Below are 111184 nucleotides of genomic sequence, written 5' to 3' on the forward strand. Positions count from 1 at the left end.
ATCGTCCGCTCGCTCGCCGACGTCTGCGACCTCGAAGAGGTCCACGAGATCCTCGACTCGACCGAGGGCTTCTCGCTGCTCGACCAGGGCACGCTCCCGTTCACCGGGAGCGTCGGCGTCCAGGTCTGGAACGACCTGTCCGAGACGGTGTCGACGAAGTGGGACACCGTGCTCGACGCGATCGACGGCCTGGTGACCGCGCCCGACGTCGACGAGAAGGTGCTGGAGCAGACCGCCGAGGAGCTGGCGGCGTTCCACGAGGAGTCCGCCGAGGCCGAGGCCGGCGCCGAGGGTGAAGAGGACCTCGAGGCGATCGACTCCGTCTCCGATTCCGACTCCGACGAGGACGAAGAAGAGGACGAGGGCCCGGTCGGGTTCTGGGCCGAGGTCGGCATCGACCCGGTCAAGATCATCACGTCCGGCGCGGAGTACTACACGCTGCGCTGCTACCTCGACGACGCACCGGTGTTCCTCGGCAGCGAAGGCGAGATCGACGTCTTCACGTCGGAGAAGGCCCTGGCGCGCGCCCTGGCCGACGGCAAGGACCTGGCCGACACCGACCTCGCCGACGTGTCCACGTGGGACGAGGTCCTGGCGAAGGCCACGGCCGGCGAACTCGAGGTCGAGGTCGACGCCGAGAACACGTACGTGCTCACCGGCCTCGACGCCGACATCGCGGAGGGCCCGGAGGCGATCGACCCGACGCAGCTGGAGCTGGCGGTCGAGCTGATCACGGACGCGGCCGAGTGGGCGGGCGACGACTCCGCCGAGACGGCCCTGGCGGGCAACGAGAGCCTGGGCTGGCTGGTGTCGTTCGTCCTCCGCCCGGACCCGACGCGCCTCGAGCCGTCCGCGCCGTTCGACGCGGAGCAGAGCGCGTGGCGGAAGCTCGTGGAGACGTTCGAGAACCGCCTGACGGTGGCTTGAGTTTCTGACGCGAAGGCCGTCTCCCAGTGGTTGGGGAGGCGGCCTTCGTCGTGTCGTCCGTCCACAGCCTTTCGGCGGTTGTGGACAACTCGACCCATCGCTGCTTCCGGCGCCGGTTTCCGTCGTGGGCGGCCGATACGCTGGACACCGGGGGCGGCGCCCCACGATCCGCGAGATTTGCGCCGCCGGGTGTGGCGCGGAACGGTCGGTTGCGGCGGTTCGCACACCCAGAGGGGTCGGCTCGCCTGCTGGGGTAGGCGGTTCGCGGGCGCGAAAGGTCGGCCCGCGTGACCCAGGACCGGAACTCGTGTGGCCAGACCCCGGAGTCGCGTGATCAGACCCGGAACTCGCGTGGCTGGACCCGGAACTCGCGTGATCGGAGCCGGAACTCGCGTGATCGGGCCCGTGTCTCACGCTATGGGCGCGTATCTCACGTGACTGGGCGGGCATCACACGTGATCGAGCGGGCATCTCACGTGCTTGAGCAGACATCACGCGTGACTGGGCAGGCATCACGCGTGATCAGAAGGTCAACACTCGTGATCAACGGGTCGACACTCGTGATCAGCGGGTCGACACGCGTGATTGAACGGACGACACGCGTACCCCGGGGGACGACACGTGTACTGGGGTGGACGACACGACACGGGGTGTTAGGCGGGGGGTTCGGCGCGGACCGGGACCACCAGCACCGCCAAAGCCGGGAACACCGCGGCCACGCAGAAGGCCAACGCGTACCTGCTGTCGCCGATCACCAGGCCCAGCAGGGGCGGGGTCAGCGAGGCCGCGATGTTCTGGCCCGTGTTCTGCGTCCCCATCGCGCGGCCGGACCACGCCAGCCCGGCCAGCTCGGCCGACGCCGTGAAGCCGAGGCCGTTGTCGGCCACCGTCACCACACCCGCCAGGGCCAGCGCCAGCAGCACCAGCCACGGCCAGGAAGCGTCCCCCAGCGCGACCAGCAGCATCACCAGGCAGCTCAGAACCGCCAGCTGCCGCATCGGGCGCAGGCGGCTGCCCACCCGGTCCGACCACCACCCCGATCCGAGCCGGCCCGCCGCGCCCAGCACCTGCACCACCGCCAGGTACCAGCCCGCCGACAGCGGGCTCCAGTGCTGCACCGCCACCAGGTACACCGGCGCGAACGCCGACACCGCGAACTGCGGCACCACCAGCAGCGCGCTCGCGCCGTGCACCCGCCACAGCGTCGCGTGCCGGTACGGCGAAGGCGGCTTGACACCGTCAGCCGCCCGAGGTGGCCGCGGCGGGTCGGTCACGAGCCAAGCCACCAGCAGCGCGACGACGATCGCCAGCCCGGCCGGCAGCAGCACCGCCGCGCGGAACCCGAAGTGCGCCGCCAGCGGCGGCAGCCCGAGCGCCGCGACGCCGACGCCGAGCGGCTGGGCCGTCTGGCGGATCCCCATCGCGACGCCGCGCTCGGACTTCGCGAACCAGCCCATGACCACCCGGCCGCTCGCCGCGTTCACCGACGCCGTACACGCTCCGGCCGCCAAGAACACACCAAAGAGCAGCCCGACCGGGTGACTTCCTATCCCGGCGTACACCAGGAGTAACCCCGAGGCCCCCAGTCCGAGGGCCATGATCAGACGCTCTCCGTAACGGTCCGCAGCCGCGCCCCACACGATCAGGGTGAACAGCAGGCCGATGCTCGGCGCCGCGACGACCGTCCCGGCCTCGGCCAGCGTCAGCCCTTCGGCGGCTCGCATGGCCGGGACCAGGAACGGGATGCCGTAGAGGAACGAGCAGCTCGCGGTCTGCGCGGCGAGGCCGAGCGCGAGGATGAGCCACCGCCGTGAACTCGCCTGCACCCCGACCGAACCGTCCGCGACCTGCGCCATCTTCGCCACCGTCTCAATATCTGAGAACAACTTCCTATATGGTGAACGATAGTTGGCGTGGCTAAGGACCGCAAGCACCCCGAGGAGCGTCAGCTCAGCGCGGCGTACCCGGGCTTGATGACGTCGTCGATCAGCGAGAGCCGGGCGTCGAAATCGATGAACGCGGATTTCATCGCGTTGATCGTGAACCACCGGAAGTCGTCGAGGCCGTACCCGAAGGTCTCGTGCAGCGCGGCGAATTCGCTGGTCATCGTGCATCCGCTCATCAGCCGGTTGTCGGTGTTCACCGTCACCCGGAAGCGCAGCCGCTTGAGCAGGCCGATCGGGTGCTCGGCGATCGAGCGGACCGTGCCTGTTTGGACGTTCGACGTCGGGCAGATCTCCAGGGGGATCCGGCGGTCGCGGACATACGCGGCCAACCGTCCAAGGTGGACCGTGCCGTCCGCGTCGGTCTTGATGTCCTCGGCGATCCGCACGCCGTGCCCGAGCCGCTCGGCGCCGCAGTGCTGAATCGCCTCCCAAATGGACGGCAGCCCGAACGCTTCGCCGGCGTGAATGGTGAAATGCGCATTGTTCTGGCGCAAATACTCGAAAGCGTCGAGATTGCGGGTCGGCGGGAATCCGTCCTCCGGTCCGGCGATGTCGAAGCCGACGACGCCGGCGTCCCGGTAGCGGACGGCCAGGTTCGCGATCTCGAGGGCCCTGGCGTGCTGGCGCATCGCGCAGAGCAACGTCCCGACGCGGATCGAACCGCCGTTCGCGGCCACGCGCCGTGTGCCCTCCGTGAACCCCGCCTGGACGGCCTCGACCACCGCATCGAGTGACAGACCGCGTTCGACGAACAACTCCGGTGCGTAGCGCACCTCGGCGTAGACGACGCCGTCGGCGGCCAGGTCTTCGACCGCTTCCGCGGCGACCCTGACCAGGGATTCCTCCGTTTGCATCACTCCGCAGGTGTGCGCGAACGTCTCGAGGTAGGACACGAGTGAGCCGGAGTCGGCCGCTCGGCGGAACCAGCTGCCCAGCTCGGCCGGGTCGGTGGTGGGCAGACCGGCATAACCGGTGGCGTCGGCGAGCTCGGCGACGGTGGCGGGGCGCAGGCCGCCGTCGAGGTGGTCGTGCAGCAGCACCTTGGGCGCGCGGCGGAGTGTCTCGGCGGTCGGAACAGGGCTTTCGTCAGGCATCCCCCAACGGTAACCTCGTTGTCATTCCCCTACATGGCCGTAACTCTCAGCCTCGGGCTAACCCTCAGCGTCGAGGATCGGTAGCGAATCGGCCATCCGGGGGCAGCCTCCGCAATACGCACTTCACGGGGGCCATACGCACAGCAATTTCGCAATCGTTAAGCTTCGTGGCACGTCCCTCCATTTCCCCGCCGACGAAGGACACACAGCAGTGACCACTGACAACCACATTGCCGCCCCGTCCTTCGACCGGATGCGCAACATGCTGGTGCGCGCGGCCGAAGTGCGTGAGAGCGAGCAGCAGCAGATCTTCGACGCGCTCGACGACATCTACGCCCGCCTCGCGCCGGTGGACTCGCTGGGCGCGGTCCGCAAGCGGCTCTCCGAGCTCCCCGACCGCACCGAGGTCGGCGTGCTGGCCGAGCGCCTCGACGAGACGATGTCCCGGCTCGAGGCCCAGGACAACGCCCTCTCGGCGCTGACCCGCGCGGTCGAAAGCATCGTCGACAAGCTGGCCAAGCCGTTCGCGCAGCTCGACGGCAGGCTCGACGGCATGGCCGCGCGCCTCGAGGGTGTCGGCGGCCGGATGGACGGGCTCGAGGACAAGCTCCAGAACATCCACCGCCGGCTCGACGAGCTGGGCGGCCACCTCGACAAGCAGGACGGGAAGCTCGACTCGATCCCGGCGTCGGTGCACGGCCCGGTCCGCGAGCGGATCGAGCAGGCCGAGGCGTCGCTGCGCGAGCGCGTCGACCACGCCGACCACGAGCTGCGCGGCAAGGTCGACGAGCTCAGCCGCTCCACCCACGAGCGGCTCGGCGAGCTGGACCGCGTCACGCAGGAGCGGATCGGCGCGAACACCGAGGCGCTCAAGACGGCGCTGACCGAGACCGGCGAGATGATCGACGCCTCGGACCGCCTGGAGAAGCTGGGCGGCCGCCTCGAGACGGTCACCACCCGCCTCGACGACCTGGCCTCCCGCCTCGACAAGGTCGAGGACGGCTTCCTCTCCGGCATCGGCGACCTCGACGGCGCGCTCAAGGCCGGGCTGTCCAAGGTCGAGGGCACGCTGGCCAAGCAGCCGGACTCCGAGTCGGTGGACTCGCTGGTCCGCAAGAGCAACGACGAGAGCGTCCGCCGCATCGGCGGCCAGCTCGACGAGGCGATGGCGACGTTCGCGGAGCTGATGCTCGGCGGCGGCCCGGCCGTCCAGCAGATCTCGCCGCCGCCCCCGGCCCCGCGCCAGCCGCGTCGCAGCTCGCGCAACGGCCGCGCCCCGAAGGCGGCCGACGCCAAGGCCAAGCCGGGCGAAGGCGCCGAAGAGGCCACGGAGTAAGCACCACAGCACAAAAAATGCCCCCGCCGGCTGGTCCGGCGGGGGCATTTTTTGTGACTGGGGACGGAACTCGCGTGCTTGAAGCCGTAAACTCGCGTGTCTGGAGCCGGTCCGGCCCTGATCACGCGAGTTACGGCGTCAATCACGCGGGATACGACCTCGGGTGTCACTCGGTCGGGTGATGATCTTCGCGATGATCGTCACACTGTTCCGCGGATCGTCTCCCGGACGATCGGGTTCGGCGCGGACGCCGCCGAGGCCACCGAGTAAGCGCCTTCGAGGGCCGCCAGGGCCGCGGGGACCGCGTCCGGGGTGTCCGTGTGCAGCTCCAGCAGCGGCTCGCCCTCGGTCACCTGGGAGCCGGGCTTGGCCAGGCACAGCACGCCCGCCGCGGCCTGGACCGGGTCCTCCTTGCGGGCCCGGCCCGCGCCCAGCCGCCACGCCGCGACGCCCACCGCGTACGCGTCCAGCGAAGCCAGCACGCCCGAAGCCGGCGCGACCACCGTGTGGACGTGCGACGGCGTCGGCAGCGGCGCCGTCGGGTCGCCACCCTGGGCCGAGATCATCCGGCACCAGACCTCGTACGCCTCGCCCGACGCCAGCACCTCGGCCGGGTCGGTCGAAATCCCGGCCAAGGACAGCATCTCCCGCGCCAGGGCCAGCGTCAGCTCGACGACGTCGGCCGGGCCACCGCCCTGGAGCACGGAGACCGACTCCGCGACCTCCACCGCGTTGCCGACCGCCCGCCCCAGCGGGACGCTCATGTCGGTCAGCAGCGCCGTGGTCGGCACGCCGTGCGCGACGCCGATCGAGGTCAACGTCGAGGCGAGCGACCGCGCCTGCCCGAGCGTCTTCATGAACGCGCCCGAGCCGAACTTGACGTCCAGGACCAGCCCGGACGCGCCTTCGGCGATCTTCTTGCTCATGATCGAGCTGGCGATGAGCGGGATCGACTCCACGGTCGAGGTGACGTCGCGCAGCGCGTACAGCTTCTTGTCCGCCGGCGCGAGCCCGGACGTCGCCGCGCAGACCACCGCGCCGACGTCCTCCAGCTGGGCCTGGATTTCCGAAGTGGACAGTGAAGCCCGCCAGCCGGGGATCGACTCCAGCTTGTCGAGCGTGCCGCCGGTGTGGCCGAGGCCGCGGCCGGACAGCTGCGGCACCGCCGCGCCGCACGCCGCCACCAGCGGCGCCAGCGGCAGGGTGATCTTGTCGCCGACGCCGCCGGTCGAGTGCTTGTCGACGGTCGGCCGGGACACGGAAAGCGACAGCCGCTCGCCGGACGCGATCATCGCGCCCGTCCAGCGGGAGATCTCGCCGGAGTCCATGCCCCGCAAGAAGATCGCCATGGCGAGCGCCGACATCTGCTCTTCGGCGACGTCCCCGCGCGTGTACGCGTCGACGACCCAGTCGATCTGCTCGTCGGACAACCGCCCGCCGTCGCGCTTGGTCCGGATGACGTCGACCGCCGCGAACCCGCTCACGGCAGGTCGTCCGGGCCGAAGGCGTCCGGCAGCACGTCCGACATCGGCAGGATGCCGCTGGGCGTGTCCACCAGGCACGAAGATCCGCCCAGCTCGAACAGGATCTGACGGCAGCGCCCGCACGGCATCAGCAGGTCGCCGGCGCCACTGCGGCACGCCACGGCGACCAGCCGGCCGCCGCCGGAGAGCCGCAGCTGCCCGGCCATCGTGCACTCCGCGCAGAGCCCGAGCCCGTAGGACGCGTTCTCGACGTTGCACCCGGTGACCATCCGGCCGTCGTCGACGATCCCGGCGACGCCGACGTGCAGACCCGAATAAGGCGCGTACGCATGGGAAGCGGCCTCGATCGCCTGAGCCCGCAGACCGTCCCAGTCCACTGTGGACACTAGTCCTCACCCCGCCGGTACGGCTGGCCGTCGGCCTTCGGCGGCCGCAGCCGCTGGGAAGCGACGGCGAGCACGATCAGCGTCACGAAGTGCGCGGTGTACGGGATCAGGTCGGACGGCAGCGTGTCGTTGGCCCAGTAGATCGCGTACAGCACACCCGCGCCGACGACGCCGAGCCCGGCCGCGATCCACTGCTTGCGGAACAGCTGGACGACGACGATCACGCCGACCAGGATCACCGCGCCGTACAGCAGCGCGAGCACCGCTTCACCGCCGCCGGCGAGCTGCAGGCCGTCCGCGTAACCGAACAGCGCCGCGCCGCCGAGCAGGCCGCCCGGGCGCCAGTTGCCGAAGATCATCGCCGCGAGGCCGATGTACCCGCGGCCGTTGGTCTGGTTCTCCAGGTAGTCCGCGCCGCCGCGCAGCAGCACCAGTGACGCGCCACCCATGCCGGCGAACGCGCCGGAGATGAGCATCGCGACGTACTTGTGCCGGTAGACGTTGACACCCAGGGACTCCGCGGCCACCGGGTTCTCGCCGCACGAGCGCAGCCGCAGGCCGAAGCGTGTCTTCCAGAGCACCCAGAAGCTGATCGGCACCAGCAGGATCGCGATCATCGTCAGCGGCGCCACCTCGGTGACCAGGCCACGCAGGATGCCCGCGACGTCGGAGATCCCGACGCGCTGCTCCTTCTCGAGGTCACCGAGCCAGTCGGACAGGCCCGAAGCCGAGTAGGTGTCGAACTTCGGCACCACCGGCGACTGCCGCGGGTTGCCCGACAGCGGCTCGAAGATCAGGTTAGCCAGGTACTTCGTGACGCCGAGGCCGAGCAGGTTGATCGCGACACCGGAGACGATGTGGTTGACGTTGAACGTCACCGTCGCCACCGCGTGCAGCAGGCCGCCCAGCGCGCCGAACGCGATCGCGGCCAGCAGGCCGGCCCACACGCCGCCGTTGTACGAACCCCAGGCGGCGCCCCAGGTCCCGAGGATCATCATGCCCTCGAGGCCGATGTTGACCACGCCCGCGCGTTCGGCCCAGAGGCCGCCGAGCGCGCACAGCAGGATCGGCAGCGCGAGGCGCAACGCCGTCGACGCGGTGTTCGACGACGTCAGCGCGGCGACGCCGGTGGAGTACGACGCCGTCGAGATCACGGCGATGGCGATGACGGCCCAGATGACCCCGCGGAGCCAGCCCGGGATCCGGGACCGCTTGCGGTGCACCGGCATGGCGCCGGGGCTGCCCGCGTCGGGGCGGGAAACGTCGGTGACGGCCATCAGACGGCACCTCCCCCGGCGACCGAAGCGCTCTTGCCGGCCAGTGCGCGCCCGACTCTGCGTTGTTCGGCCGCGAGGTCCGCGCGCCGCACGATCTCGTACGCCACGACGACCGACAGCACGATGATGCCCTGCATGATCGTCGCGATCTCCTTGGACACGTTGATCTGCTCCAGCGACACCGCGGAGGTGTCGAGGAACGCCCACAGCAGCGCGCCGAGCGCGATGCCGCCGGGGTGGTTGCGGCCGAGCAGCGCGACCGCGATGCCGGTGAAGCCGTACATCTGGGTCGAGGTGATGCCGTAGCTGTAGTCGCGGCCGAGCAGCTCCGGCATCGCGACCAGGCCGGCGACACCACCGGAGAGCAGCATCGCGATCAGCGTCATCTTCTTGGCGTTGACACCACCCGCGGCGGCCGCGGTGGTGGACTCGCCGGACGCCTTGAGCTCGAAGCCGAACCGCGTGCGGTTGAGCATGAACCAGTAGGCGGCGCCGATCACGGCCGCGATGAGCACGAACCCGAAGAGCGTGCCCGAGCCGAGCGGGATGCCGGGGATCCGGCCGGACGGCTCGATCACGCGGGTGCCGATGTTGTTGCCCCGCTGCACGCCGAACTGGTCGGCGTTGATGAGGAAGGCGATGATCCCGCCGACGATCGAGTTCAGCATGATCGTCGCGATCACCTCGCTCACCCCGCGGGTGACCTTGAGGATCGCCGGCACCGCCGCGTACGCCGCACCGGCGACGACCGCGACGATGAGGATGACGAGCGTGTGGATCACCGGCGGCAGCTGGAGCGCGCCGCCGGCGATGGCGGCGACGACCGCCGCGAACCGGTACTGGCCCTCGACCCCGATGTTGAAGAGGTTCATCTGGAAGCCGATGGCCACCGCGAGCCCGGACAGGTAGTACACGGTCGCGAGGTTCACGGTGTCGACCGCGGTCGAGCCCTTGAACATCTGGCCGATCATGGTGCCGTACGCGTTCAGCGGGTCGGCCCCGGAGATGATCAGCGCGATCGCCGACAGCAGCACGGCGAACACGATCGCCAGGAGCGGCGGCAGCAGCTTGGTGCGCCAGGAGGTCATTCTTCGTCACCCTCTCCGGCGCCGGTCATCGCCGAACCCAGTTCCTGCGGCGTCACGGTGGCGGGGTCGGCCTCGCTGACGAGGCGCCCGCGCAGCATGACGCGGATCGTGTCGGACAGGCCGATGAGCTCGTCGAGGTCGGCCGAGATGAGCAGCACGGCGAGGCCGGCGGCGCGCGCCTGGCGGATGTTCTCCCAGATCAGCGCCTGCGCGCCGACGTCGACCCCGCGCGTCGGGTGCGACGCGATGAGCAGCACCGGCTCGCCGGACAGCTCGCGCCCGACGATCAGCTTCTGCTGGTTGCCGCCCGAGAGCGCCGCGGCCGGGACGTCGATGCCCGGCGTGCGGACGTCGTACTCGCGCACGATCCGCTCGGTGTCCGAGCGGGTGCCCGCGATGTCGAGCAGCTGTCCTTTGGAGACCGGTTCGCGGGTCTGGTACCCGAGCATCCGGTTGACCCACAACGGCTGGGTGAGCAGCAGGCTGTGCCGCGTGCGGTCTTCGGCGATGTAGCCGATGCCCGCTTCGCGCCGGGCCAGCGTGCCGGCCTTGGTGATGTCCCGGACCTTGCCCTCGGCGTCGACCAGCTCGATGGTGCCGCCGGACGGCTTGCGCATGCCCATGATCGTCTCGACGAGCTCGGTCTGGCCGTTGCCCTCGACGCCGGCGACCCCGAGCACCTCGCCCGCGCGGACGGTGAACGTGATGTCGTCGAGCGCGTTGCGGTCGGAGCCCTCGGCGCCGAGCGTCAGCTCGGTCAGCCGCAGCACGGCCCGGTCGGTGACGGTGGACTCGCGGGTCTCCGGGCTGGGCAGCTCGGAGCCGACCATCATCTCCGCGAGCTGGCGCGAGGTGATGGTCTTCGGGTCGGCCGTGCCGACGGTGGTGCCGCGCCGGATCACCGTGACGGTGTCGGCGATCGCGCGGACCTCGTCGAGCTTGTGCGAGATGAAGAGGAAGGTGTAGCCGTCGGCCTTCATCTCCCGGACGGTCGCGAAGAGCGCGTCGACCTCCTGCGGCACGAGCACCGCGGTCGGCTCGTCCAGGATGATGATCTTGGCCCCGCGGTAGAGCACCTTGACGATCTCGACGCGCTGGCGGTCGGCGACCCCGAGCTCTTCGAGCAGCGTGTCCGGCTTGGCGTGCAGGCCGGTCCGCTGCGCGAGCTCGGCGAGCCGGGCGCGGGCCGCGCGGCCGATGCCGTGCAGGCCTTCCGCGCCGAGGAACACGTTCTCGCCGACGGTCAGGTTGTCGGCCAGCATGAAGTGCTGGTGGACCATGCCGATCCCGGCGCGGATGGCGTCCTGCGGGTTGCGCAGCTTCACCTCGTCGCCGTTGATCGCGATCGTGCCCTCGTCCGGCGGCTGCATGCCGTAGAGGATCTTCATCAGGGTGGACTTGCCGGCGCCGTTCTCGCCACAGATGGCGTGCACCTCGCCCGTGGCGACGGTGAGGTTGACGTCGGAGTTGGCCACCACACCCGGGAACCGTTTGGTGATCCCGGTCAGCTGGACGGCGGGCGCGCCCCGGTCGGGGACGGCTTCGGCCGGGGCCTCGGCAGTGCTCATGGGCGGGAGAATTCCATATCTCGTTAAACACGTCAGGGCTCGGAGGGGAAATCCCTCCGAGCCCCGGCGCGTAGTGAGCTACTTCTGCGGCTTGTCCGAAACGGTGATCGCGCCCGAGATGATCTGGGCCTTGTACCCGTCGAGGACGTCCTTGATGTCGTCGACCTTGCCGCCGGAGGTGGCGTAGCCGACGCCGTCGACCTTGAGGTCGAAGCGCTTCGGCAGCCCGCTCAGGTCACCCTTGGCGACGGCCTGGATGTAGGAGAACACCGCGACGTCGACCCGCTTGAGCATGGACGTGATGATGACGTCCTTGTCGGCGGCGACCGTCTTCTGGTTGTACTGGTCGGAGTCGACGCCGATGGCCAGCGCGTTGCCCGACTTGGCGGCGTCGAAGACACCCTTACCGGAGGCGCCGGCGGCGTGGTAGATCACGTCCGCGCCCTTGGCGATCTCGGCCTGGGCCTTCGCGTTGCCCTTCGGCGGGTCCTGGAACCCGGAGAAGTCACCGGCCGGCGTGAGGTACTCGTCCTCGATCTTGATCTTCGACGAAACCGTCTTCGCGCCCTGCAGGAAGCCGGCCTCGAACTTCTGGATCAGCGGGGTGTTGACACCGCCGACGAAGCCGACGTGGCAGCTCTTGCTCTTGTACGCGGCGGCGACGCCGGCCAGGAACGAGCCCTGCTCCTCGGCGAAGACCAGCGGCGTCACGTTCGGCAGCGTGATCGAGTCGTCGTCGACGATCGCGAACTTGGTGTTCGGGTACTTCGCGGCGACGGCCTTGACGGAGTCCGCGTAGGCGAAGCCGACCGCGACGATCGGGTTCAGGCCCTGGGTCGCCATTTGCTCGAGGCGCTGCTGCTTGGCCGACTCGGCCTCACTGGCGCTGGCGGTGCTCTCGTTGACCGTCGTCACGCCCAGGTCGGACTTCGCCTTGTCGGTGCCCGCGGCGGCGGCGTCGTTGAACGACGCGTCACCCCGGCCGCCGACGTCGAAGGCCAGGCCGATCTTCAGCTTGCTGCCGTCGACCTTCTCCCCCGCGGCGGCCGAGCTGCTCGCGGCGGCGGGAGCGGCGGGCGGCTTCTGCGCGGTCACGCAGTCCGAGCCACCCGACGAAGGCGCGGCGCTGTTGTTGCTGCTGCCACCGCTCGAGTCCTTGGCGCAGCCGGCCAGGGTGAGCACCCCGGCCATGGCCACGGCGGCCAGCGCGGTTCCACGCATGCGACGCAACGTGTGTCTCCCTCCCCGCTGATCCAGCGGATGGTCAAGGGCACGACCCGGCCCTACTGCCGGGTCGACCGCCAGACCGTACCCAACGGACAGGAATGCGCCATAGGAAAGGCACGCTACGTAACACAAACGTTTACTCACGAGTCGGACGCGCGACCGCATGTACACCCAACGTGATCAAAGAGGTCACGGAGTGCCGCTTTCGGCCCAGCCCCGAGCTGCGGGACGGCCGAAATGCCGTTTGATGTGACTCAGTGTGCCAGTCCGACCGAGGGGTGGACCAGTCCGATCACTCTGTGAGACGGCGGGCGAAGCAGGCCCGGCGGCCCGGCAGCCGAATCGTTCCAGACGGACAACACTCGATCGGGCGTCCGCCGGGCGGGCGACCCGCCCGCGAACCGCCGCCGTGCGTCCACAGTGGACCCCCTTTGCTGTGACGGCGCACACAACCGCTGTGTGCGCTGGTGTCTGGTCCATCACAGAGAGGAACCCGGAGGTGAGCCGTCCGTCGGGGGCGGGTCTAGCATCCCTTTCATCCACGCTCGATGACCCTTGATCTCGGCATTGCCGCCGTAGTCGTCCCCGGTGGACGACGACGATCAGTGCGGACCTCACCGGCCACCGGGCACAAGTCAGACGTTGGAGGCCGTTCACCGATGTCCACCACGGCGAGCACTGCCCGCGAGGCAGGAGCGAGCGATCGGGCGGGTGCCTCACGCCGGCAGGGGACCTTCTACCGGGGCGACCCCGGCATGTGGTCCTGGGTGCTGCACCGCATCACCGGCGTGCTCACGTTCTTCTTCCTGTTCGTGCACGTGCTCGACACCGCGCTGGTGCGCGTGTCGCCGAACACCTACGACCAGGTCATCGAGACCTACAAGACCCCGATCGTCAACCTCCTGGAGGTCGGCCTGGTCGGCGCGGTGCTGTTCCACGCCCTCAACGGCATCCGCGTCATGCTGGTCGACTTCTGGTCGAAGGGCCCGAAGCTGCAGAAGGCGATGCTCTGGGTGATCGGCGTGGTCTGGGTCGTCGTGATGGTCCCCGGTGCGTTCTTCATGCTGAAGCGCACCGTCGAAACGCTCTTCGGGGGTAACTGACATGGCCGACCTCGCCCTCGCGAACCCCCGTGCGCCGAAGCGTCCCGCCGCCCGCCGGAGCAACTTCGAGCTCTACAGCTGGCTGTTCATGCGGATCTCCGGCCTCGCGCTGATCGTCCTGGTGCTGGGCCACCTGCTGATCATGAACATCCTCGACGGCGGTGTGCACCGGATCAACTGGGGCTTCGTCGCCGGCCGCTGGGCGTCCCCGTTCTGGCAGTTCTGGGACCTGGCGATGCTCTGGCTCGCCGAGATCCACGGCGGCAACGGGCTGCGCACCATCATCGACGACTACGCCCGCAAGGACAGCACGCGGTTCTGGCTGAAGATCCTGCTGTACGTGTCCATGGTCCTGATCCTGGCCGTCGGCACGATGGTGATCTTCACGTTCGACCCGAACATGCCCGCGAACTGACTTTCGGAGACTTCCTGCCATGCAGTTCCACAAGTACGACGTGGTGATCGTCGGCGCCGGCGGCGCCGGGATGCGCGCGGCCATCGAGTCCGGCCAGCGTGCCCGCACCGCGGTCCTCACCAAGCTCTACCCGACCCGGTCCCACACCGGCGCGGCCCAGGGCGGCATGTGCGCCGCGCTGGCGAACGTCGAAGAGGACAACTGGGAGTGGCACACCTTCGACACGGTCAAGGGCGGCGACTACCTCGTCGACCAGGACGCCGCGGAGATCATGGCCAAGGAGGCCATCGACGCGGTCCTCGACCTCGAGAAGATGGGCCTGCCGTTCAACCGCACGCCCGAGGGCAAGATCGACCAGCGCCGCTTCGGCGGGCACACGCGTGACCACGGCAAGGCCGCGGTGCGCCGCGCCTGCTACGCCGCGGACCGCACCGGGCACATGATCCTGCAGACGCTGTACCAAAACTGCGTCAAGTACGGCACGGAGTTCTTCAACGAGTTCTACGTGCTCGACCTCGTCACCAGCGAAGACGAGAACGGCAACCCGGTCGCTTCCGGCGTCGTCGCCTACGAGCTCGCCACCGGCGAGCTGCACGTCTTCCAGGCGAAGTCGATCGTGATGGCCACCGGCGGCGCGGGCAAGATCTTCAAGACGACGTCGAACGCGCACACCCTCACCGGCGACGGCCTCGGCATCATCTTCCGCAAGGGCCTGCCGCTGGAGGACATGGAGTTCTTCCAGTTCCACCCGACCGGCCTCGCGGGCCTGGGCATCCTGATCTCCGAAGCCGTCCGCGGCGAGGGCGGGATCCTGCGCAACGCCGACGGCGAGCGGTTCATGGAGCGCTACGCCCCCACCATCAAGGACCTCGCGCCGCGCGACATCGTGGCGCGCTCGATGGTGCAGGAAGTGCTGCAGGGGCGTGGGTGCGGCCCGAACAAGGACTACGTCGTCCTCGACGTCACGCACCTGCCGGTCGAGGTCCTCGAGACCAAGCTGCCGGACATCACCGAGTTCTCGCGCACCTACCTGGGCGTCGACCCGGTGAAGGAGCCGGTGCCGGTGTTCCCGACCTGTCACTACGTGATGGGCGGCATCCCGACCAACATCCACGGCGAGGCGTTGCGGGACAACGAGAACGTCATCCCCGGGCTGTACGCCGCGGGTGAGGTCGCGTGCGTGTCCGTGCACGGCTCGAACCGCCTGGGCACGAACTCGCTGCTGGACATCAACGTGTTCGGCCGCCGCGCCGGCATCGCGGCCGCGGAGTACGCGCTGGCGCACGAGCACGTCGAGCTGCCGGAGAACCCGACCACGCTGGTCGAGGAGCAGCTGGCGGGCCTGCTGTCGGAGCACGGCGACGAGCGCGTCGCCGACATCCGCAAGGAAATGCAGCAGACGATGGACTCGCACGCGTCGGTGTACCGGACCGAGGACACGCTGAAGCAGGCGCTGACCGACATCCAGGCGCTGAAGGCGCGGTATCAGCGCATCACCGTGGCGGACAAGGGCAAGCGGTACAACACCGACCTGCTCGAGGCCGTCGAGCTCGGCTTCCTCCTGGAGCTGGCGGAGGTCCTCGTGGTGGGCGCGATCGCCCGCAAGGAGTCCCGCGGCGGCCACGCCCGCGAGGACTACCCGACCCGCGACGACACGAACTTCATGCGGCACACCATGGCCTACAAGCAGGGCACGGGTCTGTCGTCCGACATCCGGCTGGACTACAAGCCGGTCACCTTCACCCGCTACGAGCCGATGGAGCGGAAGTACTGATGACTAGCGTTGCCGAAGCTCCTTCTTCTTCCTCGTCTTCCGAGTCGGACCACACCCCGATCACGGTCACGCTGAAGATCCTCCGGTTCAACCCGGAGATCGACAACGAGCCGCACTGGGAGTCCTACGACGTCCCGGCGCAGCGCACGGACCGCTTGCTGAACCTGCTGTTCTACGTCAAGGACTACATCGACGGCACGTTCTCGTTCCGCCGCTCGTGCGCCCACGGCGTGTGCGGGTCGGACGCGATGCAGATCAACGGCATCAACCGCCTGGCGTGCAAGGTCCTGATGAAGGACCTCCTGTCGACGTCCGGCAAGCCGACGGTGATCACGATCGCCCCGATCAAGGGCCTGACGACGTTGAAGGACCTCTACGTCGACATGGACCCGTTCTTCGAGGCGTACCGCGCGATCAAGCCGTACCTGATCACTTACGGCAACGAGCCGACGCGGGAGCGGATCCAGTCGCAGGCGGACCGGGACCGGTTTGACGACACGACGAAGTGCATTCTGTGCGCGTGCTGCACGTCGTCGTGCCCGGTGTATTGGAACGACGGGTCGTACTTCGGCCCGGCGGCGATCGTGAACGCCCACCGGTTCATCTTCGACTCCCGGGATGAGGGGGCGGAGGAGCGGCTGGACATCCTGAATGATGGCGAGGGCGTTTGGCGGTGCCGGACGACGTTCAACTGCACTGATGCGTGCCCGCGCGGGATCCAGGTGACGAAGGCGATCCAGGAAGTGAAGCGCGCGCTGCTGTTCAAGCGCGTGTGAGTTTCGCAATACCGAAAAGGGCCCTCCGGCGACTTCCGCCGGAGGGCCCTTTGGGTAAGGAAACCGGCGGCCGGCAACGCAAGAAGACCACGACGTCACCAGACCTCCCCCGCCCCTCATCCCAGCGTCTCTTCAGCCGCCGGCCGGGTTTGTCAAGGCACGCTTTCCCGCCTTGACAAACCCGGCCGGCGGCTGAAAATCCCACCGGAGGGGCGGGGGACGTCGGACCCGCTCTGCTGCGGCAGACCTCTGCCGTGGCAAAGGAGAAAGCAAAACCGTCCTCGCCGGACGGGCAGGCTCTGGGATGACCGGCCGTCTCGCTGTTCTCTCACTTCTGAGAGGGGGCCGCTGGGTGGTCATCCCGTCGCCTGAGCGAGGCCTATCACTTTGAGCCGGGCCCGCAAGCTTGCGTTGTTAGCTCGCTTTGGCCTCTGTGTTGCGGGCCCGACTCAAAGTGATTTGACGGCCTCAGGCGACGGGATGACCACCCTGCTCCTTTGTTCTTACTTCACCGCGTCCAGGACGTTGACCAAGCCGTGGCCGTAGTACGAATTGTTCTTTGCCGGGCCCGTGCATGCCGTTTCCGTGGCCGTGCACTTCACCGGGTCCGCTTCACCCGTCAGGACCTTTGCCAGCAGCTGGGGTGGGAGCCAGCGGAACTTCGACGCGATCAGCGCTGCCACTCCCGCCGCGTGCGGCGAAGCCATCGACGTTCCGCACTTCGAGCCGTACAGACCGCCGAAGACCGTTGTCGACAGCGGGCAGGCCGGACCGGAGCCCGCCGGCGGTGTCTGGACGAAGTCGCCGCCCGGCGCCGTCACGTCGATCTCGCCGTAGTTGCTGAACGACGACTTCGTGCCCGCGTACCCCACCGAAGACACCGTCACGACGCCGTCGATCGCCTTCGGGAGGATGCCGCACGACTTGTCCACCGGGTGCGGGCGGTTCGGGTCCGTTGTCTGGGACGTCGTGTCGAAGCCCGAGTTGCCCGCCGCCGAGATGTTCAAAACTCCGTGGCGCGTTGAGAACTCGATTGCGCGGCGGACCGCCTCGAACGCTGCCGCGTCGCCGGGCTCGCGGGAGCAGAAGAACATTCCCGGGTCGATGTAATAACTGTTGTTCGTCACCGGGAAGCCGTGCTTCGCCGCCCACACGAACCCGCAGACCGCCGACTCCGGGAAGATGTACCCGTCGTCGTTCACCACCTTCACCGAGGCCAGCTTGACTCCCGGTGCGATGCCCGTGAAGCCCGCCGCCGGGTCCTTGCCCGCGATCGTGCCCGCCACGTGCGTTCCGTGGTCGGACGTCGTCGGGGCCCACGACGCCGGGGAAGTGTCCGGGGCACCCGTGATGCAGCCAGCCGATTCGGAAGGCGAAACGGCGGCCTTAAGAGCCGGGTGCGTCGCGTCGATGCCCGAGTCGAGCACGCCGACCGTCACCGAACGGCTGCCCTGGTACTTCTTGTTCGCTTCGGGCGCGTGGATCGCCTTCATGTCCCACTGCTGAGCGGAGAGGTCACCGGCGGCGGCAACCGACTGCGTGTCCTCCAGCGTCCGGACGGCGCCCAGCGAAGAGCGGGCCGAGGCGGCCGAGGCCACGTCGCGACCACCCGAATACGCCCGGTAGACGCCGATCTTCTGCTGGAAGTCCGCGTTGCGCGAGCTGGCGATCGCCACGCCGATCTCGCCGTAGTACGCCACCTTCGTGCCGCACTTGGCCGCCAGCTCCTTGTCGACCGCCGATGCGCGTGTGCCCGGCTGGTACGTGACCACGTACGTGTACGGCGTGCTCGTCGTGTCACACGCGACCGGTGCGGCCTCGGCGGCCGGGGCCGCGGCGAACAGGCCGCCCGCGACGGCCAGCACGAGCGGGGCCGCCATTCGGCGTAAACGGGACATTCCACCTCCAGAGTCGGTGTCAACCTAAACCGGCCCCGGGGACCGCGCCACCGACCAAAGTCAGGAGGCGACGCGGGAAGCGCGCAGCGCCCGCCAGCCCAGCACCCCGATGATGGTGCCCAGCACGAACGACACCACCGTCAGCACGGCGTGCACGATGAAGTACGCCGTCGGCGAGCCGTCGGGGGTCCAGGACTGGTCGCTCGCCCACAGGTTCTTGGCGAACGTGATCCAGATGATCCACGACCACACGCCGAAGGCCAGCAGGAACAGCGAGGTCCGTCGGGAAATGCGCATGCCCCTGAGTATGCGACGCGGCCCGCGGCGCTAGATTGCGTGGGTGCACTCCGCTGTCTCCCGGTCGCTCAAGGTCTTCACGACGACGCTCGCCGCCGCGCTCCTGGCCCTGAGCACCCCGGCCCTGGCGGCCGCGGCGCCGCAGCAGGGCCAGTGCGCGAACCACCAGGCGCCCCCGCCCGCGGTCGACACTTCGGAGCGGCCCGCGCCGGGCCGGCAGGCCCCGCCCGCGCTGGCCGTGCCGTCGGACCCGGTCGGTGGCCCGCGGATGGCCGAGTGCGGCCTGATCACCCCGGACGGCGCGCTCAACCCGCCGGACGGCAACACCGCGGCGTCGTGGGTGGTGCAGGACCTCGACACCGGCGCGGTTGTCGCGGCGAAGGACCCGCACGCCCGGCAGCGGCCGGCGTCGCTGATCAAGACGCTGCTCGCGCTGGTCGTCGTCACCCAGCTCGACCCGCAGCAGGTGGTCGTCGCGACGAAGGAGGACGCCGAGCAGGAGTGCACCTGCGTCGGCCTCGTCGCCGGCGGCAGCTACACCGTCGACCAGCTGCTGCACGGCCTGCTGATGCACTCGGGCAACGACGTCGCGCACGCGTTCGCCACGGTGCTCGGCGGGGTCGACACCACGGTGTCGAAGATGAACGCGCTCGCCGCCCGCATCGGCGCGCTCGACACGCGCGCCGCGACGCCGTCGGGGCTGGACGGGCCGGGCATGTCGACCTCGGCCTACGACCTCAGCCTGATCTTCCACTACGCGATGAAGCAGCCGGAGTTCGCGAAGACCGTCTCGACGAAGAACTTCGAGATCCCGCCGACCGGCGGCAAACCGGCCATCCCGGTCTTCAACGACAACAAGCTGCTCGGCGTCTACCCCGGCTTCCTCGGCGGCAAGACCGGCTTCACCGACGACGCCCGCCACACCTACGTCGGCGCGGCGCAGCAGCGGGGCAAGCGGCTCGCCGTGGTCATGCTGCGCGCCGAGCAGAAGCCGACGAAGGTCGTCGACCAGGCGGCGAAGCTGCTCGACTACGGCTTCGCGCTGGAAGCCGACCGCGCCGAGCCGGTCGGCAAGATCACCTACCAGGCGCCGGCCGCGACCGACACGACCGGCAGCACCCCGACCGTGCTCCCCGACGGCAGTGTCAGCAGCGGGACGTCCACCGCCGCGGCCGCCAAGGAAGACCCGTTCGGCGTCACCGGCTGGATCATCACGCTGGTCGTGTTCCTGATCATCGTCGGCGGGTTCGTGGTCGGGCACCAGCGCCGGAAGGCCGCGAACTAGCGGAACCCGGGGCCCGGCTCCGGGGTCACCCTGTCCGTGGTGATCGCGCCGCCGCAGTGTCCACACGCGACATACGTGTCGGCGATCTCGCCGCAGTCGTTGTGCCGCAACAGGATCGGCGGCCCCTCCGGTCCGGCCAGGTGCTTGTCGCCCCACTGCATGAGCGTGACGACCGCGCCGAAGAGGTCCCGCCCGGCCTGCGTCAGCTGGTACTCGGGCCGGTCCGGCGCCACCTCGACGCGGTCGAGCACCCCCGCTTCGACGAGCGTCTTCAACCGCGCCGAGAGCGTCGGGCGCGGGATCGACAGGTTGCGCGCGAACTCGCCGTAGCGCCGCACCCCGAAGAACGTCTCGCGCAGGATGAGCAGGCTCCACCGCTCGCCGACCAGGTCGAGGGCCCGGCCGACCGAGTCCGCCGTGAACCGGTGCCGCAGGTCGGTCACAGCGCCAGCACCAGCTTGCCGGTGTTCTCGCCGCGGAACAGCTTGAGCAGCGTCTCCGGGAACTTCGTGATGCCGCCTTCGACGACCTCTTCGCGGGTCTTCAGCCGGCCGTCACGCACCCAGCCCGCCAGCGCCTCGACCGCTTCGGGGTAGCGGTCGGCGTAGTCGGAGAAGACGAACCCGGTCATGGACGCGCGGTGCACCAGCAGCTGCATGTAGTTGGCCGGGCCGCGTGGCCCTTCGGTGCTGTTGTACTGGGAAACCGCGCCGCTGAGCACGATCCGGGCGCCGCGGGCGAGCCGGGACAGCGCCGCTTCGAGGACGTCACCGCCGACGTTGTCGAAGAAGACGTCGATGCCGTCCGGCGCGTGTTCCTTGAGGTCGGCGCGGAGATTTCCGGCGCGGTGGTCGACGGCGGCGTCGAAGCCGTACTCCTCGACCAGCGTCCGGCACTTCTCCGGCCCGCCCGCGATGCCGACGACACGGCAGCCGTGGATCTTCGCGAGCTGGCCGACGACGATGCCGACCGACCCGGCCGCGGCGGACACGGCGACGGTCTGGCCCGGCTCCGGCCGGCCGACGTCGAACAGCCCGAAGTAGGCGGTGATCCCGCTGATCCCGAGCGTGCCGAGGAAGACCGGCGCCGGGGCGAGCGAGGTGTGGACGACCTGGACGTCCTTGCCGTCCGAGACCGCGTAGTTCTGGACGCCGAAGGTGCCGAAGACGTCCTGACCGGCTTCGAACCCGGGGTGGCGCGACTCGACGACCCGGCCGATCCCGCCGGCGCGCATGACCTCGCCGATCCCGACCGGCGGCACGTACGACCGGCCCGCGTTCATCCAGGTGCGCATCGCCGGGTCCAGCGAGAGGTACTTGACCTCGACCAGGAGCTCCCCCTCCCCCGGCGACGGGACGGCTTCCTCGGTGTACTGCCAGTTTTCGTCCGTCGGCAGGCCGGACGGCCGGGCGGCGAGGCGGTACTGGGCGTTGACGGGCACGGGGCTCCTCAGAACTGTTCGGTGCGGGCCGGGACGCCCAGCAGCAGCTTGCCGGACAGCTCGTAGCTGGCCGGGTTGACCTGGAAGTGCGCGGTCGCCGTGTGCGCGTCGCGGAAGCGGCGCTGCAGGGGTGACGTCTCGTAGATCGCCGCACCGCCGGCGAGGTCGTACAAACTGTCGGCGACCTTCGCGGCGGTGCGCGTCGCGTGCGTGGCGGCCAGCCGCAGGCCGAGTTTGAGCTGGTCGGACACCGGTTCGATGCCCTGCGCGGCCTGCCAGGCGTCCTCGATGCTGGTGTAGAAGAGCAGCCGCGCCGCGCGCAAGGCGGCTTCTGCTTCGGCGACGGCGGCCTGGGTCTGCGACCGCTCGGCCAGCGAGCGACTGGACCCGAGCGGCTTGCGGGTCGAGGCCAGCTCGACGAGGTCGTCGAGCGCGCCGCGCGCGTTGCCCATCGCGGCCGCAGCGACGGACAGCGCGAAGTACCCGAAGAGCGGGAACCGGTGCAGCGCAACGGCTTCCTCGGGCGGCCCGCCCATGACCGAGAAGACGCGGTGCTCGGGGACGAACAGGTTGCCGGCGACGCAGTCGTGGCTGCCGGTGCCGCGCAGGCCGGTGGTGTGCCAGGTGTCGAGGACTTCGATCTCGGCCTTCGGCAACGCGGCGACGTACAGCTCGCTCTCGTGGACGAACCCGGCAAAAAGCCAGTCGCAGTGCGGGATGCCACTGCAGAACGGCCAGCGCCCGGACACGACGTAACCGCCGTCCGTTTTCTTGCCGGTTCCGCGCGGCGCCCAGACCCCGGCGGCGACGGTCTTCGGATCGCCGAAGACCTCCTCGGCGCACTTCCGCGGGGCGTAGGCGGAGAGCAGGCTGCTCGTCACGGCGATAGAGACGCACCAGCCGGCCGACGCGTCACCGCGCGCGACTGTCTCCGCCGTCTCGAGACTGAGCGCCGGTGATGCTTCCGGGCCACCGAGATAGCCGGGGACGCCGCTGCGCAGGAGCTGGGCGTCGGTCAGCTTCGTGACGAGTTCGGCGGGCAGGGCGCGCTGCTGCTCGGTGACGGGCGCGAGCGTCTTGGCGAGCGCGGCGCACTCGCGGGCGGCGTCCAGCATGAAACCTCCGGTTCAGATTTCTTACCGGTTCAGTTTCTTTACCGCCCGGGTGGTTGTCAAGGTTTGCGGCGGCCACCCAGCCACGCGAGCAGCGCGCCGGCGCTGAACGCCCCGGCGACGGCCCCGACACCGGGCCCGCGCCGCACGGTGACGTTCTGCTCGAGCCGCACCGGCGGCGGGGGCACGACGACCTTGCGCTCGTTTTCCTTGGCCGTCGCGGTCCAGGCCGTGATGAGCAGGAGGAAGCGCGAGACGAGGTTCGCGAAGACGAGCAGACCGATGACCGGCCCGAACAGCGCGGCCGACGGCGACTTCGTCACGCTGGCCAGGTAGATCGACCCGACCTGCTGCAGGATGACGAACCCGACGGCGGCGACCACGGCGCCCTTGACGGCACTGCGCAGCGCGACCTGCTCCCGCGGCAGCCGCGCGATCACCCAGAGGAAGACGAGGGTGTTGGCGATCAGGCCGAGCACGATCGTCGCGACCCGCAGCAAGTAGATCGCCCAGGTCTGGTCGGCGAGCCCGACGAGTTCGAGCAGGAACTGCCCAACGCCGCCGCCGACCGCGGTCAGCGCGAAGGAGACGATGAGCGCAACCCCGAGCCCGACGAGCGCGACGAGGTCCTTGAGCGTCTGCTTGACCACCGGCTGCGGCTGTTTTTCCTGGCCCCACTGCGCGGTGAGCGCGTCCCGGAGGTTCGACATCCAGCCGATGCCGGAGTAGAGGGCGATGAGCAGCCCGAAGATCCCGATGCCGCCGCCGGAGTCGAGCGCGCCCTTGACGATGCCGTTGACAAGCTCCTGCAGGCCTTCCGGCACGGAACCGTTGATGCCGTCGGTGATCTTCTTGATGATCGCCTGGTCGTGGTTGACCACCAGCCCGACCACGGCAAAGGCGACCATGAAGAGCGGGAAGACGGAGAGCACGCTGAAGTAGGTGATGGCGGCGGCGTAGTGGTTGCCGTACCGCTCGGTGAAGGCCTCGTTCGCCCGGATCAGGTGATCGAGCCACGGGTACTTCCGCCGCAGCCGCGGCAGGAGCTTTTCCTTCGTTTCTTCGTTCGCCACTGTGAAACGCTAACCACGCCGGGTGACTCCCGCAACGCGAGCGGCTTGCGCGGGGGCGGCCGGGTGAGTTTCGGGGGCCGGTGAGGGAGATCGAAGGGCGCGGCGAGCCGCCGTGGAAGATCGAAGCGCGCTGCCCGCCTGGCGACGCCCGCTCGCGAGCGGCTCACGTGAGGGAGGCGAGCAACCCCGCGTAAGCGTCTTCGTCGCGCAGGATCACCGCCTGGGGGCGCGTCGCCGCGTACTCGGCTACTCGGTCGTATGCCGCTGTCAGGTCTTTCTCCGTGAGCGGCTCCGCGGTCTCGACCTCCGACGAACCGCGCTCCGCGAACCGTCGGCGAGTCACCACGAGGCTGGGCAGGAGCACGATTTCGTGGAAGCTCGCGCCAGTCTCGGCGGCCAGGGCTTCGAGGCGCTCGGTGAAACCCGGGCGGGCCAGGAGCTGCGGCACCACGACGTCGTGCCCCGCGGCGAGGTGCGTCCGCGCCGCCGCCACCGCCAGGTCACGCGCAAGCAGCCCCGCCGGGCCCGGTGTTGCCCGCCGGCCGCCGATCATGGCGCGGAGGTGGTCCACGTCGAGGGCCAGGGCCGGTGGGTGGTCGTCGGCGTAGCGCCGGGCGAGCGTCGACTTGCCGCTGCCCGGCGGGCCGTTCAGCAGGACCAGCTTCACCGCGCCGGCGGCAGGAACCCGATTCGCTGGTACGTCTTGGCCAGCGTCCTCGATGCCACCTCGCGGGCGCGCTCGGCGCCCGCCGCCAGCACCTTGTCCAGCTCGGCCACATCGTCCAAATAGGACTTGACCCGGTCCTGGATCGGCGTCACCCACTCGACGAACACCTCGCCGAGGTCCTTCTTCAGGTCGCCGTAGCCCTTGCCTTCGTACGCGGCTTCGAGGTCCGGGATCGTCCGCTCGGTCAGGGCCGAGTAGATCGTCAGCAGGTTCGAGACGCCCGCCTTGTTCTCGGCGTCGAACACCACCTCGCGGCCGGTGTCGGTGACCGCCGAGCGGATCTTCTTCGCCGAGCGCTTCGGGTCTTCGAGCAGCTCCACCAGGCCGTTCGCCGTGGAGGCCGACTTGCTCATCTTGCTCGTCGGGTCCTGCAGGTCGTAGATCTTCGCCGTGTCCTTGATGATGTACGGCTCCGGCACCACGAACGTCTTGCCCAGCCGGTTGTTGAAGCGCTGCGCGAGGTCGCGCGTCAGCTCCAGGTGCTGGCGCTGGTCCTCGCCGACCGGGACCGCGTCGGCCTGGTAGAGCAGGATGTCCGCGGCCTGCAGGATCGGGTACGTGAACAGCCCGACGCTGGAGCGGTCCGAACCCTGCTTCGCGGACTTGTCCTTGAACTGCGTCATCCGGCCGGCCTCGCCGAAGCCGGTCTGGCACTCCAGGACCCAGCTCAGCTGGGCGTGCTCCGGCACGTGGCTCTGCACGAACAGCGCGCTGCGGCCCGGGTCGATGCCGATGGCCAGCAGCTGCGCGGCCGAGACGCGGGTGCGCTGCCGCAGCACCTTCGGGTCCTGCTCGACCGTGATGGCGTGCAGGTCGACCACGCAGTAGAACGTCTCGTGCGTGTCCTGCATCCGCACCCACTGGCGCAGCGCGCCGAGGTAGTTGCCGAGGTGGAACGAGTCGGCGGTCGGCTGGATCCCGGACAGGACCCGCGGGCGGCGCTCTGCTGCGACGGTCTGCTCTTCGGACACGTCAGGATTCTTTCAGGCCGGGACGCGCGACGGGCGCCGAGGGCCCTCAGGCGTGCGGGCGCTGGGTGAGGAACGGGCGCGTCGGCGTCGCGTCGGGCTCGCCGAGGACGGCTTCGGCCATCGCGGTGACCGGGCCGGGGGCTTCCGGCACGGCCGGGGCGGCCTCGGCGACGCGGGCCTTGCGGCGCTGGCGCAGCACACCCAGCGTCATGCCGACGATGCCGAGCGCGACAGCGACCAGCCCGACCGGGCCGAGCACGCCAAAGCTCTCCGTGTTGGTGTCCGCCTGAGCGGTCGTCGTGACGTCGGCGAACGCGGTCGCTCCGCCGGCCAGGAGCAGGCCGGCCGGGACCAGCGCGACCACGACGGCCGCGCGGAACCCGCGCAGCGTGGACCGCATCAGGGTTTGACCTGGGTTGCGCACCGGAGTGCCTCCCGCGAGTGACGAGCGCAGTGTATTCACCCAAAGCCTCACCCATCCGAGTGAGACGCTGCGTGCTACTGGTCAAAAAACTACCGAGCGTGTCAAGACCTGTCGGTACCGATCGATTCGGGGGCCGAGACTAGCCCCCAACCGAGAACACGATCCGGGCACCCCCATGGTTCAGCCCGCCACCCGAGTGGGTGTTGCGGAAGGCGGAACGCTCATACTCAAAGTAGAGAGTGACCAATTCGTGTCCGGCCGTTCGTCACCCGTTCATCGTAAGATCGCTTCACCCTCTGCCGTTCGGTGCAGTTACCGCTGGTCCGATCGCGTCGTCTTATTCGGAAAACTTTTAACTCGATAGTGATTGGTCTATACCTCTTGGAGTAGCCCATTCGGCTCGGTCGGACCGCGCACGACCGGCGTGACCAAGAGGAGTCTGAATGTCGATCCCCCGGTTCTTGAAGCGCGTCGGAGTCGCGGTGACCGCGCTGGCGGCCGTCGCCGGCGCCCTCGTGCTCCCCGCCGCGACCGCTTCGGCGGCGTCCTTCGTCGTCAGCGAAGACCAGTTCAACCAGATCTTCCCGAGCCGCAACAGCTTCTACAGCTACAGCGGGCTGACGGCGGCCCTCGACGCGTACCCCGGCTTCGCCAACACCGGCGACGACACCGTGAAGAAGCAGGAAGCCGCGGCGTTCCTGGCCAACGTCAACCACGAGACCGGCGGTCTCGTCTACATCGTCGAGCAGAACACCGCGAACTACCCGCACTACTGCGACGCGAGCCAGTCCTACGGCTGCCCGGCCGGCCAGGCCGCGTACTACGGGCGCGGGCCGATCCAGCTGAGCTGGAACTTCAACTACAAGGCCGCCGGCGACAACCTCGGCATCGACCTGCTCAACAACCCGTACCTGGTCGAGCAGGACTCGGCCGTCGCGTGGAAGACCGGGCTCTGGTACTGGAACACCCAGACCGGCCCGGGCACGATGACGCCGCACGACGCGATGGTGAACCAGCGCGGCTTCGGCGAGACCATCCGCAGCATCAACGGCTCCATCGAGTGCAACGGCGGCAACCCCGCCCAGGTGCAGAGCCGGATCGACAAGTACACGCAGATCACCGGGATCCTCGGGGTGCCGACGGGCGCCAACCTGTCCTGCTGAGCCAGGCGCGGCGAGAAGGGCCTTCCCGGCTTCCGGGGAGGCCCTTTTTGCGTCTCACGGCGTGTCGTACTCGCGGAGCAGCTTGCGCAGGACGTCGTCGAGCAGGCCGAGTTCCTTGGCGCGCAAGGAAGAGAGCAGCTCGGTGACGTTCGCCGTGTGCTCGGTCATCGCCGCGTCGACCACCTCGAAACCCTGGTCCGTCAAGCGGATGTGGAAGCTGCGGCGGTCGTTCGGGTCGAGCGTGCGCTCGACGAACCCGGCGTTCTCCAGCCGGTCGAGACGGCTGGTCATGCCGGCGCGGGACATCATCAGCGTCGCCGACAGCTCGGACGGGATCAGCGTGTAGGGCGGCCCCGAGCGGCGCAGCGCGGCCAGGACGTCGAACTCCCCGCGTTGCAGGCCAAACTTGCCGAAGACGCGCTCCTGGGCGGGCCCGAGCACCAGGCTCAGCCGCCCGAGCCGGCCGGCCACGCCGATGGCGGTCAGATCGAGGTCGGGGCGTTCACGGGCCCAGGCCGACACCACGGCGTCGACGGCGTCTTCGTCAGTCACCCCGGCAGTCTATTCGATGCCGGATAGTTTGACAGCGAACTATCAGCCGTGGAACCATCCCCGGCATGACAACTTTGCTGGTGCGCAACGACGAAGCCGAGCAGCTCGGCTCGACCCCCGACACGATGACCCTGCTCGCCGACGTCTCCCAGACCGGCGGGCACCTGAGCACGAACCGCGCCTGCCTGGGCCGCGGGCACAACGGCGCGACGCCGCACTTCCACACGTCGTCGGCGGAGATGTTCTTCATGATCGACGGCGAGCTGGAGGTGCTGAACGGCGACGAGATCGTGACGGTGCGAACGGGCGACATGCTGTTCGTGCCGCCGCACACGACCCATGCCTTCGGCGCGACGTCGCGGTCGGGCGCGGACGTGCTGATCGTGTTCACACCCGGCGTCGAGCGCTTCGAGTACTTCCGGATGATCGACCGGATCCGGCGCGGCGAGGCGTCGCCGGCGGAGGTCCTGGCGTCGCAGGACCGGTTCGACAACCACTTCGTGGACAGCGCGGCCTGGCGCGCCGCCCGCGCGGCCTAGATGTCGTAGGTGGCGGTGACCGGCGCGTGGTCGGACCAGCGCTGGTCGTAGGCGGCGGCGCGCTCGACCACGACGTCGACGACCTTCTCGGCGAGGCCGGGGGTCGCGAGCTGGCAGTCGATGCGCCAGCCGGAGTCGTTGTCGAAGGCCTGGCCGCGGTAGGACCACCAGGTGTAGGGGCCGGGGCCTTCGGGGTCGAGGCGGCGCTGGACGTCCGTGAAGCCCGCCTCGGTGTAGACGCGGCCGAGCCACTCACGCTCTTCGGGCAGGAAGCCGGAGTTCTTGCGGTTGCCGCGCCAGTTCTTGAGGTCGGCGTTGTCGTAGGCGATGTTCCAGTCCCCGACCACGACGACCTCACGGCCGGCCGCGGCGGCCTTCGCGCGCAGCTCGACGAGGTAGGGCAGGAACGCGGCCATGAAGCGTTCCTTCTCGTCCTGGCGCTCGGTGCCGACGTCACCGCTGGGCAGGTAGAGGCTCGCCACGACGACGTCCGGCAGGTGGACTTCGAGGTAGCGCCCGCTGTCTTCGAACTCGGGCTCCCCGAAGCCGATCCGGACCTCTTCGGGCTCGACGCGGCTGTAGACGGCGACCCCGTTGCGGCCCTTGACGGCACTGGGGGCGTGCACCGCGAACCAGCCTTCGGGGGCGACGACATCGGCGGGCAGCTGCTCCGCCGTGGCGCGCACTTCCTGGCAGCAGACGACGTCCGCCTTCGTGGCGGCGAGCCACTCGACGAAGCCCTTCTTGGCGGCGGCGCGGAGGCCGTTGACGTTCACGGTGGAGACGGTCAGCACGCGGGCCACGCTACCCGGTGGCCGCTCTGCCAGACTGCCGGGCATGGGTGAGCTGACGGTCCTCGGCAGTTGCGGCGCGTTCCCGGAGCCCGGGCGCGCGTGCGCCGGGTTCCTGTTGTCGCACAACGGGTTCCGCGTCGTCCTCGACCTCGGGTACGGCGCGGCGTCGCGCCTGTTCGCGCACGGGCTGCCCGACGCCGTGGTGGTGACGCACGAGCACCCTGACCACTGCGCGGACGTGAGCGCGCTCGGGCGGGCCTGGTACTACACGGAGCCGTCGCCGCCGAAGATGCCGCTGCACTGCACGCCCGGCACCGTCCGGCGGCTGGCCGCGATGGAGCCGCGGCCGCACCCGACGGAGGTGTTCGAGGTGCACGACCTCGGCTCACCGGCCGACATCGGGCCGTTCCGGCTCACGGCGTACTCGCTGCCGCACTTCGTGCCGAACTTCGGCGTGCGGCTGAGCGCGCCTGGGCTCACGGTGGCTTACACCGGGGACACGGGACCATCGCCTGTGTTGGCGGACCTCGGCCGTGACGCGGACCTGGTCATCTGCGACGCCACCCTCCGCACCCCACCGGCGGAGGGAGAGCCGCGGTTCCTGATGACCGCCGCAGAGGCGGGCCATTGGGCAGAGCGTGCTGGCGCGCGCCGGCTCATGCTGACCCACTTCTGGCCTGGAACCGACCGGGCCGCGGCTGCCGCCGAGGCGCGTGCCGAGTTCGGCGGTGAGGTGTTGGTCGCGGAAGAGGACCTGACGGTCGCGCTCTGACGGCCGGGTCGCGCGGGTTGCAGCTTCCCTGGCACGGCATGCGCCCGCTCGGGCACCGCCGGGAAGCTCGCTCACGCAGCCGACCTCGGTCCGCCAGCGGCCCTGCGCGGCGTACCCGGTGCTCGACCAGACCGTTAGCTCCTCGGCGACCGGCGGAACTTCGCAGCGCTGATGCCGAGCCCGCGCGCCGACGAGTCCCTCGGCCGCGAGCGTGCCGCCCCACGCCCGGCCGCGCGCCGACGAGTCCCTTGGCCGCGAGGGTGCCACCACCCCATGCCCCGGCCAGGCGCCGATGAGCCCTCGCTCGCGCTCCGCCGCGGTCTCGGCAGGCGAGTGCGGAAGGGGTTCGCCTTCGCGCTCACCCCCTGCCCGGGCGCGACCCGACGAAACCCCGACCTCAGCGCCCCCGCCCGCTCTCCGGCAGACCGAAGGAGTCTCACCGCCGCGCTCCGACCCCCGTCCGAGCGCGGTCCCCAGGCTCCACTCCTCCGGCCGCCGCCAAGAGCCGCACACCCTCGAGCCCCCGCGCCCGCGGAACTCCCCCTGGAGACCCCGCGGACACCTCGCCTCAGCCCGTGCCGCATTCAGTTGTCGCCCACCCCAGGACGTCCACACACCTCCGCTCACCTGCGTTTTCCGACGCACCAAGTTCTATCAGCGACCACCGACAAAAAAGCCTCCTTGACACCAAAAGCTACGACTATTAGCTTCAAAGCTATGCCAAGTAGCCAACCCGATGTCCCCTAGAGCAGGGCTGACCACCCCAGCAGTGGTCACCCTGGCCCTCGAGATCGTCGACGAAGAAAGCCCCGACGCCCTCACCCTCGCCAAGGTCGCCGCACGCGCCGGAGTCGCCGCGCCCTCGCTCTACAAGCACGTCAAAAACCTCGCCGACCTGCGCCGGCTCATCGACCTCAGAGTCGTCCAGGAGATGGCCGACGCACTCAGAACCGCGGCCACCGGACGCGAAGGCGCGGCAGCGATCAGCGCCCTCGCCGACACCTACCGCGACTACCTGCGGCGCCACCCGCACCGCACCAACGCCCTCGCCACCGCCCCGGACGAAACCGACACCGAGCTCAGCACCGCCACCCACGCTGTCGCGGAAGTCGTCTTCGCCGTGCTCAGGCCGTTCGGCTTCGACCACGAGCGGACCGTGCACGCGACCCGCTGCATCCGGGCGGCCGTCCACGGCTTCGCCGGGCTCGAAGCGTCCGGCGGGTTCGGGCGCCCCGAAGACGTCGACCGGAGCTTCGAAGTCCTCAAAACCATGCTTGTCCAAGGCCTCACGAACTACGCGGAGAAACCATGAGCTTCATCCTCGCCGTCCTCCTCTTCACCGTCGGGCTCGGTGTGCTCGACGCCCGCTTCCCCTGGACGGAGGCGCGCAGATGATCGCCGGGCACTTCGGGCTGGCCGCCGCCGTCAAGGCGGGGCGGCCGGCGATCCCGATCTGGACGCTCATGCTGGCCACGGCCTGGCTCGACGTCGTCTTCGTCCCGCTGTACCTCAGCGGCATCGAGACCGTCGACGGCGAGGGCTACGGCGGCGGCGTCATCCACGCCGACTACACGCACTCGCTCGTCGGCGCGCTCGTCCTAGCCGCCCTCTTCGGCGCGGTCGCGAGTCACTGGCTCGGCCGCGAAGCCGGGCTCATCCTCGGTGGCGTCGTCTTCTCGCACTGGCTGCTCGACCTCGTCGTGCACCGCGCCGACCTGCCGATCCTGCCCGGCAACGCGGGCGACCTGCCGACGTTCGGCTTCGGGCTCTGGCGGCTGCCCGCCGTCTCGGCCGTCGTCGAACTGCTGCTGCTCGCGATCGGCATCGGCCTCTACTGGCGCGAGGCGGCGAAGCGTGACCGCAAGCGCGCTCGGACGCTGGGCCTGTCGGCCGCGGCGTTCGGCGTGGTCACGCTCGCGGCCGACCTGCTCGGCGTGTGACGGCTCAGCAGGTGGAGCCCTCGACGGGCTGGGTGAACGCGGCCGCCACCCACTTGTCGTCGGCGACCTTGCGGAAGCCGTTCTGGACTCCCGGGAGCGCGTCGAACGAGGCGTCGCGCAGGTACTTGCCGACGACCTTCGCGTTGCCGTCGGCCGTCTCGCGGGCGTTGAGGACGTCCGCGGTCACGGTCACCTTGCAGCCGGTCGCCGAAGCTCCCGAAGCCTGCTTGTCCGTGTTCATCACGTAGACGATGACGACCAGGACGATGGCGCCCAAGATGAGCAGAGTCTTCTTCGACATGCCTTCCTCCAACCGCGTGGCCCCGTCCCGCTCCCAAGGGTAGGCAATCCTTTACCCGGTCGGACAGCGCCGGACGCCGCAACCACCCGGAGGCGCCAGTGCCATTACTCCCCGTGAGTACGCAAAAGCCCCCTCCCGGCCATCCGGGAAGGGGGCTTTCGCGAGCCGGCTCAGCCCTGGGCGATCTTCTTCGCCAGGTTGTCGTCCAGCGTCGCGAGGAACTCCTCGGTCGTCTGGAACGGCTGGTCCTTGCTGATGAGCAGCGCGAGGTCCTTGGTCATCTGACCGGCCTCGACCGTCTCGACGACGACCTGCTCCAGCTTGTTCGCGAAGCCGATCAGCTCCTGGTTGCCGTCCAGCTTGCCGCGGTGCTCGAGGCCGCGGGTCCAGGCGTAGATCGACGCGATCGGGTTCGTCGACGTCGGCTTGCCCTGCTGGTGCTGGCGGTAGTGCCGGGTCACCGTGCCGTGCGCGGCCTCGGCCTCGACGGTCCGGCCGTCCGGCGTGCGCAGCACCGACGTCATCAGGCCGAGCGAGCCGAAGCCCTGCGCGACCGTGTCGGACTGGACGTCACCGTCGTAGTTCTTGCACGCCCAGACGTAGCCGCCCTCCCACTTCATCGCCGCGGCGACCATGTCGTCGATCAGGCGGTGCTCGTAGGAGATGCCCTTGGCGTCGAAGTCGGCCTTGAACTCGGCCTGGAAGATCTCCTCGAAGACGTCCTTGAACTGGCCGTCGTAGGCCTTGAGGATCGTGTTCTTGGTGGAGAGGTACACCGGCAGGCCGCGGTCGAGGCCGTACTGGAGCGAGGCGCGCGCGAAGTCCTCGATCGACTTCTTGTAGTTGTACATCCCCATGGCGACGCCGCCACCCTCGGGGAACTTCGCGACCTCGAACTCCATCGGCTCGGAGCCGTCGTCCGGGGTGTAGCTGATGGTCAGCGTGCCCGGGCCGGGGACCTTGAAGTTGGTCGCCTTGTACTGGTCGCCGTGGGCGTGACGGCCGATGATGATCGGCTTCGTCCACGTCGGCACCAGCCGCGGGATGTTCTGGATGACGATCGGCTCGCGGAAGATCACGCCGCCGAGGATGTTGCGGATGGTGCCGTTGGGCGACAGCCACATCTTCTTGAGGCCGAACTCCTCGACCCGCGCCTCGTCCGGCGTGATCGTGGCGCACTTGACGCCGACGCCGTGCTTCTTGATCGCGTTCGCGGAGTCGACCGTGACCTGGTCGTCGGTGCGGTCCCGCTCCTCGATACCCAGGTCGTAGTAGTCCAGGTTCACGTCCAGGTACGGGTGGATCAGCTTGTCCTTGATGAACTGCCAGATAATGCGGGTCATCTCATCGCCGTCGAGTTCGACGACGGTGCCCTGGACCTTGATCTTGGCCATGAGCAGCGGTGCTCCTTCCGCGGATCTTCGCGTTCTTCTTTTAAGTCTCGCCGGTAGCGGTACAAGCGTACTGCTTGACCGAGCTGGATGGTTCCAGTAGTGGCCGGTATCAAGTCTCCACCCGCCCGCTGTGGCGCGAATCACGGGGCATGACCTGCCGGTCAGCCGATCCGACCGCTCGCCGAGCGATCGTCGCGCTCGGCGGTGAACCAGGGCACGATGCCACCCGTGAACTCATCATGCGGGAGGTGACGGCCATGTCGACCCATCGGTACACCGAGTACGAAGACGACTACGAGGACTACGACGACACTGCTGACGTGCTCGACGAGCGGCCGCGGAGACGGGGCGCCGCGCACGTGGTCAGCGCGCTGGGCGGGCTGGTGCTCACCCCCGTCGCGCTGGGCCTGCTGAGCTGGGGCGGCCTGCGCCAGCAGCAGCTGATCCAGGCCACCCTCAGCACCAACCGCGACGCGCTGGGCATCGCGCTGCTGGCGGGCGGCGCGATCCTGCTGCTGGTGGTCGCCGCGCTCGGGGCGCTGTCGGCGGTCGGCCCGATCCTGGGCGGGCTGATCTACGGCGTGCTGCCGGGCGTCGCCGCGATGGCCATGCCGGAATGGGGCTTCCGGCTGGTGAACCTGATGCCGAAGAGCGACATCGCCTACGGCGTCATGGACTTCCTCTTCATCGGCGGGCTGCTCGGCGTGGGCTTCCTGCTGGTCGGCAGCGGCCTGGCCAACGCGCTGGTCCGGCGGCGGCGCGAGGCCTGAACCCCGCCGATGGGATCATCGGCGGATGGGACTGTTCACCGTCGCGGAAGCTCGTGACGAACTGGCGCGGCTGCGGCCGGTCCTCGCCGAACTGGTGCGCGTCCGGGCCGACGCGGCCGAGCTCGCGGCGTCGCTCCGGCCGGGCGGCCGGGCCACCGAGCTGGGCGGGCTGCCCGAGTGGAAGGCCGCGCAGGCCCGGCTCGACGACCTGATGACGACGGTCCAGCGCACCGGCGCCGAGCTCAAGGGGTTCGCGCCGCTGCTCGTCGACTTCCCGGCCGAGCTCGACGGCGCCGACGTGCTGCTGTGCTGGCTGGAAGGCGACCGGGAGCTGGCCTGGTACCACCGCGCGGACCTGGGGTTCGCGGGGCGCCGTCCGCTGAAAACCGCTGGTGGCCCCGGCTAGGTTGAGGTCCGTGGACCACGACTCGCGGGCCGCCGTCTTCGACGGCACGGCCGAGCACTACGACGAAGACACCTTCCACGCCTCCGTGGCGGAGGAGCTGGTGGCGCCGCTGCCGGCCGGCCCGGGGCTCGTGCTGGACGTCGCGACCGGAACGGGCTTCGCGGCGTACGCGGCTTTGCGGCTGAAGCCGTCTCGCGTGCTGGCGGTCGACCTGTCGCCGGCCATGGTCGCTCGCGCGACGGCGAAGGCGCCCACGCTGGACCCGTCCGGGGTGATCACGTGGCAGGTCGGGCCGGCGGTGCCGATGCCGTCGCCGGACGGGTCGGCGGACGTCGTGCTGTGTGCGTCCTCGCTGCACTTCCTGGGAGCCGTCGCGTTCGAGGACTGGCTGCGTGTGCTGCGGCCCGGCGGGCGGCTGGCGTTCTCGGTCGTGTCGGGCGCGCGGTTCAAGCCGTCAGGGGCTTTCGCGGACTTCGTGCCGAAGGACATCACGTTCCCGACCGACGAGACGGAGGCGGCGGCGCTGGCGTCGTCGGCCGGGTTCGTGGACGTGTCCGCGCGGACGTTCACGGTGACCGGCGAGGACCGCGTGCGGAGTGTGTTCCTGGTGCACGCCACGGCGCCGTGAACCTGGAGCGCTTCGCCGACGGCCAACTGACGTGCCCGGTGAGATCTCCGTCGTCGAGGTCTTCGAGCTGAGCGCCGACCCGGCCGAGCTGGAGGCCGCCGGGCCGCCGGAGCCGGGTCACGCGCTCGAGGAGCCGTGGCACTGGGACCACGACGGGGTGGAGACGGTCGAGCTCCTCGCCCCGAACCTCGTCCGGGTGACCGCGGCCGCCTTCGAGCTGAAGTCCCTCGGAATCGAGCCGCGGCCCGTGCCGCCCTCGCCGTACGCCCGCCAGTGCAGCTTCGACTCGGTCGTCGCGCTCGAGCTCGCGACGCGGCTGGGGCCGGACGTCGTGTGGCGCGTCTACGGCGGCGGCGAGGGCACGCCCGCCGATCCCGACGGCTGGTTCCTCCAGCGCCGGGACCGGCTGGCGAGTTCGCCGACCGGCGTCTTCTGCCGGTCGGCCGCGAACCCGGCCGCGTTCGAGCGGCACGACGCCGACGACGAGCTGTGGCGCGCCGTGCAGCTGCTCGGCGCGCACGCGAGCCGTGTCCGGTCCGGGAACTGCGCGTTCGAGCCCGCGGACTGGGTGGCCTGGGTGACCGCCGGGACGCTGCCGCCGGTGGCGCGGCTCAGGCCGTGAAGTGGGCCTCGCCGCGGGTGGCCGGGCCGTCCGGGCTGCCGCAGCGCTGGACGAAGGTGACGTCCACGCCGGTCGCGTCGAGGCGGTCGATCGTGAAGTCCGCGTAGTCGTCGCCGCAGCCGAAGCCGGCCGTGACCGCCGAGAACCCCGGGGTGCTCAGCGCCGGCTGGTTCGGATCGCGGTAACGCGCGCCGGTGTACGTCCCGGTGTGCAGAGCTTCCCCCGCCGGGGCGCTCAGCTCGACACGCAGGTAGTCGAAACCCGCGTCGACGTCGATCGTCAGCTTGCCGTCCCGGTTCCAGACGGCGATCTCGGCACCCGGCGACGCGTAGTGGGCGCTGCCCTGCATCGGCCAAGCGCCGTCGTCCGAGGTGTAGTCCACGGTCCGGACCGGATCCGCCGAAGCGACCGGTACGACCGCGACGCCCAGCCCGGCCGCCGCCGTCAGGACCACGCATGCACGACGAAGTGAATTCACGGAACCTCCCCAGTCAGAGCCGCCCTCCGCGGCGCTGACTCGAAGGATGGCACCGGCGGCGCGTCACGCACCCGGTTTGCGCGGTTCCCCACTTTTCGCCGGGCCGGACAACCGTTCGGGCGTCCCGCTCACCGGTGCAGCGACGCGCCCTTGAGGATCTTGTCCACGGCGTTCTTCGGGCCGTGCACCGCCAAGCCCGCCAGCGCCAGCTTCTCCCCCGGCACCGCGCGCACCGCCGCGCGGTTGTCGACGTCGTTGCCGGTGTGGAACAGCTCGTCAGTGAAGATCGAGAACCGCAGGCCGCGGCCCAGCGCGCGGCCGTGCGCCGCCGTCAGGACGTCCGCGGACCCCGAAAAGACCATCACCGGCTGGCCGAACATCGGCAGGTACTCGGTGTCGTCGGCGTCGCGGTAGGGCTCGCCCATCAGCTCCGGCGTCACGTGGGCGATCCCGCTCACCAGGAACGCGGTCACGTTGAGCCGCTGCCAGGACGCCAGGTCTTCCCGCAGCAGGACGGCGATCTTCGTGTCGAAGGAAGTCATGCCGCACAGACTCGCCCGCCGGTGACCGGCGCGTCTTGTACGTTCTTGACATGGCGGACGTCGAAGCTTGGCGGCCGGCGGTCCCGGGGATCGCCGAGGTCTTCCACGCGCGCTTCACCACCCACGCCTACCCGCTGCACACGCACGACACGTGGACGCTGCTGATCGTCGACGACGGCGTCATCCGCTACGACCTCGACCGCCACCATCACGGCGCGCTCGGGCCGGCCGTGACGCTGCTGCCGCCGAACGTCGCGCACGACGGGCGGGCCGCGACCAGCCACGGCTTTCGCAAGCGTGTGCTCTACCTCGACACGTCGGTGCTGGGCGAGGACCTGATCGGCGCGGCGGTCGATCAGCCGAGCGTCGCCGACGGGCTGCTGCGCACCCGCATCCACCAGCTCCACGAGTCCCTCGCCGACGCCGGCGACGCGCTCGAGGCCGAGAGCCGGCTCGTGCTGGTCGCCGACCGGCTGCGCACCCACCTCGGGCAGCCGGTGTCCCACGAACCCAAGCGCGGCCTCGCCGACGACCTGCGGGACCTGCTCGACGCGCGCCTGCCCGAGGCGCTGACGCTGGCCGAAGCCGCCGAGACGCTCGGCGCGCACCCCGCGTACCTCGTCCGCTGCTTCGGTTCGCGGTTCGGCCTGCCCCCGCACCGGTACCTGACCGGCCGCCGCGTCGACCGCGCACGCCGGCTGCTGCTCGACGGCGCGCCGGCCGCCGAAGTCGCGGTCGCCTCCGGGTTCAGCGACCAGGCGCACCTGACGCGGCACTTCAAGCGGTACCTGGGGACAACGCCGTCGCGGTACCCGAAGGCTCGCTGAGCAGCCGACGGGAGTCCCCCGGGCGGGGACGGAACCGTCCCTCCGGCGGGGGACGATCACCGGGATTCGGGGACCGGGCATTTCCTGGATGGCACGGCGGCCGCGGGACGACAGGCTTTCGGCATGAAACGAACAGCGATCGCAGTCCTCGCCACCGCAGCCCTCGGACTCACCGCCCTCCCCGCCCACGCCGAGACGGCCGGCGGTGTCGTGAACGCCTGCGTCTACGCCGATCCCGGCGGGACGGAACCCGTTCCCGAGCTCAGCCGGCCCAACGCCTCGGCACTGGCCGCCTCGATTTCCAGCGCACCCGACTACGACACGACCGGCGCGCTGGTCCGCGTCACGGGCTCGGCGGGCGACTGGAGCGGGACCTCCGGCGAGTCCGACCGCCGCACCCACGCCCCGGTCGATCCCGGCGGTTACGTGCGGATCGGCAGCACCACCAAGACGTTCACCGCCGTGGTCGTGCTCCAGCTCGCGCAGGAACACCGGCTCGACCTCGAGCAGCCGGTGCAGCGGTACCTGCCGGGTGTCCTGCCGCGCGGCTACCCGCCGATCCCGGTCCGCACCCTGCTCGACCACACCTCGGGCCTGCCGAGCGTCGACATCCCGTGGCTGTCGGACCCGGACCTGGTGCTCGAACACCGTTACGAGCACTGGAGCCCGTCCCGCGTGCTCGGCACGGCGACCGCCCACCCGATCGACTACCCGCCGGGCACCGCGCAGAAGTACACCAACACCAGCTACGTCCTCGCGGGGATGCTCATCGAGAAGGTCACCGGCCGCTCGTACGGGCAGGCCGTGCGCGACCGCATCACCCGGCCGCTCGGGATGACGCGGACCTTCGAGCCCGGCGACGACCGCGGCTGCCGAACCCCCACTCGAACGGCTATCTCAGGAACGGGGACGGCGACCTGGTCGACGTCACCGAGATGAACCAGTCGATCCCGTGGTCGGCGGGCAGCCTCGTGTCCACTGCGGCCGACCTCGACAGGTTCGTCACCGGCCTGTTCCGCGGCCGGCTCCTCGGCCCGGCCATGATGACCCGGCTGTTCACCGTGCCGAAGGTCCCCATGTTCGACGGCACGGGCGACGCGTACTACAGCCAGGGCCTCATGAAGATCCGGCTGGGCGACCTCACGGTCTGGGGCAAGACCGGCAGCCGCTACGGCTACTCCAGCGGGGTCTTCGCCACCTGCGACCTGCAGCGCAAGCTCGCCTACTCCGTCAACGCGACGACCAAGAGCAGCGATGGCCAGCCGGCGATCGTCCAGCGGATCGCCGTGGCCGCGGCCACCCCGTCGCCGGCCGGGACATCGCCCCAAGGCCGGCCGGAAAATGTGTCAAGATGACCCGCATGCTGCGCGAACTGCACCTGACCGGCGACCCCGCCGCCGACAAGCTGCTCAACGACGACCCGTTCGCCCTGCTCGTCGGGATGCTCCTGGACCAGCAGTACCCGATGGAGCACGCGTTCGCCGGTCCGCGCAAGATCGCCGACCGGATGGACGGCTTCTCGCTGGCGAAGATCGCCGCCACCGATGTCGAGACGTTCGTCGAGATGTGCGTGGTGCCGCCGGCGATCCACCGCTACGGCGGTTCGATGGCGCGTCGTGTCCACGCGCTCGCGCAGCACATCATCGAGAACTACGACGGCCGGACCGAGGGCCTCTGGCTCGACGGCCGCCCGAAGCCCGACGGCCCGGAGGTCCTCAAGCGCCTGCGGGCCCTGCCCGGGTTCGGGGAGCAGAAGGCGAAGATCTTCCTGGCCCTGCTGGGCAAGCAGCGCGGGGTCCAGCCGAAGGGCTGGCGCGAAGCGGCCGGCGCGTACGGCGACCGCGGGTCGCGCCGGTCGATCGCCGACGTCACCAGCGGGGAGACGCTCGCCCAGGTCCGCGCGTTCAAGAAGGCCGCCAAGGCCGCGGCCGCCTCGAGCTGACGCACCCAGACGCGCAGCGGGCCGAGGGCTGCTGTTCTGCTGACGTGGCTCCTCAGTAGCTGTAGCACGGACGGCTTGCAAAACGACTATCTCAGGTGGCTTCTGCTGGGCGCCGCCTCCACACTGCCCAGCCGCGATGAACAGGTAGGCAACAGATGCGGCATGGGCGCGACGAGGGTGAATGGACACAGTTGGTCGCCGCAGGCAAGACGTTCCTGGTCGAACGGGCCGAGATGCAACGGACCACCTCGTACACCGAGTTCAACGCCACCCTCGCAAACCGGACCGGCATAGCAGGCTTCGACTTCGATCTCGAAGCCGAGCGCGCAGCTGTCGGCCGCCTGCTCGAGCAGATTACCGAAGAAGCTCTCGCCGAGACCGGCGGCTTGCTGATCAGCGCACTTGTCCAGTATCTCGACTCCAACGACGCCGGCCCCGGCTTCTACTCCCTGGCCAAGAGCAAAGGACTCGACGTCCCCAGCAGCAAAGATGATCGTCAGCTCTTCTGGGCCGGTCATGTTGGACAAGTACATCGGCATTACGCTCGGTCGCGCCGCCGCCCCGGCACCAAGTGACATCAAGCGGCTTCTTCGAAGGTTTCGCTGGAATCAAAGCCGAGAATCCGCTACATTCGCGATTCACCGTGAAACGACGGCAGAGGGGATCGACGTGCAAGAGGAAGTCCTGTTCGACACTTACGCCGACGAGAGCGACGACGGCTCGGAAGATCAGTCGGATCCTCTGGAAATCAGTCAGGCCGAGCGCCGCCTGGTCACCCAACCGTACGATCTTTCCCTGGCGACACTCGTCGATGACATCGGCCGGGGAAGACTCTTGCTCAACATCGCATACCAACGCAAGTACGTATGGGATCTAGCCAAAGCAAGCAGGCTCATCGAGAGCTTTTTACTAAATATTCCCGTTCCTGTCTGCTATTTCGCAGAGAACGAAGATGGAACCTATGAGGTAATCGACGGTCTTCAACGGATTACGACCATCAAGAAGTTCCTCGGGGACGGATTTCCTTTACGCGGCATCTCCGTACTGCGCGAACTCGAGGGAATGACCTATTCGGAAATGTCCCCCAAGGATCAACGCAGACTACAGAATCGCACTGTTCGATGCATCGTGATAACCGAGGATTCCCACCCGGACATCAAATTCGATGTCTTCGAAAGACTGAACACCGGCTCCGCTCGATTGGCACATCAAGAGCTTCGCAACTGCATTTATCGCGGCGAGTTCAACTCCGCACTCAAAGCAATAGCCGAGCATGGATATTTTACTGGTATCCTTGGAGGCCTCCGCAATCAGCGCATGGAGTACGCCGAGCTGGCACTGCGCTTCTTTGCACTGTACGACGACTTCGAGTCCTACCGTCCACCGCTGCGCCAGCTCCTCAACCAGTACATGCGCGAACACCGAAAAGACAGCCCAAAAAAGGGCGACCTGACGGTATTCGAAGAAACATGCAAGACCGTCTCGCATATCTTCGGCAAGGAAGCCTTTCGCCTTCCTTCGAAAACGTCAGGCAAGCAGCTCGGGGCATTTAACAAGGCTCTCTTCGATGCCATCATGCTTCCCCTTGCTTACGCCGATCGTGCACAGGCGGTTCGAAAATCCGACGAGATCCGAAACCTGAGGGAGCAGCTGATAGCCGACGAAGAGTTCAGCACCGCCATCGGCCGAGCCACCGCCGACAGGCTCCGCATGCGGACTCGAACTCATGCGTTCGCAAGCGGACTCAAAAAGCTCGGCGTGACATGCACTCTACCTCAGATTCCCCTCAAATAGATATGACCACACCAAATACCGAAGCATTCACCGACTTCGAGAGAAGCGTGCAAGAGGTCAGAACCCTTCTGCGCGCCGACCGACGGCCGGAAAATTCCCTGCCAGCCAAAGGGAAGCGCGATAGCCATCGAGACCTCGAAAATGCGCTCTGCCGAGCTGCAATGGTCATGCTGGTTGCCCACTTCGAAGGATTTATCAAATCTCTCCTCGAAGAGTTCATCGACGAGATATCTCACACCAAGCCACCGACGCGACGACTTCCGGACTCGCTTTTGGAGCTATACACGAAAGAACGAATACAAGAAATTTCAGGGATCACCAAGAGCGAAGAGCGAATTAATCGAACTCGAAGACTGTTCTCGGTGTACGCCAGCCTCTGGGATCCCGACAGAAGCGTTGACCCACGCCTGATCTCGGGAAAGCTGCTTGCTCGCCAGTTCACCAACGCCGGCCCGGAATCGCTGACGCACGTATTTCAACTCGTCGGTGTAATCGACGCAATGAACAAGATCGGCAGCAAACTGCAGGACGATCCAACTCACTCAGGGATCGACGTATCTGTCAAGTTGTTAGAAATCGTCGCAAAACGGAACAAGATCGCCCATGGAGATCTCAATGAGAAGCCGACGTCAGCAGAAGTCAACGACTACCTTGTGTTCTTGCTTGCGGTCGCGGAAGCCGCTGACAATCTGGTGAGCCTGCAGATCGACTTCTGCTGCTCGTTGCGTTGATCGGCAATGCTCATGCAGATGGAGCGGGAACGCGAGAGTGGTTGCGGCACCTCGGACCGCGCACGCTACTGGCTTCGGTAGCCGCGCCAACCCCAACAGGGATGTGACTTGCTCCGCCGGGACTTCCGCAGCTCCTGTGGGGTGCGGACCCGGACCGCGGGGCTCACCGGCGCCGAGGCGCGGCGCCTCCGAATGTGGTCGTCATGCCCGGATTCTAACCCGTTCGCCGGGACCGCGGAACGACCCGCGCTCCTACGCTGGACAGGGAGGTGAGCCCCATGCGCGCAGCCGTCGGGGACGAGATCCGGGTACACGGCCGCACCGTCGGGTCGGCCGAGCAGCGCGGCGAGATCCTCGAAGTCCGCGGGCCCGACGGCGCCCCGCCCTACCTGGTGCGGTTCGCCGACGGGCACGAAGCGCTCGTCCACCCCGGGCCCGACTGCGAAGTCCAGGCCCGCGCCGACTAGACGGCGACCGGTTCGCGGACCCGGCCCCACGCGGTGCCCACGAGCACCAGCGCCACGAGGGTCAGCGCCGCCGCGACCTCGGGCAGCACCAGCGGCCCGCCGGACGTCAGCACCGCACCCCCGACCACACCGGACAGGCCGACGCCGAGGTAGATCGCCGACGCGTTGAGCGAGAGCACCAGGCCCGCGTGGCCCGGGGCCAGCTCGATCAGCCGGTGCTGCACCGGCGGGCTGAACGACCACGTCGCCATGCCCCACACGAACAGCGCGACACCGGCCGCGACCGGGGTGGTCGTCGCGATCGGCAGCAGCGCCATCACGACGGTGATCGCCGCCGTCACGACCAGCAGCGGCGCGCGTGAACCCCAGCGGTCGGCTGCCCGGCCGCCTGCGAAGTTGCCGACCGCGCCGCCGACGCCGTAGCAGAAGAGCAGCACCGTGACGGCCGTGCCGTGGAGGCCGGCGGTCGCGGCCAGCAGCGGCGACACGAACGTGTAGACCATGAACGCGGCGAGGCAGCCGAGGACCGTCACGGCCAGCATGACGAGCACGCGCGGGTCGCGGCCGGCGGCGAACCGCTCGGCCAGGGTCACCCGCGGCGGCGCGGCGACCGGCGGCAGCGCCACCCGCACGGCGAGCGCGCTCGCCAGGGAGAACGCGGCGACCAGCGCGAACGCCGTCCGGTAGCCGAGGTGCTGCGAGATGAGACTGCCGAGCGGCACACCGAAGATGAGCGCGACGGTCAGGCCGCCGAAGACGAGCGCGATCGCGCGGCCCCGGCGTTCGGGAGCGGTCAGCTGGGCCGCCACGGCACTCGCCGCGGGGGTGAACACCGCGGCGCCGATCGCGGTCACCACCCGGGCCAGCAGGAGGCTGCCGTAGCCGGGTGCGAGCGCGGCGAACAGGTTGCCGGCCGCGGTGACGGCGAGCGCGGCCACCAGCAGCGTCCGGCGTTCCCAGGTGCCGGTGACGGCGGCGAAGATCGGCGAGCCGACCGCGTACGCGATGGCGAAGGCGGTCACGAGCTGCGCCGCGGCCGTGGCCGAGACGTGCAGCTCACCGGTCAGCGCGGGCAGCAGCCCGGCGACGATGTAACCGCTGGTCCCGACGCCGAACGCGCCGAAGGCGAGCACCGAGATCCTCGAAGGCGAGGGTGTGGACATGGGTGGGTCCCCCAAGGGAGCGGGCGATTGGTTCGACGAACGTCGTAGTTCGACCGTCACCGTACTACGCGGCTCCGACAATTTCGACCGGCGTCGTACAATGGAGCCATGCCGAAGACCGCGGCGCTGCCGCCGATCGTCCACCCGTCGCGGGACGAGATCACCGTCGAAGGGGTGCTGCGCGCCCTGGCCGACCCCGTGCGCCTGGGCATCGTGCGGCAGCTGGCGGCGGAGGATCGCGAGCTGGCGTGCGGCGCGCTGACCGTGCCGGTGACGAAGTCCACAATCACCCACCACCTGAGCATCCTGCGCCAGGCCGGTGTCGTCGCCGGCCGCCAGGAGGGCACGACCCGGTTCAACTCGTTGCGCCGCAAGGATCTCGACGCGCTGTTCCCCGGCCTGCTGGACGGCGTCCTGGCCGCTCCGCGCTGATCATCGCGTTACGGTGTGGATCGTCACCCGATATCGGGATGACAACGACCCCCCTCGTCGGTTGGACTGTGCGTAGGACAGCTCACGGCGCTGGGGCCGCATGGCTGTCTTCCTTTTTGCCCCCGTACTGAACCGATCCAGCACACGAGATCGGAACAGCCGAGTAATCGTTTACCCACCCTGGAAGGAGTGCCGTGCCCGTCGCGCTGCTCGCGCTCGCCATCGGAGCCTTCGGCATCGGGACCACCGAGTTCGTCATGATGGGCGTGCTGCCCCAGGCGGCCGCCGACTTCGGCGTCGACATCCCGACCGCCGGCTACCTCATCTCCGCCTACGCCCTCGGCGTCGTCGTCGGCGCGCCGCTGCTCACCGCGGTCGCCGTCCGGCTGCCGCGCAAGACCATGCTGCTGGCCATGATGGGCCTGTTCACCCTGGGCAACGCCCTCTTCGCGCTCTCGCCCAACCAGGAGTTCGGCGTCGCGTTCCGGTTCCTCGCCGGGCTACCCCACGGCGCGTTCTTCGGCGCGGGCGCGGTCGTCGCGTCCAGCCTCGTCGGACCCGGCCAGCGCGCCAAGGCCGTGTCGCTGATGTTCCTCGGCCTGACCCTGGCGAACGTCATCGGCGTGCCGCTGGGCACGCTGCTGGGCCAGCAGGTCGGCTGGCGCGCCACGTTCGGTGTGGTCGCCGTGATCGGCCTGGTCGCCGCCGCGGCCATCTGGAAGCTGGTGCCCCACCAGGGCCGGCCCGCCGACGCGTCGCTGCGCACGGAGCTCGGCGCGTTCAAACGGCCGCAGGTGCACCTCGCGCTGGCGATCGTCACGTTCGGGCTCGGCGGCGTGTTCGCTTGCCTCTCGTACATCACACCGATGCTGACCGACGTCGCCGGCTACTCGCCGTCGAACGTCACGCTGCTGCTGTCCCTGGCCGGCGTCGGCATGACGATCGGCAACCTGCTCGGCGGCCGCCTGGCCGACCGCGCGCTGATGCCGGGCCTGTACGCGGCGCTGCTGGCGCTGGCCTGCGTGCTGGGGATCTTCACGATCACCGCGCAGGGCAAGGTCGGCGCGGCGATCACGATCTTCTTCGTCGGCGTCGCCGGGTTCATGATCGGCCCGATGATGCAGGCGCGGATCATGGAGAAGGCGGGCGGCACACCGTCCCTGGTGTCGGCCGCCGTCCAGTCCGCGTTCAACATCGCCAACTCGATCGGCGCGTACCTCGGCGGGTTGGTGATCGCGGGCGGGCTCGGCTTGGTCGCCCCGAACTGGGTCGGCGCGTTGCTGGCCGTCTTCGGACTGTCGTTGGCCATCGTCTCCGGCACCCTCGACCGCCGGGAAGCGAAAGCCGAACGTCGCGAGCTCGCGATGGCGTCCTAAGAAGACGCGAACGGCCCGCCGATGATCGTCAGGGCCACGTAGAGCACTGCCGCGGCGAGGCCGGCGTACGTCACGATGTCGACGGCCTTGCCGCGGATCACCAGCAGGCCCGCGCGCTCCGTCGGGAGCACCGCCCGCAGCACCGCCGCCAGCACGAGCGCGGCGCCGATCAGCGCCGCGCCTTCGCGCCAGTGGTACTGGACGATCCGCAGCACCGCGACGGCCACCACCAGTAGCACCACCGCGAACGGCAGCTGGGTGAACCGGGCCGGCCCGCTCCGGCGGTCGTGGACGTCCCGCCGGTCCTCCGTCATGGTCATCGGCCCTGGAGACCTTGGACCGCGCGCTCCGCCGCTTCCACGACGTTGCTCACCAGCATCGCCCGGGTCATCGGCCCGACCCCGCCCGGGTTCGGCGAGATCCAGGCGGCCACCTCGGCCACGTCCGGGTGAACATCGCCGGTGAGCTTGCCGTCCACGTGGGACACACCGACGTCGAGCACCGCGGCGCCCGGGGCCACCATGTCCGGCGTGATGATCCCCGGCACCCCGGCCGCGGCGACCACGATGTCCGCGCGGCGGACCTCGGCGGCGAGGTCACGGGTGCCCGTGTGGCACAAGGTGACGGTGGCGTTCTCGCTGCGGCGGGTCAGCAGCAGGCCCAGCGTGCGGCCGACGGTGATGCCGCGGCCGACCACGGTGACGCGCGCGCCGTTCAGCTCGACGCCGTGGCGCTTGAGCAGCTCGATGATCCCGTACGGCGTGCACGGCAGCGCGCCCTGCTGGCCGAGCACCAGCCGGCCGAGGCTGACCGGCGCGAGGCCGTCGGCGTCCTTCTCCGGGTCGATCCGCTCCAGGACGCGGTTCGCGTCGAGGTGCTTCGGCAGCGGCAGCTGCACGATGTAGCCGTGGCAGGCCGGGTCGGCGTTCAGCTCGTCGACGACGGCCTCGAGCTTCTCCTGCGTGATGTCGGCCGGCAGGTCGCGGCGGATCGAGTTGATCCCGATCTTGCCGCTGTCGGCGTGCTTCATCCGCACGTAGGAGTGCGACCCCGGGTCGTCTCCCACCAGGACAGTGCCCAGGCCCGGCGTCACCCCCTTCGCGGCCAGCGCCGCGACGCGCGGCTCGAGCTCCGCGAAAATGGCGTTCTTGGTGGCCTTGCCGTCGAGAATCTTCGCCGTCACGGGGCCCATTCTGGCAAAGCGACCCCCGCGCGTCGCTTCCAGGCGCGGGTGGTCGCAGCCCGTAGAGTGATCGTCACCCCCGCACGGTCCATTCGCGACGCCGTCCGCGATCAACCTGTGATCTACCGCACGTCGCATCACGCGAGGTCAGACCGTGTGCCATCGGGTCGCCGAGCGGCAAAACCCACATGCGGGGTGCACTCGCGCGCGCGAACAGTCAAAATGTCCCCGTGGCACAACCGACGACGCAGCTGAACGCGACCGAGCAGGACACCCTGGTCAAGCAGATCGGGCTGGCACTGCTGCGCGCCGCCCCCCGCGACTGGCGCAAGGTCAGCGCGGAGTACCGAGCCGTCGGGAGGTACCACGAGCTGACCGGCGAGATCGTCACCGAAGACGGCACGGTCCACGAGTGGCTGGCGACGCACGACATCGCCACCCTCTTCGGCCGGCTGCGCGGGGGTATGTACCGCGACGGCCGGGGCACCTGGTTCAACGCGCGGTACCAGCTCGACCACCCCTCCAGCTACAACCTCGAGTACAACCGCGACGAGCCGGTGTGGAACCTCGCGCCGCCGCCGCAGGCCTACTCCGACGAGCTGCGGATGTTCCCGCGCACCGAGGAGAACGTGCCCGAGTGGCTGATCCGGCGGATGTCCGGGCTCGGCCCGGAGCAGCCGGGCCCGCACTTCCGGATCGCGCGGATCTTCGACACCGTCGGGCCCGCCGGCCGTCCGGTGATCAACCGCCCCGACCTCGAGGTCGACGAGCAGGACCGCCTGCTGGAGTACCTCGAGCAGGCACCGCTGGTGGTGCCCGAGCGCGGGTACGACATCGACCGGCTGGCCGCGACACCGGAGGCCACCGTCCCGGTCGCCTTCCACAGCGACGGCCAGTGGGTGTGGCCCGCCGCCGTCAACTTCTACCTGCACAAGTACGGCGTTTCGCCCGAACCGGACCTCGTTGAGCACGTCCGCGCGGTCGGTTTCAAGCTGCCGCCGGTCGACGAGCCGACCCTGCAGGCCGCCGCCGCGTACCTGACCCGGGGCAACCCGCCGCCACCGCCGCAGCAGCAGCAGCAGCAGCAGCGCCCGGCCGGGCCGCCGCCGCAGGGCCCGCCGCCCCAGCAGCAGGTGCCGCCGCAGCAGCAGCCTCCGGTCGGCCCGCCACCGGGCGCGGCCGCCGTGGCCCCGCCCGTCGTGCCGCCGCAGCACCAGGAGCCGCCCGCGCCCGTCGAGGCGCCGCTCGCGGCGCACGCCCCCGCCGAGCCGGAGGCGCCCGCGGAGGAGCACGAGTACGTCGAAGAGGCCGAGTACCACGAAGACGGCTACGACGACCAGGAGTTCGACGACCGCTTCGCCGAAGAGGACCAGTACGGCGAGGAGGAGTACGACCAGCAGGCCGAGCACGCGGCGGGCTCGAACGGCTCGGCGCCGGAGCCGGGCCGGGTGCCTGACCTCGACGAGACCGCCGAGTACGTCCCCGACCAGCCGATCGGGCACAGCGAGGAACAGCCGCGCGACGGCGAGCCCTTCCCGGCCCACCGGGACGACGAGCCGGCGCAGAGCTTCCAGCCGCCCGAGCACACCGGGTTCGAGCCGCGGCACGACGACGAGCCGGCGCACGCCGCGTTCCAGCCGCGCCACGACGAGGAGGACGCCGAGCCCGCGCACGCGTTCGAGCCGCCGCAGCCCGCGTTCGACCCCGGCCCGCCGACGATGATCACCCAGCCCGAGGTGCCCGGGGTGCTGCCGGTGCCGGAGCCGCCGGCCCCGGCGCCCGCGGCACAGCCCGAGCCGCCGCGGTCGGGCCGCCGGGCGCTGCGCCGCGAGACGCCGGAGCACCCGGTGCTCGCCGGGCTGCAGGAGAAGCTGGACGAGCTCGAGATCCCGGAAAGCGGCTACAAGCTGGGCGAACCCGCCGAACACGGCTGGAGCGTCGAGCAGGTCGACGACGGCTGGCGGGTCGGCTGGTACGACGGCAAGCTCAGCAACCCCGCGGTGTTCGGCGACGCCGAGGACGCGGCCGCGTTCATGCTCGGCAAGCTGCTGCTCAACCCGGAGGGCCACGTGCCCGCCGAGGAGCCGCCCGCGCCGGAGCCCGAACCGGAACCCGAGCCCGAGCCGGAACCGGCGCCGCAGCGGGTCGTCGCGACGCTGTCGCCTGAGGTCGCCACGGGCTCGTACCCGGTCCGCAAGCCGGAGCCGGTGCCCGCCCAGGAGCAGACGGCGTTCACCAGCGCCGAGGAGCTGTTCGGCGACCTCGAGGACGACGAGCCGCCGGCTCCGCCCGCCCCGCCGGTCTCCGCGCCGGTCCCGGCCGGGCCGCCGCCCGTGGCGCAGCAGCAGGCCGGGCCGCCGCCGGTCGCCCCGGCGCCGCCCCGGCGTGAGCCGCCGCCGTCCGCGCCGACCGTCCTGGCCCCCGCGGTGCAGGCCGCCCCGCCGGTCCCGCCGCCCGCTCCGCCGGCGCCCCCGGCGCCGCAGCGTCGTGAGGAGCCGGTCCGCCCGGCCGTCAACGGCGGGGGTGGCGGCGGTGGCCAGCAGCAGTGGCCGATCGGGCCGATGGCCGGTGAGCCGCCGCTGACGCTGTTCCGCGGCAAGGAGCTGCGGGAGCTGCCCGCGGGCAGCGAGCTGGACCGCTTCGGCGGCCCGAACGGCAACCTGACGTACGCGGCGGGCACGCCGTTCGCCGAGCGGTCGCTGGTGCCGGAGTGGGTGAACCGCCCGTACCACGTCTACCGGGTGCAGCGGCCGCTCGAGGCGCTCGCCGGCGTCGCGATCCCGTGGTTCAACCAGCCCGGCGGCGGGTCGGCGTACCTGCTGCCGACGTCGATCGAGGAGCTGCTCGCCGAGGGCGACCTGATCGAGCTCGACCCGGGTGAGCCCCCGATCGACTGATGTTTCGCGAAGGCCCCGGCACTGCCGGGGCCTTCGTCGTTTTCAGCGGATGACGAGCCCGTGCGCGGCCGCGAAGGCGATGGCCGTCTCGACGTCGACCTCGGCGCCGCGCAGGTCGGCCTGGACCAGGGCGTTCGCGTCGATCCGCGCGCCACGCAGGTCCGCGCCCTCGAGCTTCGCGCCCTGCAGGCGCGCGCCGGTCAGGTCGCTGTCGCGCAGGTCGGCGCCGGTGAGGTCGGCGTCCATCAGGTTGGCCTCGCGCAGCCGGAGCCCGGACAGCCCGAGGCGGCGCAGCCGCGCCTTCGCCAGCGACGTCAGCGAAAGGTCGCAGTCGGTGATGGCGATGCCGCCGAACCCGCTCTCGGCGAACGACGTCCCGAGCAGCGAACACGCCGTCCAGCGGCTCTCGGCGAGCACGGTCCGGTCGAAGGTGCAGGAGCGGAACGCCGACGCGTCGTGCCGCGAACGGGAGAGGTCGGCTTTGCTGAACACGCAGTCGTCGAAGGTGCAGCCGCGGGTCCGCAGCCCGCTCAGGTCCGCCCCGGTGAAGTCGCACCCGGTGAACCGGCGCTTTTCCCACCACTGCCCGGACAACACCGCTTCGCGGTAGTCCTCCCCCGTCTCCAGCACGGCCCCCAGGGTGCCACATCCGCCCTTAGAGCCTCACACCCTGGACGTAGTTCATCGCCTCGACGTACTCGGGCAGCTGCGCGCGGCGCGCCATCTCGGCCTCGTCCAGGTTCTCCAGGCGGGTCTGGATCCACCACAGGTTGCCGAACGGGTCACGCACGCGGCCGACGCGGTCGCCGAAGAACAGGACGGTCTGGCGGGTCACCTCGGTCGCGCCCGCTTCGATGGCGCGTCGCTGCGTTTCTTCGCTGTCCGGCACGTAAAGCCGGAGGAAGGCCGGGGTGGCGTCCCAGCCGTCCGGTGAGTCGAACGCCATCACGACGGCGTCGCCGATGCGGACCTCCGCGTGGCCGATCTTCCCGTCCTCGCCGACGACCTGGCCGAGTTCCTCGGCGTCGAACGCCTCCTTCAGGAAGTCGAGCAGGCCGGCGGTGTTGTGGCCGATGATCCACGGGGTGACCGTCGTGTAGCCGTCGGGAACCATGTTTTCCTCCTCGGTCGGTGTAACTCCGACTCTAAGATCGAAATAGGACGGTTCCTGACCGCTGCATACTGGGGCCATGGGAGTTCCGCTGCGGCCGCTGGCGATCGCCGGGGCGCGGTCGGTGTACCGCGAAGTCCCGCCGCCGCCCGGGCTCGAGGCCGTGCTCGCCTGCGGCTGGCACGGGCGCACCGGCTGGGCGCGGCCGCTGCGTGTGCTCCCCGACGGCTGCGCCGACCTCGTCTGGGACGGTGACGCGCTCACGGTGGTCGTCACGGCCGGCGCGCCGCTGCGGCTGTGGGTCCCGGCGTCGGCGTCGCGCGTCGGGGTGCGGCTGCGGTGCGGGGCCGCGGGCGCCGTGCTCGGGACGGCCATGCCGGAGCTGCCCGCGGGCGCGACACGGCTGACCGACCTCTGGGGCGCGCCCGCCCGTCGTGCCGAAGAAACCCTTGCGGGCACTAGTGATCCCGAAGCCCAGCGCGGGATCCTCGAAACGCTCGTCGCCCGGCGAAGTGCGTCACCGGACCGACGGGTGCTGGCTGCCGTGCAGGCCCTCGGCGCGGCCACGCGGACGGCCGAGGTCGCCGTGGGGATCAGCGAACGCGGGCTGCGGCGGCACTTCGTCCACGCGGTCGGCGCCGGGCCGAAGCAGCTGCAGCGGATCCGGCGGTTCCAGCGGTTCCTGCGTCTCCTGGAACCCCTGGTCGCCGGGCGGACCTCGCTGGCTCGCGCGGCCGCCGACCTCGGGTACGCCGACCAGTCCCACCTCGGCCGCGAATGCCGTCGCCTGTCGGGTTCCTCCCCCGCGGCGCTCGTGCGCGTGGCCGAAAAGTTCCAGACAGCGACGCCACCCGCGCGCCACGCTCTTGTCCATGTTCCGAGTCACGATCGCGGTGCGCGCTGACGACCTCGACGTCAACGGCCACGTCCGCGGCCCGGCGTACCTCGCCTACGCCGACCACGCGCGCTGGATGTGCGTCCAGGCGGCGGGAATCGACCCGGCCGCGCTGGCCGCGCGCCGCATCGGGCCGGTGAACCTGGAGACGACGGTGCGGTTCCACCGCGAGCTCGTCCCGGGCGGCGAGGTCTCCGTCAGCTGCGACTTCAAGTGGGGCGCGGGCAAGACTTCCCGGGTGGCGCAGGAGTTCCACGCACCGGACGGCACGCTGGTCGCGGAGGTGTCCTCGGTGTCGGGCCTGCTCGACCTCGACCGCCGCAGGCTGCTGCCCGACCCCGGCGCGTACTGGCGCGAGCTGGCCGCGCGTCCGGAACTGCTGGGCCTGGCCCCGAAAAACGGATGATCCCGGCCGCGGCGCTCACTACCGTGACGGCCATGCCCGACGAGCACTTCGCCGATCACGACCTTGCCGCGCTCTACGACGCCTTCAACCCACGGGAGAGCAGCGGCGACTTCGAGTTCTACCTGCCGATGATCATGGCGGCCGAGTCGGTGCTCGACGTCGGCTGCGGCACCGGGTCCCTGCTGCACTGGGCGCGCGAATCCGGCCACCCCGGACGGCTCGTCGGGCTCGACCCGGCCGAGGGCATGCTCGTCCAGGCCCGCCGCCGCGACGACGTCGAGTGGGTGCACGGCGATTTGTCGACCGCCACCTGGGACGGCGAGTTCGACTTCGCGGTGATGACCGGGCACGCGTTCCAGGTGCTGCTGACCGACGACGAGCTGCGGACGGCGTTCTCGGCCCTCCATCGCGCCCTGCGTCCCGGCGGCCGGTTCGGCTTCGACACCCGCAACCCCGCGGCCCGCGGCTGGGAACGCTGGACACCGGAGAACGTGGGAGAAGCCGGCAACGTCCGGTCGTGGAACAACGCCGGGCCGTTCGAGAACGGGTACGTCACCTTCAGGACCACGTACGAAAGCCCGGACTGGGACGCGCCCCGGTTCAGCGAGAGCACCCTGCGGTTCCTCGATGTCCCTTCCCTGAACGGGTTCATCGCGGAAGCCGGCCTGGTCGTCGACGAGCAGTACGGCTACTGGGACCGCACCCCCGTGACGGGCACGAGCCCGGAGATCGTCACGATCGTGCGCCGGCCGCTCACTGGAAGTCCCGCGACTTCGTCCTGATCCGCATCGGCAGCGCCTCGACACGGTCGGCGAGCACGCTCACCACGCCGTCGTACTTCTCCACCACCCCGCGGATCAGCAGCGCCGGGCTCGCGCGCGCGACGCGGTGGTAGCGCTGCCACAGGCCGAGCGTGCAGATCACGTTGACCATCCCCGTCTCGTCTTCGATGTTGAGGAAGGTGATCCCGCCCGCGGTCGCCGGGCGCTGCCGGTGCGTGACGGCGCCGCCGATCAGCACCCGCACGCCGTCTTCGAGGTCGACCAGCCCGCTCGCCGGGACAACACCGAGCGCGTCGAGGCGGTCGCGGATGAACTCGGTCGGGTAGCTGTCCGGCGACACCCCGGTCGCCCAGACGTCCGCCGACGCGAGGTCGAGGCCGTCCATCCCCGGCAGCACCGGCGCCTCCGCGAGGCTCAGGCCCGGCAGCTTCTCCGGCCGTTCCCCGGCGACCGCGCCCGCCGTCCACAGCGCCTGCCGGCGGTCACCGCCGAACCCGGAGAACGCGCCGGCCGTGGCCAGCGCCTCGATCTGCGGTGTCTTCAGCCGCACGCGGCGGGCGACGTCGGCCATGTCGGTGTAGCGGCCGTTCGCCTCCCGCTCGGCGACGATCCGCTTCGCGAGGTCCTCCCCGATCATCCGGACGGTGCTCAGCCCGGTGCGCACGTCGTGGAACTTCCCGGCGCCCGCCTCCAGGGTGGCGTGCGGCAGGCTGCGGTTGATGTCCGGGCCGTGCACGGTGACGTCGTGCCGCCGCGCGTCCGCGACCAGCGACTGCGGTGAGTAGAAGCCCATCGGCTGCGCGCGCAGGAGGCCCGCCAGGAACGCGTCCGGGTGGTAGAACTTGAAGTAGGCGCTGGAAAACACCAGGTGGGCGAAGCTCAGCGCGTGGCTCTCCGGGAAGCCGAAGTTCGCGAACGCCTTGAGCTTAAGGAAGATCTTCTTCGCGAGCTCTTCCTCGACGCCGTTCGCGGCCGCGCCTTCGAGGAACCGCTGCCGCAGCCGGTCCATCTTCCGGTCCGAGCGCTTCGAGCCCATCGCGTGTCGCAGCTGGTCGGCCTCCGCCGCGGTGAAGTTCGCGACGTCCAGGGCGATCTGCATCATCTGCTCCTGGAACAGCGGCACGCCTTTGGTCTTGCGCAACGCGTTTTCCAGCAGCGGGTGGTCGTAGTCCCACTCCTCGATGCCCTGCTTGCGGCGGATGTACGGGTGCACCGAACCGCCCTGGATCGGGCCGGGCCGGATCAGCGCCACCTCGACAGCGAGGTCGTAGAACTCGGTGGGCCGCAACCGCGGCAGGGTGGCCAGCTGCGCGCGGCTCTCCACCTGGAACACGCCGATCGCATCGGCGCGGCAGAGCATGCCGTAGACGTTCTGGTCGGTGAGGTCGAGCTCGGCGAGGTCGACCTTCTCGCCCTTGTGCTCCTCGACGAGGTCGAGCATGTAGTGCAGCGCCGAGAGCATGCCGAGGCCGAGCAGGTCGAACTTGACGAGCCCGGCGGCCGCGCAGTCCTCCTTCTCCCACTGGATGACACTGCGGTCGGCCATCCGCGCCCATTCGACCGGGACGACCTGGCTCACCGGCTCCTGGCACATGACCATGCCGCCGGAGTGGATGCCGAGGTGGCGCGGGAAGTCCTCGAGGGCGAACGCGAGCTGCACGACGTCGTCCGGGATGTCGTGGTCGTGGTCCTTTTCGGTGCTGCGCAGGGATCCCCAGCGGTCGATCTGCTTGCTCCAGGCGTCCTGCTGGCCCGGCGAGTAGCCGAGTGCGCGCGCGGCGTCGCGGACCGCGGACCGGGCGCGGTAGGTGATCACGTTCGCGACCTGCGCGGTTCTCAGGCGGCCGTGCTTCCTGAAGACGTACTGGATGGCCTCCTCACGGCGATCGGACTCGATGTCGAGGTCGATGTCGGGGTAACCGTCGCGGTCGGGCGCGAGGAACCGTTCGAAGAGCAGCTTGTTGGCGACCGAGTCGACCTTCGTGATGCCCAGGGCGTAACAGACGGCGGAGTTCGCGGCCGAACCCCGGCCCTGGCAGAGGATCTTGTTGTCGTTGCAGAACTTGACGATGTCCCAGACGATCAGGAAGTACCCGGGGAACCCGAGCTTCTCGATGATCGCCAGCTCGTGCTCGATCTGGGCCCTTGCCTTTTCTTCGTGTTCCTTGCCGCCGAAGCGTTCCTGCGCGCCTTCCTCGGTCAGCCGTCTGAGGTAGACCGCTTCGCTTTCCCCGCCGGGAACGTCGAAGGGTGGCAGTTTCGGGGCGATCAGCTTGAGCGGGAACGCGCATTCCATGCCGAGGAGGGCACTTCTCCGCACCGCGCCGGGGTAGCGCCGGAACAGGACGTCCATTTCGGCGCCGCTGCGCAGGAACGCCGTCCCGGCCGCCGGCAGCCAGCCTTCCAGGTCGTCGATGCCGCGGCGGGCGCGGATCGCGGCGAGCGCGTCGGCCAGCCGGGCGCGTTCGGGCCGGGCGTAGTGCGCGGCGGTGGTGGCCACGGTCGGGAGGTCCAGTTCGCGGGCGAGCTTCGTCAGGACGTCGTTGTGGGTGCTGTCGAGCGGCTGGCGGTGGTCGGTGAGCTCGACGTAGACGTGGTCACGGCCGAAGCGCTCGACCAGGATCTTCAGCTGTTCCCTGGCGGCCGCCGGGCCGTGCGTGACGAGCGCCGAGCGCACCGCGCCCTTGCGGCAGCCGGTCAGCACCACGCACTGCCCGGCGACCTCCTCGGCGACCGCGCCGAGGTCGTACCTCGGCCGGCCCTTCTCGGCGTCGTGGTGGATCTGCCCGGCGGTGATGGCGCGGCAGAGGGCGCGATAACCCTGGTCACCGCGGGCGAGCAGCAGGAGGTGCTCGCCCTCGGGGTCGGCGACGCCGTTCTGCGGGGCGCTCAGCCCGAAGCTCAGTTCGGTGCCGAACACGGTGTTGACGCCGAGCTCCCTGGCCGCCTCGGCGAAGCGGACGACGCCGTACATGCCGTCGTGGTCGGTGAGGGCGATGGCGTCCAGCTTGAGCCGCGCGGCCTCCTCGACCAGCTCCTCGGGGTGGCTGGCGCCGTCGAGGAAGCTGAAGTTGGAGTGACAGTGCAGCTCGGCGTAGGGCACGCGGACGGCTTCACCGCCGTCGTCGGACCCACGCGCGGGGATGTCCTCGGGGCGCCGGTACTCCTCGCGGTGACGTCCCCAGGCGGGGCTGTCCCCGTGGTCGCCCGGGGGAAGGCCGCCCGCGAGGGTGCGGGCGAGGTCCTTCCACCGGACGGGCGGGTTGTTCCAGCCCATTCACCGGCCCCCGGGGTCGTCGCCGCGCTGCTCGGCGTCCCGGCGCAGCCGATGCCAGTTGGACGGGTGGTTCCGGCGGCTGCGTTTCTCGGCTTCGCTCATGGGGCGCGGTTCGCCGCGGCTCATGCGGCAGCCGTTCTCCCGCGAGGAGCGGGGAACGGGGATGCCCTCGCCGGGGAAGATCAGCTCGCCTCGGTGAACCGTCCACTCTTCGCCGGGTTTCTCTTCCACCGCTTCCGCCGTCTCGGCCCCGGGGTGGCGGGCGGGGTCGAAGCCGGCGCGCAGCCAGGCTCGCATCCGTCGTGCGTAGTGCTCGTCCATGCTCAGTCGTACACTCCCTCGACCGTCCACAGTGGATTTTCCGTGCCCGCGCAGTGCACCAGCACCGCGTCGGGTGGCTCGTCTCCTTCCCCGGCGAGCACGAGCTGCAGCCGCGCCCGCCGGGGACCGGACCGGCGGCGGTCACCGGCCAGCGGCCACGGCCCGGCCCAGCCGACGACCTCCCGCTGCCGGCCGCCGATGCTCAGCCGTCGCGGAGCGCCCGTGACCTGCTCGCGGACCGTGATCCCGACGGCCCGGCCGTCGGCGTCGAAGATCTGGGCCGGCACCGGGCGATCGAGGACGGTCGCGGGGGACGGCGCGGGCAGCCGTCCCGGCCAGGTCGCGTCCGACGGCGTCGTCCGCTCGCGCGGGTCGCCCCACGGCACCAGGCGGACGCGGCCGGCGGGGTCGCGGCCGCCGTCGAGCAGCGGGGTGAGGACGCCTTCCGGGCCGAGCAGGCCCTGGACCCGCACAAACGCCCGGGCCGCACGTTCGTCGTCTTCCTCGGAGCGGCCGTTCTGCAGGAGGTCGAGCTGCAGCGAGCATCCTTCGACAACTTCGTCCGGCTCCAGCCGCAGCCGCACGACACCGGAGGTCGGGCGCGTGCCGGGCGCCGCGCGCAGCCAGCCTTCGAACTGCCAGCGCACGCGGTCGGCGACGCCGGCGGGGGTCAGCGGCTCCGCGCAGCGCCAGACCCGGCCGAGGTGCTCGCCTTCTTCGGTGACGGCGTAGATGCCGAGGCGGGTGCAGGCCAGGCCGTGGCCGGCGAGGTCCGCGCAGAAGCGCGTCGCGAGGTTCTTGGCCAGGAAGGCGGCGACGTCGACGCGTTCGACAACGGGGTCGAACTCCTCGGTCAGCGTCAGTTCCGGCGGCGGTCGCCGACGCAGTGGAGGACGTTCGGAGCGGCCCCGGGCGAGCCGGTGGGCCAGGACACCATCGGCGCCGAAGCGGTTGACGACGTCCCGTTCGGGCAGCGCGGCGAAGGCGCCGAGCGTCTTCAGGCCGAGCCGGCGGAGCAGGTCGACGAGCTCCGCGCGGTCGGCCCCGGGCTGGTCGAGTTCGGTGACGGGCAGCGGCGCGAGGAATTCGGCGACTCGCCCGGGTTCGACGAACTCCCCCAGCCGCGCGGCGAGCGTCGCGGCGAAGAGCCCTTCGGCCACACCGACCTGACATTCAACCCCGGCGGCGGCCGACACTTCGTCGACAAGCCGTTCGACGAGGGCGTGTTCACCACCGAAGTAGGCGGCGGCCCCGGCAACGGGCACCGCGACCAGCCCGGGCCGCACGACTTCAACGCCGACAACCAGAGCCTCAACGGCCCGAGCAACAGCTTCGAAGAGCCGAGCATCCCGGCCGTCATCGGCGGCTAAGACGGCAAGGTCCGGACAGCGCGACTGCGCCTCCCGCCGCCGCATGTTTCGCCGGACGCCATCCCGCCGAGCCCCGGCGTTGCAGGCGACAACACGGTTGGCACTGAAGACGGCGGCCGGTTGGGTAACGGCGATACCGGCAACCGCCGAGGCGGCGACGGCGGGCCAGTCCGGGCACCAGAGGACGAGCATTCGGGTGGGGGTGGCGGGGGTACCGCGTTGGGCGGGGACGGTCATGGCGCCTCCCGCGGTGGAGCGGTGTTGGGGTGGTGGAGGGGTCGGCTCGCGTGGTTGGAGGGTCGACACGCGTGATTGAGAGGTCGACTCGCGTGATTCGAGGGTCGACACGCGTGACTGAGAGGTCGACACGCGTGATTGGAGGGTCGACTCGCGTACCCCGAGAGTCTGCTCACGCACCCGCACAGTCCGCTCGCGGACCCATCGGACCGGCGCCCGTGCGCGGAGGGTCGACTCGCGTACCCCGCCGGTCGGCTTGCGTGCCCGGACAGTCGGTTGGCGTGCCAAGAGCGGCTCGCGTGATCCGAGAGTCGACACGCGTGATTGAGCAGCCGACTCGCGTGATTGAACGGACGACACGCGTACCCCGCTGGACGACACTCGTACCCAGCCGGACGACGCGCGTACCCCGGCGGACGACACGCGTGCGCTGGCCGAGGGCGCGTCGAGTTGGGTCGGTGGGTAGGCGGGAAGGTGCGTGCCGGGGTCATGCCGTGGCCTCCTCGGCGGGGGTCAAGCCGGAGGTGACCACGGCCGGCGAGGCCGGGGTGATCTTTCCTCCGGAGCCGGGGAGGCAGAGCTGTGCCGAGACCGGGCGGGCCGCCGCGCCGCGGCCGCAGGCCCGGACCTCGACCCGGCGCTCCTCCAGATGCCCGTAACCGTCCGCAGGACCCGCCCAGGACGACGGGCTGCACGACAGCTCGACGTCCGCGCCCGGCCAGGCGCCGAACGTCAGCAGGACCGCTCCGCGGTGACGGGCTCGGGCCGACAGCCGCCGCGCCACGGCTGCCTGGACCGTCTCCGAATGGACCGCCACCACGTCGACGCCGTCGAGCAGCGCCGCCACCACCGCGGGCAGCTCCGCTCCCGGACGCGGGACCAGCGCCAGGCGGGCGAGGTCCGCGCCGTACTCGGCCGCCGCCGCCAGCCCCAGCGATGGCATGCCGACCACCGCCGCCCATGCCCCCGCCGCGGTCGGTTCCGCGAGGAGAGCGAGCAGCAGCGACGTCGAACCGTGGACCGCCACGGTGCTTCCCCGGCGGAGCCCGGCCGCGGGCAGCAGCTCAGCCAGGGCGGGGGCGACCGGGAGCACTCTTCCCGTCACCCGCGCCTGGTCAGCCTGAGCCGCCACCCGGCTCGCCGTGCTCACCCCGGGCAGGGCCGCCAGCCGGGCCACCGGCGGCTCCACCACAGCGGTCACCGCACGCACCTCCCCACCACGGACCAGGCCGGCGGTCGGGCCTCTCCCAAAACACGACCGACGGCACTCGTTCGCCGCGGGGAAGGCGGCGGTTGACGTCGAACACCTGTTCGACGTAGTCCAGTCAACCGTGAACCGCCCGGGGTGTCAAGTCACCCGGTAGTGGGGTACGACGCCTGGAAAGCCAGCCGCGCGTCGGCGTCCGCGGTGAGGCGTTCGAGCTCGTCGTCCAGCGCCATGAAGGCCTCCCACGGCTCCCCGCCGAAGCACGCGGCCGCCCGTTCCTCCAGGTCAGGGACCCGCTTCGCCTTCCACACCTTGTCCGCCAAGCTGACGAGCAGATCTTCGAGCGTGACGTCGGGCGCGTCCCAAGACCCGTGCGTCCGCGCGAAGCGCGCCGACGCCTCTTCGACGCCCTGCTCAACCAGCAACCCGTACCCCGCCACCTCGTGCAGCGACCCCGGACCGGACAGCTCCGCGGGGTGCAGGATCTTCCCGATGTCGTGCGTGGCCGCGCCGAACAGCACCGCCGTGCCGTCGAACTCCGCCCGGGGACGCGCCCAGCCGGTCAGCGTGACGGCGACGTCGTGCACCACGCGCAGGTGCGCGCCCAGCCTCGGCGGCGCGCCCAGCGTCTCCAGCAACGCCCGCGCCCGCGGTGGGAGCGGCGCGAAACCCGGAGCGTCGAGAGCGTGGCGCAGGAGATCGGTCACCCCACCAAGGTAATGAAGTTGCCCGCGGGCCCCGGCCGTCACTAGACAGTCCGGCGTGGAGCTCACCGAAGTCCGGCCCGAAGACTGCCCGGAACTGCTGGTCCTGCAACGCTGCTGCTGGGTCCAGGAGGCCATCCTCAACACCACCCTCGACATCCCCGCCCTGCACGAGACCCTCGACGACGTCCGCGACTGGACGAAGACCTGGTCGGTCTGGGTGCTGCGGCACGAGCACCGGCTGGTCGGCGCCGTGCGCGGCCGGCTCGAACGGGACTGCTGGGAGGTCGGCAGGCTGATGGTCGCGCCGGACTTCGCCGGGCGCGGGCTGGGCCGCCGCCTGCTTGCGCACATCGAGGCGCAGGCGCCCGCCGACGTGCGCCGGTTCGCCCTGTTCACCGGGGCCCGCAGCACGCGCAACATCACGATGTACCAGCGGGCCGGCTACCGGCTCGTCGACGCCCCGGCCGCCGCCGGCCACATCGCCGGCGCCGTTTACCTCGAGAAGGACGTCACGCAGCGCAAAAACCCCGGTCCGCCCGCCTGACGCTGCGGGGTCGGCTAGATTGCCCGGTGGAGTTCAGGGGGATGACGATGACCGAAGGGCGGAAACGGCCGATCCTGTGGATCGCCGGGGCGCTGGTCGCGGCGGGCGCCGTGCTCGCCGTCGTGCTCACCACCGGCGGCGGGGTGCCCGGCGCCAAGGCCGAGGCGCCGGGGCCGACGACGATGGGCGCGGAGTGGCGCTCGTTCCGCGCCGAGGTCACCGGGATCCGGCCCGGCGGGGACACCGGCCTGTTCGTGCAGGTCGCGCTGCCCGGCAAGGACCCGGGCTGCGTCCGGGAGCCGCGGATCGAGCAGGTCGTGGAGTCGAAGACCGACATCCGCGCCGACGTCGTCTACTCGACGCGGCCCGCGGCCGGCGGCTGCCAGGACAAGGTGTCGGCCGAGCTGCGGCTGACGACGAACGCGCCGATCGCGGACCGGACCGTGATCCTCAACGCCGACGCGGGCAACGCCTGGCACAAGCTCGGCGCCGGCTGGGGCCACTGCTCCCCGCAGGGCGCCTGCGCCCCGCCGGCCGACCACTGCGACCCGGCGTGGATCGGCGCCGCGGTGTCCGCGACGGGCGCCGAAAGCGCCGGCACCACCCGCGCGTGCGACCCGAACTGGCTGGTCCTCGACCTGCTGGTGCGCCAGACCGAACCGCCGTCGCGCAGCGCCTTCCGCTGGAGTGACGCGGGCTGGACGCCGTTCGCCCAGGCCAAGGCGGCCGGCTGCCCGGAGATCCGGGCGGCCGACCCGAAGTTCCCGGTCGCGCTCTGCAAGGAGCTGCCCGCTCCCGCGTGACCGAGGCTGCTAGCGCAGCTTCTTGACGACCTCGGCGCCGACGGCTTTCACGGCGTCGTCCGTCTCCTGCTGGGGCATCGCCGAGTTCGAGAAGAACCCCTTGTCCCAGCCGGACACCTCGACGATGACCACCGTCGTGCCCTTCAGGACGTGCAGTTCGGAACCGCTGAACGCGCTGTTCGTGACCAGCCGGACCAGCGCCGCCTTGTCGCCGACGCCTTTGACGTCCGTCGGCGGGACCGCCGGGGCGATCGGCTCGTAGGAGCGGTTGGCCGATTCGCGCGCGCCCTCGCCCGAGTACGTCGTGATGCGCACGCTCAGCGTGGCGTCGCGGACGTTCTCGTCGGGCCCGGGCTTCCAGCTGCAGTTGACCTGCTTCAGGCCCGGCACGTTCGCGGAGCCCGGGCCGCTCAGGGCGAAGCTCGGGAAGCCCGCTTTCCCGAGCGTGGGGCCCGGGACCTGGCACTCGGCGGGCACCGGCGACGACGACGGCGCCGCGCCGGTGCTCGCGAAGTAGTCGCTCGCGAAGATCCCCAGCGGGATGCCCGCGCCGAGCAGCACCACCACGCCGAGGACGATGCCGAGGATCAGGCCCGTCCGCTTCTTCTTCGGCGGCGGCATCGGCCCGCCGTACCCCGGCGGCGGGTACCCGGGCGGCGGATATCCCTGCTGCGGCGGATATCCGGGCGGCGGGTAGCCGGGCTGCTGGGGATACGGCCCCTGCTGCCCGTAACCCGGCTGACCCTGCCCGTACGGCGGTGGTTGCTGCATCGAGCCCTCCCTCTCGAAGCGCGGGGTCAGTGCGCGAAGTGGCGCGTCCCCGTCAGGTACATCGTGACGCCCGCCTTCTCCGCGGCCGCGATCACCTCGGGGTCGCGGACCGAGCCACCGGGCTGCACGACCGCGCGCACACCGGCCTCGACCAGCACCTCCAGGCCGTCGGGGAACGGGAAGAACGCGTCCGACGCGCCGACCGAGCCCTTGGCGCGGTCGCCCGCCCGCGACACCGCGAGCCGGGACGAGTCGACGCGGTTGACCTGGCCCATGCCGACGCCGACGGTCGCGCCGTCAGCCGCCAGCAGGATCGCGTTCGACTTCACCGCGCGCAGCGAGCGCCACGCGAACTCGAGGTCGCGCAGGGTCTGCTCGTCGGCCGGGGCGCCGGTCGCGAGCTGCCAGTTGGCCGGGTCGTCGCCGGGGGCGTTGATCGCGTCGACCGTCTGCACGAGGACGCCGCCGGAGATCTGGCGGAACTCGATCGGCGACGGCGCGATCTCGGGGAGCTTCAGCAGCCGGATGTTCTTCTTGCGCTGCAGGATCTCCAGCGCTTCGGAGTCGAAGTCCGGCGCCAGCACGACCTCGGTGAAGACCTCGGCGATCTGCTCCGCGGCCTCGCGGCTGACCGGCCGGTTCGTGGCGATGACGCCGCCGTAGGCCGAAACCGGGTCGCACGCGTGCGCCTTGCGGTGCGCCTCGGCGATGTCCGTGCCGACCGCGATGCCGCACGGGTTGGCGTGCTTGATGATCGCGACGGCGGGCTCGGCGAAGTCGAACGCGGCGCGGCGGGCGGCGTCGGTGTCGACGTAGTTGTTGTACGACATGGCCTTGCCGTGCAACTGCTCGGCGTGCGCCAGGCCGGCCCGGTGTCCCTTGTACAGCGCGGCCTTCTGGTGCGGGTTCTCGCCGTAGCGCAGCACCTCGCCGCGTTCCCAGCTGACGCCGGAGAACTCGGGGAAGCCGGAGTCGACAGCGTCCTCATCGGGGGCGTAGACGTTCGAGAACCACGAAGCGACGGCGATGTCGTAAGACGCCGTGTGCGCGTACGCCTGCGCGGCGAGGCGCTTGCGGTCGTCGAGGTCGAAGCCGCCGTCGGCGACGCGCTCCAGCACCCAGGCGTAGCGGGCCGGGTCGACGACAACCGCGACGCTGCCGTGGTTCTTCGCCGCGCCGCGCACCATCGCCGGGCCGCCGATGTCGATGTTCTCGACGCAGTCCTCGGGGCTCGCGCCGGACGCGACGGTCTGCTCGAACGGGTACAGGTTGACCACCAGCAGGTCGAACGCCGCGATGTCCAGCTTCCGCAGCTGCTCGACGTGGTCGGCGTTGCCCTGGTCGGCCAGCAGCCCGGCGTGGACGCGCGGGTGCAGCGTCTTGACGCGGCCGTCCAGCGACTCCGGGAAGCCCGTGACCTCTTCGACCGGCGTGACCGGGACCCCCGCGTCGGCGATGACCTTCGCGGTGCCGCCGGTGGAGACGATCTCGACGCCGGCCGCGTGCAGGCCGGTCGCGAGGTCCAGGAGGCCCGCCTTGTCCGAGACGCCGATCAGCGCCCGGCGGACCGGGCGCCGTCCCAGGTCAGTGCTCACGAAATGTCACCTTTCGTCCGTCCACGGTGCAGCCACCGCGGCCGAGTCGCTCGATCGTTTCCACCAAAAGCCTGCGCTCGACGGCCTTGATCCGTTCGTGCAGGACGTCTTCGGTGTCGTCGTGCTCCACGACGACGGCTTCCTGGGCGATGATCGGCCCGGTGTCGACCCCGGCGTCCGCGAAGTGCACGGTCGAGCCGGTGACCTTGACGCCGGCCTCGAGCGCGTCGCGGACCGCGTGCATCCCCGGGAACGACGGGAGCAGCGCCGGGTGCGTGTTGACCACCGTGAACCGGCTGAGGAACTGCTCGCCCAGGATCTTCATGAACCCGGCGGACACGACGAGGTCGGGCTGGTAAACCGCGACGGCTTCGGTCAGCGCCTTGTCCCAGGCGGCGCGGTCGGGGTGGTCGGCGACGCGGACGGTGAACGCCGGGACGTTCACGCGTTCGGCGCGGGTGAGGGCCTCGATGCCGGTGCGGTCGGCGCCGACGGCGAGGACCTTGGCCGGGAAGCCGGACCGGCCGGTGGCGTCCAGCACCGCCTGCAGGAGGGTGCCGGAGCCCGACGCGAGCACGACGAGCTTCACCGGAGTGGGCAGCTCCAACCGTTGAGACAGAGCGGGCTCCTTGCCGCGGGCGGTGCGCAGCCGGTGCGCACGGCGCTTCACCAGGTCACGACAACCCTAACGGTCGGCCTCGTCCGGCTCGACGTCGCCGCAGGTCTCGGTGCCTCCGGTCACAGCTTCGTCGTCCTCGGCGGAGCTTTCACGGGAAAGCTCCGGGTCTTCGAGGCCGAGTTCGGCGTCGGCCTCGGCTTCGAACTCGGCGTCCTCGTCTTCGATTTCTTCGACAGCTTCGTCCTCTTCGGACGCTTCCGCTGCTTCGATGTCCTCGACGGCTTCGGCTGCTTCGTCGGCGTCGACGTCGTCGGCGTCTTCGAAGGCTTCGTTGTCTTCGAGCGCTTCGGGCGGCGGCGCGGGCGGCTCGTGCTCACCCGCGAAGAACGCGACGAACGAGCCCGGGATGACGATCCAGCAGAACGCGACGACCGACGCGACCCCGACCGGCACGCTCACCGGGTCGAACGGGCCGTCGCCGAGCCGGCCGCCGGCCAGCGTGCCCAGCACGACGCAGCCCAGCGCGACCACCACCCCGGCGACCGCGACCGTCCGGATGCGCTGCGCCGGGTCGGCGTCGGCCCGACGCAGCGACCAGCCGACGAGCACGCCGGTCGCCGCGGGCAGCAGGAGCAGCGCCGGCCACCAGGCACTGTGGTGCTCGGGCAGGCCACCGAGCAGCGGGACGCCCGGCACGGCGCCGCCGCGGTACCCGAACATCCCGACGTTCAGGTCGCCGATCGAGAAGCCGGGCCCGGTGACGAACGACAGCCCGGCCGTCACGGCGTTGGGCAGATAGAGCAGCGAGAGCAGGAAGAGCCCGAAGCTGCTGCCGAACGCGGGCTCGTACATGTCGGCCACCGTCGACCACGACAGCGCCGTCGCGACCGTGAACACCGCGGCGCCGCAGGCCACCAGCACCGCGAGGCCCGCCGCGCCCGCGCGGACCCCGCGCAGCGCCAGCGGGTCGAGCCGGTCGGCGACGACGTCGGGCAGCCCGCAGCTCCGGAAGACGCCCACGGCCGAGGCCGCTCCGGCGAGCAGTCCCGGCACGGCGAACGCCGTCACCGGGTTCGCCGCCACCGGGGAGCCTTGGGCGCAGAACGCGATGACCAGCCCGAACAGCGCGTGCGCGCCGGTGATCGTGACGAACACCGGCAGCGCCTCGCGGGGCGACCGGCAGCCGAGGCGCTGGGCGGCGCCGGACGCCGTCCGCACGGCCAGCGCGAGCGCGCCCAGCGTCGGCAGCAGCGGCAGGACACCGAGCGGGTGGCCGCCGAGGCCGAGACGCACCTGGTGCGCCGCGAGCCAGCCGGGCCCAGCCGCGAGCAGCACCCCCGTGCCGGTGAAGGCGCCGCGGCCGGCGGTCAGGGTGACCAGCGTCAGCAGCGTCGCGACGGCGGCGTAACCCGTGACCAGCGGGCCGAGCGCGGCGGCGAGCAACACCCGCACCCGCGCCGCCCGGGAAAGTTCGACGTCGGGTTCGAGGTCGCCCACCGGCTCTTCGCGGGAGTCGGTGAGCACGTCCATGATCCGCACCCTGACATCCGCGCTGCTCCGACCGGGTGAGCCACGCCGCCGTCGGCCGGCGTGGGGAAGCTAACCCACCCGGTCGAGTAACGCCCGGAGTGCAAAACACCCGCCGTGACACGGAGCGTCACAGCGGGTGTTTTGGGCTGGCGTCAGTTCGACTTGCCGAAGCCTCCGGGCGGCGTGCCCGGGTTGTCCGACGGCGGCTGCTGGAAGAACGAGCCCTGCTGCGGGGCGTACGTCGTGGCCTGCTGCCCCGGCGGCGGCGTGGTCGACGGCGGGTTCGGCGAGCCGTACTGGCCCTGCGAGAACGGCGCCGACGGCTCGCCGGTCTGGGCCACCGGGCCCGGCTGCTGCTGGCCGTACTGCTGGCCCGGCTGGCCGTACTGTTGCTGGCCGGGCTGGCCGCCCTGGCCCGGCTGGCCGAACTGGGCGCCGTACTGCGGGGCGGCGGCCGGCTTCGGCGCCGGCGGCTTGATGACGTCGTGCTCGATCAGCAGCGCGGCGACCGCGGCGGCCATCTGCAGGAACCCCAGGATCAGGATGACGGTGACGATGCCGGGCGTCGTCTGCAGGCTGATCAGCGTGTCGAGGACGTCGAGCGCGCCGAGGACGCTGAACAGCGCCGCGAACGGCAGCGTCTTCGGGCCCCTCGGCAGCACGTGGAGCCCGGCGAGCAGACCACCGCCGAGCAGGAAGACCCCGCCGAGGCCGACTTCACCGGCGTCGGCGAAACCGAGGAAGTACTGCACGAGGCTGAGGGCGGCGACGACCAGGGCGAGCAGCATCGGCAGGTTCTGCGGCAGGCCCGCCGGACCCGACGGCGCCTGGTGCGAGTGGTGCTGCTGCGGGAGGCCACCGGTGGGCGGCGGTCCGGGGGGCTGCTGGCCGCCACCCTGCTGGGGGTAGCCAGGCCCGCCGCTGGGGAAGGTCATCGGATGCACTCCTGTCGGTTCGACCGGCACTCCGGGGTGCGAGGACACCCGGGGGAAGACGAGGCGGCTTGTGTGCGCAGAACGCTAGCGCACTGACGAGCCCTCAGCCCACCAGACGCGTGAATACCCCGGGAGGTTTCCTCCCCGAACGGAGGAGGGCCGGACACCTTGGTGAGTGTCCGGCCCTACCTGCGGTTACGCGCTGTCGTCAGCCGAGGCTGTTGTACAGCTCACGCGCGAGGACGGCGGTCTCGCTCGGGGTCTTCCCGACCTTGACGCCGGCGGCCTCGAGGGCCTCCTTCTTCGCGGCGGCCGTGCCGGAGGAGCCCGACACGATGGCGCCCGCGTGGCCCATGGTCTTGCCCTCGGGCGCGGTGAAGCCCGCGACGTAACCGACGACCGGCTTCGTCACGTTCTCCTTGATGTAGGCCGCGGCGCGCTCTTCGGCGTCGCCACCGATCTCGCCGATCATCACGATGACCTTGGTCTCGGGGTCCGCCTCGAACGCCTCGAGGGCGTCGATGTGCGTGGTGCCGATGATGGGGTCACCGCCGATGCCGACCGCGGTGGAGAAGCCGATGTCCCGCAGCTCGTACATCATCTGGTAGGTCAGCGTGCCGGACTTCGACACGAGGCCGATCTGGCCCGGGCCGGAGATGTCGGCCGGGATGATGCCGGCGTTCGACTTGCCGGGGCTGATCACGCCGGGGCAGTTCGGCCCGATGATCCGGGTCGTGTTGCCCTTCGCGACCGCGTGCGCCCAGAAGTAGGCCGAGTCGTGCACCGGGATGCCCTCGGTGATGACGACGGCCAGCGGGATCTCGGCGTCGATCGCCTCGACGACCGCGTCCTTCGCGAACTTCGGCGGCACGAAGATGACCGACACGTCGGCGCCGGTCTCCTTGATGGCCTCTTCGACCGTGCCGAAGACCTTGAGGTCCTTGCCCTCGATGGTGACGGTCTGGCCGGCCTTGCGGGCGTTGACGCCACCCACGATGTTCGTGCCGGACTTCAGCATCTTGGTCGCGTGCTTCATGCCCTCGGAGCCGGTGAGCCCCTGCACGATGACCTTGCTGTTCTCGTTCAGGAAGATCGACATCTTCACGCACCTGCCGCGGCGAGCTCGGCAGCCTTGTCGGCCGCGTTGTCCATTGTGTCCACCACGGTGACCAGCGGGTGGTTCGCGTCGGCCAGGATCTGGCGACCCTCGACGACGTTGTTGCCGTCCAGGCGGACGACCAGCGGCTTGGCGGCCTCGTCGCCCAGGATCTTCAGGGCCTCGACGATGCCGTTCGCCACCGCGTCACAGGCGGTGATGCCGCCGAAGACGTTGACGAAGACGCTCTTCACGTCGGTGTCGTTGAGGATGACGTCCAGCCCGGCCGCCATGACCTCGGCCGACGCGCCGCCGCCGATGTCGAGGAAGTTCGCCGGCTTCACGCCGCCGTGCTTCTCGCCCGCGTACGCCACGACGTCCAAAGTGGACATGACGAGGCCCGCGCCGTTGCCGATGATGCCGACCTGGCCGTCGAGCTTGACGTAGTTGAGGTTCTTGGCCTTGGCCTTCGCCTCGAGCGGGTTCTCCGCTTCCTTGTCCACCAGGGCCTCGTGGCCCGGCTGGCGGAAGTCCGCGTTCTCGTCGAGGGTGACCTTGCCGTCGAGGGCGATGATCTTGTCCTGCGGGTCACGGACCAGCGGGTTGACCTCGACCAGGGTGGCGTCCTCGGAGACGAAGGTCTCCCAGAGCTTCACGACGACGTCGGCGGCCTCGTCGATGATGTCGGCCGGGAAGTTGCCGGCCTTCAGGATCTCGAGGGCCTTCGCCTTGTCGACGCCCGCGATCGCGTCGACGGGGATCTTCGCGAGCGCGTCGGGCCGCTCGACCGCGAGCTGCTCGATCTCCATGCCGCCTTCGGACGAGGCCATCGCCAGGAAGGTGCGGTTCGCCCGGTCCAGCAGGAAGGAGAAGTAGTACTCGGACGCGATGTCCGAGGCTTCGGCCACGAGCACGCGACGCGTGATGTGGCCCTTGATGTCGAGGCCGAGAATGGCTTCCGCCTTCTCCTTCGCCTCGTCCGGCGTCTGGGCCAGCTTGACGCCGCCCGCCTTCCCGCGGCCGCCGACCTTCACCTGCGCCTTGACGACGACCTGGTTGCCGATCTGCTCCGCGGCGGCCTTGGCTTCTTCGGGGGTGCTAGCCACCGAGCCCGGCAGAACCGGTACTCCGTGGGCGGCGAAGAGATCCCTCGCCTGGTACTCGTAGAGGTCCACTACTCCAGTCTCCTGACGACACGCCACTGCAGGTGGTCCGCGACCGGACCGCGCTGTCGGACCAGTCGAGGTTAGCGACCTGCGCGAACGGCGGGGACTCCGCATCCGGTGAAGTCGGTCACCGTGTGCGGTCAGACGGTGTTCCCGAGGTGTGAGACCGCCCACCGGACAACCATTTAGCGGCTTCGGAGGGGGTCTCGAAGTCTCCGGCGGTGAAGAGGCGGAGGTCGGGGAGGGTGTCCTTGAGGTGGCCGGGCGGGGGCTCGCCGAGCACGCCGACGGCGTCGGGGTCCTCCTGTTCGGCGGTGCGGACGATCTGTTCGACGGTGTCGAGGGGCCCGGCGTGGATGACCTCCATGCCTTCGTCGCGGAGGGTGCGAGCGAGGGAGACGGCCGTGGGGTCGGGGCGGGTGAACTCGACCAGGAGGACTCGGAGGCGGTTGCGGGTCATGGGGTGGGGTCGTTCTGGGTGGGGTCCGGGTGGGCGGCGCTCATTGGCCGGGGTGCGCTCGGCATCGCGCGGGCCAGCGGCGGGGCCGGAGGCGGGGCGGCGCTCGGCACGGCGCTTGGTCGCGGGGTGGCACCCGGCATCGCGCCGACCGGCGACGCGGCGCTCATTGGTTGCGCTGCGTTCGGCATGGCGCGGGCCAGCGGCACGGCAGCCGGGGTTGCGGCGGCACTCGGCGGCTGCGTGTCACTCCATGCCGCGTCGGCCGGTGGTGGGGTGCTCATCGGCCGGGCTTCATGTGGCACGGCGGGTGCCCGCCGCCGACATACTCGCCGCGATGAGCAGGGCGGCCGCTGCGGCGAGCGTTACCCAGAAGCCGGTTGCCGGGCTTGCGTTGCCGAGGGTGCCGCCGACCAGGGGCAACTCCGCTGCGTGGAGCGCCGCCAGCAGTGCCGCGCCGGTCAGTAGCGCCGCTGCGGGCTTCGGGCGTGAGCGCAGGGCCAGCCCCGCCGCGCCCAGCACCACCGCCGCCGCCGTGAACAGGCCCCACGATGGGGTGTCGAGGTTCGACCAGAGGCCCGGTGCCACGTAACCCGGCACGCTGAAGACCGGCAGCCCGAACCCGGCCACCGCCAGCACCCCGCCGGCCACCACCGGGGTGAGTACGCCGGCGGCCGCGGTTGTGCCGTCGCCCGCGTCCTCGCGTTCGACTACTCCGGTCCCGGCGGCGGCGAGCGCGGCCAGGACTGCGAGGACGAGGGCGGCGAACGTCCAGGCGGCGCCGGCGCCGAGGTCATACGTGAACGCGGGCGCCGCGCCGGTCGGGCCGGCGCCGCCGAAACCGGCGAGGTTGCCGGCCTGGGTGGCGGTGAGCGCGGTGTTGAGAACGGCCGTGCCGGCCAGGACGATCCCGGCCCAGGCGACCCCGAGGACTGGCCGCGCGAGGGCGGCCGTCTTCGGCACGAGCGTCCCGAGTGCGACGACGGCGAGCACCACCGCGGCGACGAGCAGGAACCACCGGGCCGGACTCTCGGCGGCCGCACTGACCGGCGCGGTGGCGCCGGGGTTCAGCGCGCTGACCGCAACCTGCGGCGCGAAGGTGCCGATCACGGCGGCGAGCGCGGTGGCGAGGCCAAGCAGTCCGGTGGTGAGACGCCACCAGAAGAGGCCGGGGAGTTTCAGGTCGGCTTCGGTGTCGGCGGTCTTCTCGGTGAGCCGGGTGAAGGCGAGGCCGCCGGTGATCGCCGTCGTGACGAGGACGAGGACGGGGCCCCAGGCGACGTGCAGGTCGTCGCGGTAGAGGCCGGCCAGCACGGGCGGCGCGGCGACCCCGAAAGCGGCGGCGGTCAGGCCGGCCAGCGCGCCCCGGGCGACACGTTCGTTCGGCGCGGCGAGGGCGAGCGAGGCGGCCAGCGGCAGCGCGGCGGCCAACAGCAGGTAGCCGCCGAGGGCGGGCCAGGGCCCTTCGAAAGCCGAGCGTGCGAGGAGGAAGCCGTTGTCGGAGCCGACGGGAGCGGTCAGCAGTCCGACCGAGGCCGTGACGGCGAGCAGCGGGACGAGCAGGCGCCACCGGCGGCGTTCGGGCTCGTCGTCCCTCCGGTTCGCCCGCCACGCGGCGACGCCGGCGGCCACGGAGAGCACGTCCGCGACGAGGAGCAGCCAGAATCCGGCGCCGACGGCCGAGCCGCCGACGAACCGGACGGGCAGGTAGAGCTCGGGCCGGATGGTGAGGGGGCCGTTGACGGCGAACTGCAGATCGAGCACCAGCCGTCCGGGCGCGAGCGCGGCGAGGCCCAGAACGATCCCGCCGGCCAGCCCGGTCTTCCCCGCGCCGGCGGCCCAGACCGCGGCGACGGCGGGCGCGAGCGCGAGGACGGCCAGCCAAGGCCAGCTGGCGAACCCGGGCCCGGCGGCCGGCGAGACGGGAACAAAGGCGGCGACGGTAAGAGCGACAGCGGCCAGGGCGGCGAGCACGAGGGCGACGCGGAGGGGGCCGCGGTCGGTGTCGTCGGCCCAGAGTTCACGCGGGTCGTAGGCGGGTTCCGGCTTTTCGTCGGCTTTCAGCGCGGACTTGCTGGGCGGCGCCGCGGGCTTCCGCTTGCCGGTGGGACGGGAGGTCGCGGAGCGCGAGGCAGGCCCGGAGGGACGGGGGTCCGGGTCGGGCTCGGGATCGCGGGGAGAGCCGGGGGCGCTCCCGGTGGGGTGCTCTGAGCGTGGGGGCATTGCCCGCGACGCTAGCAAGCCCGGCCGTCGGGAGCCCGCCACCGTGGCCCGAGTCGCCGAGCGGCGGGTGGCGGTCGGCGGGTGCGGCGGCGGGTATGGGTTGAGGTCGGCCGCGGCGGTTGGTGCGGGTTGCCGATTGGCGCGGCAGCCCGAGGCGGAGGCAGATCGAGCTGGTTCGCGGCGATCCGTGCGGGCCGCCGGGCGGTGAGGCGAGTGCGCGGCTATCGCCCGGTCGGCAAGCGGTGGGGGTGCCTTCGGCAGCTGCGTGCGCGCGGGGCGGTGAGGCGAATGCGCGGCTGTCGCCCGGTCGGTGAGCGGCGGGGCGTAGCCGGCCGCGCAGGGGTGGCGGGCGGTGAGGCGAATGCGCGGCTTTCGCCCCGGACGGCAAACGGCGGGGGCGCCGTCGGCAGTCGCATGCACGGCGAGCGGTGAGGCGAATGCGCCGTTGTCGCACGGTCCGTGAGCGGCGGAGCCTGGACGGCTGCGCAGGGGTGGGGGCCGCGGCGCACCACTCGGGCGGGGGCGGACGGTCGGCGCAGTTACGGCGCCGAAGGCCGGGGCGCGTGGGCCGCAGTGGGTGTGGAAATGGGGCTGGTGCTGGGCGGGGAAGCTGCGTTGAGTCCCCGAGGTGCCGGATTCGACGACCGCTGCAGACAGGGGGCGAGTCGGTGAGTGGCGGGTTCTTGTCGACGAACGGATCGGCTCTTGCGCGTCGGCGGGGGTCCGAAATGCCCGTTGTGGGCCTTTTTCGGAGCTGCCGGGGTGCGATCAAGGCGTCGAAGGAGCTTCAACATCGGCTCGCAAACCCTTATTCCGCGACTTTTGGCCTCAAACATGCCTCGAAGGGCCTCTGGCGGTCCTTCACCGGCTTTGGACCCTGTAAGCCAAGTCACACCGAACGCGGTAAACCCCCTCTAACTTTGGGTAATTGGCACAGGTGAGCGCCAGATCGGAGCCACCCGTTCGGCCGACGCCGGGGCCAGATCTTGCTTACAGCGGTGCCCCTTCGTTACTGTCCCCCGGTCCCCATTACAGTCAGGTCACGAAGTAGGACGACGAGCGAACCACCCCCGAGGTTGGCTCACCGGGTTCCCCCGCCCGCAGTCCTCAGACCCGGCTCCCCGACGATGGAAGGCCCTGTCTTGGCTTCACACCGCTCCCCCGGCGGCCAAGCTCCTTCCCCGGCACTGAAGGACGCACTGGAAGGTGCGGTCGTTCGTGTCCGGGGTGCGCACCGCATCGCCCCGCCCTCTTCGGCCCTTCGCGGCCGGGTTGTGGTTGCCGCTGTTGCGGCCGGTGCGTTCGCTGCCGCTGCTGCGGGCTCGACCCTCAAGACAGTCACCGACTCCGACGCCGCCGTGACGCCGCTGGCCAACAGCCAGGACGCCAGCGCTTCCCTGACCGCGGGGGGTGCGGGCACCGGGGGCGCCCCGGAGCTCCTGCCGACCGGCCACGCCGTCGACGCCTCCGCCGAGGCCGCGAAGCTTTCCGACAGCGCTTCGATCACCCAGGCCCGCGAGCAGCGTGAAGCCGACGCCGCCAAGAAGGCCGCCGAAGAAGCCGCTCGCCCGAAGACCTGCCTGCCGGCGCACGGCACCTTCACCTCGGGCTTCGGCGCCCGGTGGGGCACGAGCCACCTCGGCATCGACATCGCCAACTCGATCGGCACCCCGATCTACGCCGCCTCCGACGGCACCGTGATCGAGGCCGGCCCGGCCAGCGGCTTCGGCCTCTGGGTCCGCGTGCAGCTCGACGACGGCACGATCCAGGTCTACGGCCACATGAACAGCTTCTCCGTCAAGGAGGGCCAGAAGGTCAAGTGCGGCCAGCAGATCGCCGAGATCGGCAACCGTGGCCAGAGCACCGGCCCGCACCTGCACTTCGAGGTCTGGCAGAACGGCACGAAGAAGATCGACCCCCGGCCCTGGCTGGCCGCGCGCGGAATCGTCGTCTGAGCCGTCCGAGCACCGCACCAGGTCGTCCAGACCACCTGAGCCGGAACCGCGGCCACGCTCCAACGCGGGAAACCCGGCCGTAGCAGCATGATCCGCCACCGAGGACCGATGACGCTCCTCGGCGATGAGAACACCCGGCGACCGCGCCGCGCGATCACCTGACGCCGAGAGCTCCTCAGGCCGCCGCCACCATGCGCAGGCGTCCGCGACCACACCGAGCCTCGCCAAAGCCGCCTGAAAGCCCCTCAGCGCCCGGAAACGGCTAACGCTGCCCGCCGGGCAACCGCCGGATGAAGTACGCCACGGCGACCTGCCACACCGTGCAGAACTCCGCGGAGCGGCGAATCGGCAGCCAGCCCCACGGGACGCGGGCCCCGGCGCCCCCCGCGGAGCGGACACGCGCGGCACTCCGGGCCCTGGTCGTCCAGCGGCGTCCCCGGCCGCAGGTGACACAACGCCCGTCCGCGCCGAGCTCGTGCTGCCTGAGCAGCGCTCGCCAGGCGGCGGCCAGCCGGCACGCCTCCGCTCCCGCACGCGAAGGAATTCCTGAGGCCCCCGAAGGCTCCGGACCCCGATCCGCAACCGTCGTCCCCAGGACTCCTCGCAAGTATTTTTGTACCCCGTCGGCCACCAGGTGAAACAGCACCGCGTCCACACCACACTACCCCCTTCGTCGAACCTGTGTTCGATTGCAGGGTCAGTTCTACCGGTGGGGTACGACGATTCCGGCGGCGATCGGGAGGATCGCCGCCGGGTTCACTCGGACGGGTGTTAGAGCTTCACCATCGGCACGCTGCCGATCAGCATCAGCCGGACCTTGCCGGCGGCGCCGAAGTCGATCGTCGCGGTCGCGCGCGGGCCGACGCCGTCGCACGAAACCACCGTGCCCAGGCCGTACTTGTCGTGGCTGACGCGGTCGCCGACGTCCAGCTTCAGCGCCACCGTGTCCTTCCAGCCCTTGCCGAACGAGCTGACGCCCGGGGACGAAGACGACGACGAAGACCGGCCGCCCCAGGTGGTCGCCGCCCGCGGGGTGCCCCGCGAACCGCTGCCGAACGAACCGAAGCCGCGGCTCGACGGCTCCAGCCGCCGCCAGTCGACGAGGTCCGGCGGCAGCTCGTCCAGGAACCGCGAAGCCGGGTTCATCGACGGCTGGCCCCACGCCGACCGCGTGATCGCGCGCGAGACGTACAACCGCTTGCGGGCCCGCGTGATCGCGACGTACGCGAGCCGCCGTTCCTCCGCCAGTTCCGTCGGGTCGCCCAAAGCACGCATGTGCGGGAAGACGCCGTCCTCCCAGCCGGTGCAGAACACCACCGGGTACTCCAGGCCCTTCGCGGTGTGCACGGTCATCAGCGTGACCACGCCCGCGCCGCCGTCGCCGTCCTCGCCGCCGTCCGGCGAAGGCACCGAGTCGGCGTCCGCGACCAGCGACACGCGCTCGAGGAACGCGGGCAGCGAACCCGGCGCCGGGACGCCTTCGTCCACGACCAGCTCGGCGTTCTCGTCCGCGACGATCTCGGCGGTGATCTCGGTGAACTCCCGCGCCACCGTGACGAGCTCGTCCAGGTTCTCCACGCGCGTGTGGTCCTGCGGGTCGTCCGACTCCTCGAGCTCGACGCGGTAGCCGGTCTTCTCCAGCACGGCTTCGAGGACGTCGTGCACCTCGGCGCCGGCCGTGATCAGGTCGCCCAGCTCGTCGAGCAGCCCGACGAACCCGCTGATCGCCTTGACCGAGCGCGGGTTCAGCAGCGCCACCTTGCCCTCGACGGCGTCCCGCAGCGCCGCCGCGAACGAGATCCGCTCACGCTCGGCGTGCGTCGCCACGACGGCTTCCGCGCGGTCGCCGATGCCGCGCTTGGGCACGTTCAGCACGCGCCGCAGGCTGACCGTGTCCTCCGGGTTCGCCAGCACGCGCAGGTACGCGATCATGTCGCGGACTTCGCGCCGCTCGTAGAACCGCACGCCGCCGACGACCTTGTACGGCAGGCCGAGCCGGATGAAGATCTCTTCGAAGACGCGGGACTGGTTGTTGGTGCGGTAGAAGACGGCGACGTCGGAGTAGTCGGCCTCGCCCTTCTCCGCCAGCGCGTCGATCTCGTTCGCGACGAACGCGGCTTCGTCGTGGTCGTTGTCCGAGACGTAGCCGACGATCTTCTCGCCGTCGCCCGAATCCGTCCACAGCCGCTTCGCGCGCCGGTTCGGGTTGCGCTCGATGACGGCGTTCGCCGCGGACAGGATCGTCTGCGTGGAGCGGTAGTTCTGCTCCAGCAGGATGGTGTGCGCGTTCGGGAAGTCCCGCTCGAACTCCTCGATGTTGCGGATCGTCGCGCCGCGGAAGGCGTAGATCGACTGGTCCGCGTCACCGACGACGACGAGCTCGGCCGGGTCGACGCCGGCCTCGTTCGGCGCGGTCCCGGCCAGCTCGCGCACCAGTGTGTACTGCGCGTGGTTCGTGTCCTGGTACTCGTCGACCAGCACGTGGCGGAACCGCCGCCGGTAGTACTCGGCGACGGCCGGGAACGCCTGCAGCAGCGAGACCGTGCGCATGATGAGGTCGTCGAAGTCGAAGGCGTTGGCCTGGTTCAGCCGCCGCTGGTACTCGACGTAGACCTCGGCGACGCGGCGCTCGAGGTCGTTGCTCGCGTTCGCCGCCGCCTCTTCGGCGTCGACGAGCTCGTTCTTCAGGTTCGAGATGTGGATGGCCAGCGTGCGCGCGGCGTAGCGCTTCGGGTCGATGTCGAGGTCCCGCGCCACCAAGGTGATCAGCCGCTTGGTGTCGTCGGAGTCGTAGATGGAGAAGCTCGACGACATGTCCAGCGTCTTGGCTTCACGGCGCAGGATCCGCACGCACATCGAGTGGAACGTCGACACCCACATCGCGTTCGCGCGGCGCCCGACGAGCGCGGCGACGCGTTCGCGCATTTCGGCGGCGGCCTTGTTGGTGAACGTGATGGCCATGATCTCGCCCGGGTGCACGCGCCGTTGCCCGAGCAGGTAGGCGATCCGGCGGGTCAGCACCCGGGTCTTGCCCGATCCCGCGCCCGCGACGACCAGCAGCGGGCCACCGGCGTGGGTGACGGCTTCGCGCTGGGCGGGGTTCAGGTCGTCGAGCAGATCGGCCTGCCCGCCGGAAGCGGGCTTGCGCGCGGGGGTCTCGGCGGGGAGATCGAAGAGGGTGTCCATCGTCTGTCCACGCTACCCCGGGCGGGTGGGCTACCGCGGCAGGCGTAGCGGGAGATGTCGCCTGGCGCCCGACGCGCGGCGGCCGCGGCGCGCGGAGCATCGACGGACATGGAAGACACCAGCCCCGCCCGCATCCGGGCCGCCGACGCCGATCGCGAACGCGTCGCCACCACCGTCCAGTCCGCCGGCGCCGAAGGCCGGCTCACCCTCGAAGAGGTCGAAGAGCGCCTCACCCGCGTCTACGCCGCGCGGTTCACCGACGAGCTCGCCGAGCTCACCACCGACCTGCCGCGCCCGGCGCCGCCGCGGCCCGGCTTCCCGCTGACGCGCACGGCTTTGCGGCGTCACCCCGCGCTGCGCGTCCACCTCGCCGTGGTGGTCGCGGTCGCGGTGCTGCTGGTCGTCCGGTGGGCGGTGCTGGGCGCCGGGTTCTTCTGGCCGGCGTTCCCGGTGTTCTGGCTCGCGGTCAGCCTGGTGCTGCACGCGCGGGCGCGCTCGTTCCGTGAGAACGCGCGGACCGCTGTGCCATACTGATTCCATGCGGCACCACGCAGAGCGATTTTTCTACGGGACCCGGACTCCGGCTCCCGTGATCGCGTAGTGCCCAGACCGCCATCACGCCAGCCCCGGAGTCCACGGACCCGGGGCTGTCGCCGTCCCTGGGGCCGGGTCCGGGCCTCGAGGAAGAGGTCCCGATGAACGCACAAGCGACGAACGCCGACGGCCAGCCCGCCGAGCACACCCCCGCGGGCGACGACATCGCGTCGCTGCGGCAGGAGATCGACTGGCTGGACAAGGAGATCCTGCGGCTGGTGAAACGCCGGGTCGAGGTGTCCAAGACGATCGGGGCCGCGCGGATGGCCGCCGGCGGCACGCGGATCGTCTACAACCGCGAGATGGACGTGCTCGCGCGCTACCGCGAGCTCGGCCCCGAGGGCCGCCAGCTGGCCATGGCGCTGCTGAACCTGGGCCGCGGGCGGCTCGGCCGGTAACGGTTGGCCGAATTCGGGGTCTTCCCCGAGGCACCGGCGCCCCCAGTGCGGGCAGACTGGGGGCATGGAGTGGCTCGTGAACCTCATCGCCGTCATCGTCGCGCTCGTGAGCGTGCTGGCCGCGCTGGGCCATGTGGGGTATCTGGCGCTGTTGAACAATGCAGCGGGTAAGCGGGCCGGCGGCGCTCCCGTGGCGCAGTACGTCCGGAGCCGCTGGGCCGTTGCCGGCGGTACCACCGCGGCGTCGCTGTTCGCCTGGCTGCTCACGACCGGGGGAACGACGCTGGACATCCTGGCGATCATCCTCGCGGCGGGTAGCGGCGCGGTGGCGACGAAGGCGCTGCAGTCCACGCGTGACCGTTATCGCACCGGCGGCTGAACCCCGTCTGAACTGGGCTGATGGCGCTGCGTGAAATCGCGCGGCGCCACTTTCGCCCGATCGGTCGCGCCCGACCGAGTGAAACCTCTGCAACTTGCAGCTTCGGGGGCGACTTTCTACGCCGGATGCTCCTAGGGTTGAGGCCGTGAGGACCCTTGCGTCTGGGTCGGGCCCAGCCCGGAAGACGCGCGGGGGCACCGGCCCTGCGCGTCCGGTCTCGCATGCGCGTGCATCTGCGCAGGATTCCGAACAGGATTTCGCTCGTGAGGATGGTGCTCCGATCGGGTTGCTCCGGCGCCGGACGGCGTCAGGACCGGACAGCCTGGTGGTCGAACCCGCATGAGCAACGGCACGGAGTTCCACGGACGCGGTGGCGCGCCCGCGCACCCCGGACGGCACCGGCCGGGAAGCGCGGAGAGCTGGACGCCGCCCCTGCCGCAGCACCGCCCGCCGCGGCATTACGCGGCCGGGCCGCCGGTCGACCCGCCGGTGTCCGGCTCGCTCCCGCTCCCCCAGCCCGCTTCGCCGTGGCGGGACGGCCACCCGTTGCTGCCCCAGCCCCGTGGGGGGCGGCCCGCACCGCCGCTGTTCCCCGCCGCCCACGGCAGTCTTCCCCTCGACGACGCCCCCGAGACCGGCCCGGACACCGGCGAGTCCCGTGAAGAGCAGGCCGCCCGCCGCACCCGGGTCACGCTGGCCACCCCGCGCCCGCGCGACGCCGACCAGGAGGACGACGACGTCCGCGTCTACGCGGTCCCCCCGCTCGACGGGCTCGGCGGCTTCACCATCGGCTCGGTGCCGGCGTCGGTGACCCCGCCGAAAACGTGGCGGAAGGCCGCCTGGTTCGCCACCGGCGCGTCCGGCGCCGTGGTCGTCGGCCTGCTGTGCGCGGGCTCGTTCCTGGTCGGGAAGCCGGCGATGGACCAGTCCGTGCAGGGCTCGTGGCCGGGCTACCAGGGCGTCCCGACCGTCGTCGACCCGACCGGCGAGCCGCCGCCGTCGGAAGGCGGCGGCGCCGCGGGGCCGGACACCGGCACGTCCCGCCCGGCCGACGACGCCTCGGGAACGACCACCAGCGGTGGGGGCGCTGGGCCGGTCGACGGGGTCGTCCCGCCGCCCACCGGCCGCACGAGCAGCGACACCACCGACTCTTCGACCGCCGGCACCACCACGCCGGACGGCACGCCGCGGAAACCACCGGTCACGCCCGCCCAGCGGGAGACCCCGGCCCCGGCGCCGTGGTGGTACTCCTTCCCGCCGGACGCCCAGACCATGGGGGACAACTCCGAGAAGTTCTTCAACACCGTCACCACCGACCCCGGCACGGCGTCCTCGGTGACCACCGGCAACCTCCACGACCAGGGCCCGCAGGCCCTCTCCGAGCGGTACGCGGGCATCGCGTACTTCGAGGTCAAGAAGGTCAGCATCGACCAGCAGCGCGGCGTCACGGTCAACACCGTCGAGGTCACCCACACCGACGGGACCAAGACGACGGAGGAGCGCACGCTGACGTTCGGGGACGGCGACAAGATCACCTCTGACGGCCGGTAACCAAGCCTGCACGTGCGGTTCGCCCGTTCCGATGCACGTGCGGTGCGCCGAGCGGTTATGCCTGGTCCGGGTGGGTGACATAAGCTGCCGCTCGTCGTATCGCGAAGGCATTCCGGCGACGGAGCCTGGTGATGGCCGCCCGCACAGGGTTACCTGACGACAGCGGATCCGGAACCGGCCACGAGTCGGCCGTCCGGACCAACCGGAAGCTCGGCCGAACGGCCGAGTGACCGTCCCCGGAACCCCAGAGCGAGGACTTTCGTGCTTGATCGGCAGCGCACACGGCGTGAGGCACAGCACGCCGTCCGCGTCGAGGACGTGATCCCGGCCGAGATTCTCGACGGTGTCGGCGACGCCGACCGCGACTATCTCGAGCAGGTCTTTCGCGACCCGCAGAAGTTCCTGCCGCCGCGGCCGGAGCCGGTCCGCGAGCCGGAGCAGGCCGAGGACGACGGCGAGCCCGAGAGCCGCTTCGTCCGCCGCGCCAAGCTGGCCGGGCTGCTCGGCGCGGGCGCGCTCGTCGCCAGCGCCGTGGTCTTCGCCCCGCTGCTGACCCAGGCGCACCGCGCCGCCTCCGCCGACGGCCAGTCCACGCCCGCGGGCTTCAGCGGCGCCGCGGAGCTCGGCGGCCTCGCCGTCCCGCAGCACCAGGCCGGCGGCGGCGCCCCGGAGCAGCACGGGACCACCACGCCGGAGACGCACTCCGGCGGCACGCCGTCCTCGAGCGAGGAGCGCTCGGCCGGCAGCCCGCAGCCGCAGGCGGCGCCCAGCACGGCGCACGCGGTGCCGGACCAGGCGGCCGACGCGCGCAGCGCGGCCCGGAAGATCCAGGCCGTCAAGGAGTTCTACGCCGCCATCGCCGAGAACCCGTCCGGCGCGCTGGCCCAGCTGGCCCCGTCGCTGGCCGACGGCGCCGCCGGTGAGCTGGTCCGCACCTGGAGCTCGATGGACGCCATCGACGTCCAGGAGGGCGACACGCAGATCAACCCGGACGGCTCGATCCTCGCGGTCGCGACGCTGCGCCGGCCGGACGGCGGCCTGGTGCGCGTCACCCAGCTGTTCCGGGTCGCGGACAGCGGCGGGTTGATCACCGAGGCCGAGCTCGTCTCGGCCCAGTACATGTAGCCCATTGCGATCACGCCTTCACCCGTGGTTCAAGTGCCCGTACCGGATTCGTGTGCGCAGAGTGAGCGCCTAGCCTTGTCACGCGTCGGTCCCGGAAAAGCCGGCGCACTGCCCACGACATGTGCATACGCTCCAGCCAAGCGGCGTGTGTGTGGCCGCCTCACCAGGCACCGATCCTCACGCCCTGGTGAAGTCGGAGCCCAAAGGGAGGTCGCGTGAGCGACGAGGGTCGTCTGGTCGCCGGTCGATATCGCATCGACGGCCGGATCGGCACGGGCGCGATGGGGGCCGTCTGGCAGGCGCACGACGAGGTCCTGGGCCGCACCGTGGCCATCAAGCAGCTCCTGCTCCAGCCGCACCTGGACGAGCACGACAAGGAAGACGCCCGGCAGCGGACGATGCGCGAGGGGCGGATCGCGGCCCGGCTGCACCACCCGAACGCGATCTCCGTCTTCGACGTCGTCACCGACGACAACGGCCAGCCGTGCCTGATCATGGAGTACCTGAACTCCACCAGCCTGGCCGCCGTGCTGCAGGAACGCCGCACGCTGCCACCGACCGAGGTCGCCCGCATCGGCGCCCAGGTCGCCGCGGCGCTGCGCGAAGCGCACGCGGTCGGGATCGTGCACCGGGACATCAAGCCGGGCAACATCCTGCTCGCCGGCAACGGCACGGTGAAGATCACCGACTTCGGCATCTCCCGCGCCAAGGACGACGTCACGGTCACCAAGACCGGGATGATCGCCGGCACCCCCGCCTACCTGGCCCCCGAGGTCGCCATCGGCGGCGACCCGGGCCCGGAGTCGGACGTCTTCTCCCTCGGCTCGACGCTCTACGCGGCGTGCGAAGGCCAGCCGCCGTTCGGGCTGTCCGAGAACACGCTGAGCCTGCTGCACGCGGTCGCGGCCGGGCAGATCATCCCGCCGCGCCAGTCCGGGCCGCTGGCGAGCGTCCTGGCCGTGCTGCTGCACCCGGACACGCAGCACCGGCCGACCGCCGAAGAGTGCGAAGAGCTGCTCGCCGCCGTCGCGCGGGGTGAGACGCCGCTCGGCGCGCCCGCGGAGGAGACGATGCTGGCGCCGTCCGCCGGTGTCCTCGGCGCGGCCGCCATCGCCGACCCGAACGCGACCCAGATGTTCGACGAGGTCCCCGTCGGCCACTCGGGCACGCTGCTGGGCGAGGCCGCGCCGACCCAGGCCGTGCCGTACTACGACGAGGACGACTACCCGGAAGGCACCGGCTACCCGGAAGACGACTACGACGGCGGCTACCGCCGGTACCCGGACGACGACGAGCACTACCCCGACGGCGTGCCGCCCGGCCTCGCCGCGACCCGCGCCGTCCCGGTGCCGGGGCCCGACCAGGCCCGGTACGCCGACGACGATTACGACGACTACGACGACGAGCCGGTCCCGCCGCCCCCGCCGCGGCGTCCGCAGACCAGCCCGGTCGACGAGGACGACGACGGGAAGCCCGGCGCCTGGAAGCGCCCGGCGATCATCGGCGGCGTTGTCGTCGTGGGCCTGGTCGCGCTGGCCGTCTGGCTGTTGAGCCCGAACAACCCGGAGGCGCCGGCGTCCCCGGTGTCGAGCTCCAGGCCGACGCCCGCCGCGACGTCGGAGTCGCTGCCGTCGACGACGGACGAGCCGACCAGCACCGCGGAGGTGCCGCCGCCGGTCGAGGAGACGACCTCGTCGTCGAAGCGGACGACGTCGCGGCAGACCGAGCCGCAGACGACGCCGAAGACCACGCCGAAGACGACGACTCCGACGACGCCCACGACAGAAACGAAGCCGACCGACACCGGCACCGAGACGTCGACGCCACCTAGTCCGTAACCCGAGGTTTGAGTTGAGTTCCGAAGGCACCATCGTCGGCGGCCGGTTCCGGCTGGACCAGCCGATCGGCCGTGGCCGCGCGGGCATCGTGTGGCTGGCGTTCGACACGCGGCTGTTCCGCACCGTCGCGATGAAGCGGATGTACCTGCCGGTCGGCGGCGGTGACCGCGCCGAGCAGGCGCGCGCGGCCGCCATGCAGGAGGGCAAGGACGCGGCGCGGATCGAGCACCCGTCCGCGATCAAGGTGTTCGACGTGCTCCCCGACGGCCAGGACGTCTGGCTGGTGATGGAGTACATCCCGTCGCGCAGCATGGCGACGTTCCTCGCCGAGCACGGCCGGCTCACCCCCGACCAGGCGGCGGCGCTGGGCATCCAGCTCGGCAACGCGCTCGCCGCGATCCACGCGGCCGGGTTCGTGCACCGCACGCTCGAGCCGGGCACGGTGCTGCTGGCCGACGACGGCGGGGTGAAGCTCACCGACATCGGCATCAGCGGCGGCGGGCCGCACGCGGCGTACGTGGCGCCGGAGGTCTCGCGCGGGCTGCCGCCGACGCCGGCCGCGGACGTCTTCTCCCTCGGCGCGACGCTCTACACCGCGGTCGAAGGGGTGCCGCCGTTCGGGGACGACGGGCAGTCGTCCGAGCGGCCGCCGCAGAACGCGGGGGTCCTCACCGAGGCGCTGCGCAAGATGCTGCGGATGGACCCGACCACCCGGCCGACGATGTCCGACACGGTCCGTTCGCTGAGCGCGATCACCGAAGGCCGGGAGACGGCGTTCATCCCGCCGACCGCGCCCGGGCTGCCGCCCCCGCCAACCCCTCCGTTCAACCCGGCACACACCCCGGCGCCACCGTCGGGGCCGCAGTTCCAGCAGCAGATGCCGCTGCCGCCGTCCGGGGTTTCCGCGGCGGAGGAGACGCAGCGGATGCAGCCGGTGGCGCGGCCGCAGGCGACGCAGTACGCGCCCCCGCCGGTCCCCCAGCCGCAGCAGGCGGGCGGGGACGAGTGGAACCTGCCGGTGTCGAAGAAGACGCTGATCACCGTGGCCGCGATCCTGGCGGCGGTGCTGGTCGGCATCCTCGTCTCGGAGCTGTTCTTCGTCTAAGCGACCTTCGCCGTCGCCTCACGCATCGCTTCGAGCAGGGTGCGGACGGCCGGCTGCCCCCACGCGCGTGACGCGACGGCGGCGTGGATCGACCGGATCGGCTCCGGGTTGCGGATCCGGCGCACGACGATGCCGGAGTTCTGCGAGCCGAGGCCGAGCTCGGGGATCAGGGCGACGCCGATGCCGGCGGCCACGAACCCCTGCGCCGTCTGGTAGTCCTCGGACTCGACGACGACGTTCGGCGCGAAGCCGGCCTGCGCACACGCGCCTAGCAGGATGTCGCGGCAGATGCCGGGCAGGCCGTCGACGCCGACCCACGGCTCGTCGGCGAACTCGGTCAGGTCGAGCACCCGCTTGCGGGCCAGCGGGTGCGCCCGCGGCAGCACCGCGCGGTACGGGTCGTCGAGCAGGTGCACCAGCTCGACACCCTTGCTGGGCGGCGTCCGGCGCGGGAACACGGTGATCGCGACGTCCGCGTCCCCCGATTCGACGTCGGCCAGCGGGTCGAGCGGCTCGACGAGCTTGAGGTCGAGGTGGATGCCGGGGTGCTCGCGGCGGACCGCGGCGATGGCGGGCGGGACCAGCGACGCGCCCGCCGTCGCGAAGTAGCGGACGGCGACGCGGCCGATGCGGCCCTCCTTGAGCTCGGTCAGCGCGGCCTCGGCCTTCGCCAGCTCGGCGCTCAGCGTCTCGGCGTGCTCGGACAGCAGCGCGCCCGCCGGGGTCGGCCGGACGCCGCGGCCGACCCGTTCGAGCAGTTCGGTGCCGGCTTCGCGTTCCAGCGCGGAAAGCTGCTGGCTGATCGCGGACGGCGTGTACCCCAGGTTGCGGGCCGCGGCGGTGATCGACCCGCTGGTGATCACGGCGCGGAGGACCTGCATGCGGCGGACGTCGAGCATGCCCAGATCGTACAGCTGAGCTTAAGGGTTCCTGCAGTTATTTTCGCTTGTCCTTACGTCTTTCCGCGACGAAGCTCGGGTCGATCGTCGAAGGAGGACATGGGGTGGGCGAGACGAAGACCCTGCTCAGGATCGCCGCGCTGGCGCTGATGTGGGGTTCGAGCTTCTTTTGGATCAAGCTGGGGCTGGGGATGTTCTCGCCGGTGCAGCTCGTGCTGGCGCGGCTCGTGCTCGGCGCGGCGATGCTGCTGGTGCTGTGCCGCCTGCAGCGGGCGCGCCTCCCGCGTGACCGGCGGTTGTGGGGGCACCTGACGGTCGCGGCGTTCTTCCACAACGCGCTGCCGTTCCTGCTGTTCGCGGTCGGTGAGACGACCGTCGACTCCGGGATCACCGGCGTGCTGAACTCGACCACCCCGCTGTGGGTGCTGCTCGCGGCGCCGATGATGGGGACGTCGTCGCGGATGACCGGGACGCGGCTGGCGGGGCTCCTGGTGGGGCTCGGCGGGATCCTGCTGATCTTCGCGCCGTGGCAGGCGTCGGGCCTGCTGAGCTGGGGCGCGCTGGCGTGCCTCGCGGCGGCGGCGAGCTACGGCTTCGCGTTCGTCTACGAGGGCAAGTACCTGTCGGGGACGTCGACGTCGCCGTACGCGCTCTCGGCCGGGCAGATGCTGCTGGCCAGCGGGTTCCTGCTGCTGGCGCTGCCGGCGGGCGGGTTCACGCCGGTGCACTTCCAGCTCGGGCCGCTGCTGGCGATCCTGGTGCTCGGCATCGGCTCGACCGGCATCGCGTTCGCGCTGAACTACCAGCTGCTGGCGAGCGAAGGCGCGGTCGCGGCCTCGGTCGTCGGGTACCTGCTGCCGGTGGTCTCGGTGCTGCTGGGCGCGGTGTTCCTCGGTGAGCAGCTGAACGCGCGGGTGATCGCGGGCATGGTCGTCGTGCTCGGCGGGGTCGCGCTGACCCGGCTGCCCAAACGAGCACCGGTGGAGCCGGTGCTGGAACGCGTCTGACCGTCAACGGCATCGCGGAGTGCGGACGGAAACGGCACAGGCCATTGCGGTCGGGATCTTGTCCAGTGTGGTGGCTTCGACGCTGTGGATCCTGATCCTCAGCCGCCTTACCCCGAAGATGATCATCGCGCCCGAAATCGCCGAGGATCCGAGTTCAGGCATCTTCCGCATCAAGGTGGTGACCATGAGCCGTCGCGCCGCGGTGGACTTGCGCGTCGAGGCTCACCTCGTGACTTCGGTCGGCGCCAAGGGCGGAAGGATCAATCGGCGCATGAACCTCGATTGCGGGAACCTTCCGCTCGTCCTCCCTCGTCGGGACCGTACGAGCGCGGAGTACGACAACGAAGTGACCGGTATGGGAAAGATGTTCGAGCGGCGCTACCACCACCGAGGCTCCGAAATCGTCACGGGCAGCTTCGTCCACGGAGAAGAAATGACGGTCGTGCCCGAAGAAGCTCAGACGAGACGGCGGTCGGAGGCCCAGCGGGAGAGCTCGTAGCGGTTCGAAAGCTGGGTCTTCCGCAGCACGCTCGACACGTGCGTCTCGACGGTCTTCACCGAGATGAACAGCTCCGACGCGATCTCCTTGTACGCGTACCCGCGCGCCAGCAGGCGCAGGACGTCGCGCTCGCGGGGTGTCAGCAGGTCGAGCTCCGGGTCGTTGATCGGGGCCGAGCCCGGGCGGTCGGCGAACGCGTCCAGCACGAACCCGGCCAGCCGCGGGGAGAACACCGCGTCGCCGTCCGAGACGCGGACCACCGCGCGGACCAGCTCCTTCGACGAGATCGTCTTCGTCACGTAGCCGCGCGCGCCGGCGCGGATGACCGCGATGACGTCCTCTGCCGCGTCGGACACCGAGAGCGCCAGGAACACGACGTCCGGCAGCTCGGGGCGGACGCGGCGCAGCACCTCGGCGCCGCCGCCGTCGGGCATGTGGACGTCGAGCAGCACCACCTGGGGCTTCGTGCGCGCGATTCCGGCGACCGCCTCGGCGACCGAACCGGCCTCGCCGACCACGCGGACCTCGTCGGTGATCGAGTCGAGCTCGGTGCGGACCCCGGCGCGGAACAGCGCGTGGTCGTCGACGAGGAACACCTTGACCGGTTCCCGCTGGTTGTCCGTCACGACTCTCCCTCGCTAGCCCTGAGCCCCGAGCATAGCCGCCTCACGCGGCCCCCTTGCCCGCTTTCACCGGCATGGCGAGCTGCACTTCGGTGCCCTCCCCCGGCGCGGTGCGCACCTTGCACGTGCCGCCGTGGCGGGTCATCCGGCCGCGGATCGAGTCGGCGAGGCCGTGGCGGTCGTCCGGGACCAGGTCGGGGTCGAAACCCTTGCCGCGGTCGCGGACGAACACCGTGACCGACGTCGGCTCGACCTCGGCGAAGACGCTGACCTCCTCGACCCCGGCGTGCTTGGCGGCGTTGACGATCGCCTCCCGCGCGGCCTGGACCAGCGCGACCAGGGACTCGTCCAGCTCGGCGTCGCCGACGACCACCTGGCCGACCGAGATCGCGAAGGTGTCTTCGACCTCGCCGCACGCCGTCGCGAGCGCTTCGGACAGCTGCCCGGCGGCCTGGGTCTCCTCGGCCTTCTCGACGGGCTTGCCGTAGCCGTTGGGGCCGTAGAGCCAGCCGCGCAGCTCGCGTTCCTGGCTGCGGGCCAGCCGCGCGACCTCGCGCGGCTGCTCGCTCTGCTTCTGGATCAGCGCGAGCGTCTGCAGCACGGAGTCGTGCAGGTGCGCGGCGATCTCGGCGCGTTCGTCGGTGCGGATGCGGGCCTTGCGCTCGTCGGAGAGGTCCCGGACCAGCCGCAGCCAGAACGGCACGGTCAGCACGGCGACCCCGATGAGCGTCGCGATGACGGCGATGAGCGCGAACTGGACCTGGTCGAGGGTGCCGCTGCGCAGCACGACGACGGTGATGCCGGTGATCACCAGCGCGACGCCGGCGACGATCCGGATCGCGGCCGACCAGCCGCCGCCCCCGAGGAACGCGCCCGCGAAGCCGTCCTTCGCGCCGACCCGCCAGCGGCGGCGCTGCGACTCGTCGGCCTCCCGCCAGACGACGGCGAGACCGAGCATCGCGACGGCCAGCGGCACGGCGACCCAGCCGCTGATGAACCCGGTGAGCGTCCCGCTGGCGACGGCGAGACCGACGCCCAGCGCGATCAGGCCGAACGCCTGCTGGCGCTCCTTCGGCTTGGGCTCTTCCGCGGCTTCTTCGGACTGCTGCTGGACGAACACCCAGAGCAGGCCGTAGGCGAGCAGGCCGGCGCCGTTGAGCGCGGCCAGCAGCGCGAACGCCGTGCGCACCCAGAGGACCGGCACGCCGAGGTGGTCGGCGAGACCACCGGCGACCCCGGCGATCGCGCGGCCGGACCGGCGCCGGAACATCTTGGGCGCGGCCTGGTCGGCCGGGACCACCGGCTGTTCGGCGGTGACCTTCTCGAGGGACTCCTGCACGTGACCCATCGTCACACGCGGGCACGAGGGGTTCCATCGGGGAAACCCCTGAACCGCCACCGACCCCGGGAACCCGGCTCCGGGAAACCTCAGGGACCATCCCGGATGTCCCCGCGGACGCCGTCCAGCAGACTTTTCGTCATGAGTGGTGCGAGCGAAACGCGGTCGTCGAACGCCTTGAACGGCTTCGAAGAGACCGTCAAGGACTTCTGGGCCAGCCGGCCGCGGCGGCCGCACGCCGGGCGCAAGGTCGCCGGTGTCGCCGCGGGGATCGGCCACCGGTACGGCATCGACCCGGTCGTGGTGCGGATCGCGCTGGTGGTCGCGACGATCTTCGGTGGTTTCGGTCTGACCTTCTACCTGCTGGCCTGGCTGTTCCTGCCGGGCGAGAGCGACGACGTGTCCGGCTTCGAAGGCCTGATCGGCCGGGGCCGCTCGTCGGTGTCGCCGGCGTTCGCCGTGGTGCTGGCGATCCTCACCGTCGCGAGCGCCGGGGGCACGTTCAGCTCCACCTGGTTCGACGGCGGCGGGCTGATCGGTTTTGCGCTCATCGCCACCGCTCTCTATCTGCTGCACCGCAACCGCGGCCACCTGAACCGGCCCGCGCCGGTCGTCGCGCGGTCGCGGTCCGGAGCCTTCACCGGGAACGGAGCCTTCACCATGACCGACACTGCGACCGCCGAGGCGAAGTCGCCGGCGCAGGGCTGGGACCCCCTCGCCGCCGACCCGGCCGGCTGGGACCTGCCCGAGGCGCCGGCGGCGCACGAACCGCCGCCGCCCGTGCCGCCGTCGTCCTACCAGCGCCCGGAGCGGCGCCGGAACTCGAAGGTGGGCTCGGTGACCTTCGCGCTCGCCGTGCTGACCGCCGGCGGCGGCGTGCTGGCGAACCTCAACGGCGCGAGCTGGTTCTCCGCGCAGCACGTCATCGGCCTGGTCCTCGGCGTGGTCGGGATCGGCCTGGTCACCGGCGCCTTCGTCCGGGGCGGGCGCGGCCTGATCGGGCTCGCGGTGCCGCTGGCGATCGCCGGGATGATCCTGACGACCGCGCCGTTCCAGAACTTCAACGTCCGCGGCGGGGTCGGCGACCTCAACGAGACACCGCGCGCGGTGACCGAGCTGAAGCCGCTCTACCAGCACGCGGCGGGCGACATCGACCTCGACCTGACCAAGCTGCCGGCCGGGCTGCCGATCACCACCAACGTGGTCAACGGCGCGGGCGACACCACCATCACCGTGCCGGCGACGGCGGACGTCACCTACGACTGCCACACCGGCGCGGGCAAGGCCGAGTGCTTCGGCCGCTCGACCGACGGCATCAGCCAGGAGACGCTGTCCGGGACCGACAACGGCACCGACGGCGTCGGCGGCCAGAAGATCACCCTGCACGTGTCGAACAGTGTGGGCAACGTGGAGGTGCGGCGTGACTGACCAGAGCCCTTACGCCTACGACAACCCGGCCGAGAGCCGGCCCGCCAGGCGCGGCGGCCTGGACGTCTTCACCCTGATCGTCGGGGTCGCGACGCTGCTGATCTCCGCCTACGTCCTCTCGGACGGCGCGAGCTGGCTGCCGCACTTCGACTTCCGCTGGGTGATCGCGGGCGGCGCGGTGTTCGTGGGGCTGCTGCTCCTCGGCGCGTCGTTCGGCAAACGCCGGCGTTAGAACCGAAAACCACCACTCTCTCGAGGCCCTGGATCCCACGCCAGGGCCTCGAGTCCTGTCTGGGCCCTTATTCCCACTCGATGGTGCCCGGCGGCTTGGACGTCACGTCCAGGACCACCCGGTTGACCTCCGCCACCTCGTTGGTGATGCGGGTGGAGATCCGCTCGAGGACGTCGTAGGGCAGGCGTGTCCAGTCCGCGGTCATCGCGTCTTCCGACGACACCGGGCGCAGCACGACCGGGTGGCCGTACGTCCGGCCGTCACCCTGGACGCCGACACTGCGGACGTCCGCGAGCAGGACCACCGGGCACTGCCAGATGCTGCGGTCCAGCCCCGCCGCGGTCAGCTCCTCGCGGGCGATCAGGTCGGCCGCGCGCAGGGTGTCGAGGCGTTCCTGGTCGACCGCGCCGATGATGCGGATGCCCAGGCCGGGGCCGGGGAACGGCTGGCGCTGGACGATCGTCTCCGGCAGCCCCAGCTCCAGGCCGACGCGCCGGACCTCGTCCTTGAACAGCAGCCGCAGCGGCTCGACCAGCTCGAACTGCAGGTCGTCCGGCAGGCCGCCGACGTTGTGGTGGCTCTTGATGTTGGCCGTGCCCTCGCCGCCGCCGGACTCGACGACGTCCGGGTACAGCGTGCCCTGGACCAGGAAGCGGTAGTCGCCCTTCGCCTTGAGGTCGCGCTCGGCCTGCTCGAAGACGCGGATGAACTCGCGGCCGATGATCTTGCGCTTCTGCTCCGGGTCGGTGACACCGGCGAGCGCGTCGAGGAACCGCTCGCGCGCGTCGATCGTGACGAGGTTGACCCCGGTGGCGGCGACGAAGTCGCGCTCGACCTGGGTGCGCTCCCCCGCCCGCAGCAGGCCGTGGTCGACGAACACGCAGGTCAGCCGGTCGCCGATGGCGCGCTGCACGAGCGCGGCGGCGACGGCGGAGTCGACACCGCCGGAGAGGCCGCAGATCGCGCGGCCGTCGCCGATCTGGTCGCTGATCCGCCGGACCTGCTCCTCGACGATCGACGACGTCGTCCACTGCGGCTTGATGCCCGCGATGTCGTGCAGGAACCGGCGCAGCACCTCCTGGCCGTGCGGCGAGTGCGCGACCTCCGGGTGGTACTGGACACCGGCGAAGCGGCGCTCGACGTCTTCGAAGCCGGCGACCTCGGCGCCGTCGGAGGACGCGGTGACGACCGAACCCTCCGGGGCCTTGGTGACGCTGTCGTTGTGGCTCATCCACGCGGGCTGGTGCGCGGGCAGGCCGGCGTGCAGGACCCCGCCGTCACCGGTCACGCGGACCTCGGTGCGGCCGAACTCGCGGACGCCGGTCGGCTCGACGACCCCGCCGAGCGCGCTGGCGAGCAGCTGGTGGCCGTAGCAGATGCCGAAGATCGGGACACCCGCTTCGGTGAGCTTCGGGTCCATGCCCGGGGCGCCTTCGGCGTACACGCTCGAGGGGCCGCCGGAAAGGATGATCGCCGCGGGGTTCTTCGCGAGCAGCTCCTCGACGGACGCGCTGTGCGGGACGACCTCCGAGTAGATCTGCGCCTCCCGGACGCGCCGGGCGATCAGCTGCGCGTACTGCGCCCCGAAGTCCACGACGAGAACCGGACCGGTGGGGTTGGGCACCTGAGGACCTCCTGGCAGCGGCGGGATTCGCCTCCATCGTCCCAGGTGGGCCGGGTCACCCGGGTCCCGGCCCCGGTTGCGAACGAGGACAGCGGGTGTCCGCGACGAGTCCTACGGTCTCGGTATGGCTGTGAACTGGACGAAGGAACTGACCGACCAGCTCGACTTCCACTGGACGGTGCACACGCGCCCGAAGCTCGAGGGGCTCACCGACGACGAGTACTTCTGGGAGCCGGTCCCGGACTGCTGGACCGTGCGGCCCCGGAAGTCGGACGACGAGTTCGGCACGGGCCCGTTCACCATCGACTTCGCCTTCCCTGAGCCGGTCCCGCCGCCGGTCACGACGATCGCGTGGCGGCTCAGCCACATCCTGGTCGGCGTCCTCGGCATGCGGACGGCGTCGCACTTCGGCGGCCCGCCGATGAGCTACGACGACTACCCGTACCCGGGCACGGCGGCGGAGGCGATGGCCCTGCTGGACGAGTACTACGCCCGGTGGCTCGAAGGCGTGCGCTCACTGGACGACGAGGGCCTCGCGCGGGCGTGCGGACCGGCGGAGGGGCCGTACGCGAAGGAGCCGATGGCGACGCTGGTCCTGCACATCACCCGCGAGATGATCCACCACTGCGCCGAGCTGCTCCTGCTGCGCGACCTCTACCGCGCCCGGTCGGTGTAACACCGAGTCACGATCAGTCCGACTCACGGGGTGAGGCCTGACCAAGGCCGACTGCCGCCGAGGGGACCGTGGATGCTCTACCGACTCTGCCCTCCCGGCCGCGTGACCTGGTGCGACGTGCCCGGGTACGCGGTCTGCCGCGCCGACGACCAGCCGCTGCCCGACTGGGAACGGCTGTCCTGGCTGCCCGCCGAAGCGCGTGCGTTCAGCAACGACCTGCTGCGGATCGCCGTGCGCTACGGCGTCCGGTCGGACCGCGGGATCGTCCTCGACGCCCGGCACACCGTGGACCTGGGCCGCGCCGACGAGCTGCGCTGCGACCTGATCGCGGCCGGCCACGCCCGGACGGGCGCCGGCGCGCGGGTGGCCGTCGAGGCGGACCTCCGGGCCTGGGAACGCACCGAGGCGGCGGCCCGCGCGGCCGAGGAGGACCTCGCCGAGCTGCTCGCGGTGCCGGTGCAGACCCACCTGGTCGAGCACTGGCACCGCCTCGGCGGGCTGACGCCGTCGTGAGTGGCAATTCGGGTTAGAACCCTAATCGCCACTCACGACCGGCCGCGGCAGGAACAGGAAGCCGAGGGCCATGCCGAGCAGGCAGGGCAGGCCGTGGTTGTCGTGCAGCACCGTGTCGACGACGGCCAGCACCGGCACGGCCCACGCCCACACCCGCAGCCGCGTCGGCAGCACGATCCCGCGCCGGCCCGCGGTCAGGAGCACCGTCGTCAGGCCGCCGACGAGCCCGGCCACGCACATCGAGTTGCCCGCGCCGACCGGGTTCAGCCAGACGTAGCTCATGACCTGGCCGAACAGTCCGCAGCCGAGGTAGAGCGACAGCCACGCGACCCGGCCGAAGACGCGCTCCGCGAAGAAGCCGGCCACCGCGAGCGCGACGAGGTTGAAGACCAGGCCGGACGCCCAGCCGTCCTGGAAGAACATGCCCGTGACCAGGCGGTACCACTGGCCGTCGTTGATGCGGGCCGCGTCACGGACAACGGCGTCGTAGAGCGGCCGGTGGACCAGCTGCGCGACGCCGCACGCCAGCGTGACCGCGAAGACCACCGCCGTCAGGAGCGGGGCCCGGGTCCCGGTGAACAGGTCGCGGGGTGCGGTGCGCGTCGTCATGGACGAAAATCTAGGCGCGCCACCGGCGTCGCACCCCCGACGTTTGTCACGAACCACCACGGAAAGGCCCAGCCATGCGAGCGACAGTCATCTACGGCGCCGGCGACGTACGGGTCGAGACCGTCCCGGACCCGAAGCTGGCGGAGCCGACCGACGTGGTCCTGCGGGTCGTGCGGTCCTGCATCTGCGGCAGCGACCTCTGGCCGTACGCCGACATGCCGCCCCGCGAGCACGGCCGCCGCATCGGGCACGAGTTCCTCGGGATCGTCGAGGAGACCGGCGCCGACGTCACCACGGTGAAGAAGGGCGACCTCGCCGTCGCGCCGTTCGTCTGGTCCGACAACACCTGCGAGTTCTGCCGCGAAGGCCTCCAGACGTCGTGCCTGCACGGCGGCGGCTGGGGCGCGAAGGGCGTCGACGGCGGCCAGGGTGAGGCCGTGCGCGTCCCGCAGGCCGACGGCACCCTCGTCAAGCTCCCGCACACCGAGGACGACGACCTGCTCGCGTCGATGCTGACGCTGTCGGACGTCTTCTCGACCGGCCACCACGCCGCCACGAAGGCGCGGGTCAGCGAGGGCCAAAACGTCACGGTCATCGGCGATGGCGCCGTCGGCCTCTCCGCCGTGCTCGCCGCGAAGCGCCTCGGCGCCGACCGGATCGTCCTGATGGGACGCCACCAGGCCCGCACCGACCTCGGCCGCGAGTTCGGCGCGACCGACGTCGTCGCCGAGCGCGGGGACGAAGGCATCGAGAAGGTCCGCGAGCTGACCGGCGGCCAGGGCACGCACGCCGTCCTCGAATGCGTCGGCACGAAGGGCGCCTTCGAAATGGGCGTCGGGGTCGTGCGCCCGGGCGGCGCGGTCAGCCGGGTCGGGCTGCCGCAGTACGAAGAGGGCCCGATCGGCGTGTCGGTGTTCCGGCGCAACGTCACCGTCACCGGCGGGGTCGCGCCCGCGCGGCACTACATCCCCGAGCTGCTGCCGGACGTCCTCGAGGGCAAGTTCCAGCCCGGCCGGGTGTTCGACCGGACGATCGACGTCGAGGGCGTGCCGGACGGCTACCGCGCGATGGCGGACCGCGAGGCGCTGAAGGTGCTCATCAAGCCGTGACCCGTCCGGGTGGGGGTCCGCCGGCCGGACCGCCACCCGGATTACGTTGGTACACATGGACATGATCACCCCCGAGCCGCGCCCCGCCTGGATCGCCGGCCGCCCCGAGCCGGGCGCCACCACCCTCGTTGTGCACCACCCGTACGACGGCAGCGAGGTCGCCACGGTCGCCGTGCCCGGGCCGGAGCAGGTCGAGCGCGCGGTGGCCGCCGCGGTCGCCGTCGCCCGTGAGCTCCGCGGCACTCCCGCGCACGTCCGCGCGGGCGCGCTCGACCACGTCTCGCGCACGCTCGCCGCGCGGGCCGAGGAGATCGCCGAGGTGATCACGGCGGAGAACGGCAAGCCGCTCAAGTGGGCCGAGGCCGAGGTCGGCCGCGCGGTGTCGGTGTTCCGCATCGCCGCCGAGGAGGCCCGCCGGTTCGCCGGTGACGTCCAGCGGCTGGACACGGACCCCGCGGGCGAGGCGCGGCTGGCGCTGACCCGGCGGGTCCCGCGCGGGCCGGTGCTCGGCATCGCGCCGTTCAACTTCCCGCTCAACCTGGTGGCGCACAAGGTCGCGCCGTCGCTGGCGATCGGCGCGCCGATCATCGTCAAGCCGGCGCCGCGGACTCCGCTCTCGGCGCTGATCCTCGGGGAGATCCTGGCCGAGACGGACCTGCCGGAAGGCGCGTTCTCCGTGCTGCCGCTGGGAAACGAGGAGACGCAAGCACTCGTCGCCGACCCGCGGCTGCCGGTGGTGTCCTTCACCGGGTCCGGGCCGGTCGGCTGGTCGCTGAAGGACGCCGCGCCGCGCAAGCACGTCGTGCTCGAGCTCGGCGGCAACGCGGCCGCCGTCGTCCTGCGGGACTGGCCGGACCCCGAAGGCGCCGCGCACCGCATCGCGACCTTCGGCAACTACCAGGCGGGGCAGTCCTGCATCGCCGTGCAGCGGGTGATCGTCGACGCCGCCGTCGCGGACGAGTTCGTGCCCGCACTGCTGGAAGCCGTGGAGGCGCAGCGGACCGGCGACCCGTACGACCGCGCCACCGACGTCGGCCCGGTGGTCGACGAAGCCGCCGCCGAGCGGATCATTGCGTGGGTCGACGAAGCCGTCGAGGCGGGCGCGAAGGTGCTCACCGGCGGCACCCGCGACGGCGCGACCGTCGCGCCGACCCTGCTCACCGACGTCCCGGCGGGCACGAAGGCCTGGGACGAAGAGATCTTCGGGCCGGTGCTCGCGGTGTCCGTTGTGGACGGTGTGGACGCGGCCTTCCGGTCGGTCAACGAATCCGCGTACGGGCTGCAGGCCGGCGTGTTCACCGCCGACGTCCAGCTGGCGTTCCACGCCTCGGCCGAGCTGGAGGTCGGCGGCGTGATCATCGGGGACGTCCCGTCCTACCGCGCCGACCAGATGCCCTACGGCGGCGTCAAGGGTTCCGGCGTCGGCCGCGAAGGGGTGCTCGCCGCGATGCACGACCTCACCGAGGAGCGCGTCACGGTGTTCACCGGCATCGACCTCTAGATCTGGACGCTCTGCCCGAACCGGAAGACGTTCAAGGGGTCGTACTTCTTGCCGACGTCCCCGAGCCGCTTCACGTTGTCGCCGTAGTAGGCGGTCTTCCAGTCGGGCAGAGCCGGGTCGATGTAGTTGACGTAGCCGCCGCCCGCGCCGGCCGCGTCGAGGCCCGCGACGACGTCGGCGACCGACTGGGCCGCCTTCGCCCGCGTCTTCGCCGTCGCCTGCGTGTAGACCTGCACGCTCGCGAGGGCGTCGCGGTGCCAGAACGCCGTCGCGTCCTTCGCCGGTTCGCCGACCTTCCCGCCGAGGCCGTCGATGAGCAGGTCGGTGCCGGTGCGGCCGTCGGCGATCGCGACGATCTTCGCGGCGTCGACCGGGGCCGTGATGATCCGCGACGACCCGAGGAAGGTCTGGCGGGCCGAGCTGCCCTCGAAGTACTTCATCGCGCCGAGGTAGTCGAGGCTCTTGACGGTCCGCTGGGTCGGGCGCGCGCCGGAGTTGGTGGTCAGGTTGTTCAGCAGCGTGTTCAGCCCGGGCGCGTTGCCGACGTAACAGCCGCTGACCCGGCACTGCACCGGCGAGCCGCCCGACAGCACCAGGTTCGCCCAGAGCTCCGGCGGCATCGCGGGGATCCACTGCTGCCACGCGGTGAGCACGTCGGCCGCGGAGCCGGCCGGGAAGCGCAGCGAGAACACCGTGAGGTTCGGCGCCGGATCGGTGTCGAAGGTGAACTCGGTGACGATGCCGAAGTTGCCGCCGCCCCCGCCGCGCAGCGCCCAGAACAGGTCCGGCTCGGACGTCGCGGACGCCGTCAGCAGCTTGCCGTCGGCCGTGACGACCTGCGCCGAGCTCAGGTGGTCGCAGGTCAGGCCGTACTTGCGGGCGAGCACGCCGATGCCGCCGCCGAGGGTCAGCCCGGCGATGCCGACCGTCGGGCAGGAGCCGGCGGGCAGCGCGCGCCCGGCCCCGCCGAGCCCGGCGTAGACGTCCTTGAGCTTCGCACCGGCGCCGATCACGGCCTTGGTGCCCTGGATGTCCACTTTGTTCAGCGCGGCCAGGTCGACGACCAGCCCGCCCTCCGGCGCCGAGTAACCGGCGTAGCTGTGGCCGCCGCTGCGCGCGGCGATGGTCACGCGGCCCGCGGCGGCCTGGACGGCCGCCTGGACGTCCTGCGGTGTCGACGCCGTCACCACGGCGACCGGGTTGTTGCCGTCGAAGAGCGGGTTGAACGCGCGCTTGGCCGTGTCGTAGGTGTCGTCGCCCGGCCGCAGCAGGTTGCCGGTCAGCTTGCTGCGCAGGTCGTCCCAGTTCGGCGGGCCGGTGGGCAGCCGCGTCGAGGGCGGCGCGGAGGTGGTCGGCGCGGACGTCGCGCTCGAGGCGACGGGCGAGGTGGGGCCACCCGGCCCGCACGCGGCGGCGACGGCGCCGGCGGCCGACACCCCGGCGACACGCAGGAACGTCCTCCGGTCCAGGTCCATACGGTGGGGGACGTGCGGCCGTCCGGCGGGTTGCCCGGTCATCGGGCCGGCCTGCTCACGTTGTCCACATCGGACTCCTCGCTGCCGGGGACGCCCAGTCTAGGTCGGCGGGCCGTCGTCAACATCTCGACCGGCCCTACGACCTACACGGCGGCGGCGCGCGCGGCGTTCAGGACCAGGCGGGGATCCGCGGCACGGCACCGTCCAACGCGGACCCGTCGGTGCGGCCGCTGAGCCAGGCCAGCAGCTGGCCGGCGGTCCCGGAGACGGTCGCCCCCGGCGCGGCGCCCATCGTCCACTCCCCGGTGCCCTCGGCGACCAGGCGAAGCGCGGGCAGGTGCGCGCTCCGCGAGGTGATGGCGTGCTGGACGACGTCCTCGGCGAGCGGGCCGAGCAGGCCGAGCACCCGGTCGAGGTCGTACCCGCGGTCGAGGTCGGCGAGGTGGATGGTCAGCTCGGACAGCCGCATCCGCGCGACGACGGCCCCGGTGACGGGCGCACCCTGCCGGTTGCGGGCCTCCCGCGCCCAGCCGTCGTCCGGCATCGCGGCGGCGTACTTCTCGAACCGCGCGGCCGAGGAGACGAAGTCGGCGAGGAGGTCGGCGGCCCCGTGCCGGGAGGAGGCCTCGATGTCGGTTTCGCGCGCTTCGGCGCTGGCGTACATCTGCGTCTCGACCCCGGTGTTCGCCCAGACGAGCAGGTTCCGCAGGCCATCGGCGTTCCGGGCGACGTGGGCGAGAACATGCGCCCGAGTCCAGTCCGGCAACGCACTGGACGCGCGCAGCTCGGGTTCCCCGAGGCCACCGATGGCCCGGGCCCATTCGTCGTCGAGCTTCCGTACCCCGCCGAGCAGCGCGTGCGCCTTCTCGAATGCCGTCACGGCCTCGAGTCTAGGAGGTCCGGCGCCTCACCGGGGCCGCCCACGCGACCCGCTCCGGACGACACGCGTACCCAGCCGGACGACACGCGCGGCGTCACGAAGTCCGGCGCAGGGCGGCGGGCGCGTCGGCCGGAACCGCCGGGTTCTTCGGGGCGATCGGCGCCAACCGGACATACGACGCGTCCTGCGTGGGGCGCTCGTCCGTCTCGCCCTTGTTCGGCCAGAACGAGAATGCCCGCTCGGCCTGGGCCGTGATCGTCAACGACGGGTTCACGCCCAGGTTCGCCGTGATCGCCGCGCCGTCGACCACCGACAGGCCCGGGTAGCCGAACACCCGGTGGTACGGGTCGATCACGCCCTCCTCGGCCGTCGCGCCGATCGGGACGCCGCCGATGAAGTGGGCCGTCAGCGGGATGTCGAAGATCTCGCCCCACGTGCCGCCCGCGAGGCCGCCGATGCGCTCGGCCGTGCGTTCGTTCGCCTCGTGGCCCGCCGGGATGAAGCTCGGGTTCGGCTCGCCGTGGCCCTGCTTCGACGTGTACTTGCGTCGGCCGAACAGCCCGCGCCGCGTGTACGTCGTGATCGAGTTGTCCAGGCTCTGCATCACCAGCAGGATCACCGTGCGCTCGCTCCAGCGGTAGCCGTTGAGCAGCTTCGCCGTCTGGACGGGGTGCTTGACCATGAAGCTGACCGCCTGCCGCCAGCGCGGCACCGGCGACGCGCCGTCCGTGGCGATCGTCTGCAGCAGGCTCATCGCGTTGCTGCCCTTGCCGTAGCGGACCGGCTCGATGTGGGTGTTCTCGTCCGGGTGGATCGACGACGTGATCGCGACCCCGCGGCTGAAGTTCCGGCTCTCGTCGACGTCGGTCCGGGCCGCGCCGATGATCGCCTCGGAGTTCGTGCGGGTCAGCTCGCCGAGCCGGCGCGACAGCTTCGGCAGCGTGCCGGTGTCCTTCAGCTTGTGCAGCAGGTTCTGGGTGCCCCAGGTGCCGGCCGCGAAGACGACCTTTCCGGCGGTGATCGTCGTCCGGAAGCGCCGGGACGTCGTGCCCGTCTTCTTCAGGTCGACTTCGTACCCGCCCTCGACCGGCCGGACCGAGGTGACCGTCGTCAGCGGGATGACCTTCGCGCCGTCCTGCTCCGCGAGGTACAGGTAGTTCTTGACCAGCGTGTTCTTCGCGCCGACGCGGCAGCCGGTCATGCACGAGCCACACTCGGTGCAGCCGGTCCGCGCGGGGCCCGCGCCGCCGAAGTACGGGTCGGCCGCCTTCGCCCCGGGCTTGCCGAAGTAAACGCCGACGGGCGTCGCGTGGAAGGAGTCGGCGACACCCATGTCCTTCGCGACGTCGCGCATCACGACGTCGGACGGCGTGATGGTCGGGTTCGTGACCACGCCGAGCATCCGGCTGGCCTGGTCGTAGTGCGGCGCGAGCTCGGACTCCCAGTCCGTGATGTGCGACCACTGGCGGTCGGCGTAGAACGGCTTCAGCGGCCGGTACAGCGTGTTCGCGTAGACGAGCGACCCACCGCCGACGCCCGCGCCCGCCAGGACCATGACGTCGTTGAGCATGTGGATGCGCTGGATGCCGTAACAGCCGACCTGCGGCGCCCAGAGGTAGCGCTTGAGGTCCCAGGACGTCTTCGCGAACTCGTCGTCGGCGAACCTCCGCCCGGCCTCGACGACGGCTACGCGGTAGCCCTTCTCAGTGAGCCGCAGCGCCGCGACGCTGCCGCCGAACCCCGACCCCACCACGACGACGTCGTAGTCGGGTTCGCCTGCGCCGGTGGTGGTGTTACTGGCAGTCACACCTTGAGCGTAACCCGGGGTTCCCGTCCTGACCAGAGGTAAGTTACTGGCCAGTCACCCTTCTGGACGCTTTCACGGCGCCCGGAAGTGGGTATCTATCGAAGTGCTCGATGTCCACGTCGGCGATTCACCGCTGAGCGGGACACGAATCCAGGAGGCACCACGATGAGCCCGCAGCAGCAGCTCACCGGTTGGCGCAAGTCGAGCCACAGCCACTTCGAGGAGAACGCCTGCGTCGAGATCGGCGCCGCCCCCGGCGTGGTCGGGGTGCGGGACACCAAGCAGCCGGCGCCCCGCCCGATCCTCGTCTACTCGGAAGCGGCCTTCGGCGCGTTCCTCGCGCACGTCACCGGGCAGTAGTCCACTCGGCCGGGAGCTGACCCGTCAGCTCCCGGCCTTCGCGTTGCCCAGCACCATCGCCGTGACCTGACGCGCGGCCTCGCAGGGATCACTCTTGCCGACGTTCTTCTCCGACTGATCAACGCTGATGTCGATGGCTTGCGTGTCACTGGTTCCCACAGCGACGGTGCACTCTCCCCTGGCCCGCTGATCCCCGACGCCGTCATAAGCGGCGAGCGGGTACCCGTCGACCGGCTCCAGCGGCTCGACAAAGGGATAGACGTTCCCCTTCGCGGCATAGACCCTGGTCAGGCCACGCTTGTCCAGCTTGCCGAAAATGATGCCGACGCCGGCCCTGCCGGGCGCTTCCCAGTTGCACACGGGCCCTACGTCCGCGTCAGGCTCAGGTTTTGTCTCCACCTCCGAGCCGAGCAATGCGGCGACCTGAGCTGGCGTCAACGCGTCACACGGTGCCTGCTCAAGCCTCGTGAGGTCGATCGGGTTCGCCACCTTCGGCACGCCCGGCCCAGGAACCTCGTCTGCAGTCTCGGAGGAGGGCGCCGACGGAACCGGAACAGCCGTGCCCCCGTTTGTGGTGCCACAAGCACCGAGCACCAGCAATGCGGCACTCAGCGGAACCATCACGCGGCGCATCACAGACTGCCTCCGGCCTGATCGATCTCGGTCCGATGAGCGTCCTCGGCAGCAGCGTACTTACCCAACGCCGCCCGGAATCGTTCCGCCATCGCCCGGCAGTACTCCTCACGCGCAGTCAATGTTTTCAGCAGAGTCTCACCGGAAGCTCGGATCTGCTTGGCGTTGCCCTGGCTGGCGTACTCAAGGCCCGGGCCCTGAGCACTGGCGATGTAGTTGGCCTTCTTGCGGTCTTCCCTGAACTCGTCGGCCAGATCGTCCCAGTCCTTGGCCAGCTCCCGGAGCGTCGCCTCGTCGTAGGCGAAACCGGCCCCAGGATCAGCCGGCACCCCATACGAACCCGCCACCGGAACACCGTTCGGCCCCGGCAACGACCAATCCGCGTCCGGGTCGTACACGGAACCCATCGTCGCCCTCCCCGGCCACGCAGCGCTCTATCTCGGACACTCTGCGTTGCCCGGCGCGCCGCGTCAACCTCAGCGGCGGACGGTGAGCCCCACCCGCTGGAACTCCTTGAGGTCCGAGTAACCCGTCTTCGCCATCGCGCGGCGGAGCGCCCCGAAGAGGTTCACCACGCCTTCCGCGTCGGACGACGGGCCGAACAGCAGGGTCTTGAGGTCGACGGCGTAGTCCGGCCCGGCCGCCACGCGCGAGCGCGGCAGGGACGGGTGCGCGGCCGCCGCCGTCCAGTAGAGGCCCTGGCCGGGCGCGTCCGACGCCGCGGCCAGCGGGGAGCCCAGCATCACGGCGTCCGCGCCGCACGCGATGGCCTTGGCGATGTCACCCGAGGTTGTCATGCCGCCGTCGGCGAGCACGTGCACGTAGCGGCCGCCGGTCTCGTCGAGGTAGTCGCGGCGGGCGGCCGCGGCGTCGATGATCGCCGTGGCCATCGGGACGCCGATGCCGAGCACGCGGTCGGTGCTCGTGACACCCGGCGTGTAGCCGTGGCCGACGATCACGCCGGCCGCGCCGGTGCGCATGAGGTGCATCGCCGTGCGGTAGTCGCTCACACCGCCGGCGATCACCGGGACGTCGAGACGGCCGATGAAGTCCTTGAGGTTGAGCGGCTCGGCGTCGCGCACCACGTGCTCGGCGGAGATGATCGTGCCCTGCACGACCAGGATCTCGACGCCGGCCGCGATCAGGTCCGGGGTCAGCTCGGCGGCGTGCTGCGGGCTGACGCGCGCGGCGACCGTGACGCCGGACTCGCGGACGGTCTTGATCGCCTCGGTCAGCAGGTCGAGCCGGATCGGCGCGGCGTGCAGCTCCTGCAGCACACGCCCGACCGCCGTCGGGTCCTCGAGGTCCTCGGCCGCGCGGACCAGCTGGAAGATGGCGTCCTCGACGTTGGGGTGCCGCGCCCAGAGCCCTTCGGCGTTGAGCACGCCCAGGCCGCCCAGCTCGCCGACGGCGACCGCGGTGCCGGGCGAGACGATCGCGTCGGTCGGGTGCGTGACGAGCGGCAGGTCGAAGCGGTAGGCGTCGATCTGCCAGGAGGTGGACACCACCGAAGACGACCGGGTCCGCCGTGACGGCACGATCTCGACGTCGTCGAGGTCATACGCCCGCCGCGCGGTGCGGCCCATCCCGATCTCGACCAGGTCCCGCACGTGAAGCCTCCTCCGACGACGACAATCTGCCGTGCCCCATTGTCGCTAGTCCGCGTGGGTGACCCGCGCACGGGGGTTAGAACAACAGCAATACGGGCGCCACGCCCATGCCGAGCCCGGCCGCCGTGCTCAGCGCGGCCGGCAGCGGACGCCGGGCCTCGGCCGCGCTCGCCAGCGCGCCGAGCAGGGAACCGCCGCCGAGGAGCACGCCCCAGAAGGCGACGCCCTCCCCCTCGTCGGTGCCGACGCGGCGGCCATAGACGCGCACCGCCTGCACCTCCCTCCCGACGGCGGAGACCTCGATCCCGACGTTGTCCCCCGGCCGGACGCCGAGGCCCTTCTCGGAGCCCTCGGCCTCGAAGCGCTCGCCGGACGCCGTGCGCAGCACCAGGTCGTAGTGGTGGCGGCTCCCGGACGACTCGTAGTCGTGGCTCGCCTCGACCACGGCTTCCGCGTGCTCGACCGGCCCGGCCGACTCGAGGATCCCGTAGACGGCGAAGGTCAGCCCCGCTCCGGCGGCGACGCCCCACACCGCGGGTGCGGCCAGGCTGCCGGGCACCTCACACCCGCACGAAGACGACCACCGGCGCCAGCAACGCGCCGAGGGCGAGCGCCAGCCAGGTGGCCAGGGGTGGGTACACGTTCAGCCGGACCGCGCCGAAGTACACCGCGCCCAGTGCGAACAGCGAGGCGACGATCAGCAGCACCGGCCGGATCACGCCCGGCCGGAGGTCGATCACGCCGCCGCCGGCGCGGAGGTAGGCGATGCTGCCGTCGGCCGTCGAGACGTCGAGCGCGACCGGCTGCCCCGTGGGCAGGTCGAGGTCGGGCCCGACCGCCGTGACGCGGTAGAGGTGGTTGCCGGCGTCGACCGCGATCGTGTGGCTGACCGCGTCCTCGTCGCCGCCGACCGGGAGCGCGCCCTGCTCGTGGGACACGATGTGCCCCTCGACGCGGTAGGTGGGCGCGTCACGGCCGGCGAGCACCTGGCACATCAGGCACACGATGCCGCCGAGGAAGAGCGAAATGATCGCGACGGCCGTGAAGAACACCGTGCGCAGCACGCGCGTGAAGCGGCTGACCGTCATGCCGTTCAGTGCACACCAAAGTGGCCACGCAAGGCGATAGGCCGATTACCGTAAGCACTCTAGGTCACGAAAACTCAGAAAGAGACCTTCTCCACTGAGTCCGAACGCAGTACGGACTCCTGGTGGAACTGCTTTTTGTAGTCGGCACGCAGCCCTTCGATCTCCCGCTCGGCGTCGCGGTCGGCGAACGGGTAGAGCAGTACGACCACATGGGTGTGTTCCCGGACGATCGTCCCGGACCCGCCGCGCCACTGGCCGCTGCCGTCGAGGCGGGTGAAGCCGTCCGGGAACGCCGGGGTGATCTCCCGGTCGGAGAAGGCGGCGAACTCGCGGTCGGTCACCTCGGTGCCGTCCGGCTTGCCGGTGCCGAAGTAGAGATCGGTGCGCTTCCAGATCTCGCCCGGCGACTGCTGGACCTGCGGGGCCGCCGGGGTGTCCGACGCCGAGGCCGCTGCCCCGCCGCCGACTCCCAGCAGCGCCGCCGCGGCGGCCGTGGCCACCAGTGTCCGTCGTGAAATCCTGGTCATGGGCCGAGTCTCACGGCCCATGACCAGGGGCGGAACGACCGAAAGGGCGGCCTAGCGGGTCGTGTAGTTCGGCGCCTCGACGGTCATCGTGATGTCGTGCGGGTGGCTCTCCTTGAGCCCGGCCGCGGTAATCCGGACCAGCTGCGCGTCCTGCAGCTCCGCGATCGTGTTCGCGCCCGCGTAACCCATGCCCGAGCGCAGGCCGCCGACGAGCTGGTGCACGACGTTGGCCAGCGGCCCGCGGAACGGGATCCGGCCCTCGATGCCTTCGGGGACCAGCTTGTCCTCGCTCAGCACGTCGTCCTGGGCGTAGCGGTCCTTCGAGTACGACTTCGCCTGGCCCCGCGACTGCATCGCGCCGAGCGAGCCCATGCCGCGGTAGACCTTGAACTGCTTGCCGTTGACCAGGATCAGGTCACCGGGCGACTCCGCCGTGCCGGCCAGCAGGCTGCCCAGCATCACGGTGGACGCGCCGGACGCGATCGCCTTCGCGATGTCGCCGGAGTACTGGATGCCGCCGTCGCCGATCACCGGGACACCCGCCGGGCGGCACGCCTGGTCGGCCTCGAAGATCGCGGAGATCTGCGGGACGCCGACCCCCGCGACGATCCGGGTGGTGCAGATCGAGCCCGGGCCCACGCCGACCTTGACGCCGTCCGCGCCCGCGTCGACCAGCGCCTGCGCGCCCGCCCGGGTCGCGACGTTGCCGCCGACGATGTCGACGGCGTCGCCCAGCTCCTTCTTCAGCAGCGAGACGGTCTCGACGACCGCGCGGGAGTGCCCGTGCGCGGTGTCGACCATCAGGACGTCGACACCCGCGTCGGCCAGGGCCATCGCGCGCTTGTGGCCGTCCGGGCCGACGCCGACCGCGGCGCCGACGATCAGGCGGCCGTCCGGGTCCTTGGTCGCCTTCGGGTACTGCTCGGTCTTCACGAAGTCCTTGACCGTGATCAGCCCGCGCAGCTTGCCCGCGCCGTCGACGATCGGCAGCTTCTCGATCTTGTGCCGGCGCAGCAGGCCGAGCGCGGCGTCCGCGGACACCCCGACCTGCGCGGTGACCAGCGGCGGCTTCGTCATGACCTCGGACACCGGGCGGCTGTGGTCCACCTCGAACCGCATGTCGCGGTTGGTGATGATGCCCACCAGCGCGCCAGAGGCGTCGGTCACCGGGACCCCGGAGATGCGGAACTTCGCGCACAGGGCGTCGACCTCGGCCAGCGTGGCGTCGGGCGCGCAGGTGACCGGGTCGGTGACCATGCCCGCCTCGGACCGCTTCACCACCTCGACGGCGGCGGCCTGCTCGTCGATCGGGAGGTTGCGCTGGAGCACGCCGATGCCGCCCTGGCGGGCCATGGCGATCGCCATCCGCGCTTCGGTGACGGTGTCCATCGCGGCGGAGACCAGCGGGATGCCGAGGGTGATGTTCCGGGTCAGCCGCGTGCTGGTGTCCACCGCGCTGGGCACGACGTCCGATTCGGCCGGCAGCAGCAGCACGTCGTCGAAGGTCAGGCCGAGCATGGCGAACTTGGCCGGCACGGGGGCGGTGATGCCGTCGCTGGTCATAGCGGGTGAAGGGCCTTCCTGGCGCGGGATGAGCGGGGTCGCTGTGTCTGATCAAGATCAACTGGCGACTCGGAGCCTTCCCCTCATGATATCCGCCGTCACGCCCTGCCCCGGGCGGTGGGCGAGGCGCCGGGAGCGCCCGGTACCGTGCAGGCCGTGGCGCATGATGTATTGCCTCCAGACCCGTTCGCGGACGACCCGGACGACCCGGCCCGCGCCTTCGGCGACGACGAGGACCGGCTGGACGAGCCGATCAGCGACCAAGAACGCACCGAGCTGCTGGCCGACCTCTCGGATCTGGCCGTCTACCAGGCGCTCCTCGAGCCCCGCGGGGTCCGCGGGATCGTCGTCGACTGCGGTGAGTGCGACGAACCGCACTACCACGACTGGCACCTGCTGCGGGCCAGCCTGGAGCAGCTGCTGGCCGACGGGCGGATGCGGCCGCACGAGCCGGCCTTCGACCCGAACCCCGGCGACTACGTGAGCTGGGACTACTGCCGCGGCTTCGCCGACGGCGTCACGGCCAACGAAAGCGCCTACTGACTCCACCAAAAAAGCCCTGGTGAGCTTGCTCACCAGGGCTTTTTCGTGGGTTCTTACTGGCCTTCGCCGACGCTCTGGCCACCGACCGAGGACTCGCTGCGGCCGGTGTTCGTGCCGGGGTCGTTGCCGCTCGCGGCCGTGCTGGTCGGCGGCGGCTCGGTGGTCGGCGGCGGCAGCGTGGTGGTCGGCGGCGGGGGCGTCGGGGTCGGCGTCCCGCTGCCCGGCAGGCTGGTCGTGCCGCTGCCACTGCCGGGGATGGACGTCGCCGAGCCGGCCGGCGGCACCTGCGACGACGTGGCACCGCCCGGCGGCACCTGCGGCGAAGAGGTCTGGATCGGGCCCTGGACCGGCGCTTCCGGGTTCTGGAGCTGGGCGGCGAGCTGCCGGTGCTGCTCCAGCAGCTGGTCACGGTTGTCTTCGTCGCTGACCTGCGACAACGCGGCCTGCGCGGCGTCGAGGGCTTCGCGGGCGGCGTCGAGGTTGCCGCCGGCGATGGCCAGGTTGGCCTTCTCGAGGTCGAGCTTCGCGTTCGCGGCCGCTTCGACCGAGCGCGTGTGATCGGAGTAGAGGACCTTCGCGAGACCCCAGAGGGTGTCGCCGGGTTGCGCGGAGCGCGCGGCCAGCCCGGTCCCGGTGAACGCGATCGCCAGCACAGCGGCGGCGACGGCTACGGGGACGAGCAGCCTGCGGCGGCGTCCGCTCGAAGAATGCCGCCTCGCGAGAGCGGCGGTGTTGACGGTCCGCACGGCGGTGTCGACGTCGACGAGTTCGGCCAGGGGCTCACTGTCGATGTCTCTTCGCCACGCGACCAGCAACGCGTTGAGCTCCTGGTCTCCGAGACCGTCGGCCAGCGCCGGGTCGGACCCGCCGAGCGCGTCGAGCAATGCGTCGTCGGCTTGCACCGCCGACAGATCGGCGGCGAACTCCGCCTCCGACGACGACAGGCCACTGCCGAAGACGTCGTCCGGGTCGTAGCTCTTCTCAGGACCGGTCACTCAGATCACCTCCTCCGCGGCCAGGACCTTTCTCAGCCGCGCGAGGGCGCGGTGCTGGGCGACGCGGACCGCGCCGGGCGTCGAGCCGACCGCGTCCGCGGTCTCCTCCGCCGACAGGCCGACCACCACGCGCAACACCACGATCTCCCGCTGCTTGTCCGGCAGCACCTGCAACAACTGGGACATCCGCTCGTTGAGCTCACCTTGCAGCGCCCGCTGCTCGGGACCGACCCCGCCTTCGACCTCGTCGGGGATCTCGGCCACCGGTTCGGCTCGGTTGCGCGCCGCCGCGCGGTGCGCGTCGGCCACCTTGTGCTGGGCGATCCCGTAGACGAACGCCAGGAACGGGCGGCCTTGGTCGCGGTACGAGGGCAATGCCGTTAGCACCGCGAGACACACCTCCTGCGCAACGTCGTCCGCCGAAGCGAAGGATCGCTCCTGCCTGCCAACCCGGGCGCGGCAATACCGCACTACCAGTGGACGGATAGCAGCCAGCAGCCGCTCCACTGCCTGGGGATCTCCCTCGACAGCAGCGGCGACCGGTTCATCCAGTCCATCCCCCACATTGGCCATCGCAGACAACAGTCCCAGTGTTACGTGTAGGCGTGCAAAGAGTCCGGTTCGTGGTTGCCCTGCACCGCGCGCCGGTGACCGCTACCGTACCTGCGGCCGGCAACGGAGCGACGCGCGCGGTGTTCCCCGGCGCGCCGCGGCTGCCGGAGCCGCAAAAATGCGGGTTGTCCTGCGGACCCGCGGTCGGCTTCGTCGTTCAACGAGCGAGCGGCGTCGCGGGTACGAGATCCGCCGGGTGCCGGGGCTGAGAACCGCCGTGAGGCTGCCCCGAAGGGCGCCGGAATGTGATGGGGACCACACAGGTACGGGCCAGGGCGGTGCGCCCTGGCCCGTGTCACCTGTATTCCGGCCGTGTCAGGATCGAGGAGAGTGCCGTGGAACCGGTCAGCTGACCAGGCCGCGGCGGAAGCCGTGCGCCACGGCCTGCGCGCGGTCGCGCACGCCGAGCTTGCGGAACAGCCGCCGGGCGTGGGTCTTGACCGTGTCCTCGGACAGGTACAGCTCGCGGCCGATCTGGCCGTTGCTCTTGCCCTGGCTCATCCCGCGGAGCACCTGAAGCTCGCGCTCGGTCAGCTGGACGCCCGGGTCGGACGGCTGACGGGGCGCGGGCACCGAGGTGCTCGCGAGGGTGTGGGCCAGCGCGGCGACCAGCTCCGGCCGGGACGCGTCCCAGCGGAGGTAGCCACGGGCGCCGCCGGCGATGGCGGCGGCGATGCTGCCGGCGTCGTCGGGGGCGCCGAAGACGATGACGTTCGCCTGGGGGTTCGCGGAGACGAGCCGTCGAGTGGCTTCGACACCTGTCGGGACCGCGCGTTGCGTCCCGACCAGCACGACGTCGACGGGCTGACGGGAGTACCGGGCCAGCAGCTCGTCACCGTGCGCTACGCAGTCGATGCGACTGACCCCAGGGACCGCGGACATCACTCGGGTGAGCCCTTCACGGACACTGCGTCGGTCATCGCAGATCAAGACCGTCGTCACGGGGTTTCCTTCCTGCAGCCGGGTGACATTCCACTTCCCCTATCGGACGCTTTAGCCCGAACCTTGACACGATCCGGTGGCTTTTTTTGAAACTTCTTAGCCCGGATGCCGGAACACCCCATTCCGACGGCTCAACCACCCGGGGCGGGCACCCATGGGGATTCCCCCGCGATCCTCCTCCCGCAAGGATCTGCGCTTCGTAACACTGCGTGCAACACCTGGGCGGCTCTGAATCGATACTCCTCGGCGTGTCCTGGGCGCAGATCGGCCGCGACGAGGGCCGCGGGCCACAAAAGTGAAAGCAGTTCGCATTCCTCGGCAGTCGCCATTGCCTTTCCGACAAGGTCGTCCGAAATGTTCCGGTGATCGGGGGCTCCGGCCGCCAGCAGGGCGACTGCCAGCACAATCCCGGATTTCACGGCGTGCCGCCGCGCACCCCGGGCCTGCGCGGTTTCGAAAGCGCGTTCGGCATGGGGCACGGCGTCGGCGCCCTGACCTGCGGCGAGCTCGATCTCGGCGCCGACCCACCCACCGCGGACCCGGGTTCGCCAGCGGTCGTCCTCGGCTCCGGCCCTGGCGGCGAGCCGCCTCGCGGCTCGGAGGCGCCCCAGGGCGAGGTTGTCGGCGGCGAGGCCGAGGTAGGCGTCGGCTCTGGCTCCCCGGGCGTCGAGGCCGTCGGGGTCGGGGGGCGTGTCGAGGCCGGCGGCCTTCGCGAGGGCTTCGCCGTCGAGGGCGCGGGCCTGCCGGTGGCCGCCCAGCTGCCGCCGGTGCGCGCCGAGGGTGCTGGCGGCCAGGGAGGACAGGAGGGGGTCGTGGTGCCGCCGGAGAGCCACCAGGAGCGTCGCAGCGGCGGCGTAGCGGCCCTGGGCGCCGAGGACGATCGCGGCGAGCAGGGGGGCTTTGGGGGTGTCGTTGCCGCCGCTTCGGAGGGCGGCCGGGTCGGGCAGGGGGTCACTCCCGAAGGCTGCGGTCCTGAGGGCGGGTTCGTGCACCCGTCCTTTCTAGCGGTACCCACCGACAGAATCATGATCGAACTCACCGAGCGACCCGGCTCAGTGGCGTCCGCCGACGAGGACGTGCTCGATGCGGTCCGCCGCTCCCGGCAGGTCCGTCAGCAGCTCCACCTTGTCCGGCAGTCCCGCCGGATCCCACCCCGGCCCGCAGGCGAACAACCGGCTCCGCTGCCGCCCGCGGGAGACCCGGGCGAACAACCTCGTGTCCGCCACCCCCCGCCGATGCGCCCACAGCACCACCGCCGCCGGGGCACTCCTCCGGACCGCCACCGCCAGGACCTCCGCCGGCAGCGCCACCCCGAACAGCTGCGCCCCGATCCGCCGGCCCGCCAAGGACGCCGCCAGTGCGTACATCGGCATCGTGTCGCGCTCCTCCGGGACGCACCCCAGGAGCACCGGCCTCGTGTTGCGGGGCTCGTCGAGGACCGGGGTCGCGCGGACCAGCGCCGCGAACACGCACTCGGCCAGCAGGTACTCCACCTCCGCGCCCGCGCTCGCGCCTCGCCAGCGGGCACCCAGGGCCGAGAGCACCGGCTCGATCACGCCCGTCCACGCCGGCAGGACGCCGAGCTCGGCGATCGTGTCCGCGAGCATGCGCTGGACCGCGCCCACGTCCATCGCGAGCGCCGCCGTGCTCAGGCGGCGGGCCAGGCGGGAGCGGACCTCGAGGCCGTCGTCGGCGCCGGGCACTCCCGGGGGCTCGTCGGGCTCCTCCGGCTGGGGCGGGCCGGACCGCGGCATCTGCTCCAGCGCGTACCGGGCGGCCTCGGCCGTCGACGCCCCGCTCAGGAGCGCGCGTTGCATGAGTTCCAGACGGCCGATGTCGGAGGTGCCGTAGCGGCGGTGCCGGCCGTCGGTGTGGCGGCTGGGGCCGAGCCCGTAGCGCCGGTCCCAAGTTCTGAGGGTGGACGGCGCGACCCCGAGCCGGCGGGCGACCGAGGCCACCGGCAGGGTGGGTTCTTCGGTACCCGACCCAGCTCCCACGAGCCTCAATATCCAGGCACTCAGCGCAGTCGGCAACCGGAGGCGAAACCCCAGCTCACACATCCGGGGGATGCCTAACGGCTGAATCGAACCGAATCGCTTGAACAACTATTGGCGCGCTTCTAACGTTACCGCCGTTGCACCGAATGGAGTATCGGCACCACAGCAGAGCAGCTAGCGGCATCGACCGAATGACGGAGGCGGTCAGGATGGCAGACACGCGCAGGCTCCCAGGACCCAACGCCGACATGTGGGACTGGCAGCTCGAGGGGTCGTGCCGGGGGATGGACAGCGCGTCCTTCTTTCACCCGGACGGCGAGCGCGGCCCGGCGCGGGCACGGCGGGAGGCCAGGGCTAAGGCGGTCTGCCTGAGCTGCCCCGTCCTGGAGATGTGCCGCAGCCACGCGCTGGCGGTGCACGAGCCCTACGGCATCTGGGGCGGCCTCTCGGAGTCCGAGCGGGAGCACCTCATCAAGTCCGACAAGCGCGCGCTCAGCATGTCCGGCGGCTGAGCGCCCCACAGACATCGGAGGGCGGCACCGGGTGGGGTGCCGCCCTTCGTGCTGTC

At 71.0% G+C, this 111184-nt stretch carries 115 protein-coding genes (2 of these 115 running past the window's edge); 51 read left to right on the plus strand and 64 right to left on the minus strand.

The genetic code is table 11. From position 1 onward, the window contains the following. Positions 1-927 carry the 3' portion of a primosomal protein gene (locus tag ACZ63J_RS11140; protein ID WP_465404236.1) on the plus strand. It extends 342 nt beyond the left edge of the window, so the window shows 927 of its 1269 coding nt (coding positions 343-1269); its start codon lies beyond the left edge, outside the window; the stop codon is at positions 925-927. Between the two features lie 653 nt (positions 928-1580). Here ACZ63J_RS11140 and ACZ63J_RS11145 read toward each other — a convergent pair. Both ACZ63J_RS11145 and ACZ63J_RS11150 read right to left on the minus strand, forming a co-directional pair. Continuing rightward, positions 1581-2783 (minus strand): MFS transporter, encoded by a 1203-nt coding sequence (locus ACZ63J_RS11145; RefSeq protein WP_465404258.1) that lies wholly within the window; start codon positions 2781-2783, stop codon positions 1581-1583. An 89-nt stretch (positions 2784-2872) separates the two neighbouring features. After that, positions 2873-3967: an adenosine deaminase gene (locus ACZ63J_RS11150; protein WP_465404238.1), complete on the minus strand. Its 1095-nt coding sequence runs from the start codon at positions 3965-3967 to the stop codon at positions 2873-2875. Positions 3968-4178: 211 nt separating this feature from the next. On the opposite strand from ACZ63J_RS11150, the gene ACZ63J_RS11155 reads away from it, so the two are divergent. Continuing rightward, positions 4179-5303, plus strand: coding sequence for a PA containing protein (locus ACZ63J_RS11155; RefSeq protein ID WP_465335826.1), 1125 nt, complete (start codon positions 4179-4181; stop codon positions 5301-5303). Between the two features lie 200 nt (positions 5304-5503). Here ACZ63J_RS11155 and ACZ63J_RS11160 read toward each other — a convergent pair whose 3' ends face one another. The 6 genes from ACZ63J_RS11160 to ACZ63J_RS11185 form a co-directional block, all read right to left on the minus strand. Beyond that, positions 5504-6787 carry a thymidine phosphorylase gene (locus ACZ63J_RS11160; RefSeq protein ID WP_465404240.1) on the minus strand — a complete coding sequence of 428 codons (1284 nt, stop codon included), beginning with the start codon at positions 6785-6787 and terminating at the stop codon, positions 5504-5506. Beyond that, the gene (locus ACZ63J_RS11165; RefSeq protein WP_465404242.1) at positions 6784-7173 is read right to left on the minus strand and encodes a cytidine deaminase; all 390 of its coding nucleotides are present in this window, start codon (positions 7171-7173) and stop codon (positions 6784-6786) included. Before ACZ63J_RS11165 ends, ACZ63J_RS11160 begins: the two co-directional genes overlap by 4 nt. Further along, positions 7173-8450: an ABC transporter permease gene (locus ACZ63J_RS11170; RefSeq protein ID WP_465335828.1), complete on the minus strand. Its 1278-nt coding sequence runs from the start codon at positions 8448-8450 to the stop codon at positions 7173-7175. Before ACZ63J_RS11170 ends, ACZ63J_RS11165 begins: the two co-directional genes overlap by 1 nt. Continuing rightward, complete coding sequence (locus ACZ63J_RS11175) at positions 8450-9538, minus strand: ABC transporter permease (protein WP_465335829.1); 1089 nt, start codon at positions 9536-9538, stop codon at positions 8450-8452. Before ACZ63J_RS11175 ends, ACZ63J_RS11170 begins: the two co-directional genes overlap by 1 nt. Further along, positions 9535-11106: an ABC transporter ATP-binding protein gene (locus ACZ63J_RS11180; RefSeq protein WP_465308957.1), complete on the minus strand. Its 1572-nt coding sequence runs from the start codon at positions 11104-11106 to the stop codon at positions 9535-9537. The genes ACZ63J_RS11175 and ACZ63J_RS11180 overlap by 4 nt, the downstream gene beginning before the upstream one ends. A 78-nt stretch (positions 11107-11184) precedes the next feature. Next, entirely contained in the window at positions 11185-12327 is a 1143-nt protein-coding gene (locus ACZ63J_RS11185) for a BMP family lipoprotein (RefSeq protein ID WP_465335831.1), read from the minus strand. Between the two features lie 665 nt (positions 12328-12992). Between ACZ63J_RS11185 and sdhC the strand changes: the two genes are divergently transcribed. Genes sdhC through ACZ63J_RS11205 form a run of 4 tightly spaced genes read left to right on the plus strand, consistent with a single transcriptional unit; the run spans position 12993 to position 16401 of the window. Beyond that, positions 12993-13436, plus strand: a complete 444-nt coding sequence (sdhC, locus tag ACZ63J_RS11190; protein WP_465308955.1) for a succinate dehydrogenase, cytochrome b556 subunit — start codon at positions 12993-12995, stop codon at positions 13434-13436. A 1-nt stretch (position 13437) separates the two neighbouring features. Next, complete coding sequence (locus tag ACZ63J_RS11195) at positions 13438-13851, plus strand: succinate dehydrogenase hydrophobic membrane anchor subunit (protein ID WP_465404244.1); 414 nt, start codon at positions 13438-13440, stop codon at positions 13849-13851. 19 nt (positions 13852-13870) lie between these two features. Then, entirely contained in the window at positions 13871-15625 is a 1755-nt protein-coding gene (sdhA, locus tag ACZ63J_RS11200; RefSeq protein ID WP_465335832.1) for a succinate dehydrogenase flavoprotein subunit, read from the plus strand. Then, entirely contained in the window at positions 15625-16401 is a 777-nt protein-coding gene (locus ACZ63J_RS11205) for a succinate dehydrogenase iron-sulfur subunit (protein ID WP_465404246.1), read from the plus strand. The genes sdhA and ACZ63J_RS11205 overlap by 1 nt, the downstream gene beginning before the upstream one ends. 503 nt (positions 16402-16904) lie before the next feature. On the opposite strand, the gene ACZ63J_RS11210 is transcribed toward ACZ63J_RS11205, so the two are convergent. Next, positions 16905-18299, minus strand: coding sequence for a S8 family peptidase (locus ACZ63J_RS11210; protein ID WP_465405677.1), 1395 nt, complete (start codon positions 18297-18299; stop codon positions 16905-16907). 60 nt (positions 18300-18359) lie between these two features. Next, on the minus strand, positions 18360-18596 hold the full coding sequence (locus ACZ63J_RS11215) for an SCO4848 family membrane protein (protein WP_465308946.1): 237 nt from the start codon (positions 18594-18596) through the stop codon (positions 18360-18362). Positions 18597-18639: 43 nt separating this feature from the next. Between ACZ63J_RS11215 and ACZ63J_RS11220 the strand changes: the two genes are divergently transcribed. Further along, complete coding sequence (locus ACZ63J_RS11220; RefSeq protein ID WP_465439413.1) at positions 18640-19881, plus strand: D-alanyl-D-alanine carboxypeptidase family protein; 1242 nt, start codon at positions 18640-18642, stop codon at positions 19879-19881. Here ACZ63J_RS11220 and ACZ63J_RS11225 read toward each other — a convergent pair. The 7 genes from ACZ63J_RS11225 to ACZ63J_RS11255 form a co-directional block, all read right to left on the minus strand. Beyond that, positions 19878-20324 carry a winged helix-turn-helix transcriptional regulator gene (locus ACZ63J_RS11225; RefSeq protein ID WP_465405680.1) on the minus strand — a complete coding sequence of 149 codons (447 nt, stop codon included), beginning with the start codon at positions 20322-20324 and terminating at the stop codon, positions 19878-19880. The genes ACZ63J_RS11220 and ACZ63J_RS11225 overlap by 4 nt on opposite strands. Beyond that, positions 20321-21322, minus strand: coding sequence for an NADP-dependent oxidoreductase (locus ACZ63J_RS11230; protein ID WP_465405681.1), 1002 nt, complete (start codon positions 21320-21322; stop codon positions 20321-20323). The genes ACZ63J_RS11225 and ACZ63J_RS11230 overlap by 4 nt, the downstream gene beginning before the upstream one ends. 8 nt (positions 21323-21330) lie before the next feature. Next, entirely contained in the window at positions 21331-22437 is a 1107-nt protein-coding gene (locus tag ACZ63J_RS11235; RefSeq protein ID WP_465405683.1) for an acyl-CoA dehydrogenase family protein, read from the minus strand. Between the two features lie 56 nt (positions 22438-22493). Next, positions 22494-23507 carry an inner membrane protein YhjD gene (gene yhjD / locus ACZ63J_RS11240; RefSeq protein ID WP_465405685.1) on the minus strand — a complete coding sequence of 338 codons (1014 nt, stop codon included), beginning with the start codon at positions 23505-23507 and terminating at the stop codon, positions 22494-22496. Positions 23508-23670: 163 nt separating this feature from the next. After that, positions 23671-24174, minus strand: a complete 504-nt coding sequence (locus ACZ63J_RS11245) for an AAA family ATPase (RefSeq protein ID WP_465405687.1) — start codon at positions 24172-24174, stop codon at positions 23671-23673. After that, positions 24171-25205, minus strand: a complete 1035-nt coding sequence (trpS, locus tag ACZ63J_RS11250; RefSeq protein ID WP_465308932.1) for a tryptophan--tRNA ligase — start codon at positions 25203-25205, stop codon at positions 24171-24173. Before trpS ends, ACZ63J_RS11245 begins: the two co-directional genes overlap by 4 nt. A 46-nt stretch (positions 25206-25251) precedes the next feature. Beyond that, on the minus strand, positions 25252-25605 hold the full coding sequence (locus tag ACZ63J_RS11255; protein ID WP_465308930.1) for a hypothetical protein: 354 nt from the start codon (positions 25603-25605) through the stop codon (positions 25252-25254). A 467-nt stretch (positions 25606-26072) separates the two neighbouring features. Here ACZ63J_RS11255 and ACZ63J_RS11260 point away from each other — a divergent pair, with 467 nt between their 5' ends. Next, positions 26073-26792: a chitinase gene (locus tag ACZ63J_RS11260; RefSeq protein WP_465308928.1), complete on the plus strand. Its 720-nt coding sequence runs from the start codon at positions 26073-26075 to the stop codon at positions 26790-26792. 54 nt (positions 26793-26846) lie between these two features. Here the strand turns inward: ACZ63J_RS11260 and ACZ63J_RS11265 are convergent, their stop codons facing one another. Beyond that, on the minus strand, positions 26847-27344 hold the full coding sequence (locus tag ACZ63J_RS11265; protein WP_465308926.1) for a MarR family winged helix-turn-helix transcriptional regulator: 498 nt from the start codon (positions 27342-27344) through the stop codon (positions 26847-26849). A 65-nt stretch (positions 27345-27409) separates the two neighbouring features. Between ACZ63J_RS11265 and ACZ63J_RS11270 the strand changes: the two genes are divergently transcribed. Further along, a complete protein-coding gene (locus tag ACZ63J_RS11270; RefSeq protein ID WP_465405689.1) occupies positions 27410-27883 on the plus strand; it encodes a cupin domain-containing protein in 474 nt (157 codons plus the stop codon). Here ACZ63J_RS11270 and ACZ63J_RS11275 read toward each other — a convergent pair. Beyond that, positions 27880-28722: an exodeoxyribonuclease III gene (locus tag ACZ63J_RS11275; protein WP_465405690.1), complete on the minus strand. Its 843-nt coding sequence runs from the start codon at positions 28720-28722 to the stop codon at positions 27880-27882. The genes ACZ63J_RS11270 and ACZ63J_RS11275 overlap by 4 nt on opposite strands. On the opposite strand from ACZ63J_RS11275, the gene ACZ63J_RS11280 reads away from it, so the two are divergent. The 3 genes from ACZ63J_RS11280 (at position 28721) to ACZ63J_RS11290 (ending at position 31389) form a co-directional block, all read left to right on the plus strand. Next, positions 28721-29449 (plus strand): MBL fold metallo-hydrolase, encoded by a 729-nt coding sequence (locus ACZ63J_RS11280; RefSeq protein ID WP_465405692.1) that lies wholly within the window; start codon positions 28721-28723, stop codon positions 29447-29449. The genes ACZ63J_RS11275 and ACZ63J_RS11280 overlap by 2 nt on opposite strands. A gap of 736 nt (positions 29450-30185) precedes the next feature. Next, positions 30186-30761 (plus strand): TetR/AcrR family transcriptional regulator, encoded by a 576-nt coding sequence (locus tag ACZ63J_RS11285; protein ID WP_465405694.1) that lies wholly within the window; start codon positions 30186-30188, stop codon positions 30759-30761. Positions 30762-30840: 79 nt separating this feature from the next. Next, the gene (locus tag ACZ63J_RS11290; protein WP_465405696.1) at positions 30841-31389 is read left to right on the plus strand and encodes a permease; all 549 of its coding nucleotides are present in this window, start codon (positions 30841-30843) and stop codon (positions 31387-31389) included. 4 nt (positions 31390-31393) lie between these two features. On the opposite strand, the gene ACZ63J_RS11295 is transcribed toward ACZ63J_RS11290, so the two are convergent. Then, on the minus strand, positions 31394-31690 hold the full coding sequence (locus ACZ63J_RS11295; RefSeq protein ID WP_465405698.1) for an SH3 domain-containing protein: 297 nt from the start codon (positions 31688-31690) through the stop codon (positions 31394-31396). Positions 31691-31860: 170 nt separating this feature from the next. Then, positions 31861-33084, minus strand: coding sequence for an NADP-dependent isocitrate dehydrogenase (locus ACZ63J_RS11300; protein WP_465405700.1), 1224 nt, complete (start codon positions 33082-33084; stop codon positions 31861-31863). 257 nt (positions 33085-33341) lie between these two features. Here ACZ63J_RS11300 and ACZ63J_RS11305 point away from each other — a divergent pair, with 257 nt between their 5' ends. From ACZ63J_RS11305 to ACZ63J_RS11320, 4 genes are read left to right on the plus strand one after another with little or no spacing between them, the layout of a single operon-like run. Then, positions 33342-33854: a hypothetical protein gene (locus tag ACZ63J_RS11305; protein WP_465308912.1), complete on the plus strand. Its 513-nt coding sequence runs from the start codon at positions 33342-33344 to the stop codon at positions 33852-33854. 25 nt (positions 33855-33879) lie between these two features. Continuing rightward, positions 33880-34260: a DUF2203 domain-containing protein gene (locus ACZ63J_RS11310; protein WP_465405702.1), complete on the plus strand. Its 381-nt coding sequence runs from the start codon at positions 33880-33882 to the stop codon at positions 34258-34260. A 10-nt stretch (positions 34261-34270) separates the two neighbouring features. Beyond that, entirely contained in the window at positions 34271-34888 is a 618-nt protein-coding gene (locus ACZ63J_RS11315; RefSeq protein WP_465405704.1) for a class I SAM-dependent methyltransferase, read from the plus strand. 31 nt (positions 34889-34919) lie between these two features. Beyond that, positions 34920-35510, plus strand: coding sequence for a hypothetical protein (locus tag ACZ63J_RS11320; protein ID WP_465405705.1), 591 nt, complete (start codon positions 34920-34922; stop codon positions 35508-35510). On the opposite strand, the gene ACZ63J_RS11325 is transcribed toward ACZ63J_RS11320, so the two are convergent. Next, on the minus strand, positions 35500-35988 hold the full coding sequence (locus ACZ63J_RS11325) for a hypothetical protein (RefSeq protein WP_465405707.1): 489 nt from the start codon (positions 35986-35988) through the stop codon (positions 35500-35502). The two genes, ACZ63J_RS11320 and ACZ63J_RS11325, sit on opposite strands and share 11 nt — an antisense overlap. A gap of 128 nt (positions 35989-36116) precedes the next feature. Continuing rightward, positions 36117-36530, minus strand: a complete 414-nt coding sequence (locus ACZ63J_RS11330) for a DUF2000 family protein (RefSeq protein WP_465308902.1) — start codon at positions 36528-36530, stop codon at positions 36117-36119. 50 nt (positions 36531-36580) lie between these two features. On the opposite strand from ACZ63J_RS11330, the gene ACZ63J_RS11335 reads away from it, so the two are divergent. The 8 genes from ACZ63J_RS11335 to ACZ63J_RS11370 all read left to right on the plus strand — a co-directional run bounded on the left by ACZ63J_RS11335 (position 36581) and on the right by ACZ63J_RS11370 (position 42291). Beyond that, positions 36581-37357 carry a helix-turn-helix transcriptional regulator gene (locus ACZ63J_RS11335; RefSeq protein WP_465405709.1) on the plus strand — a complete coding sequence of 259 codons (777 nt, stop codon included), beginning with the start codon at positions 36581-36583 and terminating at the stop codon, positions 37355-37357. A gap of 123 nt (positions 37358-37480) precedes the next feature. Beyond that, the gene (locus tag ACZ63J_RS11340) at positions 37481-38296 is read left to right on the plus strand and encodes a serine hydrolase domain-containing protein (RefSeq protein ID WP_465405711.1); all 816 of its coding nucleotides are present in this window, start codon (positions 37481-37483) and stop codon (positions 38294-38296) included. Then, positions 38293-38712 carry a hypothetical protein gene (locus ACZ63J_RS11345; protein WP_465405713.1) on the plus strand — a complete coding sequence of 140 codons (420 nt, stop codon included), beginning with the start codon at positions 38293-38295 and terminating at the stop codon, positions 38710-38712. The genes ACZ63J_RS11340 and ACZ63J_RS11345 overlap by 4 nt, the downstream gene beginning before the upstream one ends. Positions 38713-38717: 5 nt before the next feature. After that, positions 38718-39299, plus strand: coding sequence for an HhH-GPD-type base excision DNA repair protein (locus ACZ63J_RS11350; protein ID WP_465309427.1), 582 nt, complete (start codon positions 38718-38720; stop codon positions 39297-39299). 155 nt (positions 39300-39454) lie between these two features. Then, positions 39455-39874 carry a hypothetical protein gene (locus ACZ63J_RS11355; RefSeq protein WP_465405715.1) on the plus strand — a complete coding sequence of 140 codons (420 nt, stop codon included), beginning with the start codon at positions 39455-39457 and terminating at the stop codon, positions 39872-39874. Continuing rightward, entirely contained in the window at positions 39789-41093 is a 1305-nt protein-coding gene (locus ACZ63J_RS11360; RefSeq protein ID WP_465405717.1) for a GmrSD restriction endonuclease domain-containing protein, read from the plus strand. Before ACZ63J_RS11355 ends, ACZ63J_RS11360 begins: the two co-directional genes overlap by 86 nt. A 2-nt stretch (positions 41094-41095) precedes the next feature. Next, positions 41096-41824: an MAE_28990/MAE_18760 family HEPN-like nuclease gene (locus tag ACZ63J_RS11365; RefSeq protein WP_465405719.1), complete on the plus strand. Its 729-nt coding sequence runs from the start codon at positions 41096-41098 to the stop codon at positions 41822-41824. Positions 41825-42102: 278 nt separating this feature from the next. Continuing rightward, on the plus strand, positions 42103-42291 hold the full coding sequence (locus ACZ63J_RS11370) for a DUF1918 domain-containing protein (RefSeq protein ID WP_465405721.1): 189 nt from the start codon (positions 42103-42105) through the stop codon (positions 42289-42291). On the opposite strand, the gene ACZ63J_RS11375 is transcribed toward ACZ63J_RS11370, so the two are convergent. Next, positions 42288-43454, minus strand: a complete 1167-nt coding sequence (locus ACZ63J_RS11375; protein WP_465405723.1) for an MFS transporter — start codon at positions 43452-43454, stop codon at positions 42288-42290. The two genes, ACZ63J_RS11370 and ACZ63J_RS11375, sit on opposite strands and share 4 nt — an antisense overlap. Before the next feature lie 108 nt (positions 43455-43562). Here ACZ63J_RS11375 and ACZ63J_RS11380 point away from each other — a divergent pair, with 108 nt between their 5' ends. Both ACZ63J_RS11380 and ACZ63J_RS11385 read left to right on the plus strand, forming a co-directional pair. After that, positions 43563-43886, plus strand: coding sequence for an ArsR/SmtB family transcription factor (locus ACZ63J_RS11380; RefSeq protein ID WP_465335857.1), 324 nt, complete (start codon positions 43563-43565; stop codon positions 43884-43886). A 194-nt stretch (positions 43887-44080) separates the two neighbouring features. After that, positions 44081-45262: an MFS transporter gene (locus ACZ63J_RS11385; RefSeq protein WP_465405725.1), complete on the plus strand. Its 1182-nt coding sequence runs from the start codon at positions 44081-44083 to the stop codon at positions 45260-45262. Here the strand turns inward: ACZ63J_RS11385 and ACZ63J_RS11390 are convergent. Together ACZ63J_RS11390 and ACZ63J_RS11395 are read right to left on the minus strand one after the other, a co-directional pair. Continuing rightward, a complete protein-coding gene (locus tag ACZ63J_RS11390; RefSeq protein WP_465308886.1) occupies positions 45259-45582 on the minus strand; it encodes a DUF3017 domain-containing protein in 324 nt (107 codons plus the stop codon). The genes ACZ63J_RS11385 and ACZ63J_RS11390 overlap by 4 nt on opposite strands. Then, the gene (locus ACZ63J_RS11395; protein ID WP_465335859.1) at positions 45579-46445 is read right to left on the minus strand and encodes a bifunctional methylenetetrahydrofolate dehydrogenase/methenyltetrahydrofolate cyclohydrolase; all 867 of its coding nucleotides are present in this window, start codon (positions 46443-46445) and stop codon (positions 45579-45581) included. Before ACZ63J_RS11395 ends, ACZ63J_RS11390 begins: the two co-directional genes overlap by 4 nt. Before the next feature lie 188 nt (positions 46446-46633). Here ACZ63J_RS11395 and ACZ63J_RS11400 point away from each other — a divergent pair, with 188 nt between their 5' ends. Continuing rightward, positions 46634-49342, plus strand: coding sequence for a TNT domain-containing protein (locus ACZ63J_RS11400; RefSeq protein WP_465405727.1), 2709 nt, complete (start codon positions 46634-46636; stop codon positions 49340-49342). A gap of 42 nt (positions 49343-49384) precedes the next feature. Here the strand turns inward: ACZ63J_RS11400 and ACZ63J_RS11405 are convergent, their stop codons facing one another. Both ACZ63J_RS11405 and ACZ63J_RS11410 read right to left on the minus strand, forming a co-directional pair. Continuing rightward, on the minus strand, positions 49385-49972 hold the full coding sequence (locus tag ACZ63J_RS11405; RefSeq protein WP_465405729.1) for a pentapeptide repeat-containing protein: 588 nt from the start codon (positions 49970-49972) through the stop codon (positions 49385-49387). A gap of 25 nt (positions 49973-49997) precedes the next feature. Then, positions 49998-50456: a VOC family protein gene (locus tag ACZ63J_RS11410; protein WP_465405731.1), complete on the minus strand. Its 459-nt coding sequence runs from the start codon at positions 50454-50456 to the stop codon at positions 49998-50000. A gap of 76 nt (positions 50457-50532) precedes the next feature. On the opposite strand from ACZ63J_RS11410, the gene ACZ63J_RS11415 reads away from it, so the two are divergent. From ACZ63J_RS11415 to ACZ63J_RS11425, 3 genes are read left to right on the plus strand one after another with little or no spacing between them, the layout of a single operon-like run. Then, complete coding sequence (locus tag ACZ63J_RS11415; RefSeq protein ID WP_465405733.1) at positions 50533-51357, plus strand: helix-turn-helix domain-containing protein; 825 nt, start codon at positions 50533-50535, stop codon at positions 51355-51357. Beyond that, positions 51326-51754 carry an acyl-CoA thioesterase gene (locus ACZ63J_RS11420; RefSeq protein WP_465405735.1) on the plus strand — a complete coding sequence of 143 codons (429 nt, stop codon included), beginning with the start codon at positions 51326-51328 and terminating at the stop codon, positions 51752-51754. The genes ACZ63J_RS11415 and ACZ63J_RS11420 overlap by 32 nt, the downstream gene beginning before the upstream one ends. Before the next feature lie 32 nt (positions 51755-51786). Beyond that, the gene (locus ACZ63J_RS11425) at positions 51787-52536 is read left to right on the plus strand and encodes a class I SAM-dependent methyltransferase (RefSeq protein WP_465405737.1); all 750 of its coding nucleotides are present in this window, start codon (positions 51787-51789) and stop codon (positions 52534-52536) included. Here the strand turns inward: ACZ63J_RS11425 and ACZ63J_RS11430 are convergent. From ACZ63J_RS11430 to ACZ63J_RS11450, 5 genes are all read right to left on the minus strand, one after another. Then, positions 52508-55813: an error-prone DNA polymerase gene (locus ACZ63J_RS11430; protein WP_465405739.1), complete on the minus strand. Its 3306-nt coding sequence runs from the start codon at positions 55811-55813 to the stop codon at positions 52508-52510. The two genes, ACZ63J_RS11425 and ACZ63J_RS11430, sit on opposite strands and share 29 nt — an antisense overlap. Continuing rightward, entirely contained in the window at positions 55814-56134 is a 321-nt protein-coding gene (locus tag ACZ63J_RS11435) for a hypothetical protein (protein ID WP_465405741.1), read from the minus strand. A 2-nt stretch (positions 56135-56136) separates the two neighbouring features. Continuing rightward, positions 56137-57696: a DNA polymerase Y family protein gene (locus ACZ63J_RS11440; protein WP_465405876.1), complete on the minus strand. Its 1560-nt coding sequence runs from the start codon at positions 57694-57696 to the stop codon at positions 56137-56139. Positions 57697-58228: 532 nt separating this feature from the next. Then, complete coding sequence (locus tag ACZ63J_RS11445; protein ID WP_465405743.1) at positions 58229-58942, minus strand: hypothetical protein; 714 nt, start codon at positions 58940-58942, stop codon at positions 58229-58231. Positions 58943-59094: 152 nt separating this feature from the next. Beyond that, on the minus strand, positions 59095-59655 hold the full coding sequence (locus ACZ63J_RS11450) for an HD domain-containing protein (protein ID WP_465405745.1): 561 nt from the start codon (positions 59653-59655) through the stop codon (positions 59095-59097). Between the two features lie 55 nt (positions 59656-59710). Here ACZ63J_RS11450 and ACZ63J_RS11455 point away from each other — a divergent pair, with 55 nt between their 5' ends. Both ACZ63J_RS11455 and ACZ63J_RS11460 read left to right on the plus strand, forming a co-directional pair. Further along, on the plus strand, positions 59711-60199 hold the full coding sequence (locus ACZ63J_RS11455) for a GNAT family N-acetyltransferase (protein WP_465405746.1): 489 nt from the start codon (positions 59711-59713) through the stop codon (positions 60197-60199). A gap of 41 nt (positions 60200-60240) precedes the next feature. Then, entirely contained in the window at positions 60241-61002 is a 762-nt protein-coding gene (locus ACZ63J_RS11460; RefSeq protein WP_465405748.1) for a hypothetical protein, read from the plus strand. Between the two features lie 9 nt (positions 61003-61011). Here ACZ63J_RS11460 and ACZ63J_RS11465 read toward each other — a convergent pair whose 3' ends face one another. From ACZ63J_RS11465 to ACZ63J_RS11505, 9 genes are all read right to left on the minus strand, one after another. Next, positions 61012-61773, minus strand: coding sequence for a hypothetical protein (locus tag ACZ63J_RS11465; protein ID WP_465405749.1), 762 nt, complete (start codon positions 61771-61773; stop codon positions 61012-61014). Positions 61774-61799: 26 nt separating this feature from the next. After that, positions 61800-63368, minus strand: a complete 1569-nt coding sequence (gene purH / locus ACZ63J_RS11470) for a bifunctional phosphoribosylaminoimidazolecarboxamide formyltransferase/IMP cyclohydrolase (RefSeq protein WP_465405751.1) — start codon at positions 63366-63368, stop codon at positions 61800-61802. Continuing rightward, positions 63358-63975: a phosphoribosylglycinamide formyltransferase gene (gene purN, locus ACZ63J_RS11475; protein ID WP_465309423.1), complete on the minus strand. Its 618-nt coding sequence runs from the start codon at positions 63973-63975 to the stop codon at positions 63358-63360. Before purN ends, purH begins: the two co-directional genes overlap by 11 nt. Positions 63976-64053: 78 nt before the next feature. Then, positions 64054-65526 (minus strand): cell division protein PerM, encoded by a 1473-nt coding sequence (locus ACZ63J_RS11480; RefSeq protein ID WP_465405753.1) that lies wholly within the window; start codon positions 65524-65526, stop codon positions 64054-64056. A gap of 143 nt (positions 65527-65669) precedes the next feature. Beyond that, the gene (locus ACZ63J_RS11485; protein WP_465405755.1) at positions 65670-66452 is read right to left on the minus strand and encodes a DUF5336 domain-containing protein; all 783 of its coding nucleotides are present in this window, start codon (positions 66450-66452) and stop codon (positions 65670-65672) included. Between the two features lie 208 nt (positions 66453-66660). Next, the gene (sucD, locus tag ACZ63J_RS11490; protein WP_465335875.1) at positions 66661-67551 is read right to left on the minus strand and encodes a succinate--CoA ligase subunit alpha; all 891 of its coding nucleotides are present in this window, start codon (positions 67549-67551) and stop codon (positions 66661-66663) included. Between the two features lie 2 nt (positions 67552-67553). Continuing rightward, entirely contained in the window at positions 67554-68723 is a 1170-nt protein-coding gene (gene sucC / locus ACZ63J_RS11495; RefSeq protein WP_465335876.1) for an ADP-forming succinate--CoA ligase subunit beta, read from the minus strand. Positions 68724-68841: 118 nt separating this feature from the next. Beyond that, positions 68842-69174 (minus strand): hypothetical protein, encoded by a 333-nt coding sequence (locus ACZ63J_RS11500; protein WP_465405757.1) that lies wholly within the window; start codon positions 69172-69174, stop codon positions 68842-68844. 291 nt (positions 69175-69465) lie between these two features. Then, positions 69466-71394 (minus strand): hypothetical protein, encoded by a 1929-nt coding sequence (locus tag ACZ63J_RS11505; protein ID WP_465405759.1) that lies wholly within the window; start codon positions 71392-71394, stop codon positions 69466-69468. 1274 nt (positions 71395-72668) lie between these two features. Here ACZ63J_RS11505 and ACZ63J_RS11510 point away from each other — a divergent pair. Further along, positions 72669-73349, plus strand: coding sequence for a M23 family metallopeptidase (locus ACZ63J_RS11510; RefSeq protein WP_465405761.1), 681 nt, complete (start codon positions 72669-72671; stop codon positions 73347-73349). A gap of 771 nt (positions 73350-74120) precedes the next feature. On the opposite strand, the gene pcrA is transcribed toward ACZ63J_RS11510, so the two are convergent. After that, positions 74121-76535 (minus strand): DNA helicase PcrA, encoded by a 2415-nt coding sequence (gene pcrA, locus ACZ63J_RS11515; protein WP_465335880.1) that lies wholly within the window; start codon positions 76533-76535, stop codon positions 74121-74123. A gap of 108 nt (positions 76536-76643) precedes the next feature. Here pcrA and ACZ63J_RS11520 point away from each other — a divergent pair, with 108 nt between their 5' ends. From ACZ63J_RS11520 to ACZ63J_RS11550, 7 genes are all read left to right on the plus strand, one after another. Continuing rightward, the gene (locus ACZ63J_RS11520) at positions 76644-77069 is read left to right on the plus strand and encodes a DUF1707 SHOCT-like domain-containing protein (RefSeq protein ID WP_465405763.1); all 426 of its coding nucleotides are present in this window, start codon (positions 76644-76646) and stop codon (positions 77067-77069) included. A 161-nt stretch (positions 77070-77230) separates the two neighbouring features. Continuing rightward, positions 77231-77527, plus strand: a complete 297-nt coding sequence (locus ACZ63J_RS11525; RefSeq protein ID WP_328445366.1) for a chorismate mutase — start codon at positions 77231-77233, stop codon at positions 77525-77527. Positions 77528-77591: 64 nt separating this feature from the next. Then, positions 77592-77906 carry a hypothetical protein gene (locus tag ACZ63J_RS11530; protein ID WP_465335882.1) on the plus strand — a complete coding sequence of 105 codons (315 nt, stop codon included), beginning with the start codon at positions 77592-77594 and terminating at the stop codon, positions 77904-77906. 339 nt (positions 77907-78245) lie between these two features. Further along, positions 78246-79457, plus strand: coding sequence for a hypothetical protein (locus ACZ63J_RS11535; RefSeq protein ID WP_465405765.1), 1212 nt, complete (start codon positions 78246-78248; stop codon positions 79455-79457). A 261-nt stretch (positions 79458-79718) separates the two neighbouring features. Further along, positions 79719-80582, plus strand: a complete 864-nt coding sequence (locus ACZ63J_RS11540) for a hypothetical protein (protein WP_465405767.1) — start codon at positions 79719-79721, stop codon at positions 80580-80582. Between the two features lie 215 nt (positions 80583-80797). Beyond that, positions 80798-82420 carry a serine/threonine-protein kinase gene (locus ACZ63J_RS11545; protein ID WP_465405769.1) on the plus strand — a complete coding sequence of 541 codons (1623 nt, stop codon included), beginning with the start codon at positions 80798-80800 and terminating at the stop codon, positions 82418-82420. 13 nt (positions 82421-82433) lie between these two features. Next, on the plus strand, positions 82434-83525 hold the full coding sequence (locus ACZ63J_RS11550; RefSeq protein ID WP_465335886.1) for a serine/threonine-protein kinase: 1092 nt from the start codon (positions 82434-82436) through the stop codon (positions 83523-83525). Here the strand turns inward: ACZ63J_RS11550 and ACZ63J_RS11555 are convergent. Beyond that, positions 83522-84424 carry a LysR family transcriptional regulator gene (locus ACZ63J_RS11555; protein WP_465308827.1) on the minus strand — a complete coding sequence of 301 codons (903 nt, stop codon included), beginning with the start codon at positions 84422-84424 and terminating at the stop codon, positions 83522-83524. The two genes, ACZ63J_RS11550 and ACZ63J_RS11555, sit on opposite strands and share 4 nt — an antisense overlap. Before the next feature lie 104 nt (positions 84425-84528). Between ACZ63J_RS11555 and ACZ63J_RS11560 the strand changes: the two genes are divergently transcribed. Then, complete coding sequence (locus tag ACZ63J_RS11560; RefSeq protein WP_465405770.1) at positions 84529-85431, plus strand: DMT family transporter; 903 nt, start codon at positions 84529-84531, stop codon at positions 85429-85431. 19 nt (positions 85432-85450) lie between these two features. Continuing rightward, on the plus strand, positions 85451-85930 hold the full coding sequence (locus tag ACZ63J_RS11565) for a hypothetical protein (protein ID WP_465405772.1): 480 nt from the start codon (positions 85451-85453) through the stop codon (positions 85928-85930). On the opposite strand, the gene ACZ63J_RS11570 is transcribed toward ACZ63J_RS11565, so the two are convergent. Both ACZ63J_RS11570 and ACZ63J_RS11575 read right to left on the minus strand, forming a co-directional pair. Continuing rightward, positions 85888-86556, minus strand: coding sequence for a response regulator (locus tag ACZ63J_RS11570; RefSeq protein WP_465405774.1), 669 nt, complete (start codon positions 86554-86556; stop codon positions 85888-85890). The genes ACZ63J_RS11565 and ACZ63J_RS11570 overlap by 43 nt on opposite strands. Positions 86557-86596: 40 nt before the next feature. Next, a complete protein-coding gene (locus tag ACZ63J_RS11575; protein WP_465335888.1) occupies positions 86597-87901 on the minus strand; it encodes a PspC domain-containing protein in 1305 nt (434 codons plus the stop codon). Between the two features lie 132 nt (positions 87902-88033). On the opposite strand from ACZ63J_RS11575, the gene ACZ63J_RS11580 reads away from it, so the two are divergent. Then, complete coding sequence (locus ACZ63J_RS11580; protein WP_465405776.1) at positions 88034-89320, plus strand: PspC domain-containing protein; 1287 nt, start codon at positions 88034-88036, stop codon at positions 89318-89320. Continuing rightward, the gene (locus tag ACZ63J_RS11585) at positions 89313-89552 is read left to right on the plus strand and encodes a hypothetical protein (protein ID WP_465405778.1); all 240 of its coding nucleotides are present in this window, start codon (positions 89313-89315) and stop codon (positions 89550-89552) included. Before ACZ63J_RS11580 ends, ACZ63J_RS11585 begins: the two co-directional genes overlap by 8 nt. 67 nt (positions 89553-89619) lie before the next feature. On the opposite strand, the gene guaA is transcribed toward ACZ63J_RS11585, so the two are convergent. Beyond that, a complete protein-coding gene (gene guaA, locus ACZ63J_RS11590) occupies positions 89620-91176 on the minus strand; it encodes a glutamine-hydrolyzing GMP synthase (protein ID WP_465335891.1) in 1557 nt (518 codons plus the stop codon). A 124-nt stretch (positions 91177-91300) separates the two neighbouring features. Here guaA and ACZ63J_RS11595 point away from each other — a divergent pair, with 124 nt between their 5' ends. Continuing rightward, positions 91301-91852 (plus strand): DinB family protein, encoded by a 552-nt coding sequence (locus ACZ63J_RS11595; RefSeq protein ID WP_465405780.1) that lies wholly within the window; start codon positions 91301-91303, stop codon positions 91850-91852. A 72-nt stretch (positions 91853-91924) separates the two neighbouring features. After that, on the plus strand, positions 91925-92365 hold the full coding sequence (locus ACZ63J_RS11600) for a hypothetical protein (protein WP_465335893.1): 441 nt from the start codon (positions 91925-91927) through the stop codon (positions 92363-92365). A gap of 21 nt (positions 92366-92386) precedes the next feature. Here ACZ63J_RS11600 and ACZ63J_RS11605 read toward each other — a convergent pair whose 3' ends face one another. Beyond that, positions 92387-92974: a rhomboid family intramembrane serine protease gene (locus ACZ63J_RS11605; RefSeq protein ID WP_465405782.1), complete on the minus strand. Its 588-nt coding sequence runs from the start codon at positions 92972-92974 to the stop codon at positions 92387-92389. Between the two features lie 74 nt (positions 92975-93048). On the opposite strand from ACZ63J_RS11605, the gene ACZ63J_RS11610 reads away from it, so the two are divergent. Together ACZ63J_RS11610 and ACZ63J_RS11615 are read left to right on the plus strand one after the other, a co-directional pair. After that, positions 93049-94083 carry a zinc-dependent alcohol dehydrogenase family protein gene (locus tag ACZ63J_RS11610; RefSeq protein ID WP_465335896.1) on the plus strand — a complete coding sequence of 345 codons (1035 nt, stop codon included), beginning with the start codon at positions 93049-93051 and terminating at the stop codon, positions 94081-94083. 55 nt (positions 94084-94138) lie between these two features. Beyond that, a complete protein-coding gene (locus ACZ63J_RS11615) occupies positions 94139-95584 on the plus strand; it encodes an aldehyde dehydrogenase family protein (RefSeq protein WP_465405784.1) in 1446 nt (481 codons plus the stop codon). On the opposite strand, the gene ACZ63J_RS11620 is transcribed toward ACZ63J_RS11615, so the two are convergent. The 3 genes from ACZ63J_RS11620 to ACZ63J_RS11630 form a co-directional block, all read right to left on the minus strand. Continuing rightward, positions 95581-97101, minus strand: a complete 1521-nt coding sequence (locus ACZ63J_RS11620) for an FAD-binding oxidoreductase (protein ID WP_465405786.1) — start codon at positions 97099-97101, stop codon at positions 95581-95583. The genes ACZ63J_RS11615 and ACZ63J_RS11620 overlap by 4 nt on opposite strands. Positions 97102-97228: 127 nt before the next feature. Continuing rightward, the gene (locus ACZ63J_RS11625) at positions 97229-97939 is read right to left on the minus strand and encodes a maleylpyruvate isomerase N-terminal domain-containing protein (RefSeq protein ID WP_465405788.1); all 711 of its coding nucleotides are present in this window, start codon (positions 97937-97939) and stop codon (positions 97229-97231) included. A gap of 94 nt (positions 97940-98033) precedes the next feature. Further along, positions 98034-99746, minus strand: a complete 1713-nt coding sequence (locus ACZ63J_RS11630) for an FAD-dependent oxidoreductase (protein ID WP_465405790.1) — start codon at positions 99744-99746, stop codon at positions 98034-98036. Between the two features lie 165 nt (positions 99747-99911). On the opposite strand from ACZ63J_RS11630, the gene ACZ63J_RS11635 reads away from it, so the two are divergent. Beyond that, positions 99912-100106, plus strand: a complete 195-nt coding sequence (locus tag ACZ63J_RS11635) for a DUF397 domain-containing protein (RefSeq protein WP_465335901.1) — start codon at positions 99912-99914, stop codon at positions 100104-100106. Between the two features lie 24 nt (positions 100107-100130). Here the strand turns inward: ACZ63J_RS11635 and ACZ63J_RS11640 are convergent, their stop codons facing one another. From ACZ63J_RS11640 to guaB, 7 genes are all read right to left on the minus strand, one after another. Continuing rightward, the gene (locus tag ACZ63J_RS11640) at positions 100131-100739 is read right to left on the minus strand and encodes a DUF3558 domain-containing protein (RefSeq protein ID WP_465405792.1); all 609 of its coding nucleotides are present in this window, start codon (positions 100737-100739) and stop codon (positions 100131-100133) included. Then, positions 100739-101146: a hypothetical protein gene (locus ACZ63J_RS11645; protein ID WP_465405794.1), complete on the minus strand. Its 408-nt coding sequence runs from the start codon at positions 101144-101146 to the stop codon at positions 100739-100741. Before ACZ63J_RS11645 ends, ACZ63J_RS11640 begins: the two co-directional genes overlap by 1 nt. A 69-nt stretch (positions 101147-101215) precedes the next feature. Next, positions 101216-102349, minus strand: a complete 1134-nt coding sequence (locus tag ACZ63J_RS11650; protein ID WP_465308791.1) for a GuaB3 family IMP dehydrogenase-related protein — start codon at positions 102347-102349, stop codon at positions 101216-101218. Between the two features lie 76 nt (positions 102350-102425). After that, complete coding sequence (locus ACZ63J_RS11655; RefSeq protein ID WP_465405796.1) at positions 102426-102908, minus strand: hypothetical protein; 483 nt, start codon at positions 102906-102908, stop codon at positions 102426-102428. Position 102909: 1 nt separating this feature from the next. Next, positions 102910-103437, minus strand: a complete 528-nt coding sequence (locus ACZ63J_RS11660) for a hypothetical protein (protein WP_465308787.1) — start codon at positions 103435-103437, stop codon at positions 102910-102912. 74 nt (positions 103438-103511) lie between these two features. After that, positions 103512-103964 carry a DUF3574 domain-containing protein gene (locus ACZ63J_RS11665; protein ID WP_465405798.1) on the minus strand — a complete coding sequence of 151 codons (453 nt, stop codon included), beginning with the start codon at positions 103962-103964 and terminating at the stop codon, positions 103512-103514. 51 nt (positions 103965-104015) lie between these two features. After that, a complete protein-coding gene (gene guaB, locus ACZ63J_RS11670) occupies positions 104016-105527 on the minus strand; it encodes an IMP dehydrogenase (RefSeq protein WP_465405800.1) in 1512 nt (503 codons plus the stop codon). Positions 105528-105674: 147 nt separating this feature from the next. Between guaB and ACZ63J_RS11675 the strand changes: the two genes are divergently transcribed. Continuing rightward, positions 105675-106070 (plus strand): DUF5319 domain-containing protein, encoded by a 396-nt coding sequence (locus ACZ63J_RS11675; protein ID WP_465308781.1) that lies wholly within the window; start codon positions 105675-105677, stop codon positions 106068-106070. Positions 106071-106123: 53 nt separating this feature from the next. Here ACZ63J_RS11675 and ACZ63J_RS11680 read toward each other — a convergent pair whose 3' ends face one another. From ACZ63J_RS11680 to ACZ63J_RS11700, 5 genes are all read right to left on the minus strand, one after another. Further along, positions 106124-107065: an anti-sigma-D factor RsdA gene (locus tag ACZ63J_RS11680; protein ID WP_465308780.1), complete on the minus strand. Its 942-nt coding sequence runs from the start codon at positions 107063-107065 to the stop codon at positions 106124-106126. Further along, on the minus strand, positions 107066-107638 hold the full coding sequence (locus tag ACZ63J_RS11685) for a sigma-70 family RNA polymerase sigma factor (protein ID WP_026468912.1): 573 nt from the start codon (positions 107636-107638) through the stop codon (positions 107066-107068). 384 nt (positions 107639-108022) lie between these two features. Continuing rightward, entirely contained in the window at positions 108023-108619 is a 597-nt protein-coding gene (locus ACZ63J_RS11690; protein ID WP_003073605.1) for a response regulator transcription factor, read from the minus strand. Between the two features lie 131 nt (positions 108620-108750). Further along, entirely contained in the window at positions 108751-109611 is an 861-nt protein-coding gene (locus ACZ63J_RS11695) for a hypothetical protein (RefSeq protein ID WP_465405802.1), read from the minus strand. Positions 109612-109671: 60 nt separating this feature from the next. Then, positions 109672-110616 (minus strand): MerR family transcriptional regulator, encoded by a 945-nt coding sequence (locus ACZ63J_RS11700; RefSeq protein ID WP_465335910.1) that lies wholly within the window; start codon positions 110614-110616, stop codon positions 109672-109674. A gap of 191 nt (positions 110617-110807) precedes the next feature. On the opposite strand from ACZ63J_RS11700, the gene ACZ63J_RS11705 reads away from it, so the two are divergent. Beyond that, positions 110808-111128 (plus strand): WhiB family transcriptional regulator, encoded by a 321-nt coding sequence (locus ACZ63J_RS11705; RefSeq protein WP_026468909.1) that lies wholly within the window; start codon positions 110808-110810, stop codon positions 111126-111128. A 55-nt stretch (positions 111129-111183) separates the two neighbouring features. On the opposite strand, the gene ACZ63J_RS11710 is transcribed toward ACZ63J_RS11705, so the two are convergent. Further along, position 111184 carries a 1-nt sliver of a hypothetical protein gene (locus ACZ63J_RS11710; protein ID WP_465405804.1) on the minus strand. 251 nt of this gene lie beyond the right edge of the window, so a 1-nt sliver of its 252-nt coding sequence is all that appears in the window; its start codon lies beyond the right edge, outside the window — the gene reads right to left on this strand; its stop codon straddles the right edge of the window (only 1 of its three bases is visible, at position 111184).

The sequence above is a fragment of the Amycolatopsis sp. NPDC104863 genome, from assembly GCF_055582965.1.

Bases quoted from the DNA above. Each gene is read 5' to 3' on its own strand.
- ACZ63J_RS11145 (WP_465404258.1), bottom strand. From the start codon at position 2,783: ATGGCGCAGGTCGCGGACGGTTCGGTCGGGGTGCAGGCGAGTTCACGG.
- ACZ63J_RS11150 (WP_465404238.1), bottom strand. From the start codon at position 3,967: ATGCCTGACGAAAGCCCTGTTCCGACCGCCGAGACACTCCGCCGCGCG.
- ACZ63J_RS11170 (WP_465335828.1), bottom strand. From the start codon at position 8,450: ATGGCCGTCACCGACGTTTCCCGCCCCGACGCGGGCAGCCCCGGCGCC.
- ACZ63J_RS11175 (WP_465335829.1), bottom strand. From the start codon at position 9,538: ATGACCTCCTGGCGCACCAAGCTGCTGCCGCCGCTCCTGGCGATCGTG.
- ACZ63J_RS11180 (WP_465308957.1), bottom strand. From the start codon at position 11,106: ATGAGCACTGCCGAGGCCCCGGCCGAAGCCGTCCCCGACCGGGGCGCG.
- ACZ63J_RS11185 (WP_465335831.1), bottom strand. From the start codon at position 12,327: ATGCGTGGAACCGCGCTGGCCGCCGTGGCCATGGCCGGGGTGCTCACC.
- sdhC (WP_465308955.1), top strand. From the start codon at position 12,993: ATGTCCACCACGGCGAGCACTGCCCGCGAGGCAGGAGCGAGCGATCGG.
- ACZ63J_RS11195 (WP_465404244.1), top strand. From the start codon at position 13,438: ATGGCCGACCTCGCCCTCGCGAACCCCCGTGCGCCGAAGCGTCCCGCC.
- sdhA (WP_465335832.1), top strand. From the start codon at position 13,871: ATGCAGTTCCACAAGTACGACGTGGTGATCGTCGGCGCCGGCGGCGCC.
- ACZ63J_RS11205 (WP_465404246.1), top strand. From the start codon at position 15,625: ATGACTAGCGTTGCCGAAGCTCCTTCTTCTTCCTCGTCTTCCGAGTCG.
- ACZ63J_RS11210 (WP_465405677.1), bottom strand. From the start codon at position 18,299: ATGTCCCGTTTACGCCGAATGGCGGCCCCGCTCGTGCTGGCCGTCGCG.
- ACZ63J_RS11215 (WP_465308946.1), bottom strand. From the start codon at position 18,596: ATGCGCATTTCCCGACGGACCTCGCTGTTCCTGCTGGCCTTCGGCGTG.
- ACZ63J_RS11235 (WP_465405683.1), bottom strand. From the start codon at position 22,437: ATGCTGGACGCCGCCCGCGAGTGCGCCGCGCTCGCCAAGACGCTCGCG.
- ACZ63J_RS11255 (WP_465308930.1), bottom strand. From the start codon at position 25,605: ATGCGGTCCACGCTGCGCGGGTTCCGCGCGGCCGTCGTGGTCGCGCTG.
- ACZ63J_RS11260 (WP_465308928.1), top strand. From the start codon at position 26,073: ATGTCGATCCCCCGGTTCTTGAAGCGCGTCGGAGTCGCGGTGACCGCG.
- ACZ63J_RS11270 (WP_465405689.1), top strand. From the start codon at position 27,410: ATGACAACTTTGCTGGTGCGCAACGACGAAGCCGAGCAGCTCGGCTCG.
- ACZ63J_RS11280 (WP_465405692.1), top strand. From the start codon at position 28,721: ATGGGTGAGCTGACGGTCCTCGGCAGTTGCGGCGCGTTCCCGGAGCCC.
- ACZ63J_RS11275 (WP_465405690.1), bottom strand. From the start codon at position 28,722: ATGCCCGGCAGTCTGGCAGAGCGGCCACCGGGTAGCGTGGCCCGCGTG.
- ACZ63J_RS11285 (WP_465405694.1), top strand. From the start codon at position 30,186: ATGTCCCCTAGAGCAGGGCTGACCACCCCAGCAGTGGTCACCCTGGCC.
- ACZ63J_RS11290 (WP_465405696.1), top strand. From the start codon at position 30,841: ATGATCGCCGGGCACTTCGGGCTGGCCGCCGCCGTCAAGGCGGGGCGG.
- ACZ63J_RS11295 (WP_465405698.1), bottom strand. From the start codon at position 31,690: ATGTCGAAGAAGACTCTGCTCATCTTGGGCGCCATCGTCCTGGTCGTC.
- ACZ63J_RS11300 (WP_465405700.1), bottom strand. From the start codon at position 33,084: ATGGCCAAGATCAAGGTCCAGGGCACCGTCGTCGAACTCGACGGCGAT.
- ACZ63J_RS11305 (WP_465308912.1), top strand. From the start codon at position 33,342: ATGTCGACCCATCGGTACACCGAGTACGAAGACGACTACGAGGACTAC.
- ACZ63J_RS11310 (WP_465405702.1), top strand. From the start codon at position 33,880: ATGGGACTGTTCACCGTCGCGGAAGCTCGTGACGAACTGGCGCGGCTG.
- ACZ63J_RS11330 (WP_465308902.1), bottom strand. From the start codon at position 36,530: ATGACTTCCTTCGACACGAAGATCGCCGTCCTGCTGCGGGAAGACCTG.
- ACZ63J_RS11335 (WP_465405709.1), top strand. From the start codon at position 36,581: ATGGCGGACGTCGAAGCTTGGCGGCCGGCGGTCCCGGGGATCGCCGAG.
- ACZ63J_RS11340 (WP_465405711.1), top strand. From the start codon at position 37,481: ATGAAACGAACAGCGATCGCAGTCCTCGCCACCGCAGCCCTCGGACTC.
- ACZ63J_RS11345 (WP_465405713.1), top strand. From the start codon at position 38,293: ATGAACCAGTCGATCCCGTGGTCGGCGGGCAGCCTCGTGTCCACTGCG.
- ACZ63J_RS11350 (WP_465309427.1), top strand. From the start codon at position 38,718: ATGCTGCGCGAACTGCACCTGACCGGCGACCCCGCCGCCGACAAGCTG.
- ACZ63J_RS11355 (WP_465405715.1), top strand. From the start codon at position 39,455: ATGCGGCATGGGCGCGACGAGGGTGAATGGACACAGTTGGTCGCCGCA.
- ACZ63J_RS11360 (WP_465405717.1), top strand. From the start codon at position 39,789: ATGATCGTCAGCTCTTCTGGGCCGGTCATGTTGGACAAGTACATCGGC.
- ACZ63J_RS11365 (WP_465405719.1), top strand. From the start codon at position 41,096: ATGACCACACCAAATACCGAAGCATTCACCGACTTCGAGAGAAGCGTG.
- ACZ63J_RS11370 (WP_465405721.1), top strand. From the start codon at position 42,103: ATGCGCGCAGCCGTCGGGGACGAGATCCGGGTACACGGCCGCACCGTC.
- ACZ63J_RS11375 (WP_465405723.1), bottom strand. From the start codon at position 43,454: ATGTCCACACCCTCGCCTTCGAGGATCTCGGTGCTCGCCTTCGGCGCG.
- ACZ63J_RS11380 (WP_465335857.1), top strand. From the start codon at position 43,563: ATGCCGAAGACCGCGGCGCTGCCGCCGATCGTCCACCCGTCGCGGGAC.
- ACZ63J_RS11390 (WP_465308886.1), bottom strand. From the start codon at position 45,582: ATGACCATGACGGAGGACCGGCGGGACGTCCACGACCGCCGGAGCGGG.
- ACZ63J_RS11400 (WP_465405727.1), top strand. From the start codon at position 46,634: ATGCGGGGTGCACTCGCGCGCGCGAACAGTCAAAATGTCCCCGTGGCA.
- ACZ63J_RS11410 (WP_465405731.1), bottom strand. From the start codon at position 50,456: ATGGTTCCCGACGGCTACACGACGGTCACCCCGTGGATCATCGGCCAC.
- ACZ63J_RS11415 (WP_465405733.1), top strand. From the start codon at position 50,533: ATGGGAGTTCCGCTGCGGCCGCTGGCGATCGCCGGGGCGCGGTCGGTG.
- ACZ63J_RS11420 (WP_465405735.1), top strand. From the start codon at position 51,326: ATGTTCCGAGTCACGATCGCGGTGCGCGCTGACGACCTCGACGTCAAC.
- ACZ63J_RS11425 (WP_465405737.1), top strand. From the start codon at position 51,787: ATGCCCGACGAGCACTTCGCCGATCACGACCTTGCCGCGCTCTACGAC.
- ACZ63J_RS11430 (WP_465405739.1), bottom strand. From the start codon at position 55,813: ATGGGCTGGAACAACCCGCCCGTCCGGTGGAAGGACCTCGCCCGCACC.
- ACZ63J_RS11435 (WP_465405741.1), bottom strand. From the start codon at position 56,134: ATGGACGAGCACTACGCACGACGGATGCGAGCCTGGCTGCGCGCCGGC.
- ACZ63J_RS11440 (WP_465405876.1), bottom strand. From the start codon at position 57,696: ATGCTCGTCCTCTGGTGCCCGGACTGGCCCGCCGTCGCCGCCTCGGCG.
- ACZ63J_RS11460 (WP_465405748.1), top strand. From the start codon at position 60,241: ATGACGATGACCGAAGGGCGGAAACGGCCGATCCTGTGGATCGCCGGG.
- ACZ63J_RS11465 (WP_465405749.1), bottom strand. From the start codon at position 61,773: ATGCAGCAACCACCGCCGTACGGGCAGGGTCAGCCGGGTTACGGGCAG.
- ACZ63J_RS11485 (WP_465405755.1), bottom strand. From the start codon at position 66,452: ATGACCTTCCCCAGCGGCGGGCCTGGCTACCCCCAGCAGGGTGGCGGC.
- sucD (WP_465335875.1), bottom strand. From the start codon at position 67,551: ATGTCGATCTTCCTGAACGAGAACAGCAAGGTCATCGTGCAGGGGCTC.
- ACZ63J_RS11500 (WP_465405757.1), bottom strand. From the start codon at position 69,174: ATGACCCGCAACCGCCTCCGAGTCCTCCTGGTCGAGTTCACCCGCCCC.
- ACZ63J_RS11505 (WP_465405759.1), bottom strand. From the start codon at position 71,394: ATGCCCCCACGCTCAGAGCACCCCACCGGGAGCGCCCCCGGCTCTCCC.
- pcrA (WP_465335880.1), bottom strand. From the start codon at position 76,535: ATGGACACCCTCTTCGATCTCCCCGCCGAGACCCCCGCGCGCAAGCCC.
- ACZ63J_RS11520 (WP_465405763.1), top strand. From the start codon at position 76,644: ATGGAAGACACCAGCCCCGCCCGCATCCGGGCCGCCGACGCCGATCGC.
- ACZ63J_RS11525 (WP_328445366.1), top strand. From the start codon at position 77,231: ATGAACGCACAAGCGACGAACGCCGACGGCCAGCCCGCCGAGCACACC.
- ACZ63J_RS11530 (WP_465335882.1), top strand. From the start codon at position 77,592: ATGGAGTGGCTCGTGAACCTCATCGCCGTCATCGTCGCGCTCGTGAGC.
- ACZ63J_RS11535 (WP_465405765.1), top strand. From the start codon at position 78,246: ATGAGCAACGGCACGGAGTTCCACGGACGCGGTGGCGCGCCCGCGCAC.
- ACZ63J_RS11555 (WP_465308827.1), bottom strand. From the start codon at position 84,424: ATGCTCGACGTCCGCCGCATGCAGGTCCTCCGCGCCGTGATCACCAGC.
- ACZ63J_RS11575 (WP_465335888.1), bottom strand. From the start codon at position 87,901: ATGGGTCACGTGCAGGAGTCCCTCGAGAAGGTCACCGCCGAACAGCCG.
- ACZ63J_RS11580 (WP_465405776.1), top strand. From the start codon at position 88,034: ATGAGTGGTGCGAGCGAAACGCGGTCGTCGAACGCCTTGAACGGCTTC.
- ACZ63J_RS11595 (WP_465405780.1), top strand. From the start codon at position 91,301: ATGGCTGTGAACTGGACGAAGGAACTGACCGACCAGCTCGACTTCCAC.
- ACZ63J_RS11600 (WP_465335893.1), top strand. From the start codon at position 91,925: ATGCTCTACCGACTCTGCCCTCCCGGCCGCGTGACCTGGTGCGACGTG.
- ACZ63J_RS11605 (WP_465405782.1), bottom strand. From the start codon at position 92,974: ATGACGACGCGCACCGCACCCCGCGACCTGTTCACCGGGACCCGGGCC.
- ACZ63J_RS11610 (WP_465335896.1), top strand. From the start codon at position 93,049: ATGCGAGCGACAGTCATCTACGGCGCCGGCGACGTACGGGTCGAGACC.
- ACZ63J_RS11615 (WP_465405784.1), top strand. From the start codon at position 94,139: ATGGACATGATCACCCCCGAGCCGCGCCCCGCCTGGATCGCCGGCCGC.
- ACZ63J_RS11620 (WP_465405786.1), bottom strand. From the start codon at position 97,101: ATGACCGGGCAACCCGCCGGACGGCCGCACGTCCCCCACCGTATGGAC.
- ACZ63J_RS11635 (WP_465335901.1), top strand. From the start codon at position 99,912: ATGAGCCCGCAGCAGCAGCTCACCGGTTGGCGCAAGTCGAGCCACAGC.
- ACZ63J_RS11640 (WP_465405792.1), bottom strand. From the start codon at position 100,739: ATGCGCCGCGTGATGGTTCCGCTGAGTGCCGCATTGCTGGTGCTCGGT.
- ACZ63J_RS11645 (WP_465405794.1), bottom strand. From the start codon at position 101,146: ATGGGTTCCGTGTACGACCCGGACGCGGATTGGTCGTTGCCGGGGCCG.
- ACZ63J_RS11660 (WP_465308787.1), bottom strand. From the start codon at position 103,437: ATGACGGTCAGCCGCTTCACGCGCGTGCTGCGCACGGTGTTCTTCACG.
- ACZ63J_RS11665 (WP_465405798.1), bottom strand. From the start codon at position 103,964: ATGACCAGGATTTCACGACGGACACTGGTGGCCACGGCCGCCGCGGCG.
- guaB (WP_465405800.1), bottom strand. From the start codon at position 105,527: ATGACCAGCGACGGCATCACCGCCCCCGTGCCGGCCAAGTTCGCCATG.
- ACZ63J_RS11685 (WP_026468912.1), bottom strand. From the start codon at position 107,638: ATGGCCAATGTGGGGGATGGACTGGATGAACCGGTCGCCGCTGCTGTC.
- ACZ63J_RS11705 (WP_026468909.1), top strand. From the start codon at position 110,808: ATGACGGAGGCGGTCAGGATGGCAGACACGCGCAGGCTCCCAGGACCC.